The organism is Limnohabitans sp. TEGF005 (genome assembly GCF_055394835.1).
In genome coordinates this window covers 2,913,847-3,029,189 of sequence record NZ_AP029226.1, presented here as the reverse complement: position 1 = coordinate 3,029,189, position 115,343 = coordinate 2,913,847, and the positions used below count along the sequence as shown (strand labels likewise).

Genomic DNA, 115,343 nt, shown 5'->3' with positions numbered 1-115,343 from the left:
GGGCGCATTCACACCGGACGCAAAAAAGCGGCCAGATGCTCCAGCAGCACATTGACCCGGTGCGGGATGTAGCGGTTGCTGGGCAAGACCGCATAAATGCCCAAAGGCGGCGGGGCAAAGTCGTGCAACAGTTCAAGCACCTCGCCACGCGCCAAATACGGCTCGGCAATGAAGTCGGGCTGCAAGGTGATGCCCATGCCTTGGGCAGCGGCGCGGGTCAGGGCCAAACCATTGTTGGCCCGGATGCGCCCGCGCACCGGGAATTGCTGCAACTGGCCAGCCACCCGGTAAGGCCAGGTCGCCGAATTCATGGACATCGAATACACCAGACACTCGTGGTGCGCCAAGGCCTCGGGGTGGCTGGGCTCCCCGTGCTCCGACAGATAAGCGGGCGAAGCCAGCGTGAGCAAGCGCACCTGGCCCAACTGCCGCACGATGTCGCCGGGCTGCAAATCGGCGGTGATGCGGATCGACAGGTCAATGCCTTCTTCGATCAGGTTGGCGCGCTGGTCCGAAAAATCCATCATCAACTCGATGTGCGGCTGCGCCTTGGCAAAGGCCAGCAGCGCGGGCATGAGCCGCTCCAAACCAAAACTGATGGGCAAACCCAGCCGAATGCGGCCACGCGGCACGGCCTTTTCTTCGTCCAGGCTGGACTCGGCGGCATCGACCATGTTCAAAATGACCCGGCACTTTTCCAGATACGCCGAGCCCGCAGGCGTGAGCGTCAGGCTGCGGGTGCTGCGCGTGATGAGCTTGACGCGCAGGTGCTTTTCCAGCGCAGCAATCTGGCGCGTGATCGCCGAACGCGCCACCTGCAGTTGGTCGGCCACGGCGGTGAAGCTGCCCGCTTCGGCCACGCGCACAAAGATTTGCATTGCATCGAGTTTGTCCATTGTTGCTGATTCTGCAACAAATATTTGCCCATTGGCTACTTTTTCAATGCAGCCGAACCCCCTAAAGTCCACCCATCGACAACGTTCAACCCTGACCTTCAAGCCCCCAGCCATGACCGCCCGCCGCCCTGTTCTTTTTGTGCCTCACGGCTCGCCCATGTTTGCCCTGCACCCCGGTGCGGCAGGTGCGGCCATGAGCCAGCTGGCAACGCAACTGGGCACGCCCCGCGCCATCGTGGTGGTCAGCCCGCATTGGGAAACCACGGTGCCCACGGTGGGCTTTGCCACCCGGCCCAAAACCATCCACGACTTTGGCGGTTTTGACCCGCGCCTGTACCAGATGCAATACCCCGCCACCGGCTGCCCCGAAGTGGCTGCGCAAGTGGTCGCCGCTTTGCAAAACGCCGGCCTGCCCACGGCGCAAGACGCCCAGCGCGGCCTGGACCACGGCGCATGGATTCCACTGCGCCAGATGTTCCCCGATGCCGACATCCCGGTGGTGCCCCTGTCGGTGCAAAGCCACCTGGGGCCTGAACACGCTTACCGGGTCGGGCAAGCGCTGGCCTCGCTGGCCGTGCAAAACATCCTGGTCATTGCGTCGGGCAACATCACCCACAACCTGCGTGATTTCATGTTGGTCAGCATGCAAGGCGGGGCAACGCCCCCGTATGTGCAGGCCTTTGCCGACTGGATTCACACCCACATGACGCAGCACGACGTGCCCGGCCTGCTGGCGTATCGCCAACAAGCCGAAGGCCAGCGTGCCCACCCGACCGACGAACACCTTTTGCCCCTGTTCACCGCCTTGGGCGCTGCGGGCAATGGCGCACAGCCAGAGGCGTTTTTTCGCGGCATCAGCGACCATGTGATCGCCATGGATGGCTACGCCTTTCACTGATCGTTTTCAACAGATACACCATGAACACCCACTACACCCGCACCGCCAAAAGCCTGCATTGGCTGATGGCCCTGATGATCTTCGGCCTGTTGGCCCTGGGCTTTTACATGAGCGACCTGCCCTTGTCGCCCGACAAATTGCAGTACTACGCTTGGCACAAATGGGCGGGCGTCAGCGTGTTCGCCCTGGTCTGGCTGCGCTTGGCCTGGCGCATCACGCACCGCCCACCCGCGCTGCCAGCCAGCATGCCCGCCCACATGCAATGGGCGGCACATGCGGGTCACTTTGCGCTGTACGCCCTGATGATCGCCATCCCGCTGAGCGGCTGGCTCATGAGCTCGGCCAAGGGCGTGCAAACGGTCTGGTTCGGCGTGCTGCCCATCCTCGACCTGCTGAGCAAAGACAAAGAACTGGGCCACACCCTGGCCGAATTACACGAAGCCCTGAACATCGGCTTGCTGCTGCTGATCGCAGGCCACGCTGCTGCGGCCTTGTTTCACCACTTTTTTCACAAAGACGACACGCTGCACCGCATGCTGCCAAGCCGCTAGCGTCTTGCCCATTCGCGTCTTGCCCGACACTGAAACCCCGATCGTTGCCCTGCCATTTTGAGGAACACCATGAACACCGTTTTGAAAACCCTGCTGGCCCTGACCGCCACCGCACTCGGTTTGCAAGCCCAAGCCGCGCCTTACCAGTCCATCGTCCCCGCCAAGAGCAGCGTGACCTTCAGCTACAAGCAAATGGGCGTGGCCATGGATGGCCGCTTCAAAAAGTTTGCCGCCCAGGTGAACTTTGATCCAGCCAAAGCCGAACAGGCCAAAGCCAGCTTTGAAGTCGATCTGGCCAGCGTGGACGCAGGCTCCAGCGAAGCCGACCAAGAGGTGGTGACCAAGTCATGGTTCAACGCCGCGGCCTTCCCCAAGGCCAGCTTTGTCGCCAAACAAATCAAACAAACCGCACCCAACCAATACGAAGTGCAGGGCACGCTCAGCATCAAGGGCCTGAGCCGCGATGTGAAGTTCCCCATGAAACACACCGCCCAAGGCAAAGACGGCCTGCTGACCGGCAGCTTCACCCTCAAGCGTGCCGACTACACCATCGGCGAAGGCATGTGGGCCAAGTTCGATGTGGTGGCCAACGACATCCAGGTCAACTTCTCGCTTGCCACGGCGCTCAGCAAGTAAGCATCCCAAGACATGGACCCCTCTTTCAACCCCTCTCAACCTTTCTTCACCAACAGGAGCTTTCCCATGACATCTTTCAAAAAAATCGCAGCCGCTTTGGCCTTCGCATCGGTGGCCGCAGGCTCGGCCCTGGCCGCGCCCGTGACCTACAACGTCGACGGCTCGCACACCTTCCCGCGTTTCTCGTACTCGCACTTTGGCTACTCGACCCAGCTGAGCAGCTTCAGCAACACCACCGGTAAAGTCGTTTTAGATACCGAAGCCAAAACCGGCGCGGTGGACGTCGTGATCGACATGAAATCGGTCAACACCGGTTTTGCCGACTTCAATGGCCACATCCAAGGCGAAGACTTCCTCGACACCGCCAAGTTCCCCACCGCCACCTTCAAGTCCACCAAAGTGGTGTTTGAAGGCGACAAGCCCAAAGCCATCGAAGGCCAGCTGACCATCAAAGGCGTGACCAAGCCCGTGACCCTCACGGTCACCAGCTTCCAGGCCATGCCCCACCCCATGATGAAAAAGCCAGCGCTGGGCGCCAACGCCTTCACCACCATCAAGCGCACCGAGTTCAACGCCGGCAAATACGCGCCTTACGTGGGTGACGAAGTTCGCATCGACATCGCCATCGAAGCGGTTGCACAGTAAGCCATTGCCCCTGCGCTTTTGAAGCGCACATACAGCGCACATACAGCGCACTTGCAGCGCATTTCATCCAGGCCACGCCGGCTTACCGGCGTGGCTTTTTTGCGGGTCAGGCCGATGCCTACACAGTTCGGTATAGCCCATCTCGCTGCCTCAAATTGACCGGTCGATCACTGGCAGATCGACGGCTGCTTTTCTAACATGGGGGCTCTTTTCATTCAGAAGCCGATCAACCCCATGCGCCCGGAAACACGCCCCCTGATGGGACGGTGGTCGCATTCATTTGTGGAGACCACGATGTCTTTGTTCAAAAAAATTCTGGTGCCCATTGATGGCAGCAACACGTCCAACAAAGCGCTGGACTATGCCCTCAAGTTGGCACAGGCAGACCAAGCCGAAGTGCGCCTCATCTACTGCATTGACGAGTTGTCACTGCTCAGCAGCCACGCCTATTCAGGCGAGATGGTTCAACTGGCCCGCGAAAGCGGCCACACCATTTTGCAAAGCGGCATGGCGCTGGCCAGTGCAGCCAAGGTCAAAGCAGACACACGCTTGGTGGATCGGGTCGGCCAACGTTTGGGGGAATCGGTGGCCGATGAGGCGGGCAACTGGGGTGCCGACCTGATTGTGCTGGGCACGCACGGCCGACGCGGCATTGGCCGCGTCTTGCTGGGCAGCGGCGCAGAGCAGGTGATGCGCATGTCGCCCGTGCCTGTGCTGATGGTCCGGGGATTTGACTGAGCCACGCGACAAGCCAGCGCCTATGGCAGGCGCTGGCCCTGTGGGTGATGGGATGGCTGCGTCAGGCCCCGTGTTCTCCCTGATGTCAGGCTCTTTCAAAATTTGTATGATGACCTGATTAATCTGAATCAGGAGACACCTCATGCAACGCAGAAACTGGATTGCGGCAGCCGCCGCCTTGGTCGCGGTATCGCCTTTGCTGACCACATCCGCGTTGGCTCAGGCATGGCCTGCACGCCCCATCAAATTGGTAGTGCCTTTTCCACCGGGTGGTCTGATCGACAACATGGCCCGATTGGTGGCGCCCAAACTGGCACAAGAACTGGGCCAACCGATCGTCATCGACAACAAGCCCGGTGCCGGTGGCAACTTGGGCGCAGCCGAAGCGGCCCGCGCACAAGCCGATGGCTACACGCTCTTGATGGCGTCACCACCGCTCACCATAAGCCCGGCGCTCTACACCAAACTGCCTTACAAACCCGAGCAAATCGTGCCGGTCGGCCTGCTGGGCCGTGTGCCCAATGTGCTGGTGGTCAACCCGGCGTCGGGCATCCAGTCGGTGGCCGACCTGAGCAGCCGCATCCAAGCCAAGCCCGGCCAACTCAATTACGCGTCCAACGGACAAGGCACTTCTTTGCACCTGAGCGCCGAACTCTACAAAAGCCTGTCCGGTTTGTTCATCACGCACATCCCCTACCGGGGTGCAGCGGCAGGCCTGACGGCCGTCATGGCCGATGAAGTCAGCATGATGTTTGACAACCTGCCCTCGGCTTTGGGCCTGATCAACGGAGGCAAGCTCAAGGCCATTGCCGTGACTACGCCCCAGCGCAGCAGCGCGCTGCCCAACGTGCCCACCATGGAAGAGGCGGGCATCAAGGGCTATCAGGTTTTTGCATGGTTTGGCTTGGCCGCACCTGCAGGCTTGCCTGCCCCGGTGCAGCAAAAGCTGGAACAAGCGCTCGAGCGCGTGGCCAACCAAGCCGAAGTCAAAGCCGCAATCCAAAAAGCCGGGGCCGAGCCCACCTGGGTCAATGCGCAGGGCATGGCCAGCTTCATGCAAGCCGACATGGCGCAGTGGAAAAAGGTGGCCAGCTACGCCAAGATCAACCTGGACTGACTACCGCCTCTGGCATGCTCAATGGCCCGCGCTGGGTTTTTTGTTCCAGCCGCTGGGCCACGGCATAACCAGAAATGAACTCTGCGTTGATCATGCCCGGCACGAACAGCAGATCAGGGATGCGCAAGAAAGGGCTGCTTTCAGGCAACACCTGGCTGTTGTAGATGAAAAACTTGTACTTTCTTTGCAAGCCCTCGATCATTCTCTCGTGCATCGTTTGCTGCAAGACGTAACGCGCATCGATGAACAACACGCTGATGTGGGGCTCAATGCCCAGCAATTCCAGCGGATGCAACATCAATTGAATCGCATCAGGGTCCAGGCTTTGAACCAGCAAAGGGTCTAGGTCATCGCCTTGGTGCAAGATGCAAATCTTGCCGCTGTTGGGACGATCTCTGTAGTTGTGGGCTTTGCGGTACGCATCAATTGAATGGGTGTCAATCCGCCAGTGGCCACCCTGTGTTCGCATGGCTTTCAATTCACCACGCGTCACCATGTTTTGGATCGACCCAATCGACAAAGCCAAATCGGCAGCCGTCTTGGCTGCGCTCATGTATTTTGTGATGTCATTCAGCATGGTTTATCTGTCGCTGTTACGCGAACGTTGCTCAGTTATGTCATCTTTGCAAAAAAATGGCCCGTGCCCAAGGGGTGTCAGGTCTTGGGCCAGGTCGACCGTAAAAACGATCAGGGCGCTTGTAAAGCGCGGGTTGATCAACACCTGATGCTGCGCGTCGAAAAACACCCAAACTTCGGCCACAGGCCGAAGTTCAGATTCAAAGTTCACATCTCAAACTTCAAAAAATGCACTTTGTGCACAACAAGCATCACAACACCTGAAACGCCACATAGACGGGACTTTCATCAGCGGAGGCAAAGGTCTGATTGCCGTTAAGCAGAGATACAAAGCCGTGCTGGTTTAGAGACCAAAGCGTCGCAGACCAGTAGTTTGCGCTCATCCAGCCCGGTGGCGGATTCGACAACGGATCGTTGTACAACGCAAGCAACTCGGTCATGGTTGGCAACACCAAGGTGTACCCATTTACCAAAACGGTGCGGGCATCGTCAACACCCTTGACCGCGCCAGTGGTTTGCGTATTCACAGTATCAGGACCGCCATTGAGCAAGGTATCCAGCAGATTGTGGGTGATGCCATCCCCAGCTGCAGCAATGCCATCACCAGAATTGTCAAGGAAATAGTACACCTTGCCGTTGGCCGTAGTGACCTTGTTAATGAGGTTCAAGTTGACGCCGGACACTGTTCCTAAATCCAAAGTATTGGTTTCCACAGTGACACTGTAAGGCGTGCCTGCCGCAGTTTCGTTCATGACGCTGTCTGCCACGCGGGCGGTGTAGCTCACGGTCTGGGCATTGGCCAGTGTCCGGGTGTCGGTGTAGCTCCAGGTGCTCTGTCCACTGCCCACCACGCTCACGCTGGCATCGCCCAGATAAGTGGCACCGTCATAGATGCGCACGGTCTCGCCTGCGGCCAAACTGGCCCCAGCTGTCGCACCGCCAAATGTACCGCTCAAACTCAAGCTGCTGTCATCGGTCGTGCCACCCGAGGCCACATTGCCTGTGACAGCGCCTACGTTGTCAGCCACGCCTGTCACGGCTGCGCTGTTCAATGGCGGGGCAGTGTCCACCGTGATGCTGTAAGCCGTGCCTGCCACGGTTTGGTTCAAGGCGCTGTCTGCCACTTGGGATGTGTAGCTCACGGCCTGGTTGTTGGCCAGCGTGCGACTGTCGATGTAACTCCAGGTGCTTTGGCCACTGCCCACCACGCTAACTGTGGCGTTGCCCAGATAGGTGGCACCGTCGTAGATCCGCACAGTCTCGCCTGAGGCCAAGCTGGCCCCAGCTGTCGCGCCGCCAAATGTACCGCTCAAGCTCAAGCTGGTGTCATCGGTCCTGCCACCCGAGGCAACGTTGCCTGTGATGATGCCTACGTTGTCCGTCACGCCGGTCACAGCGGCGCTGCTCGCTGGCGCAGTAATGTCCACCGTGGCGGTGTAGGCCGTGCCTGCCGCGGTTTGGTTAAAGGCCGCATCGGCCACTTGGGCTGTGTAGCTCACGGTCTGGTTGTTGGCCAGTGTGCGGGTGTCGTTGAAGCTCCAGGTGCTCTGGCCACTGCCCACCACGCTCACCGTGGCGTTGCCCAGATAAGTGGCACCGTCGTAGATCCGCACGGTCTCGCCTGAGGCCAAGCTGGCCCCAGCCGTCGCGCCACCCAAGGTGCCGGTCACCGTCAGAGATTGGTCATCTGTCGTGCCGCCCGAGGCCACGTTGCCTTGATAGGCACCGATGTTGTCCACCAAGCCGGTCACAGCTGCGCTGTTCGCTGGCGGTGCGGTGTCCACCGTGACGCTGTAGGCCGTGCCTGCCGCAGTTTCGTTCATGACGCTGTCTGCCACGCGGGCGGTGTAGCTCACGACCTGGTTGTTGGCCAGTGTGCGGGTGTCGATGTAACTCCAGGTGCTTTGGCCACTGCCCACCACGCTCACCGTGGCGTTGCCCAGATAAGTGGCACCGTCATAGATGCGCACAGTCTCGCCTGCGGCCAAGCTGGCCCCAGCTGTGACGCTGCCAAATGTACCGCTCAAGCTCAAGCTGGTGTCATCGGTCCTGCCACCCGAGGCCACGTTACCTTGGTAGGCACCGATGCTGTCCTGCACGCCGGTCACGGCTGCGCTGTTCGCTGGCGGTGCGGTGTCCACCGTGATCGTGTAGGCCGTGCCTGGTGCGGTGTGGTTCAGTGCCACATCCACCGTTCGTGCCACATAGCTCAGGGTCTGGTTGTTGACCAGTGTGCGGGTGTCGATGAAGGTCCAAGTACTTTGGCCACCAGCCACCACAGTCACCGTGGCGTTGCCCACGAAATTGCCGTTGTCTTGAATGCGCAAAGCTTCGCCTGCGGCCAAGCTGGCCCCAGCTGTCGCGCCGCCAAATGTACCGCTCAAGCTCAAGCTGGTGTCATCGGTCCTGCCACCCGAGGCCACGTTACCTTGCAAGACACCATAGTTGTCCTGCACGGCGGTCACAGCTGCGCTGTTTGCTGGCGCCTGGGTGTCCACCGTGACGGTGTACGCCGCTCCTGCTGCAGTTTGGTTCAAGGCCGCATCGGCCACTTGGGCTGTGTAGTTCACGGTCTGGTTATTAGCCAGCGCGCGGGTCTCTGTGTAGCTCCAGGTGCTTTGGCCACTGCCCACCACGCTCACCGTGGCATTGCCCAGATAGGTGGCACCGTCGTAGATCCGCACGGTCTCGCCTGAGGCCAAGCTGGCACCGGCTGTCGCACCACCGAAGGTGCCGCTCACACTCAAACTGTTGTCATCGGTCACACTGCCCGAGGCCAAGTTGCCTTGGTAGGCACCCCAGTTGTCTTGCACGCCAGTCACAGCTGCGCTGTTCGCTGGCGCAGTAATGTCCACTGTGGCGGTGTAGGCCGTGCCTGCCGCGGTTTGGTTCAAAGCGCTGTCGGCCACTTGGGCTGTGTAGCTCACGGTCTGGTTATTGGCCAGTGTTCGGTTGTCAATGAAGCTCCAGGTGCTTTGGCCACTGCCCACCACGCTCACCGTGGCGTTGCCCAGATAAGTGGCACCGTCATAGATGCGCACAGTCTCGCCTGCGGCCAAGCTGGCCCCAGCTGTCGCGCCACCCAAGGTGCCGGTCACCGTCAGAGATTGGTCGTCTGTCGTGCCGCCCGAGGCCACGTTGCCTGTAACAGTGCCAACGTTGTCCACCAAGCCGGTCACAGCGGCGCTGTTCGCTGGCGCAGTAATGTCCACTGTGGCGGTGTAGGCCGTGCCTGCCGCGGTTTGGTTCAAAGCGCTGTCTGCCACTTGGGCTGTGTAGCTCACGGTCTGGTTATTGGCCAGCGTGCGAGTGTCGATGTAACTCCAGGTGCTCTGGCCACTGCCCACCACGCTCACCGTGGCGTTGCCCAGATAAGTGGCACCGTCATAGATGCGCACAGTCTCGCCTGCGGCCAAGCTGGCCCCAGCTGTCGCGCCACCCAAAGTGCCGGTCACCGTCAGAGATTGGTCGTCTGTCGTGCCGCCCGAGGCCACGTTGCCTGTAACAGTGCCAACGTTGTCCACCAAGCCGGTCACAGCGGCGCTGTTCGCTGGCGCAGTAATGTCCACTGTGGCGGTGTAGGCCGTGCCTGCCGCGGTTTGGTTCAAAGCGCTGTCTGCCACTTGGGCTGTGTAGCTCACGGTCTGGTTATTGGCCAGTGTTCGGTTGTCAATGAAGCTCCAGGTGCTTTGGCCACTGCCCACCACGCTCACCGTGGCGTTGCCCAGATAAGTGGCACCGTCATAGATGCGCACAGTCTCGCCTGCGGCCAAACTGGCCCCAGCTGTCGCGCCACCCAAAGTGCCGGTCACCGTCAGAGATTGGTCGTCTGTCGTGCCGCCCGAGGCCACGTTGCCTGTAACAGTGCCAACGTTGTCCACCAAGCCGGTCACAGCGGCGCTGTTCGCTGGCGGTGCAATGTCAATGTTGATGCTCAGGCCAGCGCTTTGCTGGCTCTCGTTTCCAGCTGCATCGCTCACGGTGTAGGTGAAGACGCGGTTGCCGCCCGGCGTGAGGGCCACATCCGGTGTGAGCGTACCCGTGGTCGCGTTGTAGGTGGCCGCCACTAAGACGCCGTCCACGTAAAGCTTGGGCGTAGTCAGGCCAGTGCCCACGACGATGCCAGGCGTAGTGTCGTCGCTGGTCAGCGCTGTGCTGTTGTCGTTGGTCAGGGGGCCAGCGTTGTCGGTGTAAGCCGTAGGCGCTGCCGGTTGTGCCGGCGCCATGATGTCCACCGTGGCGGTGTAGGCCGGTCCTGCCGCACTTTGGTTCAAAGCATTGTCTGCCACTTGGGCTGTGTAGCTCACGGTCTGGCTGTTGGCCAGTGTGCGGGTGTCAATGTAGCTCCAGGTGCTTTGGCCACTGCCCACCACGGTCACCGTGGCGTTGCCCAGATAGGTGGCACCATCGTAGATCCGCACGGTCTCGCCTGAGGCCAAGCTGGCCCCAGCTGTCGCGCCACCCAAAGTGCCGGTCACCGTCAGAGATTGGTCATCTGTCGTGCCGCCTGAGGCCACGTTGCCTTGTAAGGCACCGTAGTTGTCGGTCAGGCCAGTCACAGCCGCCAGGGTAGTCGGTACTGTGGTGTCCACCGTGACGGTATAGGCCGTGCCTGCAGCGGCTTGGTTCAGTGCCGCGTCGGTCACGCGAGCGGTATAGCTCACGGTCTGGTTATTGGCCAGTGTGCGGGTGTCGTCAAAACTCCAGATGCTTTGGCCACCGGCATTGACGGTGACCACAGCGTTGCCCAGATAAGTGCTGCCATCGAACACGCGCAGGCTTTCGCCAGAGACCAAAGCAGCCCCGGCATTCGCGCCGCCCAGAGTGCCGGTCACGGTCAAGCTGGTGTCGTTGGTCGTGCTGCCCGAAGCCACGTTACCTTGGTAAGTGCCTTCGTTGTCGGCCACACCAGTCGCCATGGCGGTGATGACGGGCGCGGTGGTGTCCACTCGGTAGTCCTGCGGGTTGGTGGCGCTAGAGCCTGCATGCGTCAGGATGGCCACGTTACCTGTGCTGTCCTTGATGCTGCCGCCGTTGAAGCCCAAGCTGTTGGCTTCGATGCTGACGCCATCCGAGTCGTTTTGAGTCGCTTGGATGGTGTAGTTGAAAGTCAAGGCCATGCCACCGGCGCCGCTCACATAAGAGGCTTGCACCAGTGTGCCGCCTACGTTGAGCTGCAACTGAGGTGTGCCCGTGACAAAAACGTTTTCATTGAAGTTAACGGTGAAGGTGACGGTGTCGCCCTCATTCAACCAGCCACCGTTTGCGCCGGTGGTGCCGTTAAAGGCCACAGAAACCACGGTTGGCCCAGCGGTGTCCACACTGTCGATGATGGCTTGCAGTTCAAGCAGGCTGTCGGTTTCGCCGCCGCCGTTGTCCTTGCCTGCAATGGCCGCCAGCACAGCAGTCAAGTTGGCCGGCGTCAGGCTGGTGGTGGACAACCCGATCTTGGTCAAGTCTTCTACGGTGAGCGCTGGGCTTGCTGTGCCGCCTGCGGCCACAGTTTGGATCGCGTTGGCAATCCGGGCCAACTCGTTGATCTCGGCGATCGTGTCCACGTCTGCAAACTGCTTGGCACCCACGATGTCGTTGAGCAAGGCCAGATTTTCTGCGTCTGTCGCCGCTGCACCAATGTCAGCACCGATGGCAGCGTATTGCGCAGGTGTCGGGTCAACGGTCGGGGTGGCATCTGTTGTGCCATCACCTGCTGTGTTGTCGGCGTCGTTGGCTTCGGCCAAGATCGCTTTGTACGCGTCCACAATCGCTTGCAGCTCTGCAGGGGTGTCCGCCTTGGCACCCGTCACTGCCGCGCTGGCCAGTGCGTCGTTGATCGCGCTGATGTTGCCGTTGGCACCATCGGTCACGCCCGTCACACCTGCGGCGGTGTAGTTGGCCAAGACAGGCACGGTGCCTGTCGGTGTAGCAAGGCCCTGGGTGTTGGCTTCGGCGAACACGCCCAGGTTGGCTGCAGCGGTGTTCAAACCATTCACCAGCGTTTGCAGTTCACCCAAGCTGTCGGTTTCGCCGCCGCCGTTGTCTTTGCCGGCAATGGCCGCCAGCACGGCGTCCAAGTTCTCGGGGGTCACGTTGGCCAGGCCAATCTTGCCCAAGTCTGCCGGGCTAAGCGCTGGGCTTGCTGTGCCGCCTGCGGCCACAGTTTGGATCGCGTTGGCAATCCGGGCCAACTCGTTGATCTCGGCGATCGTGTCCACGTCTGCAAACTGCTTGGCACCCACGATGTCGTTGAGCAAGGCCAGATTTTCTGCGTCTGTCGCCGCTGCACCAATGTCAGCACCGATGGCAGCGTATTGCGCAGGTGTCGGGTCAACGGTCGGGGTGGCATCTGTTGTGCCATCGCCTGCTGTGTTGGCGGCGTCGTTGGCTTCGGCCAAGATCGCTTTGTACGCGTCCACAATCGCTTGCAGCTCTGCAGGGGTGTCCGCCTTGGCACCCGTCACTGCCGCGCTGGCCAGTGCGTCGTTGATCGCGCTGATGTTGCCGTTGGCACCATCGGTCACGCCCGTCACGCCTGCGGCGGTGTAGTTGGCCAAGACAGGCACGGTGCCTGTCGGTGTGGCGATGCCCTGGGTGTTGGCTTCGGCGAACACGCCCAGGTTGGCTGCAGCGGTGTTCAAACCATTCACCAGCGTTTGCAATTCAAGCAGGCTGTCGGTTTCGCCGCCGCCGTTGTCTTTGCCGGCAATGGCCGCCAGCACGGCGTCCAAGTTCTCGGGGGTCACGTTGGCCAGGCCAATCTTGCCCAAGTCTGCCGGGCTAAGCGCTGGGCTTGCTGTGCCGCCTGCGGCCACAGTTTGGATCGCGTTGGCAATCCGGGCCAACTCGTTGATCTCTTCCACACGATCCACACCAGTGGTTTGCTGTCCGCCAATGATGTCGTTGAGCAAAGCCAGGTTGTCTGCGTCTGTCGCCGCTGCACCAATGTCAGCACCGATGGCAGCGTATTGCGCAGGTGTCGGGTCAACGGTCGGGGTGACATCTGTTGTGCCATCACCTGCTGTGTTGTCGGCGTCGTTGGCTTCGGCCAAGATCGCTTTGTACGCGTCCACGATGGTTTGCACTTTGGCTGGCGTATCGGCTTTGCTGCCGTCAATGCTGGTCGTGTTGAGTGCACTGTTGATGGCGGCCACGTTGTCCGCATTAACCCCTATCACGCCAACGAGGTCGTACAAAGTGACGCTGGGACTGTTGTCTGTGGCAGTGTTGTTTTGGGCAGCGTCACGGATGTCATTCATGGCGGTTTGCACCGTGGCCGTGACACTGTCCAAGATGCTTTGCAATTCGCCCAAGCTGTCGGTTTCGCCGCCACCGTTGTCTTTGCCGGCAATGGCCGCCAGCACAGCAGCCAGGTTATCAGTTGTCACCTTGCTGGTGTCGAGTCCGATCTTCGCCAAGTCTTCGACCGTAAGCGCTGGGCTTGCTGTGCCGCCTGCGGCCACAGTTTGGATCGCGTTGGCAATCCGGGCCAACTCGTTGATCTCGGCGATCGTGTCCACGTCTGCAAACTGCTTGGCACCCACGATGTCGTTGAGCAAGGCCAGGTTGTCTGCGTCTGTCGCCGCTACACCAATGTCAGCACCGATAGCCGCGTATTGCGCCGCTGTCGGGTCTACTGCCGGTGTGGCGTCTGCCACGGTATCGCCTGCTGTGTTGGCGGCGTCGTTGGCTTCGGCCAAGATCTCTTTGTACGCGTCCACAATCGCTTGCAGCTCTGCAGGGGTGTCCGCCTTGGCACCCGTCACTGCCGCGCTGGCCAGTGCGTCGTTGATCGCGCTGATGTTGCCGTTGGCACCATCGGTCACGCCCGTCACACCTGCGGCGGTGTAGTTGGCCAAGACAGGCACGGTGCCTGTCGGTGTAGCAAGGCCCTGGGTGTTGGCTTCGGCGAACACGCCCAGGTTGGCTGCAGCGGTGTTCAAACCATTCACCAGCGTTTGCAGTTCACCCAAGCTGTCGGTTTCGCCGCCGCCGTTGTCTTTGCCGGCAATGGCCGCCAGCACGGCGTCCAAGTTCTCGGGGGTCACGTTGGCCAGGCCAATCTTGCCCAAGTCTGCCGGGCTAAGCGCTGGGCTTGCTGTGCCGCCTGCGGCCACAGTTTGGATCGCGTTGGCAATCCGGGCCAACTCGTTGATCTCGGCGATCGTGTCCACGTCTGCAAACTGCTTGGCACCCACGATGTCGTTGAGCAAGGCCAGGTTGTCTGCGTCTGTCGCCGCTACACCAATGTCAGCACCGATGGCAGCGTATTGAGCTGGTGTCGGGTCAACGGTCGGGGTGGCATCTGTTGTGCCATCACCTGCTGTGTTGTCGGCGTCGTTGGCTTCGGCCAAGATCGCTTTGTACGCGTCCACAATCGCTTGCAGCTCTGCAGGGGTGTCCGCCTTGGCACCCGTCACTGCCGCGCTGGCCAGTGCGTCGTTGATCGCGCTGATGTTGCCGTTGGCACCATCGGTCACGCCCGTCACGCCTGCGGCGGTGTAGTTGGCCAAGACAGGCACGGTGCCTGTCGGTGTGGCGATGCCCTGGGTGTTGGCTTCGGCGAACACGCCCAGGTTGGCTGCAGCGGTGTTCAAACCATTCACCAGCGTTTGCAGTTCACCCAAGCTGTCGGTTTCGCCGCCGCCGTTGTCTTTGCCGGCAATGGCCGCCAGCACGGCGTCCAAGTTCTCGGGGGTCACGTTGGCCAGGCCAATCTTGCCCAAGTCTGCCGGGCTAAGCGCTGGGCTTGCTGTGCCGCCTGCGGCCACAGTTTGGATCGCGTTGGCAATCCGGGCCAACTCGTTGATCTCGGCGATCGTGTCCACGTCTGCAAACTGCTTGGCACCCACGATGTCGTTGAGCAAAGCCAGGTTGTCTGCGTCTGTCGCCGCTGCACCAATGTCAGCACCGATGGCAGCGTATTGCGCAGGTGTCGGGTCAACGGTCGGGGTGGCATCTGTTGTGCCATCACCTGCCGTGTTGTCGGCGTCGTTGGCTTCGGCCAAGATCGCTTTGTACGCGTCCACAATCGCTTGCAGCTCTGCAGGGGTGTCCGCCTTGGCACCCGTCACTGCCGCGCTGGCCAGTGCGTCGTTGATCGCGCTGATGTTGCCGTTGGCACCATCGGTCACGCCCGTCACACCTGCGGCGGTGTAGTTGGCCAAGACAGGCACGGTGCCTGTCGGTGTAGCAAGGCCCTGGGTGTTGGCTTCGGCGAACACGCCCAGGTTGGCTGCAGCGGTGTTCAAACCATTCACCAGCGTTTGCAATTCAAGCAGGCTGTCGGTTTCGCCGCCGCCGTTGTCTTTGCCGGCAATGGCCGCCAGCACGGCGTCCAAGTTCTCGGGGGTCACGTTGGCCAGGCCAATCTTGCCCAAGTCTGCCGGGCTAAGCGCTGGGCTTGCTGTGCCGCCTGCGGCCACGGTTTGGATCGCGTTGGCAATCCGGGCCAAGTTTTCAATCTCGACAATCGTGTCCACGTCAGCAAATTGCACACTGCCCACGATGTCGTTGAGCAAGGCCAAGTTGTCTGCGTCTGTCGCCGCTGCACCAATGTTGGCACCGATGGTGGCGTATTGTTCCTTTGTCGGGTCAATTGCCGGGGTGGCATCTGTTGTGCCATCACCTGCTGTGTTGTCGGCATCGTTGGCTTCGGCCAAGATGGCTTTGTACGCGTCCACGATCGCTTGCAGCTTTGCAGGGGTGTCCGCTTTGGCACCCGTCACTGCCGCGCTGGCCAGTGAGTCGTTGATCGCCTTGATGTTTCCGTAGGTCGCTTCGGTCGTATCTGCAGTATCAGCGACTACCGTGAGGCTGACCGCCATGAAGCCCACCTGATTGATAGTGGGACTGCCATCGGTCACGCCCGTCACGCCTGCAGCGGTGTAGTTGGCCAAGACAGGCACGGTGCCTGTCGGTGTGGCGATGCCCTGGGTGTTGGCTTCGGCGAACACGCCCAGGTTGGCTGCAGCGGTCTTCAAACCGTTCACCAGCGCTTGTACTTCGCCCACAGTGTTGGCTCCCCCCTCGATTTGCTTGAGCACCTGCGCGTTGACAACGGCGACGTTGTCGGGCGTAACCCCGGTGATACCAGCAGCTTCATAGTCGGCGGGCGTCAAAGCGGCTGGCGTGGTGCCATTGCCGTTGTTGTAGGCCTCAATCTTGGCCAGCGCCGCATTGGCGGCATCGACCAGCGCTTGCACCTCACCCACAGTGTTGGCTCCACCAACGACTTGCTTGAGCACTTGCGCGTTGACAGCCGCGACGTTGTCTTCCGTAACCCCGGTGATACCAGCAGCTTTATAGTCAGCGAGCGTCAAAGCGGCAGGAGTGATGCCGTTGCCGTTGTTGTAGGCCTCAATCTTGGCCAGCGCAGCATTGGCGGCCGTGACCAGCGCTTGCACTTCGGGCGTGGTGTCCGTTTCTGTCCAGTCTTTCGCCAACACTTGGGCATTCACAGCAGCCAAGTTATCGAGTGTGACCCCGGTCACGCCTGCGTTGACGTAATCGGTCACGGTGAGCGCTGGGGGCGTGATGCCATTGCCGTTGTTGTAGGCCTCAATCTTGGCCAGCGCCGCATTGGCCGCTGTGACCAGCAATTGCACCTCACCCACAGTGTTGGCTCCGCCCACGTCTTGCTTGAGCACTTGCGCGTTGACAGCCGCGACGTTGTCGGGCGTAACCCCGGTGATACCAGCAGCTTCATAGTCGGCGGGCGTCAAAGCGGCTGGCGTGGTGCCGTTGCCGTTGTTGTAGGCCTCGATCTTGTCGAATGGATTAGTCGTTGCGATAGGTGTTGTGTCGCCCCCGCCGCCTCCAGCAATCAGGCCAATGCCTGCTGCGGCCGCGCCCACACCTGCAGCACTGAAGCCACCTGCGGCAACCCCGACCATCGCGCTGCCCAAAGCCGGTGCCGCTGGCACTGCCAAAGCAACCACACCCTCATCAAGGGTCTGCAACAGACTTCCCTCGTCAAAGACCCACTCATTGCCGGTCAGGACAGTGTCTTTTTGTTCAAAAAAATCACTCAGCTCAACAATTTTCTCGGTGCCATCCTCGGTCTCAATAACTAAGTTTTTGTCAGACTTAACAAGTTTGAGTTTTTTGGAGCCAACGACCTGGCTGCCCTTCAAGGTCACACCATCCACAAGCAGGGTGATTTTTTGTCCGGGTTGAACAACATGCTTCACCGCTGCTTGCCCCGCCTTGTGTTCTGCCACAGCCAAACGGGTGACATTTTGAGAGTCTGCGGAAATGATTTGGATTTGCATGGCTTAGGAGGTGATTAAAATTTGTTCTATCAACTTTAGCTAATAAAAAGTAAACAAACTGTTAAGAATTGTTATTCGATCATTTTAGCACTGCGTATTGTTTAAGTTTTCAAATTCACAACAACTGTGGTCTCGCCTGGCTTGCTGACCACGGTCACAGTTCCGCCGTGTTTGTGAACTGTGGTCTGAACAAAATACAAACCCAAGCCAACGCCTGTCTGCAAGCTGGCGGGTCTGGGCTCCAAACGGCTGAAACGCTTGAACAGCCGTTCGATGTCTTGCGGGGCGATACCCGGGCCTTGGTCTGTGACGCGAATGTGGACCTGACCGCCGCCGAGCTTGGCGCTCAATCTGACCAGCCCTCCCGGTGGCGAGAACTTGAGGGCATTGCTCAGCAAATTGGCCATCGCACGGGACAAGGTGTCGAAGTTCCCTTGAATCCAAACCGGCTCATCGGGCAGGTCAAGCGTCAAAGTCAATGCACTGGCCATCGCCAAGGGGTAGATGTCATCGGCCACCTCGTGCAGCAGGGCCATCACATCCAGCTCGGAAAAGCTGTCGGGTCGCAACATTTGAGCGCGTGAGGTTTGCAAGAAGTCTTCCGTCCAGGCCAAGGCCCGCACCATTTGCTTGTGGGTGGGGTGGTGTTCACCCAGCTCACTTTTGATTTGGGCTGCAGCACTGGCCAGCGGCACACGGATGTCATGCGAGACAAAGGCCAAGGTTTCGCGTTGGGTTTGATCCAAATGCTGCAGCAGGGCCGTGGCCGCACGGACTTGGTCAATGCGGCGCTGAAATGGGTCTGCATCAGAATGCGGCGCTTGGGCATCTGTGCCGAGCGCGATTGGCCCGACGCTGCCCAACTCTTGTTGCAGGCGGCTCAATTCTGAGTCGAGAAACTGGCTGGCCGATTCAAGCTTGCGCCAGGACCAGATGGGATAAGCGCACAACAGCCCGAGCAATCCGGCAGACATGGGGACCCAAACACACCACCACACCGGCAAGGCCATGGCCGCAGCCAGCACCAGCACGGCAAAAGCAATGGTGGCCACCAGCCCAGTGCGGGTGCGGCTGTAGGGCAGCCACAGCATGGGCATCAAGGCCAAAGTGCAGGCCAGCAAAGTGCTGAGCCACAAAGGTGCGCGTGTGATCAGCGTTTGTGACCGAATGGAGACCATGGCGTTGGCCAAGAACTCCACGCCGGCCATGGGCTGCCTTAAACCAGAGACCGGCGTGGGCAGGCTGTCGGCCATGCCGGAAGCGGTGGAGCCCACCAGCACCAGCTTGCCCCGAAAAGTGTCGGGCCTGAACTCGCCGCGTAGCACTTGCAGATAGGACAAGCTGTGCAAGTGGCGCTGGGCGGTTGAGAAGTTGATGTACCGCTGATCGAGCTTGGTCAACATGGCCACTCCCTGGCCCTGGACTTGGGGTGCGTGGCGGGAAAACGGGACGGGCAGCTGCCCGGCCACGGTGAGCATGGCTTGCGCAAAATGCGGCCAGACCGGCTGGTCCAAGCCCTCCCACAGGGTGATGCTCCGGGCGATGGTGTCGGCATCCAGTTCGGCATGTACGCGGCCCAAAGCGGCGGCATGCCTTACCAGCGGGGACAAAGGCAATGTTTCGACCAATTGCCCATTGCTGCGGACTTTTTCGATGACCACGGGCAAAACCACATTGCCAGCCCGCGCCATGGCGTCGGCCAGCAAGCGGTCTGCCGCCAAGTCTTCTTTTTGGGGTTCACTGAACATCACGTCAAACCCGATGGCCTTGGCACCATCGGCATGCAAGCGATCGATCAACTGAGCGTGCATGCGCCTTGACCAAGGCCAGCGGCCCAAGCTGGACAGGCTTTGCTCGTCGATGGTGACCAACACCACATCGGTTGGAATGTCGCGATCGGTGTTTTGCTGCGCAGCGTCGTAAATGACATTGTCGATGCGCGATAAAGCGCCAGTGATGCACAGCACCAAAGTGATGCACACCAGCCATAAACCCGTGGAGGTGCGGTCAGTCAGCGGTGACCATTTCACATCAATAGATCCAGATCCACAGGTGATAAGGATGATCTTGTGCAGGCAGCTGGGGCAAAGACAGCACCACGCCGGCATTGGCTTGGTACCAAACCGGTTGGCGGCCTTCTGCATCCCGGGTGACTTGCACCAGATAGCGCTGCCCTGGGGGCAAAGGCACCAAATCGATCGTCATAGAACCCATGCTCACATAGTGAGGTGCCAGCTGAATGACAGCACCTTGCAGTTTGCGGGGAATGTCCACTTCGAAGGGGTGCAACACGGTCTTGCTCGGCATGCCCTTGTCGTCGAGCGTCCAGGCGCGCAAGTAATAGCGGCCATCGGCCAGGCCGCCAGCATCAAAAAAGGGGCTGTCGGCTTGGTGCGTCAAAACCAATTGGGCCATTTGCGGGTCGCGGCCCACTTGCACGACCCAGCCCTTGACTTCGGTTTGCGGCCCCCATTTGAACGCCATCGGGAAATCGACAAAGCGGGACGCGGGGCTTTGAAAGACGGGCGCAGGTTTGATGACTTCGGGGGCGATGGGTTTTTCTCCGAGCTTGACGGCACTGCCAAAACCTTCTTGCACCAAAACATGACCTTGGGTCGTTTGCAAGGCGACTTGCCCTTCAAGGGTTTGTTGCAGCGATCGCCCATTTTGGGCATCCACCACAAATTGGGTGCCCCGCACCGAGGCCACCGCAGCAGGGGTGATGATCTCGAATTTTTGGCCTTGTCGACCTTGCGGGTTGGCATGCACCTCGACACGGCCGCCTTGCAAACGCAATTGGGTGTCGGCCATATAGCCGCCAGCGTAAACACTGAGGGTGTCCATGAGCACAGACGATTGGGGTTGCATGACCAGTTCGGAGGCATCGGCAAATTGGACTCGGGCACTGCTGTTGATGCCCACCTTGATTTGTTGACCCGTTTGCACGGCCTCCCCCGCTTGGGCCTGCCGCCAAGCACCTTTGAGATCTTGGATCTGCACATCACCCGAAATGGCCGTCAATTTGGCCTGCGCCTGCTTGACTGCCAGCCAGCTCAAAGGCATGCGCAGCTGTGCGCCGACCTGGATAACGCCGTTATTGGGCAGGCGGTTGTATCGGGCCAACTCTTGCCATGTGAACGTGGGTTTGAGGTACTGAAGAGCCAAGTTGGACACCGTGTCTTGTGGCCTGACGGTGTAACGCCAATCGACGGTGGCGCTGGTCTGCGCAGACGCGCTCAAGGCAAACAAGCAGCCTGCCAAACCGAACCAAGCCAAGAACAGTCGACCCTGAAACAGGCGATGCGATGTCATTTTGATGTGCCCTCCAAAAACTCAAGCCGATAGCCGCGCTGGTAAATGGATGTGAGCTTCCAGCCGTTGGCGGCGTTCAAAGCCAATTTGCGGCGCAGATGGCTGATGTGCACATCCAGGCGGCGCGTATCGATGGCCACGTCTTCAATGCCCAGCAGCCCGTAAAGATGTTGCCGGGTCACAACGCGGCCACGCTGCATAAAAAGATCAAACGCAAGAATGGCTTCTGTTCCGGTCAAGGCCACAGGCGCACCGTTGAGCAAGATCACTTTGTTGCGGTAATCAATACCCAGACGCCCGATTTCCTCTGTTTGCACAGCGGGGTCTCGCGGCTTGATACGCCTCAGCAAGGCTTGAATGCGTGCATGCAAAACAGCAACCATCGGCGGCTTGATGATGTAGTCATCAGCCCCGGCCATGAGCACTTGCGTCACGTCGTCCTCGGCATCGTTGCCCGTCATGAAAATCACGGGTGGCATGCGGTTGATATTTTTCAAGCGCGCCATGACTTCGGTTCCCGCCATGTCCGGCAGATGCCAGTCAAACAAACACACATCATGGTCGTGATTCACCAGATGGCTGAGGCACGCTTGCCCGGTCGCAAAGTGCGTCACGGTGTAGTGCCGCGCTTCAAGCTCTCGGCAAATGTCGGCCGCAAAAACTGGATCGTCCTCCAAAAAGGCAATCTTGACCGCTGGATCGGGAGAAAACGTGTGGGAGGACATGGCCTTTATGAGTTTCAAGATCAGCGCCTGGGCACCGGTTGCAAAAGCAGATGCGCTGTTGTCGTGGTCAGGTCTGCGGGAACAATTTTTTATAAATCCATTCCGCGAATTATTTAATTTATCAATAAGTATAAATTAGCAATTAAATAATCATTATTCAAATTCAAGAATTCTTAAAAATTTTTGCCCGAGATGAAGCCTGCCAGACCGCATTGCGCCAAGGGCCACCACCCGGGTTAACACCCGGGTTAACACCCGCTACCTCCGGAAAGTAAAAATTTGTATGATGACCTGTTGAATTTACGGGTGAACAGACATGACAACAGTCGGATTGATCGGGTTAGGGGCGATGGGCTCGGGCATGGCGGCTTCGCTGCGCCGGGCTGGGCACAGCGTGCAGGTGTTTGATGTGCGGCGCGAGGTGGCTGAAGCCTTTACCCACGCCGGGGGCACGGCGCACGACACGCTGGCCTCGTTGGGCGCGGCGTGCGACGTGATCGTCTCGGTGGTGGTCAATGCGGCGCAAACCGAAAGCGTGCTGTTTGGCGACACCACAGGATCAACGCCCACGCCCGGGTGTGCCGCCAGCATGAAACCCGGCAGCGTGTTCGTGATGTGCTCCACCGTCGACCCCAACTGGTCGGTGGCGCTGGAGGCTCGACTGGAAGCCATGGGACTGCGCTATGTGGATGCCCCGATTTCGGGCGGCGCGGCCAAAGCCGCCAGCGGCCAGATGACCATGATGACGGCAGGCAAGCCCGAGGCCTATGCGCTGGCTGAACCGTTTTTGAACGCCATGGCCGCCAAGGTCTACAAGCTGGGCGACAGCGCGGGCGCGGGCAGCAAGGTCAAGATCATCAACCAGCTGCTGGCGGGCGTGCACATCGCTGCGGCCGCCGAAGCCATGGCCTTGGGCCTGCGCGAAGGGGTGGACGCGGCAGCGCTGTACGAAGTCATCACCAACAGCGCGGGCAACAGCTGGATGTTTGAAAACCGCATGGCCCATGTGCTGGCGGCCGACTACACACCGCTGTCGGCTGTAGACATTTTTGTGAAAGATCTGGGCATCGTGCTCGACATGGCACGGGCCAGCAAGTTCCCGCTGCCGCTGTCGAGCACCGCGCACCAAATGTTCATGCAAGCCAGCACAGCCGGCTTTGCCAAGGAAGACGACAGCGCTGTCATCAAAATATTCCCAGGCATCGAATTGCCCAAGGGGAAAGCATGAGCGCGTTGAAGCAGGGCCATCTACCGGACCTGAAACTCGGCTGCATTGCCGATGATTTCACCGGCGCGACCGATCTGGCCAACAACCTCGTGCGCTCGGGCATGCGGGTGGTGCAGACCATCGGCGTGCCCACGTCGCCACTGGCCGCTGGCGTGGACGCGGTGGTGGTGGCGCTCAAGTCGCGCACCCTGCCCGCAGCCGAGGCCATCGCACAATCGCTGCAAGCATTGCGGTGGCTGCAAGCGCAGGGTGCGCAGCAAATTTATTTCAAATACTGCTCGACCTTTGACAGCACGCCCGAGGGCAACATCGGCCCGGTGACCGAGGCACTGATGGACGCGCTGCAGACCGACTTCACCATCGCGACCCCGGCGTTTCCAGACAATGGCCGCACCGTGTTCAAAGGCTACCTGTTCGCGGGCAATGTCTTGCTCAACGAATCGGGCATGCAAAACCACCCACTCACCCCCATGACCGACCCCAATCTGGTACGCGTCATGCAAGCGCAAACCCGGCGCAAAGTGGGTTTGATCGATTACAAAACGGTGGCGCAGGGCGAAGCGGCCATCCACGAACGCATGGCCGCGCTGCGCGCTGAAGGTGTGGGCGTGGCGGTGGTGGACGCCACCAGCAACGACGACCTGCACCGCCTCGGGCCCGCATTGAAGGGCATGCCTTTGCTCACCGCAGGCTCGGGCGTGGCGATCGGTCTGCCCGCCAACTTTGGCCTACAGCCTTCGGCGCAAGCGAGCCAGTTGCCAGCGGCCAAGGGCTTGCAAGCGGTGGTCTCGGGCAGCTGCTCGGTGGCCACCAACGCACAGGTGGCGCACTTCAAAGCCAACGGTCGGCCCGCCATGGCGATTCACCCCGCCAGCCTCATGCACGGCCAAAACGATGCGGTGGTGCAACAGGTGCTGGCCTGGGCCGCGCCCTTGTTGAAGGATGGCCCGGTGCTGGTGTATTCGACCGCCGAGCCCGAAGCCGTCAAAGCCGTGCAGGCGCAGTTGGGCGTGGCCGAGGCGGGCGCTTTGGTGGAGCACGCGCTCGCCGCTGTGGCCCAAGGTCTGGTGCAGTTGGGCGTGCAACAACTGGTGGTGGCGGGCGGCGAAACCTCAGGCGCTTGTGTGCAGGCGCTGGGCATTGCACAGCTGCAAATCGGCCCGCAGATCGACCCGGGCGTGCCCTGGTGCCACGCGCCCACCCCAAACGGGGGCATGCACATCACCCTCAAGTCGGGCAACTTTGGCACCGAAGACTTCTTCACCAAAGCCTTTAAAGTGCTGGCATGAACTTCACCGAATCCCAAGCCCGCGAAGAAATCTGTCGCGTGGGTCGCAGCCTGTTTGAACGCGGCTATGTGCACGCCACGGCGGGCAACATCAGCGTGCGGCTGGATGACGGCTTTCTCATCACGCCCACCGACGCGTGTCTGGGTTTTCTGGACCCGGCCCGCCTGGCCAAACTCGACCTGCAAGGTCAACAAATCAGCGGCGACAAGGGCAGCAAAACCATCGCCTTGCACCGCCAGATTTACGCCGCCGCCTGCGAGCACGACACCCACACGCGCTGCGTGATCCACACCCACAGCACGCATTGCGTGGCACTGAGCCTGAACGCGCACGGCCCTGAGCTGCTGCCCGCCATCACACCCTACTTTGTGATGAAGGTCGGCCATGTGCCGCTGGTGCGCTACCACCGCCCCGGCAGCACGGACGCGGCGCAGGAAGTGGCCGCACTGATCCGCCAATATGCGGCTCGCGGCACGCCCATCCGCGCCGTGATGCTGCCGCGACTGGGACCCAATGTGTGGCACGACACGCCCGGCGCGGCCATGGCCACGCTCGAAGAGCTGGAAGAAACCGCCCGGCTCATGCAATTGCAAGCCAGCACGCCCCCCCTGCAAGCCAGCGATCTGGACGATCTGCGGCAAACATTTGGCGCACGCTGGTAACCCTGAAGGCGCGGCGCCCTCGCCACGATTCGCCTCTGTACACACCCCGAAAGAAACCCATGCCCCGCTTTGCCGCCAACCTGTCAATGATGTACCCCGATTTGCCGTTTTTGGACCGCTTTGAGGCTGCGGCCAAAGACGGCTTTAAGGCGGTGGAGTATTTGTTTCCCTATGCCTATTCTGCGCAAGAGCTGGCCGCCCGTTTGCAGGGCAACAGCTTGCAACAGGTGTTATTCAACACCCCGTCCGGCGGCACCGACAGCGCCAGTTTCACCCAAGCCTGGGAAACGGGCAGCCGGGGCACGGCCAGCGTGCCCGGTCGCGAAGGCGAATTTCGCACCGGTTTCGCGCAAGCCCTGATTTATGCCGAGGCGCTGAACTGCCCGCGCATCCATGCCATGGTGGGCCTGCGGGCCGAAAGTGCAGATGCCGAAACCGCAGACGCAACGCTGGTAGCCAACTTGCAATGGGCCGCAGCCGAAGCCGCCAAGATCGGGCGCGATGTACTGATCGAGCCCATCAACACGCGCAGCGTGCCGGGCTTTCACCTCAACCGGCAAGACCACGCACACCGCATTGTGCAAGCCGTGGGCGCGGCGAATGTGAAAGTGCAAATGGACCTGTTCCATTGCCAAATCGTGGAAGGCGATTTGAGTTCAAAAATAGCGCAGTACCTGCCCACGGGCCATGTGGGGCATTTTCAGATTGCTGAAGTTCCGCACCGCCACGAGCCGGGCACAGGCGAAGTGAACTGGCCGCACATCTTCCAGACCATCGACAAGGTGGCCGCTGAATGCGGCTGGGACGGCTGGATCGGTTGCGAATACAACCCGGCCGATACCAGCTCGGGCGGCACCTCGCGGGGCTTGGGCTGGGCACGGCCTTACCTGTAACCACCGCGCCGCTGCTTGGCAACGCGCACGGATGGCACCCCCCCGTTTCGGCCGCGGGCGCAAGCTGCAACAAGAACGAAGGGTTCGGCATGGTCTGCCGCAAAGGAGTCCCGCTGCAAGAATCAGTGCGCTCTCGTCTGCAGCGCACTGACCCCAGCAAGTCACACCATTGGCAAAGGCAAAGCGCGCAAACGCTTGCCGCTGAGTGACGCGATCGCGTTGGCAATGGCCGGTGCCAAAGGGGGCAGACCCACTTCGCCAATACCGCCGGGGTGGTTGTCGGTGGGCATCACCTTGACAAACACTTCGGGTGCTTCGTTGGCACGCAGCACCTGGTAGGCGTTCAAATTGGTTTGCTGGGGTTCACCGGCCCTGAAGTCCATGCGCTCGTGCAGTGCAGCCGACAAACCAAAGATCACCGAACCTTCGATTTGCGCCTGCACGTTTTGCGGCTGCAAAGCGTGGCCGCAGTCCACAGCGGCCCAGACTTTGTGCACCTTGGGGCGGCCTTTTTCGATGGATACCTGCACGACCATGCCGCAATAGGTGTTCCATGCATCGGAAAATGCCAATCCCAGTGCGTGTCCTTTGGGCAACTTGGCTTTGCCCCATTGCGCCATGTCGGCAACCGACTTGAGCACGGCCTGACCACGCGGATTCTTCTTGAGTAAGTCCATGCGGTAAGCCAGCGGATCTGCTTTCACGCCTCGCGCCACTTCGTCGATCAGGGTTTCGATGGCGAACTTGGTATAGCCCGGACCCACCGCACGCCAAAAGCCGGCGTGGATGCCACGGTCTTCGATCATGAATTGCACGCTGTGATCGGCAATGTCGTAAGTGATTTCGGTGCCCTCCATCACGGGCGCATCTTTGCCGCCCGAGGCTTTGAAAGCCGGTGGCACCACGCGGGCATACACGCCCTCGGACACCACGCGGTGCAACAAGCCGACGATCTTGCCCTGCGCGTCCACACCGGCCACCAAATGCTGCCCGGTCATAGGGCGGTACTTGTCATGCACCATGTCGTCTTCGCGGGTCCAAATGACCTGGATAGGGGTGCCCGGCATGGCCTTGGCCACCAAGGCCGCATCCGCCGAATAATCGGCCTCAACGCGACGTCCGAAACCACCGCCCATCAAGGTGATGTTGACGGTGATGTTTTCAGGCTTGAAGCCCGCAGCACCCGCCACCGTACCGGTGACAAACGAGGCCGATTGGGCCGGGGCCCAGACTTCGATCTTGTCGCCATCGACACGCGCGGTGCAGTTCATCGGCTCCAGGCAAATGTGACTGACCATCTCGCTGGTGTAGGTGGCGCTGAAGGTACGCGTGGCCCCAGCCAGCTGCTTGGCCGCATCACCGTGGGCAATGAAGGCCACGCCTTTGTCATACAAATCCTCAGCGCGCTTGGCGTACTCCACGCGCATTTGATCGGTGTATTGAACTCGGGCCTTGGATTTTTGGCTCCAGACAACCTTGAGTTTGTTGCGCGCCATTTTGGCGGTGTAAAACGAATCGGCGACCACGGCCACGCCATAAGGCAGGCGCACCACGTTCTTGACCCCCGCCACAGCACGGGCGGCGCTGTCGTCCACGCTCTCAGGCGTTTCGCCTTGCACCGGGGCACGCAGCACCGAGGCCCAGAGCATGCCAGGCAAACGCTGGTCAATGCCGTACAGCGCCTGACCGCTGGACTTGGCGGGCACGTCCACACGGGGGATGTCCTTGCCAATCAGGCGGAACTGCGCCATCGGCTTGAGCATGCTTTTGTCGACCTTGGGCAACTCGGCCGGGGCCACCGCCACTTTGGCGATCTCTGCATACGTCATGGCGCGGCCACCACTGTGAATCACGCGGCTGGCCTCGGTGCGCAGCTCGGCAGCGGGTACGCCCATGGCCTGAGCCGCAGCGTTCACCATCACCAAACGGGCTTGTGCACCCGCCAGACGCAGCGGCTCGTAATAGCCTTGCACCGTGCGCGATGCGCCCGTGGTCATGCCACCACCAAAGCGGGGGTTGCCAAAACGCTTGGGGTCACTGGGCGACTGCACCACGCGCACCTGGCTCCAGTCCAAGTCCATTTCTTCGGCCAGCAACAAGGGCATCGCGGTCATGGTGCCCTGGCCCATTTCTGCGCCGGGAGACATCAAGGTCACCACGCCATCCAGTCCAATGTTGATCCAGTTGTTGGGGCCAAAGCCGGTTGCACCCGGGGTTTGGGCCAACGCCAGTTCAGATTGCGTCAGGCCAAAAGACAGCCCCAAAGCCAGGCCGCCCGAGCCGAGCATGAAAGAGCGGCGCGAGACGCTGCCGTGCGTGGACATGGGTGTGGTGTTCAACGGGTTCATGCCTTGCCTCCTTTGAGGGTTTTTTGGGCGTGCGAGACGGCGGCGGCAATCTGGTTGTAAGTGCCACAGCGGCAAATGTTGCCGCTCATGGCTTCCAGGATTTCGGTGCGGCTCAGGTCTTTTTTGACCACGCTGATCACCTTGGCCGCCGTCATGAGCTGACCCGACTGGCAATACCCGCATTGAGGCGCTTGGGCCTTGACCCAAGCCGCTTGCAAAGCTTGACCGGTGGGCGTCTTCATCAGGCCCTCCACGGTGGTGATGTTTTTGCCGTCCACCGCCGACACGGGCAGTGAGCAAGAGCGCACCGGCTCACCATTCAAATGCACCGTACAGGCGCCGCACTGCGCAATGCCACAGCCAAACTTGGTGCCCGTGAGGTTGAGTTTTTCGCGGATGACCCACAGCAAAGGGGTCTCCGGTGTGGCATCGACCGACACGGCCTCGCCATTGACTTTGAATCGAACCATGTTTTCTCCTGTTGATCACCGAACTGCCAAGGGGCTGTGCCCCTCCCAAACTGCACACGGTGTGCATTCACAAACCGTGCTCGAAAATTCAAGGCCTGAACACAAAGTCCCAAGCCAGGCCCGCCTGTCACGCGGGGCTCAAAACTGGGCAAACCCATGAAGCATGTACCGTCAGCAGGTCAGCCTTTCGAAAGACTCACGCACTCAGCCCGCACACCGTCTTGGAGCCTTCCCAGCTGCTGAGCGCCTGGCTCAAATCCGTGCCTCGGCGCAAGGCCGTCATTTCGGCCACGATGCTCATGGCGATTTCGGGCGGGGTCAAGGCACCGAGGTTCAGGCCCACCGGGCCGTGCAGTTTCGCGGCTTCGGCTTCCGACACCTCAAAGTCGAGCAAGCGCTTGCGGCGCTGCGTATTGTTGTGCTTTGAGCCCAAAGCGCCCACGTAAAAAGCGGGTGTGCGCAGCGCTTCCATCAGTGCCAGATCGTCCAGTTTGGGGTCGTGCGTCACAGCCACCACGGCGCTGTTGTGGTCCAGGCGCATGGCCAGCACCAGGTCGTCGGGCATCTGGGTAGACAAGGTCACCCCGGCCATCGCGTCCCAGCCTTCGTGGTATTCCACGCGCGGCTCGCACACCGTGACCTGGTAGTCCAGCATGACGGCCATACTGGCCAGATAACGCGAAAGCTGCCCGCCGCCAATGACCAGCAAGCGCAAGCGCGGGCCGTGTACCGTGGTCAGGCTTTGACCGTCAAATTGCAACTTGTCGCCCTCGGTGGCTGCACCCATGCGGACCAGCCCAGTGGCCATGTCCAAACGCCGCTCGACCCGCTGGTGTTGCTCGATCAGCACCAGCAACTCACGCAGTTGTGACTGGGAAGACAACGGCTCGAGCACCACCTGCACCGAACCGCCACAGGGCAGGCCAAAGCGGCGAACTTCTTCGGCCGTCTGGCCGTAGGTCGTGATCTCAGGCATGCGCAGGGCCAACTCGCCTGCGGCCACGCGGCGAATCAGATCGTCTTCGATGCAGCCGCCCGAGACCGATCCGGCCACTTGCCCATCGCCCCGGATGATCATGAGCGAGCCCGGTGGACGCGGGGCCGAACCCCAGGTGCGCACCACTGTGCCCATGACCACACGGTGCCCCCGGCTTTGCCAATCCAAGGCGGTTCGGATCACGTCGATGTCAATGCTGTTCATGGTGTTTTGTCTCCGTCAGGGATATCAACTTAGAGGCCGTCCAAAAATCATCAAGGGGTGAACCAGGCCGGTTGCAGGGCCGGTCTGCGCCACCACAAAAACAAGGCTTGCAGCGCCGCCAATCCGCCCAGCAGCGCCATGGCCATTTGCATGGCCGCAGGGCCGTATGTCGGGCTGAGCCAACCCACCCACAGCAGCAAGCCCGGCCCTAACAACAAGGCCGTGGTGCGGGCCAACCAAGGCGGCAACTGACTCAAGGCACCCCTGCCGTCGCGGGGACGGACGCAGTGCACAGCCCAAGCCAGCGAGGGCAGCAGCATGGCCAACACGCCATGCACAGCACTTTGACCCCACAGCATCAGGGCCCCCAAGGCCAGCAAAACCAAGCTCACGCAAAACCCCAGATGGGCACGTTTTTCATGCCATGTCGGCGTCTGCTGGCCTGCTGGTGTCTTCCAGCGCCATGTCCAAGCGACCAGCGCGGGCGCACCCGCCATCAAGGCCAAGTGCCACACCACCATGGTCTCTGTGCGCCAACCCAGGCCCGCGCACCAGACATTGCCCAGCCACAAACTGCCCATCATCAAACCCATGGCCGAGGGCGTCAGCAAAACAGCCCAACCAACGCGTGGGCCCCAACATGCCGACATCGGCTGCACCGTGCAGCGGTCACGCGCATGCAACACCGCAGCACCAAGGGCCAACAAGAGGCTCACACCCCATGGCGTGTCAGACTCGCCACCCGACAGGTGCCAGGCCACCGCCACCAGGCAGCCTGCCAACACGGGATGCCAAGCCAACAGGCCCATCTGAAAAGTGCTGACACGGCTGCGCGTCTCCACCAAGCCGCTCCATGCGCCCCACAGCAACGCCACCAGCAACAAACCCCAATGGGCCATGTCCCAAGCAGCCAGCATGCTGGGCAGCCACACACCACAGGCCGTGAGCAGGCCGCAAACGCCCATGCGCCAAGCACCGGCTTGCAGCGCCCAAGCGCTGCCCCGACACATCAATCGGGCCGCCCACCACAGCACCACAGCCAGCACCCCACTGGCCACGGACCAGCCCAGCCGCATGCCTTGCTCGCCCAACCAGAGCCACCCCAACAGCATCACGGCCCATTGCGCGACCTCACCCGCATGGGCCAGCGCATCAGACTGGGTATATGAGGCGTTTGGCCGCTCAGACATGGGCATACCCATGCAATTGGTCCGAGCCACCGGCCGCGTGCACGCTGACGTTGAAGGACACGATCACCCGGTCGGCCGTGCCGTGGTAGGGCATGGCCTGGTGCGGCAACCAGGATGGAAACACCACCAACTGACCGGGCAGGGGTTCAATGTCGAGGTGGGCGTTTTGCAAATACGCGTTGCCAAAATCCATGGCTGCTCCACCCAAGCGGTTGAAGTGCGGACCATAAAAACGTGTCACGCCATTGGCCGCACCCAACACCGGGTGCATCCGGCGTTCCTGGGGTGAATCCACCTGCAGGCAATACACCCCCGACCACGAGCAGTTGCCGTGCGTGTGCACATCGTGGTGGCTGCCCTGACTGGAGATTTGAAACCAGATGCCCCGCACGGCGATCTGAAAGCCCGGCTTGGCTTCGGGCCACGCGCTTTGGTTGGCCAGCACCACGGTCTGGCGCACGCTGTCGACCATGAAGCGCACCAGCTGTTCCCACTCGGACAGACGAATGCGCTGCAGCAGATCATCGCGACTGGCATAAAAAGCCTTGGGTTCGCCCGCTGTGGACGCATCGGTGGCGCGCATGGTTTGGAACACGCGCACCAGCACCTCATTGACCGCATCGGCTTGTTCAAAACGGTGCACGCCCATCGGCGTGTGCCAGAACTGATGAAGGGGATCGGGCTGGATCATGGCCAACGCAAGTGCGACGATGAAGGCAAAACGCCTCAGGCCGTGACGGAAAAATCTGCCGGCCACTTGAGCCGGTGCCCGGTGCGCTCAGCCAGCGCCTCGATGTCTTCGAGTGTGTCCACATCGGTTCGGTAACGGCTGTTGGTGCTCACCCAAGCATGCACTTGCTCGGGGTTGGCCGACTGCCACTGGCGGCAACCGACATGGGCATCGCCCGCCAAAATTTGATCACGCACCTCGGTGCTGAACATGACCGGATTGCCCGGTAAACCGTCAACGGTGGGCTGCACCACCTGCGCACCCGCAGGGCGTTTTTTGTAGGCTCCGATCAGGTCATTGATGTCTTGTGAGTTGATCAGCGGCTGATCGGCCAGCGCCACCAACACCGCGTCGAGTTTGGGCGACAGTGCTTGCAAGCCCAATCGCAAAGACGAAATCTGGCCTGCATCTGGGTCCGGGTTGCGCACCAAGGTAACTGGGAACTCCTGGACAGCTTCTTCGATGCGATCCGCATAGTGGCCAAGCACCACCACCACTTCGTCAACACCGGCACCCGACAGCGCAATCAGCTGGCGACGGATCAGGGGCACGCCCCCCAGCTCCAGCAGGCTTTTGGGTCGGTGCCCCATGCGCGAGCCCGAACCTGCGGCCAACAGCACAGCCCCCACCGTCACACGGCTGTAAAGCCCGCCACCGCCTTTGAGAATACAACCCATGTCAGCCTCCGCAGCAAGATGATTTGGCAGATGCTGCCACAGCCGATGTGGCTTCCACCGCCACAGCTGTCAGGGCCGGGACTGTCGCAGCCTCCCGCTGGGTGGCCGATTTTTTGACGCCGCCGCAGCAACTGCCCGCTGCCACAGGGGCCACCAAGGGCGCATCGGCCATGGCCGGTGCAGATGCAGGTGCAGGTGCAAACACGGGCTCAGCAGACGCAAAGACCGCAGCAGGGGCAGAGATCACCGCTTTGGGCGCGTGCCCACGCCGGGCCGCGACCACCGAGGTCAGGACCGACAAAGCAATTTCTTCAGGGGTTTGTGCACCAATGAATTCGCCCGCAGGGGCCACGATGCGGGCCACAGCCGCCGGATCTTCGCCACTGGTGACCAAGGTGTCCAGCAGCACCCCCGCCTTGCGGGCGCTGGCCACAAACCACAAACCTTGGGGCTGCAAAGCCAATGCGGCTTTCAGGCCTTGCAGGTCGCGACGGCCTTGCGTGGCCACCACCACAAAGGGGGTGGAGGCCAGCTGCGCACCGACCGCTGGCACATCGTCCGTGCTCAACACCGTATCGGCATCGGGGTAATCAACGGCCTGCGCACCGTGCGCCACCACCGCCACGCGCAGGCCCACGCGAGGGGCCAGGCTCACCAGCGCGCGCGCCACCGGCGAATCCCCCACCACGGTCAACAAGGCCGAAGGCATGACCGGGTCGATGAACAACTCCAGCGTGCCGCCCGAGTGGCAGGCCATGCCGAATTCGAGCACGTCGCCCAGATCGCGTTCAGCGCTTTCGTCCGAGGGTGAAATGCGGATGGTGCGTGGCTGGCCGTCGAGCAACGCACGGCGCACGGTCTTGATGACCGCCGGTTGCGCGCAGCCGCCACCGATCCAGCCATGGATCTGGCCATCGGCCGTGACCACGGCCTTGTCGCCGGCTTTGCCAGAAGTGGGGGCTTGAGCACGCAGCACAGTGACCAAGGCAAATGGCTGCTCGGCTGCCTGCAGTCGGGCCGCTTGGATGATCCATTCGTTGCGGTTCATGGCGTTCTCCTTGGGGTCTATCTTGGGTTCAAAAATAGCTCAGTGCAACACTGGGCGGGCGGCGGCCAAATCAGCCAAGCTGGCCAACGGCACAAAGCGCTCAATGCTGCGGCGCGCGCGCTGCAAAGCGGTCGCGGCAGGCACCTGCCGCGTGGGGTGAAACCAGGTGATGCGGACACCCCGCGCGCGCACTTCTTGCAGCGCAGCAGCCAGCAGCTCAGGCTCATCGGTGTCAAAGCCATCCGAAAACACCCACACGCGCGAGCCCCGGTTGAGCTGCGCACGGGCATGGTGGCGGGCAAAGTCCTGCAAGCTGGCGGCAATGCGCGTACCGCCGCCAAAACCGGCGGTAACGGCGTTGACTTTTTCCTGAATCGCCGGGGTATCACGGTGCATATAGGGTGTGACTTCGGCCAACCGGGTGTGGAACACAAAGACCCGTGCGTCGGCCTCCAGCGCAAAAGCACGGGCCACACGCAAAAACAGCGCGGCGTGAGACTCCATGGAGCGGCTTACATCGGCCAAGATGAACAGGCGGGGTGGCTCTTGGCGTTTGACTTTCCAGGCTGGTTGCAACAGCTCACCACCCCAGCCCACACTGCGGCGCAAGGTCTGGCGCATGTCCAGTCGCTGGCCGCGTGGTGCCACGCGCCAACGGCGGGTGGCACGTGGCAACAATTTGGCGGTGATCTGGCGTGCGAGGCTCTGCAGCGCGCTGAGCTCTTGCGGCATCCACATCTGGCCATCGCGCTGGTGCAAGGCCTCGGTGCGGCTGGCACCCCCTTGGGCGCGGGGTGCACCTGCGTCGTGTTCGTCTTGCCCCACCGAGGGCATATCGCCTGCGGTCTGGGGTGCTGATTTTGGGCCGCCGGGTTGGCTCGCGGCATTCATTTGTTCGTGCATGGCCTGCACGCTTTGGCGCAGGTTGCGGCTGGGCCGCGTCTGGCCGCTGACTTTGACACCCCCGCGCAATTTTTCGGGGTGCCAAAAGCGCTCATAAACATCAGGCCACAGCTGCCATTCGCGGTGGCTGTGGCAGGCAATGGCTCGCCAGGCCGCTTGCAAGGGCCGCTCTTGCAAGGGGCCAAAGTGCAGGACCGCTTGCAGCATGGCTTGCTGTTCGGCCACCCCCACCGTCAGACCGTGTTCGCGCAGCAGCGCGGCGAAACCCGCCAAACGCTCGGAAGGCGTGCTGGCGGGTGCGGTGTTCATGAACTCACCGGATGAAGGCCGGGCGTTTTTTCGGCCACGCCCACAGAACGGCGGCCTTCAACCAGTTGGCGCAGGCGGTCAGACCCCATCACAAAGCGGTCTTCGCGGGTCTTGAGCAAGCAGCCCAAAGTGCCCAGCACCGCAGCCATGTCTTCGGGCAAGCTGTGGTGGCCCAACTTGAACAAGGCGCTGACCCAGTCCAGGGTTTCGGCGATGCCAGGAATCTTGGCCAGGTCTTCGCGGCGCAGGGCTTGCACAAACTGCACGGCGTCTTCGACCAGCCGGGTGTCCGCTTCAGGCAATGCGGTTTTGACGATGGCGATCTCGCGCGCCAGCGTTGGGTAATCGAGGTAGTGGTACAGGCAGCGGCGGCGCAGCGCATCAGACAACTCACGCGTGCCGTTGCTGGTCAAAATCACTTGCGGAATGTGCGTGGCGCGAATGGTGCCAATCTCCGGCACGGTGATCTGGTAATCGGCCAGCACTTCGAGCAAGAAGGCTTCAAAGGCTTCGTCGGCGCGGTCGATCTCGTCGATCAGCAGCACGCAGGGGCCGCTCTGACTGATGGCGCGCAGCAAGGGCCGTTCCAGCAAATAGTCACGGCTGAACACATCTGACTCACGCACCCGGCCCAAGCCCGCCTTGTCCGCTTCGTTGAGGCGGATCGCCATCAATTGGCGACCGTAATTCCACTCGTAAGCGGCTTGCGCCAAATCCAGGCCTTCAAAGCATTGCAGACGCACCAAGGTGGCGCCTTGCTCACTTTGGGATTGGGCGAGCGCCGTGGCCAAAGCGGTTTTGCCGACACCCGCGTCACCCTCGATCAACAAGGGACGCTGCAATGCCGACGCCAGCCACACGGTGGTGGCCAGGTCGGCATCGGCCAGATAACCCGCGCGCTGCAACCGCTCACGCAACAAGCGCTCTTCAGTGGCAGGGCGTCCGGCTTGGTCTGGCGTGGTCATGCTCAGGCTTTCTTGCCCAACAAGCCACCCAGCCAGCTCTTGAGCAAGGCCCAGAAGATGGCCAGGCCATTGATCTCGCGGGCCACCACAGGGGCGGCAGGTGCCGCCGCCGCAGTGGCACTGGCGCCAGCCGTGGCACCCGAAGCACCCGCCGCTGGCGAACCATCGGCCGCAGGCAGCGTCAGCGCAGTCTGGCGGAAGTTTTCAACAAACTGCGCCAGCAGCATGTCGGACACCTGCACCATCATGCGACCGCCGAATTGGGCGAACTTGCCGTTCACGATCACCGCCGCCTGCCCATTGAGCACGCAGTGCGCCGGGTTGGCAGGGTCGGGCGTGATGATGGCGGTCAGGTCCATCGAGGCGGACGAGCCGCCTTTGTCGGCACCTTTGCCACGCAAGACCATCTTGCGCTCGGCGGCCACCGCTTCGATCACGTCGACCGTGCCGCCGAACTGGGCCACTGCCGGGCCAACCTTGACCTTCACGCCGCCTTTGAACGACGTGTCAGACAGTTGCTCAGTGATTTCGGCACCGGGCATGCAATTGGCCGTGGCCTTGAGGTCGGTGAGCAAGGCCCACGCTCGTGCCGCGTCCACATCGAGTGGGTATTGTTTGTCGAGTTTGACTTCCATGGTGGTTCCTGATTACAAAGCCGCGCCGTGCTCGCGCAGCGCTTTCCAGGTGCGGAAAGCGTTGTGCGGCATGTCCAGGTGTGTGACACCCAGGTGAGAGAAGGCATCGACCACGGCCGAAGTGAAGGTCGGGATCGAGCCCACGTGCGGCGATTCGGCCACGCCCTTGGCACCCAGCGGGTGGTGCGGCGAAGGCGTCACGGTGTGGTCGGTTTCCCAGTGTGGGGTTTCCACAAAGGTGGGCAAGAAGTAATCCATCAGCGTGTTGCCCAGCAAGTTGCCCTGCGCATCGAAAGGCATTTGCTGGCCCATGGCCACGGCAAAGCCTTCGGTCAGACCGCCGTGAATCTGGCCATCGATGATCATCGGGTTGATGCGGGTGCCACAGTCGTCCAGCGCATAGAAGCGGCGGATCTTGGTCTCACCCGTGGCACGGTCGATGTCGACCACACACAAGTAGATGCCGAACGGGAATGTGAAGTTCGGTGGGTCGTAGTAATGCACGGCTTCCAGGCCTGGCTCCAAACCGTCTGGTGGCTGGTGGTAGGCCTGCCACGCCACATCGGCCATGGTCTTGAACTTGCTGTCGTCGCCCTTGACCTTGAAACGGTCGACTTCCCAGTCGAGATCGTTTTCGTTCACTTCGAGCATGTGTGCAGCGATCTTGCGGGCCTTTGCATGGATCTTGCGGGCGGCCAAAGCGATGGCGGCACCCGCCACCGGTGTGGAACGCGAACCGTAAGTGCCCAGGCCGTAGGGCGCGGTGCTGGTGTCGCCTTCTTCGACCTGAATCACTTCAGACGGAATACCCAACTCTGTGGCGATGATCTGCGCGTAGGTGGTTTGGTGGCCCTGGCCTTGCGTGATGGTGCCCATGCGGGCGATTGCGCTGCCGGTGGGGTGGATGCGGATTTCGCAAGAGTCGAACATGCCCACGCCCAAGATGTCGCACATCTTGGAGGGACCGGCACCCACCACTTCGGTGAAGGTGACCAAGCCAATCCCCATCAAGGTCGGGCTGTTGGGATCGGTGCGTTTGAGCGCTTGCTCGGCGCGCAGGCCTTTGTAATCCACCGCCTCCAACACCTTGTCGAGCGCGGTCTGGTAATCACCCGAGTCGTATTCAAAACCGAAGGCGCTGGTGTAGGGGAACTGCTCTTTCTTGACGAAGTTCTTGGCGCGGATTTCGGCCTTGTCCATGCCCAGTTTTTGCGCCAGCACGTCGACCATGCGCTCGATCAAATACACCGCTTCGGTGACACGGAAAGAGCAGCGGTAAGCCACGCCACCGGGGGCTTTGTTGGTGTAAACGCCTTTCACGCTGGCGTGTGCCGCAGGAATGTCGTAACTGCCCGAGACGATGTGGAACATGCCCGCAGGGAACTTGGTCGGGTCAGCGCAGGCGTCAAACGCGCCATGGTCGGCCACCACATTCACGCGCAGGCCGGTGATCTTGCCGTCGGCGGTGGCGGCCAGTTCGCCGTCCATGTGGTAGTCACGGGCAAAGGCGGTGGACGAGATGTTTTCGATGCGGTCTTCGACCCATTTGACGGGGCGGCCCAGCACGATAGAGGCCACGATGGCGCAGACATAGCCGGGGTAGATGCCAACCTTGTTGCCAAAGCCGCCACCGATGTCGGGGCTGACGATGCGCACTTTAGACTCGGGAATGCCCGAGAGCATGGACACCACGGTGCGCACCACATGGGGGGCTTGGCTGGTGATGAAGGTGGTCAGGTCGCCCTTGATCGGGTCGAACGAGGCCACGCAACCACAGGTCTCCAGCGGGCAAGGGTGCACGCGAGGGTAGTACATGTGCTGCGACACGGTCACTTCGGCTTTGTCAAAGGCCGCATCGGCGGCTGACTTGTCACCCGCATCCCACGTGAAGATGTGGTTGTGGTGCTCACGTTTGCCATGTGCACCTTCGGTCTTGCCAGCCAGGTCTTCACGAATCACCGGGGCATCGGGTTGCAGGGCGGCATAGGGATCGAGCACCACGGGCAACTCTTCGTATTCGATCTCAACCGCTTCGACCGCGTCAGCGGCGATGTAGCGGTCGTCGGCGATCACGATGGCCACTTCCTGCATCTGAAAGTGCACTTTGCCATCGGCCAGCACGGCAGCCACGTCACCGGCCAGGGTCGGCATCCAGTGCAGCTTGAGGGGTTTCAAGTCATCTGCTGTGAGCACGGCGTGCACGCCAGGGATGGCCAGTGCCGCCTCTTTGTTGATCTTGATGATGCGGCCGTGGGCAATCGGCGAGCGCACGATGTCCATGTGCAGCATGCCGGGCATCTTGATGTCATCGACGTAGTTGCCCTTGCCTTGGATGAAACGGGCGTCTTCTTTGCGCAGGCGCGAAGCGCCCATGCCAGCCAACGCGAGTTCGCGGGCTTCTGCGGTTTGTACCGGTGCGTTCATGTGTGTCTCCGATCAAATGGGTTTCGCATCAAGCCGCAACGGGCTCTTGCAGTTTTTTGGCGGCGTACTGGACGGCTTTGACGATGTTCTGGTAACCGGTGCAGCGGCACAGGTTGCCGGCCATGCCATGGCGAATTTCGTCTTCGCTCGGGTTGGGGTTCTCCTGCAAGAAACGGTAAGCGCGCATCAGCATGCCGGGCGTGCAAAAGCCGCATTGCAGGCCATGCTCTTTGTAAAAGCCTTCTTGCACAGCGTGCAGCACGCCCTTGTTGGCCAGGCCTTCAACGGTGAGCACTTCAGAGCCATCGCATTGCACAGCCAAATGCGTGCACGACTTGACCGAGCGGCCATCAATGTCCACGGTGCAAGCACCGCAGTGGCTGGTCTCACAACCGATGTGGGCACCGGTCAGGTTGAGTTCTTCGCGCAAAAAGTGGATCAGCAGGGTGCGCGGTTCAACGGCTTTTTCTTCTTTTTTGCCATTGACGGAAACGGTGACGAGTTTTTTGGACATGTTGTTCTCCTTCGTTTATGCGCAGCGCGACCAGGCTTTGTTCAAGGCGCGCTTGACCATTTCTCCGGCCATGGCGGTTTTGTATTCAATGTCGCCCCGCAGGTCTTCGGCCGGATCGCAAATCGCGATCGCAGCGTCCACGGCGGCTTGCACGTTGGCGGCGCTGAAGGGCTTGTTCAGCAAAGCGGCTTCGGCAGCCTCGGCACGCAAAGCCGTCGGGGCCACGTTGGTCAGTGCAATGCGCACATGGCTGACCTGGTCGCCGCTTTTGCGGATGACCACGGCACAACCGGCTGTGGCCCAGTCACCGGTCTTGCGCTTGAGTTTTTCGTAGGCCGAGCCGGTGCCGGGCGCGAAGGCGGGCACACGGATCTCGCACATGACTTCGTTTTCTTCGAGCAACGTCATGTAAGTGCCGAGGAAAAATCCGTCAGCGGCCACTGTTCGGCGTCCGTTCGGGCCTTCCAGCACAAATGAAGCATCGATCACGATGGACAAGGCAGGGTGATCGTTGCCGGGATCGCCGTGGGCGATGTCACCACCAATCGTGCCGCGATTGCGCACTTGGGGGTCAGCGATCAGCTTGGCTGCTTCGCACAGCAAGGGCACTTTGGCCTGCAGAATGGGCGAGGTGATCAGGTCGTTTTCCACGGTCATGGCCCCGATGACCACGGTGCCGCCTTCTTCACGGATGCCCTTGAGTTCAGGAATGCGGTTGATGTCGATCAGGTGCTCGGGCTGCGCAAATCGCAGTTTCATCATAGGCAGCAGGCTGTGGCCGCCCGCCAGCAGCTTGGCGTCTGAGCCCAATTGGCCAAGCAAGGCAACGGCCTCGCCGACGGTTTTGGGCGCGTGGTATTCAAAACGCGGTGGAATCATCAAGGTCTCCTGAGTTTTGTTGGAAAACAGCAGCTCAGTATTGGGGAGAGTCCTTTTCCGACTCAATAGTCAGGTTTTATTCAAATACGTCACTCTTTGGTCGATTTATTGCACGAAATGCACTTTATCGAGCACGAAACGCATTGATCAGACTTTTTGACTCTTGCAATCAGGGAATGTCCTAGGGACAAAAACGCATCGGGAATACCCTTAAAAACGGGCTCCAATTGGGGCTCAACAGGGGCTCAGAGAAAAGAAAGGCCCCCGCAGAGGGGTCAGCCCAAGCCCAGCGCCTCACGCAGGCGGGACACTTCGCCGCGCGACACCGGCACTTGCTGGGTGTTTTTGCCCTTCAGCACCACATGGGTTTTGCTGCCTTCACGGCCCAGCTCATGCACCGCCTGCAGATTGACGATAAAGCAGCGGTGCACGCGCATGAACTGTGCAGGGTCCAGCCTCAGCGCCAGATCACCGATGCTCAGGTTGCAAAAATGGTAGCCCTCCCGGGTGAGCACACGGGTGTAATGCGCCTGCGACTCCAGACTGAGCACGTCGCGGGTGTCCACAAAAGCCACCTTCTGGTTGGCCACCATCGGGATGCGCGACAAACGCATATTTCTTGCAGGCGGTTCGACGAGGGGCTGCTCTTGCCCAACCACTTGCGTGACGTCATAGAACACCAAGGCAAAGCCGGTGGTCTCTCCCTTGGCATTGCCCAGGCGGCTGACCTTGATGAGCAAGACCTGCTCGGGGATGTTGATGATCATGGTCATCGGCACCGCATTGGCCATAGGGCAGCCCGAAGCCTCGTCCAGCAGGAATTTGACTTTGGGTTTGGAGCGCTCGGGATGAAAAGACGTGACCAATTTGTCGAACGGCTGTTTCTCGTCCACCGGCAAAACGCGCCGCGCATAGTCGTTCATGGCCAGCACGTTGCGCTGGGCATCCAAATGGATCACCCCCGCCTCGAACTTTTCAAACAAGTACAGGCCCGGGTTGGGTGCGGTCTTGGAATCCGTCATTTTGTCTCCTGGGCACTGTGCCAAGTGGGCCCTGTTGTGCACCTCTTGGGATGCACTGATGTCTAGGGCGTCTCAAAAATGGTTTGGCAAGGCTGCGTCACAACAACCGAAAAAATTGCTAAAACCATTTTCAAAGCGGGCCCATTCTGCCACCGATACCGCACCTGCCGTGGTCAACCGTCCAGTACACCTGCGGTCTGTACGGCACCCACGCGCAGGCCAGCTGTCACACCCGGCACCCATCGCAAAACCGCTACAGTCATTGGTCTTGTTGTTGCCTTTTTCCGGAGTTTGCCCATGAACGCCCCCTTGCACCGCGAAATACCCGCTGACCTGCTCGACAGCGCCCGCGCCTTGAGTGAAGTCACCCAGACATGGGACAGCCGCATCCTGCCCGAGCTGAAAACATACATCGAGATCCCGGCAAAGTCACCGGCATTCGATGCCGACTGGGCCGCCAACGGCCACATCACCACCGTATTGCACCGGGCCGCGCAATGGGTCGAAGCGCAAAAAGTAGACGGCCTGACGCTCGAAATCATCCAGCTGCCGGGGCGCACACCGGTCATGTTTTTTGAGGTCGCCGCCACGCGTGCGGCCAGCGATGGTTCGGGCCAAACGGTGCTGATGTATGGCCACCTGGACAAGCAGCCCGAGTTCAACGGCTGGCGCAATGACCTTGGCCCTTGGACCCCGGTTTACGAAGACGGCAAGCTGTATGGGCGCGGCGGCGCCGATGATGGCTATGCGGTCTACGCCAGCATCGCAGCGGTGCAAGCGCTCAAGAGCCAAAAGACACCGCACCCGCGCATCGTGGGCCTGATCGAGACCTGCGAAGAATCAGGCTCTTACGACCTGCTGCCTTATGTGGACGCACTGCGCACCCGCTTGGGCGATGTGGGTCTGGTGATTTGCCTGGACAGCGGCGCTGGCAACTACGACCAGCTGTGGCTGACCACCAGCCTGCGCGGCATGGCCAGCGGCACGCTCAAGGTGCAGATCCTGACAGAGGGCATCCACTCGGGCGACGCCTCGGGCTTGGTGCCATCGAGCTTTCGCATCATGCGCCAAGTGCTCGACCGGCTGGAAGACAGCACCACCGGGCGGCTGTTGCCGGCCAGCTTCCATTGTGAAGTGCCCGCTGAGCGGCTGGCACAAGCCCAAGCCACCGCCGCCATTTTGGGTGACGAGGTGTACAAGCGCTTTCCCTGGGCGCACTACGATTGCGGCGGCTCCACCAGCTTTGCGCTGCCCACCACCACCGACCCGACACAGGCCTTGCTCAACCGCACCTGGACCCCGACCTTGAGCGTGACCGGTGCCGACGGCTTTCCGGCCCTCAAAGACGCGGGCAATGTGCTGCGGCCCTACACCGCCTTCAAGCTCAGCCTGCGCCTGCCTCCGCTGGTGGACGCAGCGCAGGCCGTGGCCGAAATGAAAGCCTTGCTCGAAGACAACGCCCCCTACCAAGCCAAGGTCACCTTTGAGGCGGGCGGCGGTGCCACCGGCTGGAACGCGCCCGACACCTTGCCGTGGTTCGAGCAAGCGCTCAACCGCTCAAGTCAGGCGCACTTTGGTGCCCCGGTGGGCTACATCGGCCAAGGCGGCACCATTCCGCTCATGAACATGCTGAGCGCCGGTTTCCCCAAGGCACAAATGATGGTTTGCGGCGTGCTCGGCCCCAAGAGCAACGCGCACGGACCGAACGAGTTTTTGCATGTGCCCTATGCCCAAAAACTCACGGCGGCGGTGGCCGAAGTGATGGCACGGATGCCTTGATGTTTTCGCAAAAACTTTCCATCTCACGCCCAGCCGTTTCAGCCCTGCAAGGCGAAGCGGGCCAGCTGGCGGTTTATGACTGGGATCTGCCTGCGGACAAGCCCCTGGGCACTGTACTTTTGGTGCATGGATTGGGCGAGCACGCCGGGCGCTATGGCGAAGTCGCGGCGAATTTGCACCAGTGGGGCTTTGCGGTGCGGGCTTACGACCAGCAAGGCCACGGCCGCTCAGATGGCGCTCGCGGCGACATGCTGCGCCCCGGCAGTTTGCAGGTCGACTTGTGCCGCGTGGTCGACGACACACGGCAGCACCCGGCTTTGGCCCATGCCCCGCTGATCTTGCTGGGCCACAGCATGGGCGGCTTGGTGGTGGCACGCACACTGGCGGAACAACTGTGCTCGGTGGATGCGGCGGTTTTGTCATCGCCAGCGCTGGGGGCGTTTCCGAATGTGTTCCAAAAAATGCTGCTGGCCACACTGCCCCGCGTGCTGCCGCACCTGCGGGTGGACAACGGCCTAAAAGCCGAGTTCGTGTCGCGAGACCCCGATGTGGTCAAAGCCTACTTGGCCGACCCGATGGTGCACCGCCGCATTTCCGCAGGACTGGCCGCCTGGATTTTGAACAACGGCGCCCAAACCCTGGCCGATGCGGCGCAGTGGTCCGTTCCCACTTTGTTGCTCTATGCGGGGCAAGACCATCTGGTCAACGCACACGCCAGCGCCGACTTCGCGCAGACTGCACCGCAGGCCGTGGTGCAGTCCCAGTGCTTTGAAGGCATGTACCACGAGATCTTCAACGACCTCTACCGCGCCCAGGTGTTCAACGCGCTCAAGCGCTGGTTGCTTGCACGCTTTTCTGCTTGAGCGCCATCCACACCAAGGCCACACCAGTCAGCGCCACGGGCAGCAATGAGCCGATGTTCAGCCAAGTCCAACCCTGCGTGGTGACCAAGGCCCCCGAGGCAAACGAGGTCACCGCCATGGTGGAGAACACCAAAAAGTTGATGGCCGCCTGACCCCGGTCTTTTTCGGCGGGTGTCCAGGCTTTCATGGCCAGTGTGGTGCTGCCGGTGAACAAAAAGTTCCAGCCCAAACCCAACAAGAACAGCGCGATCAAGAACTGGTGCAACTCGACCCCCGTCAGCGCGATGGCGATGCACGCCAAGTTGATCACCACGCCCACGCCCATGATCTGCAGCGTGCCAAATTTCTTGATCAAGTGGCCCGTGAAAAAGCCCGGCGCAAACATGCCGATCACATGCCACTCCAGCACCAGCGCCGCATCGTCAAAACTGAAGCCGCACACCTGCATAGCCAGCGGTGTGGCCGCCATGAGCAAGTTCATCACGCCATAGCTCAGGGCGGCGGCTGCGGCGGCCACGATGAACACCGGCTGGCGCATGATTTCAGACAAAGGCCGGCCCGCGCTGTCACCGGGTTTTTTGGCAGGCACCGCCGGAAAGCGGATGAAGGCCATGCAGACCATGGCCAAAACGGCCACGATGCCCAGCGCCATGTAAGCGCCCAAAAACGGGGTTTCGTACAAAGTGCGGGTGCGCGAGGCCAAGTTGGGGCCCACGATGGCCCCGATCAAACCACCGGCCAAGACCAAAGAGACCGCTTTTTCGCGAAAGCCGTCAGCGGCCAACTCAGCGGCGGCAAAACGGTACAGCTGGCCGTTGGCGCTGTAATAACCCGCGATCACCGTGGCGGCCACCAGCAACCAGAAGTTGTGGCTCCAGGCCGCATAGGCAGCGAGCAATGCCGAGAACAAAGCCACGCCCAAGCCCAGCTGGAACGACACTTTTCGACCCCAGCGCGACTGGCTTTTGGCCACCAAGCCGGTGGACAGCGCACCCCCCACCACATAGCCCATGACGGGCAAGGTCGCCATCCACCCCAGCGGGGCCATGGACAGGCCAACCAAGCCATTGATGGCAATAAAGGTGACGTTGTTGGTGAAAAACAGGCCCTGGCAGAGCGTAAGGAGGATCAGATTGGCATTCATACCGGGCAGTGTATCGCTTGCCGCTTATGAAACTGCGTCGCCTTGGCTTATCGGGTCCTGCGGGCCATTGCGGCCCCCGCACCGCAAAAGACGCCACACAAGGTGCGCTGAACGCGTCAGGCGCAAACCGCCAGCACGGCCAAAGGCGCGGTTTCGGCCCGCAACACACGCGGCCCCAGAGTCACCGGCGCAAAACCCGCCGACAGGGCTGCGGCCTCTTCGGAGGGGCTCAAGCCCCCTTCTGGGCCGCTGAGCACGGTCACAGCCGCGCTGCCCGTCATCTGCGCCAGCGGCTGTGTGCCTTGCGACAAAGACAACACCCAGCGCTCACCGGCCGGGGCTGTTTGGAGCCATTGCCCCAGCGTCACCGCCGCATGAACCACGGGCACCCGGTTGCGCCCGCATTGCTCGGCGGCGGCCACGGCCACGCCTTGCCAGTGCGCCAGCTTTTTCTCAGCGCGCTCGCCTTTGAGCTTGAGCACGCTGCGCTCGGCCACCAAGGGCGTGATGCTGGCCACGCCCAGCTCGGTGGCTTTTTCGACCAGCCAGTCCATGCGTTCGTTGGCGGTGATGCCCGCCAGCAAGTGCACAGCGCGGACGGCTTCACGCTCCACCGGGTGGTGTGTACCCACCTCGACCTCGACATCGCTGCGGCCCATGCGGGTCACGGTGGCGTCAAACTCGCCGCCTTCGCCATTGAACAAGGTGATCACATCGCCCGGCTGCATGCGCAGCACCTGCACATGGCGGGCAGCGCCAGCAGGCAGACTCAGGGCAAGGCCAGTGGCCAGAGGGGTGGGGCAATAAAAACGCGGCATGCTCACATGCGCCCGTAAGCAAAGCCCACTTGCGGCGTGGTGCCCTCGATCTCGTCGATCACTTTGAGCAAGGGGCCCAGTTCGCGGTAGCGGTCGCAGGTGGTGCGGATGTAGTGAATGAAGCGGGGCGCGTCGGCTAGGTATTTGGGCTTGCCATCGCGCAAGGTCAAGCGGGCAAAGATACCGGCGACTTTGAGGTGGCGCTGCAAGCCCATCCACTCGACGGCGCGGTAAAACGCGCCGAAGTCACTGTGCCAGTCTTCAAAGTCCATCAGGCCAGCTTTGCGGGCTTTTTCCCAATAGCGGATGGTGATGTCGAGCACGAAGTCTTCGTCCCAGCTCAAAAAGGCATCGCGCATCAGGCTGGCCACGTCGTAAGTGATGGGGCCGTAAACCGCGTCTTGAAAATCCAGCACACCCAGTTGTGCACCCAGCGGCCCAGCGCCGTGGGGCATCATCAGGTTGCGCGGCATGAAGTCGCGGTGCACATACACGCTGGGCGCGGCCAGGTTGCGTTGCACGATCAGGGCAAAGGCCTTGTCCAGCGTCTCTTTGTCTTGACCTGCCAGCTGCACTTTTTTGTGCTGGGCCAAGTACCAATCGGGGAACAGGCTCAGCTCGCGGTTGAGCAAGGCCTCGTCATAGGGCGGCAACACGCCGGGGCGCGAGGCCAGCTGCCACTGCACCAGCGCATCCACGGCCTGCATGTACAGGCCATGGTTGGCTTGGGGGCGCTCGGCGTCGATGGCCGACATCATGGTGGCATCACCCAAATCACTCAGCAACATGAAGCCATGGGCGGCGTGCCAGTTCAGCACTTCGGGCGCATGCAGGCCGGCGGTTTTCATCAAGGCGGCAATGCGGACAAAGGGTTCCGAGTTTTCTTTGTCGGGTGGCGCGTCCATGACGATGCGGCTGCCACCTTGCACGGTGTCCACCCGCAAATAGCGGCGAAAGCTGGCATCGGCTGATGCGATGCGCAAAGTTTCGGGCAAAAGCCCCTGCTCAGCAGCGATGCTCGCCATCCATTGATGGCATAGACCCTGGCGGGCAGGGTCTGCCCAGCTGACCTCAGAAACAAGCACAGGCGGGGAAATGGGGGATGAAGAGGGATGGCTCATGGATAATCGCATTCTACAAAGCCTGTTGCTGCCTTTGACTGGTCAGGGCAGGCTGATTCTTTTGCAACTTCCCCCATTTTGTGGCCTCATATTTCGCATTTTTCTGTTTGCCGATGAACCCAACGGCTGCCTTTGCCTGCCGCAACGGGGTTGCGGCACTGCTGTTGGCTTTGAGCGTCAGCGCGTCTTGGGGCCAGCCTGCCCATTTGTCCTTGCGCAGCAGCCCTTTGCTGGAGGAAACGGTTTCGGAACGTCAGCAATCTGAAGGGGCCGTATTTGTAAAAGGTGCACAAATCACCGCCCGCCCCGACATGGACTTGGTGGTTGAAGGTCAGGCCAGCATCCGACGGCCAGGGTTGGCGTTGAGAGCCGATCGGCTGGACTACGACCAGACGCAAGACGTGGTGGATGCCACAGGCCAAGTGCGTGTCAGCACGCCAACCAGTGTTTTCAGCGGCCCAAGACTGAAGCTCAAGGTCGACAGCTTTCAGGGCACCTTTGAAAAACCGGACTTCGAGTTGTACGGCAGTGGGGGTTACGGTCAAGCCGCCGAGGTCGAGTTTGTGGACAACAAACGCACCATCGTTCGCCAAGCCAACTACACCACATGTCGACGTACCCCGGGCCCCGAGTGGCTGCCCGAATGGCTCCTGAAAGCCACGCAACTGACCATTGACGAAGAAGAGTCGAGCATCGAGGCCAACGGCGTTCAGATGCGCTTTCAGGATGTGCCCATTTTTGCTGCGCCCTCCATCAGCCTGCCATTGACGAATGAACGCAAGTCCGGCCTGTTGCCGCCACTGTTCAGCATTGACACGGTCAACGGCGTTGAAGTGGCTCAACCGTATTACTTTGACATTGCACCCAACCGCGATGCCACCGTCACCACGCATGTGATGAGCCAGCGCGGAGTGGCGGCAGACACCGAATTTCGTTATCTGGAGAGAGACTACAGCGGCTTGCTGCGCTTGAACCTGATGCCCAGCGACAAACTGCGCTCACAAACCCGCTGGGGCTTGTCCAGCCAACACAACGGGGGCATTGACACGGGACTCGACAGCGTGGGCCGCATCAACCTGGGTTTGACCTTGAACCGGGTCAGCGACAACAACTATTGGCGCGATTTCCCACGCTCGGGCTTGGTGCTGACGCAACGCGCTTTGCCGTCTACCGGCGTCTTGTCCTGGGGCAGGGGTGACTTCAGCATGAGCGCCCAAGTGCAGCGATGGCAAAACCTGCAAGAAGCGGCCCCCCCTTACGACCGGGCGCCACAGATCACCATGCGTTACGGCCAATGGAACGCTGAAGGTCTGGATTGGTCTGTGGTGGGAGACACCACACGGTTTGAGGCCGACTATTCCCGCGTGGCCAGTCTCGCCAACACCACGCCACTCAATGGCGAGCGCAGTTTCGTGCACGCCCAGGTCAGTCGCCCCTGGATTCGCCCTTGGGGCTTTGTGACACCCAAGCTGCAATTGCACGCCACGCGCTACCAGATGGACAGGCCTTTGTCGAATGGCGAAAGTGCGGTCAACCGGGTCTTGCCCACCTTCAGTCTGGATTCCGGTCTGGTGTTTGAACGCGAGACCCGTTGGTTTGGACGCGATGTTTTGCAAACACTGGAGCCTCGTGCTTTTTACGCCCGCACGCCCTACAAAAACCAGGACATGTTGCCGCTCTATGACAGCGGTGCCACCGACTTCAACTTGTCCACCATTTACAGCGAAAACACCTATGTGGGTCAGGACCGACTGGTGGACAACGACGCCCTGACGCTGGGTGTGAACAGCCGCTTTTTTGACGCAGCCAACGGCGCTGAAATGCTTCGGGTGGGCGTGGCCCAACGCATCCGGTTTTCGGATCAGCAGGTTGTCTTACCCGGCCAAGTCGCCAGCTCGGCGGGCCTGAGCGACATTTTGTTTGGCGCAGGCATCCGGTGGGACGATCGCTGGTCATTCGACGCCACCATCCAGGCCAACAACCAGACGCACGACATCAGCCGAACCACCTTGCAGGGACGCTACAACCACAGCCCTTACCGGGTCATCAATGTGGCCTACCGCGCCAACAACCAAGTGACCCCAAACTCCGAGTTTGTGGATGTGGGCTGGCAATGGCCTTTGAGCGACCTGATCGGCCAAACCGACCGACAGGCCGAAACCGCCTGGTCGCGCACCCCTGGGCAAGGCCTCGGGCCCGACCGCTGGTACACGGTGGGCAGGCTCAATTACAGCCTGAAAGAGCGCAGCCTCGTGGACACTCTGGTGGGCCTGGAATACGATGCCGGCTGCTGGCTGGGCCGGGTTGCCTTTCAGCGCCTTCAAACCAACACCTCCAGTGTCAGCGCCACCAGCGCCACCAGCCGCATCCTTTTCCAACTTGAATTCATTGGCTTCGCACGCGTAGGCATCAGCCCCCTAAAGAGCCTCAGTGACAACATTCCCCGCTACCAATACCTGCGCGACAGCACGGTTCAACCCAGTCGGTTCCAGCACTATGAATAAACTGTTTTTTCCTACCAGTCCAGCTTGGCGGGTCGCCATCCTGGGTGCGATCAGCTTGATCTGCTCAGCCGGTTCTTGGGCTCAAACCCCCAATGCTTCCCCTGCAAAAGCCGCCACCGCCATCACTCGCCAGGCCGATTTCATCGTGGCGGTTGTCAATTCAGAGCCAATCACCAACCGCGATGTGCAAGTGCTGCGGCAGCGGCTGGCCAGCGAAGCGGCAGCTCGCGGCGGCGTACAACCCGACACCAACGAACTCAATCGCTTGGCCGTCGAGCAACTGATCAACGAAAAAGCCCAATTGCAGCAAGCGCGCGATGCGGGCATCAAAATTGAAGACGAGGCCATTGAGCAGGCCGAGCTGAATGTGGCGGCCAGCAACCAGTTGACGCGTGAGGAAATGCACAAGCGCTTGGCGCAAGAAGGCATCACCTTGAGCGCCTTTCGCACACAACTGCGCACCCAACTCACCCTAACCCGTTTGCGCGAACGCGAGGTTGAGGGCCGCATCCGCGTCAGCGACGTCGAAGTCGAGCAATTCCTGCGCGAACAGCTGAAAGCACAGGCTGGGCAAATGCCAGCCCAGTTGAATTTGGCCATGATCCTGATCTCGGTGCCTGAACAAAGCACCGCATCAGACGTTCAAGCTTTGGGCGAACGCGCGGCCGACATTGCTCGCCGTGCACGCGCTGGCGAAAACTTTGCCGAGCTGGCCAAGGCTTTTTCTCAAACCAGCGACAAAGGGGCCAATGGCGGCGACATGGGTCTGCGCCCTGCCGATCGCTACCCCGACTTGTTTCTGGACGCGACGCGCAACCTGAATGTGGGTGAAGTGGCTGCGCCTGTTCGGTCTGCTGCAGGCTTTCACATTCTCAAAGTGATTGAGCGCCGCCAAACCACCACACTGATGGTGACGCAAACGCGTGCCCGCCACATTTTGCTGCGGCCTTCCGCGCAAATGTCGCAAACCCAGGCCGTGGCCAAGCTCACCGAAGTGCGCAAAGCCGTGGTGTCCGGCAAAGCCGATTTCGCAGCACTGGCCCGCGAGATGTCACAAGACGGCAGCGCGCAACAAGGAGGGGACTTGGGCTGGGCCAACCCCGGCATGTTTGTGCCCGAGTTTGAACAAGCCATGAACCGCCTGCGCCCAGGCCAGGTGGCAGAACCGCTGGTGTCCCGCTTTGGCGTCCACTTGATCGAAGTCACCGACCGCCGCAACGCGCCCATGAGCGATCAGGAGCAACGCACCCTGGCGCGCAATGCCTTGCGCGAAAAGAAACTCGATGAGGCTTATGCCACCTGGGTCGAAGACATCCGTGGCCGGGCCTATGTCGAGATGCGAGAGCCACCCCAATGAAACACATCGCACGCAAACGGTTTGGTCAGCACTTTTTGACCGACGGCGGCATCATCGATGCCATCGTGGACGCGATCAACCCCGAGGCGGGCCAGCCCATGGTCGAAATTGGCCCTGGCCTGGCCGCCTTGACCCAGCCTTTGGTCGAGCGTTTGGGTCACCTGACTGTCATCGAGCTGGACCGCGACCTGGCGGTGCGCCTGCGCGAGCACCCGCACCTGTCGGTGGTCGAGTCAGACGTGCTCAAAGTCGACTTCAGGGCTCTGGCGACGCAGATGTTGGCCAAGACCTCGCCTGTGGCCACGGCCAAAATCCGGGTCGTGGGCAACCTGCCGTACAACATCTCCACGCCCATCCTGTTCCATTTGCTGGCGCAAGTGGACGTGATCGAGGACCAGCACTTCATGCTGCAAAAAGAAGTCATTGACCGCATGGTGGCCAAGCCCAGCACATCTGATTACAGCCGTCTGTCGGTCATGCTGCAATGGCGCTACGACATGGCCAACGTGCTGTTTGTGCCCCCTGAAAGCTTTGACCCACCCCCGCGCGTGGACAGCGCCGTGGTGCGCATGGTGCCCCTGGCCCAACCACCCGAGGTCAACGTCAAGACGCTGGAAACACTGGTGCAGGTCGCCTTCAGCCAGCGCCGCAAAATTTTGCGCAACACCTTGGGTAAATGGCTCGAAGAAAAAGGTTTCAGCGGCACCTTTGATTTGCAACGCCGGGCCGAAGAAGTGCCTGTGGCCGAATTTGTGGCTTTGGCGCAAGCAGTCTGAACGCGTCAACACACGTCAGCGCCCACAAAAAAGCCCGTCAGTGACGGGCTTTTTGCTTTGCCGCATACAGCAGCTCAACGCGGTATCAGGCGGCTGCGAGCCAATAACCTGCGTTGAATGGGCTGCTCATGCGCAGCGCCAAGGGCGACACGTCCACCAATTTGTCGGTGGGCATTTTTTCGCCTTCTTCGACCGATTCGGCCATCACGGCGTCCTCGGTTTGTGCCTCATTCGCCCGTCCTGCTTGGCTATTTTGCGCAGAACGGGCTACAGAAAAGAATAGAAGCATCGGAAGGGTATCTTCCTGTCTCCCCAGTAATCGGCCGTGTCACGGAAGATGTCCAGCAATTGCTCGCGGGCTTCCTTGTCAAATTTGACGTGCGCCGGAATTTGCTCCAGCACCACGATGAAGCCTGGCTGTGGGCCCGACTTGTGCAATGGGTCTGTCATGCAGTCGTACAAGGCATCAAAGTTCTTGCCAAAGTGCGAGGGCAGCGTGAATTGCGCACCAATGAGGTCCAGCACGTCTTGTTTGCTCTGGGCTTCGGCCAAGTTGGCATACAAAAAGTGGTGGCCCAGGCCTTGGGCGGCCTCTTGCAAGTCGCTCACGCGGTAAGCGCGAATCGACTGCACGATGTTAGACCGCACGCCCTTCAGGGGCGCCTCTTGGTCGTGACGAATCGGCGTGTCCATCTCCGTGGTCTTTCTCTAAAGTCTAAAAATCAAGGCTTGTCGACAATCATGCGAAAACTCGCGTAATGGTCCTGTGTGTAGTAACAGGTCTGTGGATTTCGGGGAACCTGGCCACCGCAAACGATGCGCCGTGCTCCGCGATGCTTCACTCCGGGTGTTCTGACGGTGTATTCACGGTAAAACCCCCGTATCTCGCGGGGCAGAAGTCGCTCTCGATTGCCAAAAACCGTGCCGTCCTTTTCATGAGGAAAAGGACCCCCCTTGCGGATGAGCTGGTACGTTTCTTGGCCTTCTCGCGGCAAATCTGTCACCGACAGCGTCGGTGAAGTTTGGGCAGGGGTGGCCGGACTGGCCTGCACCCATAGAGTGCAAATTGAGAGCACCAACCCCAAAAGCACCGGCATCCAGCGCTGCAGGGCGGCAATTTGTCGCGCCACCTTCATGAAAACACCTTTCAGAAGCCCCCGGGTAAACCCGAAAACTCGAAGGCGCTAGTGTGAGGCAAACGACATAAAAAAGCAAGCGAATGCCCAATAAACAGGCAAAGCCTGTCTGGGCATTCAAAGCTTAAGTTAGCGCTTGCTGTCGTTTTATGGCTTAACGCGCGGCGTTGGCATCGGCCACGGTGAGGGCAGTCATGTTCACAATCCGGCGCACGGTGGTGCTGGATGTCAGGATGTGAACCGGCTTGGCGGCCCCCAGCAAAACGGGGCCCACCGCGATGTTGCCGCCCGCAGCCGTCTTGAGCAAGTTGTAAGCAATATTGGCGGCATCAATGTTTGGCAAAACCAACAAATTCGCATCGCCAATGAGGCTGCTGTTTGGCATCACGGCATGGCGCGCTGCCGCATCCAGCGCCACGTCACCGTGCATTTCGCCGTCCACTTCAAGCCATGGCGCGTTTTTGCGCAGCAGCTCCAGCACGTCACGCATTTTGACGGCGCTGGGCTGGTTGGACGAGCCAAAGTTGGAATGCGACAGCAAAGCCGCCTTGGGCTTGATGCCGAAGCGGCGCATTTCTTCGGCCGCCATGATGGTGAATTCGGCCAACTGATCGGCCGTAGGGTCGTAGTTGACATGGGTGTCGACCATGAAGACCTGGCGGCCTGGCAACATCAAGCCGTTCATGCAGGCGTAAGTGTTGACGCCAGCACGCTTGCCGATGACCTGGTCGATGTAGTTCAGGTGCATGGGGTTGGTGCCCCAAGTGCCGCAAATCATGCCGTCCACGTCGCCTTTGTGCAGCAACATGGCGCCAATGAGCGACAAACGGCGGCGCATTTCGATCTTGGCGATTTGCTCGGTGATGCCCTTGCGCTCGGTCAGGCGGTGGTAGGTCTGCCAGAAATCGCGGTAACGGTGGTCCAGCTCGACGTTGACCACGTCATAGTCCAGCTCTTCTTTCAGGCGCAGACCGAACTTTTCGATGCGCTCGGCAATCACCGCCGGGCGGCCAATCAGGGTTGGGCGGGCAATGCCTTCGTCCACCACGATCTGGGACGCACGCAGCACGCGTTCTTCTTCGCCTTCGCTGTAGGCAATGCGCTTTTTCAAGGCGCGCTTGGCGGCCGTGAAAATCGGTTTCATCATCGTGCCCGAGGCATAAACAAAGCCTTGCAGCTTTTCGCGATAAGCGTCCAGGTCTTTGATGGGGCGCGAGGCCACGCCGCTGTCGGCTGCGGCTTGCGCCACGGCTGGCGCGATCTTCATCATCAAACGCGGATCAAACGGCTTGGGAATCAGGTACTCAGGACCAAAAACCAAAGGTTCGCCCACATAGGCGGCGGCCACGACTTCGCTTTGCTCGGCTTGCGCCAACTCGGAAATGGCGTGCACGGCCGCGATTTCCATCTCCAACGTGATGGTGGTTGCACCGCAATCCAAAGCGCCGCGGAAAATATAGGGGAAACACAGGACGTTGTTGACCTGGTTTGGGTAATCGGTGCGACCGGTGGCCATGATGGCGTCGTCGCGGACGGCCTTGACGTCTTCAGGGTCGATTTCGGGATTGGGGTTGGCCAAGGCAAAAATCAGCGGCTTGGCCGCCATGGACTTGACCATGTCTTGCTTGAGCACGCCACCGGCTGACAAACCCAGGAACACGTCGGCGCCATCGATGACCTGCGCCAGCGTGCGGTGCTCGGTTTTTTGCACAAACTGGATCTTGTCTTCGTCCATCAGCTCGGTGCGGCCTTCGTAGACCACACCCGCCAAGTCGGTGACCCAGATGTTTTCGCGAGGAATGCCCAGCTTGACCAACAAACCCAAGCAAGCCAAGGCGGCAGCGCCCGCACCCGAGGTGACCAGCTTGATCTTTTTGGGGTCTTTGCCCACGATTTTCAAGCCGTTCAAAATGGCTGCGCCCACCACGATGGCGGTGCCGTGCTGGTCGTCATGAAAGACCGGGATCTTCATGCGCTCACGCAACTTGCGCTCGACATAAAAGCAGTCCGGCGCTTTGATGTCTTCGAGGTTGATGCCGCCAAAGGTCGGCTCCAGCGAAGCGATGATCTCGACCAGCTTGTCCGGGTCTTTTTCGTTGATCTCGATGTCAAACACGTCGATGCCCGAGAACTTCTTGAACAAGACGCCCTTGCCTTCCATGACCGGCTTGCTGGCCAATGGGCCAATGTCGCCCAAACCCAGAACGGCGGTGCCGTTGGTCACCACGCCCACCAGATTGCCTCGGCTGGTGTATTTGAATGCATTGGCCGGGTCTTTGACAATTTCTTCGCAAGGTGCGGCCACGCCGGGCGAGTAAGCCAGCGCCAGATCGTGCTGGTTGACCAACTGCTTGGTGGCCGCAATGGCCACTTTGCCGGGAGTCGGGAACTCGTGGTATTCGAGTGCGGCTTTGCGCAATTGAGCGCGTTTTTCTTCGGCTTGAACCTTGTTGGTCATTGTTGTGCTCCGTTGTAGGAAAGTGCCGCGTGGCTGCTGGCGTTCAGCAGCCATTCTGAATAGGGTTGAATTTATCAAGTCGCTAGGCGACAGATCGGCGTAAGTTTCATTGTAGACCCCGGATTACCGAGTTTTGACCGCGTCAATCTGCGTAACAAGTGAGTTGGCTTTTGACTTTTGCGCACAAATGCCCGCCGCCTCAACGCAAATGCTTCCAGGCTTTGTGTTGCAGGGCATCGGCCACGCTGGTGGAACGAGGCCCCGGGATGACTTCAATAGAAGCACCCGCTTGCAAAATGCCCGGCTGGTCCACCGCCAGATAAAAGCCGCAGCGCCCGCTTTGCACCATGTCTTTGGCGGCCAGCGCGTAGCCCATCACCGCGTTGAACTTGCCGCAAGGCTCACGGGGTTGCGTCACGCGCAAAACCACATCGCCCAACTTCAAGCCATCGCCGATAAACACGTCTTGTTCGAACAGGCCTTGCAGGCTGAGGTTTTCGCCCAAATAACCAGGGTTTAGGATTTCATCGAACATCGTCACGCCCCGAGCCTGGCGCTGCGCTTGCCACCAAGGCAGGTGTTCTGACGGCAGGGCATAAACCGCTTTGCTCAGGCCACCGTGCACAGACAAATCGGCCTGCTCGTCACCCATCAAGCCCAAAGGGCCCAGCGCCACCGGGCCTGCTACAGCTGTTTTGCCGATGGCCGACACCAGCTTGCGCTGGCCCACCATCAAGGGGCGCACCCGCCCGGTCTGGATCGACAGCACACGGCCAAAATGCGCTGCCCGTGCAGGCGAATGGACGGCCTCAGACATGGCTCAACCCTTCATCAGGGCTTCAATCTCGTCGGCCTTGACCGGCACACCGCGCGTGATCAGCTCGCAACCGGTCTGGGTGACGATGGCGTCGTCTTCGATGCGGATACCGATGTTGTGGAACTTTTCAGGCACGCCCGGCGCGGGCCGCACATACAAGCCCGGCTCAATGGTCAGCACCATGCCAGGCTGCAGGATGCGGCTCGGGCGGTCCTTGATGGACTCGCCGCTGAGCGGGTCTTTGCGCTCGCTGATTTGGCCCACCTGCGAGGGCTCGACATAGCTGCCGCAATCGTGCACATCCATGCCCAGCCAGTGGCCGGTGCGGTGCATGTAAAACTGAAAGTAACTGCGGTTGGCGATCACGTCTTGCGCGAGGCCTACCTTGTTTTTGTCCAGCAAGCCCACATCGAGCAAGCCCTGCGCCAACACGGCCACCGTGGCCTCGTGCGGGTCCACAAAACGGGCACCGGCCTTGGTAGCCGCCACAGCAGCATCTTGCGAAGCCAGCACCAGATCGTACAAAGCGCGTTGCGGCCCGGTGAATGTGCCGTTGGCCGGGAAAGTGCGGGTGATGTCGCTGGCATACCCATCCAACTCGCAGCCCGCATCGATCAAGACCAAATCGCCGTCGCGGATCAAGGCCGTGTCGGCGCGGTAATGCAACACGCAGGCATTGGCCCCGCCCGCCACGATGGAGCCATACGCCGGGTACTGCGAACCGTGCTGACGGAACTCGTGCAACAACTCGGCGTCCAGGTGGTATTCACGCACCTCTTGCCCGGCGCGCAACATGGCGGCGCTGCGCTGCATGGCGCGGATGTGGGCACCAGCGCTGATGGCGCTGGCGCGGCGCATGATGGCCTGCTCGTGCGCGTCTTTGACCAAGCGCATCTCGTCAAGCAAGCTGCACAGATCGCGCTGCTGGTCGGGGCACAAAGCGCCATAGCGCACCCGCGCACGCACCGACTGCAGCCAGCCGTCGACACGGCCCTCCAACCCTGCATGGATGGCAAACGGGTACCAAACGGTGCTGCGGTTTTCCAGCAACTTGGGCATTTGCGCAGCCAGCTCGGCCGACGACAAGGCCCGGCTGAGCCCCAAGGCGGCGGGCGCGGCCTCTGGCCCTAAACGGATGCCGTCCCAGACTTCACGCTCCATGTCTTTGGGCTGGCAAAACAGCGTGGTTTCGCCGTCGGCCGTGATCACCAGCGTGGCGTGCGGCTCGGTGAAACCCGTCAGGTAATAAAAGTAGCTGTCGTGCCGGTACAAAAAGTCACTGTCACGGTTGCGCTGGCGCTCGGGTGCAGTGGGAATGATGGCGATGCCGCCAGTGCCCAATTGGGCAGCCAGGCGGGCGCGGCGGTCGGCGTAGAGGGTATGGGTATTCATTGGTGAATTCTAGAAAAAATGGGGTTTTCCTGCGCTTGCAGATTTGGCGCGCAACGCGCTGTGGTTCTGGCGATGTCAGTTTTGAGCCGCTTGGGCATGCAGCTTCAGGCCCAGTGCACCCATGACTTTCAAAATGGTGTCAAAGCCAGGTGCACGATCACCCGACAAAGCTTTGTACAGGCTTTCACGCGAGAGCCCAGCATCTCGCGCGACTTGTGTCATGCCCTTGGCGCGCGCAATGTCACCCAAAGCTTTGGCAATAAAAGCTGCATCGCCGTTCGCACCGTCCATGCAAGCCTCTAGGTAAGCTGCCATTTCTTCAGGAGTGCGCAGGTGCTCCGCAACGTCATAGCGTGTGGTGTTGGTTTGCATGTTTTTAAGCCTTCAGGTTTTTTGCCAATTTCAAAGCCGTTTTGATGTCGATGGCTTGACTGGATTTGTCACCACCCGCCAAGAGGATCACGATTTCCAGCCCTTGCTGAACGAAGTACACACGATATCCGGGGCCAAAATCAATGCGTAACTCCGACACCCCATCACCGACTGGTTTGACATCACCAGGATTGCCCATCGCCAAACTCGCCACCCTGACCAAAATACGGGCGCGTCCTTGGACATCGCGTAAACCATCTATCCAAGCGGCATAAACATCGGTTTTGCGCATTTGCAACATGAACAGAGTGTATCCCCATGGCTACTTCTGTCAATGACCGAATCAAACTTGTCTCCATTCATGGTGAGTGTCTTTTCGGTACCTCATTGATAAGACGGATTCGAGACAAATCGAAACGCCTTGTATCTGAAGCGGTGTGGTGGGAGCCGCTCAAACTCACGGATAAAGTCCGCCGTGCGGACGACTACGGGCAAAGGATCTGCCATGGTGCCAATCTCCCAGAAGAGGCTCATGGCAGGGCTTCCACCCGTGCCAATGTACGGGGTGAAAAATGCGCCGCTACTGCCAATCAGCGCGCAGGGGCTGGACAAGGGAAGCAGCCGTTGGATTTCCAATCCTTCACTCGCCATGACATGTCAGGTGATCTGTCATGCGTTCAACTGCGCCAGCCGCTCGGGTGTGCCCACATCGGTCCAGTCACCGGCATACACCTCGCCGGTCACTTGTCCCCGGTCCATTGCCGCCCGCAGCAAGGGGGCCAGTGCCAGCGCCACGCCTTGCGGGTTGCCGGCGGGCAGGCCGCAATCGGCAAAAAAGGCGCGTTTGTACAGTGCGATGGTGCTGAAGGTGTGGTCGCAGCCCGCCGCGCCTTTGGGCAGGTTGAGCACCTGGCCTGTTGCCGACAGGCCAAAGTCGCCGCCCTGGTTGTGCGTGGGGTTGGGCACCAGCCACAAATGGGCCAGCGCTGGGCTGGCGGCAAAGCGCTGCACAGCGGCTTGCGTGAAGACAAAGTCGGGCGCAAACACATCGCCCGCCACGACCCAAAACACCTCGGCCAACTGGGGCAGGGCACGCACAATGCCCCCGGCAGTTTCAAGCGCTTGGCCAAAGTCTTGGCCTTCGTTCGAATAGGCGAGGCTCACCTGCGGCAAACCGGGCCAGTCCACCTGGGCGCCAAACTGCGCACTGATTTTTTCACCCAGCCAAGCGGTGTTCACCAATTGGCGACTGAAGTCCCCACGGGCCAAGGCCTGCATCGGCCACTGCATCAGGGGCTGGCCGCGCACGGTCAGCAAGGGCTTGGGGGTGCTGTCGGTGAGCGGGCGCATGCGTTCGCCACGGCCAGCAGCCAAGACCATGGCCTGAGCTTGCAAGCGGGTTGTCGATTCAGCAGGTTCAGCGGTCGGGCCAACGTCAAGGCTGGCTGGGGGGATCGGATTCATGCACCGATGTTGCCATGTTCCGTACGCCTGTTGTTCCTGTTCAAGGCGCAAGAGGCGTGCTTGCGGCGGCTGGGGGGCGTGCTTAACCGCTAAAATCCCGGGTTTTCCCGAATTCATCACCGGAGTTGCCCACATGGCCAATCAACAACAAATGGCAAACGCCATCCGCGCCCTCGCAATGGACGCTGTTCAACAAGCCAACTCGGGTCACCCCGGTGCCCCCATGGGCATGGCCGACATGGCCGTGGCACTGTGGGGCGAGCACCTGCAACACAACCCCAAAAACCCGCACTGGGCCAACCGCGACCGCTTTGTGCTGTCCAACGGCCATGGCTCCATGCTCATTTATTCGGTGCTGCACCTGACGGGCTACAAGCTGTCGGTCGATGACCTGAAAAACTTCCGCACGCTGCACAGCAAAACCGCTGGCCACCCCGAAGTGGGCGTGACCCCTGGCGTTGAGACCACCACCGGCCCCTTGGGCCAAGGCATCACCAACGCCGTGGGCATGGCCTTGGCCGAAAAAATGCTGGCCGCCGAGTTCAACCAACCCGGCCACGCCATCGTCAACCACCACACTTATGTGTTCATGGGTGACGGCTGCCTGATGGAGGGCATCAGCCACGAAGCCGTGGCCCTGGCCGGTGCCTGGAAGCTCAACAAACTGATCGCCCTGTACGACGACAACGGCATCTCGATCGACGGCAAGGTCGCGCCTTGGTTCATCGACAACACGCCCCAGCGCTTTGCCGCCTGCGGCTGGAACGTGATCGACGCCGTAGACGGCCACGACGCTGCTGCCGTGTCGGCCGCAATTGCCACCGCCAAACACAGCGCTGACAAGCCCACCTTGATCGTCTGCAAGACCGCCATCGGCAAGGGCTCGCCCAACCGCGCAGGCACCTCCAAAGCCCACGGCGAGCCTTTGGGTGCCGAAGAAATCAAGTTGACCCGCGAAGCCCTGGGCTGGACGGCTGAACCCTTCAAGATCCCCAAAGAAGTCTATGCAGACTGGGATGCCAAGGCCGCAGGCGTGGCCCGCGAAGCCACCTGGAACACCACTTTTGCAGCGTACAAAGCCGCCTTCCCGGCACAAGCCAAAGAGTTCGTGCGCCGCATGAAGGGCGACTTGCCCAAAAACTTCAACCAAGTGGCATTTGACGCCGTGGTCGCCGCCCACACCAAGGGCGAGACCGTGGCCAGCCGCAAGGCCAGCCAACTGGCGCTGGAAGCCTTCACTGCCGCCCTGCCCGAAATGCTGGGTGGCTCGGCCGACCTGACCGGCTCTAACCTGACCAACACCAAGAGCACCCCCGCCTTCCGCGTGGACTTGGCCGGTGACGTGGTCAAGACCGAAGACGGTCACATTGGCCGCCACATCAACTACGGCGTGCGCGAATTCGGCATGGCCGCCATCATGAACGGCGTAGCCCTGCACGGCGGTTACATCCCTTACGGCGGCACTTTCCTGACCTTCTCTGACTATTCGCGCAACGCCATTCGCATGGCCGCGCTGATGAAGCAGCGCGTCATCCACGTCTTCACGCACGACTCGATTGGCCTGGGCGAAGACGGCCCGACCCACCAATCGATCGAGCACGCCGCCAGCCTGCGCCTGATCCCTGGCCTCGACGTGTGGCGTCCTGCCGACACCGCCGAGACCACCGTGGCCTGGGCCGTGGCCCTGCAAAACGCCAACCGCCCATCGGCCCTGTTGCTCAGCCGCCAAAACCTGGCCTATTCGCCCAAGAACGATCTGGGCGACATCAGCCGTGGCGCCTATGTGCTGTCTGAGCCTGAAAGCGTCGGCATCAAGAAAACCCACGGCGTCATCATCGCTACCGGCTCTGAAGTGCAACTGGCCATGGCCGCGCAAAAGCTGCTGGCCGAACGAAAGATCGGTGTGCGCGTGGTCTCGATGCCCAGCACCAATGTGTTTGACCGTCAGGACACTGAGTACAAGCAAAGCGTGCTGCCCGCAGGCATCCCCCGCGTGGCGGTCGAAATGGGCTCCACCGATGGTTGGTGGAAATACGGCTGCGCTGCCGTGGTCGGTATCGACAGCTACGGCGAGTCGGCACCTGCGCCTGTTTTGTTCAAACACTTCGGCTTCACTGCCGAAAACGTGGCCGATACCGTCCACGCTGCGCTGCTCAAGGCCTGACCTTAGCGCCGCCAGCAGCGCCCTTCGGGGCTCTGCGGGGCCTGTCTGCCATTGACCGGGGACATCTTCAACGCCCAAGAGCGTTGAAGCCTTGTCCGGGAATCAGGCCCATGCAAGGGTCTTGGTTTCAAATCCGGTTACGTAACTGTTTCGTAACTTTCTCCTGAGGCTCTCACCATGACCATCAAGTTGGGTATCAACGGATTCGGCCGCATCGGCCGTCTGGCTTTGCGCGCGGCCCTCAAGCACGGCTATGACGACATCCAGATCGTCGGCATCAACGACCCCAAGCCCGCCGACTACCTGGCCTACATGCTCAAGTACGACAGCGTGCACGGCCGCTTTGATGGCACGGTGGACTTCACCGAAGACACCCTGATCGTCAACGGCAAAAAAATCAAACTCTCGCACGAGCGCGATGCGCACAACCTGCGCTGGGGAGAGATGGGTGTGCACACCGTGCTCGAATGCACCGGCCACTACCTGACCGAGCCCACCAGCCAGATGCACATTGCAGCGGGTGCCAAAAAGGTTGTGATCTCGGCCCCGTCCAAGGACAGCATTCCCATGTTTGTCTATGGCGTGAACCACAAAAAATATGCAGGCGAGGCCATCGTGTCGAATGCGTCATGCACCACCAACTGCCTGGCCCCCGTGGTCAAGGTGCTGAATGACAAATGGGGCATCAAGCGCGGCCTGATGACCACCGTGCACGCCGCAACCGCCAGCCAGATGACGGTGGACGGGTCTTCGCGCAAAGACTGGCGCGGCGGTCGCGGCATTTTGGAAAACATCATCCCCAGCAGCACGGGCGCGGCCAAAGCCGTGGGCGTGGTGATTCCTGAGATCAAAGGCAAGATCACCGGCATGGCCTTCCGTGTGCCGACCTCTGACGTGTCGGTCATTGACCTGACCGTGGAACTGAGCAGCGATGCCAGCTACGCCGAAATCTGCGCTGAAATGAAAGCCCAAAGCGAAGGCGCACTCAAAGGCGTGCTGGGCTACACCGACGAGAAAGTGGTCTCTACCGACTTCCGTGGCGAGCCCTGCGCCAGCGTGTTCGATGCGACTGCAGGCATTGCGCTGGACAAGAGCTTCGTCAAGATCGTGGCTTGGTACGACAACGAATGGGGTTACGCCAAGCAGTGCCTGGAGATGGTGCGGGTGGTGGCTAAGAAGAAGTGAACTGAACGGGCAGGCAACGCCAAGGCTCCCCGCAGGGGCTCAGAGGCGCTTCGCTTTGCCACATCGCCCCCGCGGGGAGCCCTGACGCTGCCATGGGATCGCTCAAAGCGCCTTCGGGCGCTTTTTTCATGGCCGACGGGCGCGTATCCAATCCGCCGCCTTCTCCGCAATCATGATGGTTGGCGCATTGGTGTTGCCGCTCACGATGCGCGGCATGACCGAGGCATCGACCACGCGCAGCCCTGGCACGCCATGCACGCGCAGTTGCGCATCCACCACCGCCATCGCGTCTTGCCCCATGCGGCAAGTGCCCACCGGGTGGTACACCGTGTCGGCGTTTTTCCGAATCCAGTGTTCGAGTTGTTCATCGGTGCGTGCATTGGCTGAGGCTGCCCACTCGCGCCCATAAGCGGCCAGCGCGGGTTGGGCCAGGATGCGCTGGGCTTGGCGAATGCCATCACGCAAGCGCTGCACATCACGCGGTTCGCTCAAAAACTGAGGGTCGATCAGCGGTGCGCTATGGGGGTTGCGGTCAGTCAGTTGCACACGACCACGGCTGTCCGGTTGCAACAAACACACATGCAAAGAGTAGCCATGCCCCAACGTCAGCTGGCGGCCATGGTCCACCAGTTTGGCCACCACAAAGTGCAGCTGAATATCGGGGTGCGCCTCGTCGGGTCGGCTTTTGTAAAACGCACCACCCTCTGCAAAATTGGTGGTCAGCCCCCCAGTACGGTGCTGACGCCAAGCCCACAACGCTTGCAGGGTGCGCCAGGCGCCTCGGGGTGAAACACCAATCAAATCGGTTTGCCCCGGCGCGTCGGCCACCAACACCGCATCGGGGTGGTCGTGCAGGTTTTCACCCACGCCGGGCAAGTGATGCAACACCTCAATGCCCAGACTTTGCAAATGCGCGGCAGGCCCAATGCCCGAACGCATGAGGAGGGCGGGCGACTGGAAAGCGCCTGCACTCAAAATAATTTCGCGCCGCGCGGTCAAGGTCTGCGACTGGCCACCCTGCAAGGTGTGCACCTGCCGCGCCACGCCATCGACCAAGCCAATCCGGTCCACGGTCACGCCGGTCATGACGTGCAAATTGGCACGCGAGCGATTCGGTGTGAGGTAGGCCTTGGCTGCGCTGAAACGCTCGCCCGCGCGTTGGGTGACTTGGTACAGGCCCACACCTTCTTGTGTGGGGCCATTGAAGTCGGTGGTGTGCGCCAAGCCCGCTTGCACACCCGCCTCGACAAAGCGTTGGGCAAACGCATTGGGGCTTTGCAGATCGACCACATTCAAAGGGCCGTTCTGGCCATGCCATTCGTTGTGGATGCGTTCGTTGTGCTCGGCCTTGAGGAAATAGGGCAACACGTCGGCCCATGCCCAGCCAGAGCAACCCCTGTCCACCCACGTGTCGTAGTCGACCTGTTGACCCCGGATATAGGCCATTGCATTGGTTGAGCTGGACCCCCCCAAAGTTCGACCACGCGGCTGGTAGCCAGTGCGCCCCAACAAACCGGGCTGCGGCACCGTGTTGAAGCCTTGCGAGACGATTTCGGTGCGGGCCATGAGCGCAATGCCCGCTGGGCAATGGATCAAGGCGCTGGTGTCGGGCGGCCCGGCCTCGATCAAGGCCACCTGCACCGATGGGTCTTCGCTCAAACGGGCAGCCAGCACACAACCGGCCGAACCTGCACCCACCACGATGTAGTCAAAATTCAAAATGCTCATCTCTCCCTTTCGCTGACGCTGACGCCCTTGGGTCATCGCCGCAACGCAAATCAAAAAGGCTTTTTACCCGGTTTGCTGACTTTGACGTACCGGGTTTGCACGGGCATGGGCATCGGTCAAAGGCCCACATACACCGGCGCAAAGCCACCGCCGGGTGTTCTGAAGTTGGTGGTTTGACCTTGGTACAAACGCGCCGCCAGCGATTGCACCTGCCCGTTGTACGCGTAATTGCGCACATCGAACTTGAGCACTTGCGCCGATTCACCACCCGAGATGGTGCGCTCGCCCGGGGCCACCAAGGCTTGCGCGATGTAACCCCCAGCCAAGATCTCCGCCCAAACGCGGTGGGTTAATTTGTCGCCCCGGTACGCCGCCTTGCCGCCATAGCCCGCAAAGGGCTTGAAGAAATGGTGCTTGCGCTGCGCCCAAAGTTGCTCGACGTTGTCCGGGCTCACCACCACGGTCTGCGGAATGCCGTCCAGCAACACCGCTTGCGTGGCCGCGGGTACACCCATGGCCGTCAACGTCTCTGCCTTGCAGAACAAGGCCAGGTTGCGTTTGTCGGCCAGCAAAGCGTGGGCCTGCGGGTGGGGCGTCAACACCACGGCGTCCTGCAAATAGGCTTCGCGCAGATGGGCATGAGCAGGCTCGCTCAAGGCAAAGTCGGTCAAACGGTTGTAGACCAGATCGATCGCGGTGCCGTCAAAGCAAAGTCGCTTGTCGCGCCAAACCAGTTGCGATGGGTCGGCAATGAACGCCTGCACACCGTGGCGTTTGAACAAACTCTGGAACAGCAAAAACTCCGGGTACAGGTATTGCTGCTCGGGCAAGGCATCGACAATGGCCACCGTCTGCAAAGGGCGGTCAGGCTGAGCCAATCGCCACTCGTTTTGAAACATGGCCACGAAAGCAGACTCCAGCGCATCGACCTGCGCCGCCGTGGGCACCATGGCCTCGATCTCTGGACAGCAGGCACGCTGTGCCCGCGCCAGCAAGGCGTTGAGCAGCGCCCCGCCCGCATTGGTGTTCACCTCGATCAGGCCGAAGCCTTGACCATGTTCGTTGCCATGAACATGAAAGTCATAGCCCATAAACACGCTTTTGGCACGCGTCGGGTGGCGAGCAATCGGGTCCGAGCGGGACAACACTTCTTCGCGGTAAGCCGGCAAAGCGACCACCGACTCCAAAGCCGAAATCAGCCGGGCCATGCGCTGCACCTGAGCTTGGGAAAGCACCACGGGTCGTGCCGAAAAAAGCGAAGGCAAGCGGTCGCGTACCAAGTCAAACAAAGCCGGGTTGCCAATGTCTGCCGCCATGGTCTGCGCCAAGGCTTGGTCGTCCAGGCTGATGCAAAAACATTCGCTGTTGAAGTTGTCGGTGTTGATGTGTGCGGTGTTCACTGGGCAAATCATAGACACCCGGTCAAGCCGGGTGTGACAGAAGGGCCTCGTCATGCCCGACTTGATCGGGCATCCATCTTAAAAAATGAGTTACAAAACCAGAACAAACCGGCTCGCAAGTGAGGTTTTGTAATAAAGTTTCATGATTTCGCATAGGATGGTTACATGTCAGGCACACCCGTTGCGGGTGGGCTACAGCCTAAACCTCCAACGAAAGTGAGACAGACATGACCACCAAAATCGGCATCAACGGATTTGGCCGCATCGGCCGCATGGTGTTCCGCGCAGCGGTGCAAAACTTCAACGACATCGAGATCGTCGGCATCAACGACCTGCTCGAGCCCGATTACCTGGCCTACATGCTGCAGTACGACAGCGTGCATGGCCGCTTCAAGGGCACCGTGGCCGTCGAGGGCAACACCTTGGTCGTGAACGGCAAAAAAATCCGCCTCACGCAAGAGCGCGACCCGGCCAACCTGAAATGGAACGAGGTCGGCGCCGATGTGGTGATCGAATCTACGGGCTTGTTTTTGGACAAAGACAGCGCTGGCAAACACCTGGCCGCAGGCACCAAGAAGGTCGTGATGTCGGCCCCGTCCAAAGACGACACCCCGATGTTTGTGTACGGCGTCAACCACGGCGCGTATGCCGGACAAGCCATCATCAGCAACGCCAGCTGCACCACCAACTGCTTGGCCCCCATCACCAAGGTGCTGAACGACAAATGGGGCATCAAGCGGGGCCTGATGACCACGGTGCACGCGGCCACCGCCACGCAAAAAACCGTGGACAGCCCCAGCAACAAAGACTGGCGCGGCGGTCGCGGCATTTTGGAAAACATCATCCCCAGCAGCACGGGCGCGGCCAAGGCGGTGGGCGTGGTGATTCCTGAGATCAAGGGCAAGCTGACAGGCATGGCGTTTCGCGTGCCCACCTCGGACGTGTCGGTGGTGGACCTGACGGCCGAGCTGAATAGCCCGGCCACCTATGCCGAGATTTGCGCCGAGATGAAAGCCCAAAGCGAAGGTGCACTCAAGGGCGTGCTGGGCTACACCACCGACAAAGTGGTGTCGACCGATTTCCGTGGCGAGGTGTGCACCAGTGTGTTCGATGCCGATGCCGGCATTGCACTGGACAGCACCTTCATCAAGGTGGTGGCCTGGTACGACAACGAGTGGGGTTACTCGAACAAGTGCCTGGAGATGGCACGCGTGGTCGGACGCTGAACCGGCCTTCGCCGGCCATGCCGGTGACACCCCTAAAAAAGGACCGTTCTGTAGAGGAACGGTCCTTTTTTACAGGGCAACTACTGAAGCAGGTGGGCCTTGGCCGATGCTATGCTCAAGACCAGCACCAAAGTTCGCAAACGCAGTGCTTTTGAGCGAACGCTGGCAGCCGCCAGCACTCTGACACCAAACTCCAGGAGATCTTTCCATGTTCAAAAAATCATTGCTGTTGGGCTCCATCATCATGGCCGCCAGTTTGTCCGCATCGGCCAAGGACTGGAAAGAAATCCGCGTCGCCATTGACCCCACCTACAAGCCGTTCACTTACAAAACGGCCGACGGCAAACCCACCGGCTTCGATGTGAAGATCGCGCAAGCCCTGTGCGACAAAGTCAAGGCCAAGTGCGTGTTTGTAGAGCAGCAATGGGACGCGATGATTCCGGGCCTGTTGGCCAAAAAGTACGACACCATCATCTCGTCGATGTCGGTCACCGAAGAGCGCTTGCGCCAAGTGGCCTTCACGGGCAAGTACTACAACACCCCGTCCAAAGTGGTGGTGCGCAAAGACATCAAAACCGATGGCAGCCCCGCCAGCCTGACTGGTAAAAAGATCGGTGTTCTGAAAGGCTCCACCCAAGAAAAATACGCCAAGGGCGAATTGGCCAAAGCAGGCGTGAACGTGGTGGGCTATGACGCGCAAGACCAGGTTTATCTCGACATCAAGGCGGGCCGTTTGGACGGCACTGTGGCCGATGTGGTGGAAGTGCAAGGCGGCTTTTTGGACACCCCAGATGGCAAGAACTATGTCTATGTCGGCCAGCCTTTGCGCATCAAAAAATACTTTGGCGAAGGCGTGGGCGTGGCCATGCGCAAGGGTGACAAAGACCTGAAAGAAGCGCTGGACAAAGCCATCAAAGACATCCGTGCTGACGGCACTTGGAAAAAAATCGCCGACGAATTTGTCCCCGGTGTGGACATCTGGGGCGAGTGATCGCGCAGCGCAAGCGCCTGCATGACGCCTTACCTCCTCAGCATCCTTGAAGGTTCGCTGCTCGTCCTTCAGGTCGGGCTGGCGTCTTTGGTGGTGGCTGTTGTGTTGGGCATGGCCGGGGCTTTGGCCAAAACATCGGACCGCCCCATGGCCGTATGGGTGGCCGATGTTTACGCCACAGTGATCCGTGGCGTTCCCGATTTGGTGTTGATGCTGCTGCTGTTTTATGGCGGGCAAATGGGGCTCAATGCCCTGCTCGAAGCGCTGGGCGACTGGCCCGCCATCGAGATCGACCCTTTTGCTGCAGGCGTGCTGACCATCGGCTTCATTTATGGGGCTTACATGACCGAGACCTTTCGCGGGGCGATTTTGGCCATCCCCAAAGGTCAAATGGAAGCGGCCATGGCTTTTGGCATGCGGCCTTGGCAGGTTTTTTGGCGCATCACTTTGCCGCAAATGATCCGTCTGGCCTTGCCCGGTTTCACCAACAACTGGTTGGTGTTGATGAAGTCCACCGCCTTGGTGTCTTTGCTGGGTTTGCAAGACATGACTTATCTGGCCAAACAAGCCGGGGCTGCCGCCCGTGGCGAAATCACCAATGCGCCACTGCTGTTTCTGGCCTTTGCGGCTTTGCTGTATTTGGCCATGACCTCGGTGTCGATGTGGGTGCTCGGTTGGCTCGAAAAGAAATACAGCATGGGCGTTCGGCAGGAGCGCGGCTAGATGGAATTTGACGTCATCTTGCGCCCCGAAAATCTGCGCATGTACTGGGAAGGCTGCGTCAACTCACTGGCGCTGTTGCTGGTGTCCTTGTGCGCAGGCGGCTTGCTGTCTTTGCCCATGGCGCTGGCCCGCGTGTCTGCGCGGGCTTGGTTGCGCGGGCCTGTGTGGTTGTTCACTTATGTGCTGCGCGGCACGCCATTGCTGATTCAGGTCTACCTGATCTATTACGGCTTAGGCCAGATGGAATACATCCAAGCGCGGTGGGACGATTCTTGGCTTTGGCGTGGCTTCAAAGAGCCGTTTTTCTGTGCCGCACTGGCGTTTTCATTGAACACCTGCGCCTACACCACCGAACTGCTGGCCGGGGCCATCCGCCATGTGCCTGCAGGCGAGCTCGAAGCGGCCCGCGCCTGTGGCCTGAGCGAGTGGGCCTGCATCCGCCGCATCGTCTTGCCATCGGCCCTGCGCCGCAGCTTGCCGGGTTATTCCAACGAAGTGATCATGATGCTGCACAGCACCTCGCTGGCCAGCACGGTACCGGCCTTGCTCGACATCACGGGCGCAGCGCGTTCAATTTATGCCGACTTTTACCTGCCGTTTGAGGCCTTCATCAGCGCAGGCCTGATTTACCTGTCATTGACCTTGGTGTTGGTGCAGTTGTTTCGCCTGGCTGAACAACGCTGGTTCGCCCATCTGCGGCCACGCCAGAGCGTTTAAACGCCCCCTTTTTGAGCACCCCCTGTGGATACCCGCCAACACCACCTGATCTCGCCCGCTTGTGGCACTGCACGCAGCCTGCACAGCTGGCATTTTGGTGCGCCGGGCGCTGGCCCCAAGGTCTACATTCAGGCCAGCCTGCATGCCGACGAATTGCCGGGCATGCTGGTGATCCAGCACCTGCGCCAGCATTTGCAACAAGCCGAGGCCGCAGGCCAATTGCGCGGCCAAGTGGTGCTGGTGCCCATGGCCAACCCGATCGGGCTTGACCAGACTTGGCTGCAATTGCAAATGGGGCGCTTTGAGATGGCCAGTGGCCAAAACTTCAACCGCCATTACCCGGTGTGGGTCGATTGGCTGCGCGAAAACGGCCACGATGTGGCCACGCAGTTGGGGCCCGACGCGCAGGCCAATGTGCGCACCGTGCGCCAAGCCATGCACCAAGCCCTGCTGCGCCACCCGCCCACCACCGAGCTGGACAGCCTGCGCCACACGCTGATGGGCTTGGCGTGTGATGCCGATGTGGTGCTCGACCTGCATTGCGACTTTGAAGCCGTTGTGCACCTGTACATGGAGCCCGAATGCGAGCCAGGCCTCAGGTCCCTGGCCCCATGGTTGGGGGCGCAAGCGGTGCTGCTGGCGCGTGGCACAGGCGCGCACTGTTTTGATGAATCGCTCAGCGGTGTTTGGTGGCAATTGCGCGAATCGCTGCTGGCCAGCCATGGCAGCGAATTTGTGGCCACGCACCCGCTGCCGCAAGCGTGCTTGAGCACCACCGTGGAGTTGCGCGGCCAAGCCGATGTGAGCGACGCGCTGGCCTCGCGCGACAGCCAGGCCTTGCTGGCTTTTTTGACCGACATGCAAGTGCTTGAAGGGCCCGATCACGGCCCGGCGCCGCAGCCGCTGTGCCAGCCCACACCTTTGTCGGGCTCGCAATACCTACACGCCCCCTGCGCCGGGGTGGTGAGTTTTCAGCGCCAACCAGGCGACCGGGTGCAACCCGGCGACGTGATCGCTCGGGTGGTCAACCCGATCACCGCACAAAGCCAGCTGGTTTGCAGCGACACCGACGGCGTGCTCTACACCCGGCACAACTTACGTTGGGCCACCACGGGCATGGAACTGGCCAAAATTTCGGGCTCCACACCCAGGCGCACAGGGGCCTTGTTGGGCCCTTGAACCTCAACATGCCTTTCGCCCTTTTTTCGGAACACACCCCATGAGCATCAAGCTCCAAGTTCAAGACATCCACAAACGCTTTGGCACCCACGAGGTGCTCAAAGGGGTCTCGCTCACGGCCAAAGCGGGGGATGTCATCAGCATCATTGGCTCCAGCGGCTCGGGCAAAAGCACGTTTTTGCGCTGCATCAACCTGCTGGAGCGCCCCAACAGCGGCAGCATCAGCGTCGCAGGTGAAGCGCTGTCGCTCAGCCCAGGGACCGATGGCCTGCTGCACGCGACACATCCGCGCCAACTGGAGCGCTTGCGCACCCGCTTGGGCATGGTGTTTCAGCATTTCAATTTGTGGAGCCACATGACGGCGCTGGAAAACGTCATGGAGGCGCCCATGCAAGTGCTGGGCTTGAGCAAAGCCCAGGCCCGCGAGCGGGCCGAGGTCTACCTGGACAAAGTGGGCCTAAAGCACCAAGCCATGCAACACTACCCGGCCCACATTTCGGGCGGCATGCAGCAACGCGTGGCCATTGCACGCGCACTGGCCATGGAGCCCGAGGTGATGTTGTTTGACGAGCCCACCTCGGCCCTCGACCCTGAGCTGGTGGGCGAGGTGCTGCGCGTGATGCAAGCGCTGGCCCAAGAAGGCCGAACCATGGTGGTGGTGACGCACGAAATGGGCTTTGCCCGCGAGGTCTCCAGCGAGGTGATGTTTTTGCACCAAGGCCGGGTCGAAGAACAAGGCGCACCCCAAGACATCTTGCTGCAGCCGCGCAGCGAACGCCTGCAACAGTTTTTGTCTGGCCACCTGAAGTGAGCCGCCACACGCGCCGCGAAAACGCAGGCCCTTGACCATGCACACCTTGGAACAACTGCGCAGCGGCGCTTTGGCGGGCACGCGCCGCCTGGACTTGGCCTGTGACCTGACCGAGTTGCCCGACGACATTTGGGCGCTGGCCGACACGCTGGAGGTGCTCAACCTGAGCGGCAATCGGCTGCGCGATTTGCCGCACCAACTGCCACGCCTGCACAAATTGCAAGTGCTGTTTGCCTCCGACAATGACTTTGAGTTGCTGCCCGAAGTGCTGGGCGATTGCCCTCAGCTGCAAGTGGTCGGCTTCAAGGCCAACCGCATCGCTCAGTTGCCCCCCGCCGCACTGCCCCCCGCTTTGCGCTGGCTGATCCTGACCGACAACGCGCTGGGCCACTTGCCCACCGCACTGGGCGAGCGGCCCGCTTTGCAAAAGCTGATGCTGGCGGGCAACCGGCTCACGGCTTTACCCGAGAGCCTGCAAGCCGCCCAGCGCTTGGAGCTGCTGCGCATCTCGGCCAACCGCCTGAGCGCGGTGCCTGTCTGGTTGACCGAATGGCCACGCCTGTCTTGGCTGGCCTTGGCAGGCAACGCCATGGGCTGGGATTTGCCCAACGAAACAGCCTTGCCCGAAGTGCCGTGGGCTGCATTGCGCTTGGGTGCCTTGTTGGGCGAGGGCGCTTCGGGCCACATCCACCGCGTGCAGGCCTCGGGCTGGCCGCAGCCGCTGGCACTCAAGCTGTTCAAGGGCGAGGTGACCAGCGACGGATTGCCGCAAGACGAATTGGCCGCCTGCTTGGCAGCGGGCGAGCACCCGAGCCTGACCACCCCCGTGGCGCGGCTGACCGAGCACCCGGCGCAGGCCTCAGGCCTGTTGATGCCCTTGATCCCCGCCACCCATGTCAACCTGGCCGGGCCACCCAGTTTGCAAAGCTGCACACGCGACGTGTACCCCAGCGGCTTGCGCATGCCACACCGCCTGGCGCTGGGCATCGCACGCGATGTGGCCAATGCAGTGGCGCACTTGCACCGGCGTGGCGTGATGCATGGCGATTTGTATGCGCACAACATCTTGATCGACCCGGTACATGGCCACGCGCGGCTGGGCGACTTTGGCGCAGCCACGCGGCTGCCGATGGACCAGCCCGATCTGCGCCAGCGTTTGCAGGCCATCGAAGTGCGGGCCTTTGGCTGTTTGCTGCAAGAGCTGGCCGACCACACCACGGCAACAGTGCCTGTGGCCATGCCTGAGGCCACGTCTGAAGCCTTGCAAGCGCTGGCCCACGCTTGCCTGTCGCCTGTGCCCAGCGAACGGCCAGGTATGTCCGACGTGGCCGCGCAATGTGGGGCGCTGGCGAACGCACTGGCGGCCTGAGTCGCAGCGCTCAATCCAAAAATCGCGCCCGCAACTCGGGCGGCGGGACCATGCAATGTTCGGCCCGCCCGAACAGCCGATAACGGTTGCGGGCCAGCCAGCGGTAAAGCGCATCGCGCAGCGCCGCAGGCACCCACCGCGCCAAGCCCGCCACTCGCCAAGGCCAGCCCAGCAGGCGCAAGATGCGCAGCACCGCATCGGTGTTCTGCCAGTGCTCGCGGCCATCCACCAGCAGCAAGGTCTCCAAGCCCTCCAGCTGCAAGCCCGCTTGTTGCAGCAGCGCTTGACCCGTGCGGCCCTGGATCGCGGCGAAACAGAACACACCGCGCCGGTCGTGTCGCAGCAAAAATCGCACCCAAGCGTTGCAAAACAGGCATTGCCCGTCAAACACCACGATCAGCGGGCGAGATGTGTTGGGCATGCTCACAGCGCCAATGCCGTTGTGTTCTTGACTTCTTCCATGACCGCGTAGGTGCGCGTTTCGCGCACGCCGGGCAGCTGCCACAGCACCGTGCCCGCAAATTCGCGGTAGGCGTTCATGTCGGCGGCGCGGGTTTTAAGCAAATAGTCAAAGCCTCCGGCCACCATGTGGCACTCCAGGATCTCGGGCCTCACCTGCACCGCCGCCTTGAACTGCTCAAACACATTGGGGCTGGTGCGGTCGAGCAGGATTTCGACGAACACCATCATGCCCGCGCCCAATTTGAGCGGGTTCAAACGCGCTTCGTAGCCGAGGATGAAACCCTCGCGCGTGAGCCGCTGCACCCGCGCCAACACCGCTGTGGGCGACAAGGCCACGCCTTCGGCCAGTTTCAAGTTGCTGATGCGGCCATCGCGCTGCAACAAGTCAAGGATGCGGCGGTCGATGCGGTCGATGTCCGGGGTTTCGGTGCTCATGCTTCACATTATTCATTTAAATCAAATAATTTCAGTGAAATATTTGGTCTTTAATCCGGATGATGGCGATTCATGTCAGTCAAGGACGCCACATGAACACCGCCATCACCGCCCCCGCTTTGCCCACAGGCGCCCACTTCAGTGCCGGTGGCCCGCCGCTCGAGCGCAGCGCATTGCGCCAAGCCATTGCCCACGCCACGCGCCTGCCCGAAGCACAGGCCCTGGCCCCGCTGCTGGCAGCGGCCCGCATGCCCACAGCGCAAGTCCAACGCACCGACGCGCTGGCCCGTCAGCTGGTGCAGGGCCTGCGTGAAAGCCCGCAACTGGGTGGCCGTGCCGGCAATACATTGAGCGGCCGTGCCGGCCGCGTACAAAGCCTGATGCAGGAATACGCCCTGTCGTGTGAAGAAGGCGTGGCCCTGATGTGTCTGGCCGAAGCGCTGCTGCGCATCCCCGACGCGGCCACGCGCAACGCACTGATCCGCGACAAGATTGGCCGAGGCGACTGGCACCAGCATGTGGGCCGCAGCCCTTCGCTGTTTGTCAACGCCGCTTCGTGGGGCCTGCTGCTCACCGGCAAACTGGTGGCCACGCACAGCGAGGGGGCGATGCTGGCCTCGCTCACGCGGCTGGTGGGCAAAAGCGGCGAGCCGCTGATCCGCCAAGGCGTGCAGCTGGCCATGCAAATGCTGGGCGAGCAGTTTGTGACGGGCGAGACGATTGAGCAAGCCCTGCACCGTGCCCACGACATGCAAGCGCAAGGCTTTCGCTATTCGTACGACATGTTGGGCGAAGCCGCCCTGACCGAAGCAGACGCGCAGCGCTATTTGAGCGCGTATGAAAACGCCATCCACGCCATCGGCAAAGCAGCGAACGGGCAAGGCCTTGTGAACGGCCCTGGCATCTCGATCAAGCTGTCGGCCCTGCACCCACGCTACTGCCGCGCCCAGCACCAACGCGTGATGGATGAACTGCTGCCGCGTGTGCTGCAACTGACCAAACTGGCCCGTCACTACGACATCGGTTTGAACATTGATGCCGAAGAGGTGGACCGGCTCGACTTGTCGCTCGACCTGCTCGAAGCGCTGTGCCACGCGCCCAGCTTGCAGGGCTGGAACGGCATCGGCTTTGTGGTCCAGGCCTACCAAAAGCGTTGCCCCTATGTGATCGACTTTGTCATCGATCTGGCACGCCGCACAGGGCACCGTTTGATGGTGCGTTTGGTCAAGGGCGCTTATTGGGACAGCGAGATCAAACGCGCCCAGCTGGACGGCCAAAGCGACTACCCGGTCTACACGCGCAAACACCACACCGATGTGTCTTACCTGGCCTGCGCCCAAAAGCTGCTGGCCGCGCCCCATGCGGTGTACCCCCAATTTGCCACGCACAACGCACACACCGTGGCCGCCATCGTGCACATGGCGCAAGACATTGGCGGCGAATATGCGCCAGGTCAATACGAATTCCAGTGCCTGCACGGGATGGGTGAGCCGCTGTACCGACAGGTGGTGGGCCCTCTGCAACGGCCTTGCCGCATCTATGCCCCGGTGGGCAGCCATGAAACCTTGCTGGCTTATCTGGTGCGCCGCCTGCTCGAAAACGGGGCCAACAGCTCATTTGTCAACCGCATGGCCGACGCCAGTGTGACCATCGACGATTTGGTGCAAGACCCGGTGGCACGCGTTGACCAAGACGCCGCGCGTGAAGGCACCCGCCCCGGCCAGCCACACCTTCAAATCCCGCTGCCCGCGCGACTGTATGGCACAGACCGTCTCAACTCGAGCGGCCCCGATTTGGCCCACGAACCCACGCTGCGCCAACTGGCTTTGGACATGCAGGCCCACATGCTGGCCTTGGATGTGAAGCCCCTGACCGCACACGCATTGTTGGCCACGGGCACGGGCGAACAAACCCACACCCTGCGCAACCCCGCCGACCACAGCGACGTGCTGGGCACCGTGCAGTTCACCCACCCAGCCGATGCTGAAGCCGCGCTGCAATCGGCCTCACAGGCCGCAGCCGCATGGGCGGCCACGCCACCTGCACTGCGTGCCGCACTGCTTGAACGCACCGCCAACTTGCTGCAAGCCGACGCACCGCGCGTGATGGCGCTGCTGGTGCGCGAAGCAGGAAAAACCTGGGGCCACGCCGTGGCCGAGCTGCGCGAAACGGTGGACTTTTTGCGCTACTACGCCGCGCAAGTGCGCCGCGATTTTGACCCCCGCACCCACACGCCGCTGGGGCCAGTGGTGTGCATCAGCCCTTGGAACTTTCCGCTGGCGATTTTTGTGGGCCAGGTGGCTGCCGCGCTGGCCGCTGGCAATCCAGTCCTGGCCAAGCCCGCCGAATCCACGCCCGCCATTGCGGCCTTGGCGGTGCAAACCCTGTGGCAAGCAGGCGTGCCCCAAGCGGTTGTGCAATTGCTGCCAGGCCATGGCGCCGAGGTGGGCATGCAACTGGTGCGCGATGCCCGTGTGCAAGGCGTGATGTTCACCGGCTCCACCGAGACCGCGCGCGTGCTGCAAACCGCGCTGGCCGAACGCCTGAACGCACAAGGCCAACCCGTGCCCCTGATCGCCGAAACAGGTGGGCAAAACTGCATGGTGGTGGACTCGTCGGCCTTGCTGGAACAGGTCGTCACCGACGCCGTGGCCTCGGCTTTTGAGGCCGCTGGCCAGCGCTGCTCGGCCTTGCGCGTGCTGTGCGTGCAAGACGATGTGGCAGACCGCCTGATCGAGATGCTCCGAGGTGCGATGGGCCAGATCCAAATGGGTGCCCCCGCGCACCTGGCCGTGGACATGGGGCCGGTGATCGACGAACGGGCTCGTGCCCGCATCGAAGCGCATGTGAGCGCCATGCAGCAAGGCGGCCACACGGTGCACCGCATCAGCGCCAAAGCACGCATGTCCTTGCCCAAAGGCACCTATGTGCCCCCCACGCTGATCGAGATCGCGCACATTGGCAAACTGGAGCGCGAGGTGTTTGGCCCGGTGCTGCACATCGTGCGCTATGCCCGTAACCAGCTGCCCGAGTTGCTGCATGCCATCCACGACACCGGTTATGCGCTCACATTGGGCGTGCATTCGCGCATCGAAGAAACCATCACCCAAGTCATCGACCACAGCCACGCGGGCAATGTGTACGTGAACCGCAACATGGTCGGTGCAGTGGTGGGTGTGCAGCCCTTTGGCGGCGATGGCTTGTCGGGCACCGGCCCCAAAGCGGGTGGGCCACTGTATCTGTTGCGCCTGTTGGCACGTTGCCCGACTGACGCGGCATTGCGCAGCGTGCAAGCCAGTGGCGCAGCCGCATTGCCGCAGGCATCGCCTGCGCTGCAAGCCCTGCACGACTGGGCGGTGGCGCAACAGCGTTTGCCGCTGGCGCACGCGTGTGCACAGTTTGCCGCCGCCAACCCGGCGGGCCATGAAGCCGTCTTGCGCGGCCCCACCGGCGAGCGCAACGTCTACCGGGTACAAGCCCGTGCGCGGGTGCTGTGCCTGACGGGTGAGCACGCCCATGCCAATGCCGACCGCCTGACCCAGCTGGCCGCGGTGCTGGCAGTGGGCAGCCACGCCGTGTGGCCGCTGTCTGCGCAAACCTTGCACACGCAACTGCCCAAAGCGGTGCAAAGCCAGGTGACGCTGCACGACACGGCACACGCGTCGCCGGTGGATGCCGCCTTGCTGCACGCCGACGCAGCCACCACCTTGCAGTGGCAAGCGCAACTGGCACAACGCCCGGGCGCCATCGTCACGCTCACCGCCATGCACCCCGGCGATACCGCTGTGCCGCTGGCCCGCTTGGTCAGCGAGCGCAGCATCAGCACCAACACAGCCGCGGCAGGCGGCAACGCCAGCTTGATGACTTTGGCCGCTTGATGACCCGTGCTTTGCCACCTGCGTGACAAAGCACGGGCCAGGCTGTAGCTAACATCGCGCATGCACCTGACCGTCTCAACGCCCGTTCAATCCCTCGCCGACCTTCACCGCATCGAGGCCACGCCCTTGGCCCAAGCTGCGCCCTGGGCCAGCACTTATGCGCTGATTCGCGCCAGCTGCGAAGCCCACCCCGACCGGCCCGCACTCACCTTTTTGGCCACAGGCCAGCCCGGCGGCCCAGCCACCTGCTGGACATACCGCACCTTGCTGCAAGGCATTCACCAAACGGCCAATGCGCTGCACAGCCTGCACATCGGCCCTCAAGACGTGGTGGCCATCTTGCTGCCCGGTGGACTGGCCTACCACTTGGCCCTGTGGGGTGGCGAGGCGGCAGGCATTGTGCAACCGCTCAACCCCTTGTTGAGCGAAGAAAAACTGCTGTCCCTCTTGCAGGCCAGTCAGGCCAAAGTGCTGATCGCCCACGGCGTGGACGACGACAGCCAGATGCGCGACAAAGCACTGCGCCTGCAAGCCCAATTGCCCCAACTGCACACCGTGCTGTTCGTGCACCCCGATGGCCACGCTCTGGCGTCTGGCTTGCCGCCCGGCACACACGACTTTCATGCCCTGCGCCAGCAACAAGCCAGTGACGGCCTGCAAAGCGAACGCGTCATTCAGGCCAGCGACATCGCCGCTTACTTTCACACCGGGGGCACCACCGGCGCACCCAAACTGGCACGGCACAGCCATGGCGCACAGGTGTTCACCGCTTGGGCCAACGCCACGATGCAAGGCTTTCAAGCCAGCGATGTGACCATCAACGGCTACCCGCTGTTCCATGTGGCCGGTGTCTTGCCCGGCGCATTGTGTTCGCTGGCCGTGGGCATGCACATCGTCATTCCCACCGCCGCGCTGTTTCGCCACCGCGACGTGGTGCAAAACTATTGGCGCTTGGCCGAACACCACGGCTGCACCCTCATGTCGGGTGTGCCCACGGTGCTGGCGGCGCTGGCGGGCGTGCCGCTGAACGGGGCCAACATCTCACGCCTGCGTGCGGTGCGCACCGGCGCTGCACCACTGCCGCCCGAACTGGCGCAACGCTTTGCGCAAAGCTTCGGCTTGCAGATCAACGAAAGCCTGGGCATGACCGAAACCGCTGGCCTGAGCACCGTGGCCCCACCAGGCCTGAGCGCACCCGCAGGCTGCGTGGGCTGGCCGCTGCCGCACGCGCGGGTGCGTGTGGTGGCCTTGAACAGCGACGACCAAACCACCGGACAAGACCTGCCAGCGGGCGAAAAAGGCATGGTGCTCTACCAAGGACCCAACCTGTTTTCAGGCTACCTCGATGCCGCCGAAACCGCCCGCAGCATCACGCCCGAGGGCTGGCTCATCACGGGCGATGTGGGCTTCATCGACGAGCAAGGCCGACTGCACCTGTCGGGCCGGGCCAAAGACTTGATCATTCGAGGTGGCCACAACATCGACCCCAAAGTGATCGAAGACGCACTGGGCGCACACCCCGCCGTCGAACTGTGCGCCGCCGTGGGCGCACCCGACGCCTATGCAGGCGAATTGCCCGTGGCCTTTGTCACGCTCAAACCCGGCAGTGTGGTGAGCGAAGACGAACTGCTGGCCTTCACCGCCCAAGGCGTGGACGAAGCCCCAGCCCGACCCAAATCCATCACCGTGCTGCAACGCATGCCTGTCACCAACGTCGGCAAGATCTACAAACCCGAACTGCGCGCCTTGGCCACCGCTGCGGTGGTGCAAGGCCTGGTCGATCGGGTGCTGACACCCTTGCAAACGCCCGCCACGCAATGGCCCCAGGTCAAAGCCACGGGCGATGCCCCGGTAGAAGTCGACGCAAGAGCCACACCCGAAGCGGCTTGGGCGGCCTTGAAGCCGTTGCTGCTGGCCTTGCCCGTCAAGATCCGGTTTTGCGAGAAATAGTCACCTGTTTTTGAGTTGATCGCGCAATTGGGTTTGCTCCTGTTCTTCGGCTTTGAACTGGTCGCGCATCTGGACCAGGCTTTGCTCTTGGGTTTTCAATCGCGTCAACAGCCGCTCCTGGGTTTGCTCTTGCTTGCGCAAAAGGTCCAGCAGCTCGGGCTTGTCTTGCGCGTGGTCCTGAATCTGGCTGCGTGTGCGCGTCAGCAACTGGTCTTGTCGCTTGATTTGGTCACGCGTTTGCTTGAGCAAATTCTCCTGCGCCTTGATCTGGCCGCGTGTGTCCGACAGGTTTTTTTCTTGCGTCCGCATCTGCGTTTGATGGCGGATGGATTCTTTTTGCCGCTCCACAAACTGCTCCGTCTTGGCACCGAAACCGGCGGCGGGGCCTGTGCCCGGTCCAGGCCCTGCGCCGACGCCGGCACCTGGGCCAGCCCCCGAACCGGAACCTGTGCCTGTCCCTTGGGCAAAGGCGGCGAAACAGGAAGACGCCAGCACGATGGCGGCGGTCATTGAAGTGATTTTGACGAATCGTGGCGACATGAAAAGATCCTTGGTTATTGCAGTTGAAAGACAAGAACAGTCTGCAAAAACCGGGAGGAACCGTGAAGCCATCCAACGGTCAATTTTCATCTACCCAAAGGGCTATACCGCCATCAAAAATCAACTCAGGTGCTTGCCAATGATCCCGGCCAACTCAAACATGGTGGCCTGCTCTTTGCCAAACACGGCTTGCAGCTTGCCATCGGCGGTAATGGAGCGCTTGTCTGCCGGGTTTTGCAGATCTGTGAGCGTGGTGTCACCGCCCGACTCGATGTTCACCGAATTGCCCGCCACTTGCGTGTTCGCGAACGTGGTGCAGTTGCCCGCGCCTTGGCCTGTGGCTTTGCTGGCACTGGCCGTAAAACCCATACCGCCGCCATTGCCCAACTGCATGGCTATGCCCACGCTGCCGCTCTTGCTTTGGTTGGTGCTGCTCGAGCCCACGTTGATGCTGATGCCAATGCCTCCGGCTTTGTCTGCGGCGTTGCCTTGTGTGGTTTCAGGTGTGCCGTCTGCGTTGGTCTTGAGGCTGCCGTCTGGGTTCTGGGCACCCGTTCGCACCATGCCGCTGGCGTCGCCTTGGCCTGCCTTGAGCGCGTCTGCCCCTTGCTTGAGGTTGAATGCGGCGTTGGCCCCAGCAAGCAGCTGCATGCGGCCACTGCCGGTGTTGCCTGCGGCTTGCAGCTGGCTTCGCACGGTTTGGGGTTTCATGACAACAATGTCATCAACAATTTATGGAAGGCGGCAAGTAAAAACATCGCATGTCAGCTGCTCACTTGCCCTGTGGGTAGTTTTTGAGCCAATCGAACATGATCGATTGCGATTGAGGTTTCACGCTGCCGCTCACCGGCCCATTGGTTCCTGCGCCCACCATCACCGAGCCGCCCACGCTTTGGCTCTTTTCCTTGTATTGGTTTTGATCCTGCAGGCTTTGGATGGTGAGGTTGCCGCCCACTTGGGCTGTCACTTGGTCTGCTTTGACCAATGCGCCCTTGAGCGTGGTGTCACCGCCCGGCTCGATGTTCACCGTGTTGCCCGCCACTTGTGTGTTGGTGTAAGTCACGCCGTTGCCCGCGCCTTGGCCTGTGGCTTTGCTGGCACTGGCCGTAAAGCCCATACCGCCGCCGCCTGCCCCCAGTTGGATGGCTACGCCCACGCTGGCGCTCTTGCTTTGGTTGGTGCTGCTTTCGGTGCTGGTGTTTTGTGCGGCCAGCAAGTTCACTTGGTTGTCTGCTTTGAGGGTGGTGGTGCCTGCGGCTTGGACGCTGCTGCCTTGCAGCGTGAGGTTGCTATCTTTGCCTGCGCCTGTCGCTTGGATGGTGACGTTGCCGTCGTTCATTTCACCGTTCAATCCAAACATACCCCTTGGAATCCATACAAGTTCTAATTTTCGTCCGGTGTAGACGTAACCCATCAAAGAATTCGCTATTTGACTGCCCTGATTGTTTTTCATATCCATCACTCAGATTTTCGGCACCACCACAACGGGTCCAATCAGTAAGTCTTTGTTCATTTGTCATCCCTGCCTTAACCCAGTGTGCTCCGTAGGGCTTGATGCTTCGATCAATCGGACCAACACTTTCTAAAAGGCATCCTGAGACCAACAGCGGCAACAAAATGACAGCAAACTTTTTCATCGACCTGCTCCTAACAATATTCCTATGGCTTTCCAAATTTCAGGAGACATGCCTTCAGCTGCGGCAAAAGGCGCTGCCAACGGGATGGCACCAATCGTGATCCCTTTGTCGTATACCGCGCGCTCTGTGTCTGACATTCCCCTCTTGATGTTCCCCTGCGTGTCATACAAGCCACTGGCCTTACCGCCAATGTAGTCATGCGAACCGGCAAATGATTCGATGAGTTTGTCTTGCCAACTTCCCTTTGCATACGCGTATCCAAATAGCGTGCCTGCTACACCCTGAACACCGCCCGTGTCACCAGCCATTTTTTGACCTTCGGGGGTCGCTAAAAATTCAGCAATTGTTTGCTCTCCAAATGTTCCATCTGGTTTTTTAACCTCTGGGCCTTTAAATGTGACTGGCTTAGTTGTGTCAATCGACCCATCTGGAGTTTTGGCAAAAGTGCACCGTTCATTACTCGGCCCACACAACAAATCCAAGTCGACCCTCGTGCCTCCAACCTTCACCCCATCACCCCTGACACCCTCGCTTGGACCACTGACGTTGCTCAGCACTTTGCCCGTGCTGTCCACCACCCCGGCAAACTTCTTGGAGTCTTCGATCATCAAGTCCCGCATCTTCTCTGCTGCCGTTGACAGCGCTTCTTTGGTAATCACGCTGCCCACCATGCCCGTCAGCGCTCCAGTCAGGATGTTCAAGGCCCGCTCTTGCATGTTCACGTCTTTGATGGCTTGTTCTGCGTTGGCCCTGTCCTCCGCTGTGCTGGCGTTCTTGGCCTGCTCTTGCAAGGTCTTGCGCTGGCCGTTGGTGTATTCCGTGATGGCTTTGCCTGCTTGCTTGCCAAACTCTTGTGTGATGGTGACTTGCGCTTCTATCTCTTTTTTGACTTTGTCAGACCAACATTTCATGGATAGAGGCAGCGGGCGTCGCATTGTTCCAAGTAGATGTAGTCTTTCGCCCGCATGCATGCATGCACTTTAAGTGTGTGTTTATTCAAACCCTCGAAGTAATCAGCTGTTGTTTGATCACGCTGTTTTTCGTAGCCCGCTTTAAATGAAACTGAATCGCCCCCACATTCCTTAAAGTCATGCCTACGACTGTCCCTCGTCATCCCCTCTTTAATCCAGTGTGCTCCGTAGGGTTTTATGGAGTTTAGATATTCAGTTCTCTCCCTCCCACTGACTCCATTCATTTGGTGTGGACCAATTCCACAAGCAGTAAGACCCGTAGAAATCAATATCCAAACTGTCGCAAATGAGAGTTTCATTTTCCAGCTCCCAACAAGATACCGATCGCTTTCCAAACTTCAGGCGATAAACCCTCTGCAGCTGCAAATGGTGCAGCGGGCAGTATTGCAATTTCACTCCAACGGTTCTGCAATGTAGTCGTCAATTCAGAACGACCTCGTGCAGCGTTGCCCTGAGCGTCATATAAGCCACTGACCTTACCCCCAATGAAGTCGTGCGTGCCTGCAAACGACTCGATCAACTTGTCTTGCCAACTGCCTGCTGCATACGGAACTCCAAATAACGTTCCTACAGCGCCCTGTACGCCACCGGTGGCACCAGGCAATTTTTGACCTTCGGGGGTTTTAAGGAAATCATCTAAAGTTTCTCGTGTACCGTCCGGTTTGACTCTGCCATCGAATACCACAGGTTTACTGGCATCGATAGATCCGTCTGGATTCTTACTGAACGTGCAACGCGCATTGTCCGAACCACACAACAAATCCAAGTCGACCCTCGTGCCTCCAACCTTCACCCCATCACCCCTGACACCGTCACTAGGACCGCTGACGTTGCTCAGCACTTTGCCCGTGCTGTCCACCACCCCGGCAAACTTCTTGGAGTCTTCGATCATCAAGTCCCGCATCTTCTCTGCTGCCGTTGACAGCGCTTCTTTGGTAATCACGCTGCCCACCATGCCCGTCAGCGCTCCAGTCAGGATGTTCAAGGCCCGCTCTTGCATGTTCACGTCTTTGATGGCTTGTTCTGCGTTGGCCCTGTCCTCCGCTGTGCTGGCGTTCTTGGCCTGCTCTTGCAAGGTCTTGCGCTGGCCGTTGGTATATTCCGTGATGGCTTTACCAGCCTGCTTGCCAAACTCTTGCGTGATGGTGACTTGCGCTTCTATCTCTTTTTTGACTTTGTCTGCATCAAAGATGGTCTTTAGGCTGGTGCTCTTGTCTCCGGTTCTGGCCGCCGTGTTGCCCGCCACGCCGCTGATGCCTGCTGTGCTAGTGCTCGCAGCATTGCCGCTGTCGCTGCCAAAGCCGACTCCGCTCATGCCTGCGCTGGCGCTCTTGCCGGGAAGTGCCCCTGCCCCCAGACCGACACTCACGCTCTTGGCTTCATAGCTGGCACTGTTTTGCAGGTCGGTGGTGGTCAGCGTGCCGCCTGTGTTGAAGCTGTTCTTGTTGTCGTCAATCGCCGCTTGCGTGCTGGTGATCTGTGCGCCTGTCAGGGTGGTGTTGCCTTTGACTTCGACTTGGAAGCCGCCGTCTCCCGCCCTGATCGCGCTTTGCTCATTGACGCTGGTGTACGTGCTGTTGATGCTGCTCTTGGCCAGGTTCACGCTGCCGCTCACCGGCCCATTGGTTCCTGCGCCCACCATCACCGAGCCGCCCACGCTTTGGCTCTTTTCCTTGTATTGGTTTTGATCCTGCAGGCTTTGGATGGTGAGGTTGCCGCCCACTTGGGCTGTCACTTGGTCTGCTTTGACCACTGCGCCCTTGAGCGTGGTGTCACCGCCCGATTCGATGTTCACCGTGTTACCCGCCACTTGCGTGTTGGTATAAGTGACGCCGTTGCCCGCGCCCTGGCCTGTGGCTTTGCTTGCACTGGCCGTGAAGCCCATGCCGCCCCCGCCTGCCCCCAGTTGGATGGCTACCCCGACGCTGCCGCTCTTGCTTTGGTTGCTGCTGCTCTCGGTGGTGGTGTTTTGTGCGGCCAGCAAGTTCACTTGGTTGTCGGCTTTGAGTGAGGTTTTACCGCCTGCGGTGATGTCGCTGCCTTGCACCGTGAGGTTGCTGCCCTGTCCATCGCCTGTGGCTTGGATGGTGATGTTGCCGCCTGCGTTGATGCTGGAGCCCCGGGCGTTGTCTGCGCTGCTGCTTTGTTTAGATTGGTTGCTGCTGGAGCCCACGCTGATGCTGATGCCAATACCTCCAGCTTTGTCTGCTGCGTTGCCTTGTGCGGTTTCAGGTGTGCCGTCTGCGTTGGTCTTGAGGCTGCCGTCTGGGTTCTGGGCACCCGTTCGCACCATGCCGTTGGCGTCGCCTTGGCCTGCCTTGAGCGCGTCTGCCGCTTGTTTGAGGTTGAACGCTGCGTTGGCCCCGGCCAGGGCTTGCATGCGGCCACTGCTGGTGTTGCCTGCGGCTTGCAACTGGCTGCTGGCCGTTTGCAGTGCCGACAGCACAGGACTGGTGACCGCCACCGTCAAGCCGCTTTGCTTGAACTTTTGTTCGGTGCTTTGGCTGCCGGTCTCGCGGGCTTCGGTGATGTCCACCTTTTTGGCGGTGATGGTGATGTCGCCCGCTGGGGTCATCACGTCGCTGCCCGTCTGGGTGAAGGCCCCGCCTGCGTTGATGGTGACGTTGCCGTTGATCGCCCCGATGGTCGACTGCGCTGCGCTGGTGCTTTGGCCTTGCTGGTCCAGGCTTTGCTGTCGCTTGCCCACCGTGAAGCCAATGCCACCACCGCTCATGAGGCCGCTCTTGGTCTCTTGCCGGTAATCGGTTTGGCTTTGGGTGTTTTGTGCTGCTTCGATGTTCACGTTGCGCCCAGCGTTCAAGTTCACGCTCTGGTCGGCCAGCACGTTGGAGCCTTTGACTGTGAGGTCTTGGCCTGCGCTGATGCTCACGCTTTGGCCTTCAAGGCTGCTGCCCACCGCGGTGGTACTTTGGCTGCTGGTGCGGGTGGTGGTGGTGGTGCTCGACAACACGCCTTTGCTGGTGCTCTTGCGTGCTTCGTCAAAGGTTTCGCTGGTCTGCCCTTCGGTGATGAGGATGCTATTGCCTGCTGTGGCTTTGAGTTCTTGACCTGCGCTGACCTGCGCCGCTTTGGCCTTGAGGTCATTGCCCGCCGTCAGGCTCAAGTTGCCGCCCGCCTTGATCTGGCTGCCCACGTCTTGGCTGTTGGACTGGCGCAGGCGGTTGTTGGCATCCCAGTTGAGGCTTTGGCTGCTGCCGGTGGTGACGGTGTCCAGGTTCAGGTCATGGCCTGCGCTCAGGCTCGTTTGACCCGTGCCTTGGTTGCTCACAATGGCCCCCTTCACATTCAGGTCTCGCCCTGCGCTGGCCAGCAAGGCGCCCGATTGGCCTTTGACGTACAGCCCCGCCACGCGGTCCACCACGGTGTTGCTCAGGCTGTTGACGCCCGTTTGGGTCTTGGTGGTTTGGGTGGTGGTGCTCAAGTTCAGGTCTCGCCCTGCGCTGACCTCTAGCTTGCTTTGCGCCTCTATGCTGCCGCCCACGTTGGTGATGTCTTCGCTGGCCTTGGCGCTCAGGGTGTCTGCGCTCAGCCTTCCGCCCAGGTTGAGGATGTTCTTGGCGCCGATCTCCAGCACGTTGCGCCCAGCGATGGTGCCGCTGTTGGTCAAGTCGCCCGTGAGCTTGAGGCTGACGTCTTTGCCGCTCATCAGCGCCCCTGTGCCGTCCATGTCGCCTTCTTTGACGCGTGCGTAGACCTGGGGGGCCAGCACCTTTTGTGTGCTGCCGTCGGCCAGTGTGACGGTTTGCTCGACCATCCACACGATGTCACTGGTCAGCTGCGCCATTTGGCTTGCACTCAGGGCAATGCCAGGGCGCAGTTGCAGGGCTTTGGCGGTGGTCAGGCCGTTGGTCATGAGGGCCATGTATTGCGCTTCGTCGCTGGCGTAGTCGCCCAAAAAGCGGTTGCCGGTGAGGGCCAGCACTTGGTCGCGGATGAGCTTTTGTTCATAAAAGCCGTCGCCCAGGCGCTTTTGGGTGTCACCAGGGTTCAGGTGCAGGCTTTGTAGCATGTAGTCGCTGCCCAGCCAGGTTTTGTAGCCCGCGAATTGGGGGTCGGTCTCGACCAGGTATTGGCTGGTGCTTTGCGGCTGGGTTTTGTACAGGCTGCTGGTGGGCAGCTTGGTGCTGACCAATATGGCTTGCACGTTGATCGCGTTGCGGGTGTTGGCTTGCGCAGGGCCGCTGGTGCTGGCTTTGACGCTGACCACGCCTGCTGCGTTCACCTCAGTGCCGGTGCCGCTGAAGGTGGTGTTGCCCTCGGATTTGGCGACAGGCAATGAGATGGTTTGCGTTTGGGTGTCGTGGTAGGGCGTGAGCTCGCCCCATGCGTTTTTGGTGACGCGTCTCCAGCGATACCAGCCACGGCGGGTGCCGTGGTATTGGGCTGTGCCGTCTTCGTGGATCAGCAGTTGGCCTTCGCCTTCTTGATTGACGATGCTGCCAAGATCGCCGCTGAGTTTGCCTCCGGCCAGGATTTGGCTCTTGTCGTTGAGCAGGTTTTGGCCTATCAGGCTCATGGCACCGCCGGACAAGATCATGCTGGGATCGCTTTGGGTGATGACGGATTTTTCGAATGTGCGCACCAGCTGGTATTGCGTCCAGTTGGCAAAGGTGCCGCTTTGAAACCCTGCGTTGTATTGGGTGATGGCGTCGCCCAGAAGGTCGTAGGCCACGCTGATGTCGGCTTCCCACTGCGTGTGGTCGTTGTTGTATTTGGCCCAGGCGTCATCGTATTCGCCTTTGTCCTTGTTGTAGGAAGTCCAGGCTTTGTCGTATGCCGTTTTATCGGCTTGGTATTGCGTCTGAGCCAGGCTGCATGCCGAGGCGCTGTAGGTGGCAGAGCCTACTTTGCAAATGTCAGTGCTTGTAGGGTCTTGGGGCGCTTTCAGGGTGGGCACTGTCGGGTTAACCAAGCCCGGCTGCGCAGGCTCGAGCGCAGGTGCGGTGATTTTGAAGTAAGCCCAGGCCGGATGGGCGGGGGCGTATTCACTGCCACTGGCCACCTCGCAAACTTCTGCGTCCCCTTCGCCTGTGCATACGAGCTGGCCTGGCGTGGGCATGGGTGTTTTGCCAAGCTCAGGGCTGCCACCGGATGCCGCAGCCCAGGTGTATGTGATGAGCTGGCCGTTGTCGTTTTTATTGAAAGTGGTAGGCAGGTATTTTTGTGCATTGCCTTGGGGCTGGATGTAGAAGCGGTCTTCTGGTGAGCCGTAAGGACGCAGTGCGCTGGCAAAGTGTTCGTTGGTGTTGTTGAGCGTTGCGGTGTTCAGGCTCAGCTTGCCAAGTGCTTCGATGGTGGCGCTGTTGTTGTTGACGGTGTCGGCCTGCCCGGTGGCTTGGCGCTGGGCATTAAGCTGGCCTCCAATGTACATGTCGCCCGCGCTAAAGATCAATGCGCCTTCACGGTTGGTGATGGTCTTGGCACCGATATCCAGTCGCTCGCGTGCGGCAATCACCGCAGTGGCTTTGGTGCCATTGAGGGTTTCGCTGTCATTGAGCAAGGTGGTCGCGCCGATGCTCAGACGGTCGCCAAAGATGCGACCTGTGCCTATGTTGTTGAGGGTGGCGGCATCGATGAGGGTGTCTTGCCCATCAATGAGGCCGCGGTTGGTCAGCGTACCTGTGGCAGCCAGTTGCGTGGTTTTGCCTGTGATTTGCGCATTGGCGCTGTTGGTGATGTTGGCTGCACGACTTTGCAAGTTTTGACCAGCTTGCATGTTGCCACTGTTGTTGATGTTGGCCGCCACCACGATGGCGTCAGCATTGGCAATGACGTTGCCGCTGTTGTTGAAGTCGCTGGTGAGGTCGAGTTGAAGGCTGCCTTTGGAAAGGATTTGCCCATCACCGCCCAAGCTCTGGCTGTCGATGACGAGGGCACTGTCGGCAATGAGCACGCCATCTTTGTTGATGACGGTCAATGTGGGCGCTGCGCTGGTGGTCGGTGTGCCAGACGCTGGGCGAACAATGAGGTCTTGCAGGCTCAGGGTTTGGCCTGCACTGATGAGGCCCGCGTTGTTGTTGATTTGCCCCGCACTGAGCACAACCACGTTCTGAGCTGCGCGGATGGCACCTTTGTCGTTTTGCAGTTTGGCGGCAACGATGGTGATGGTCTGGCCTTCAATGCCGGTTTGTATGGAATTTTTGCTGGCGAGTGTGTCCTGGTTTTTGATCTCTTGGGCAGTGAGCTCGGTCTGGGTGGCGCTGCGGATAAGGCCTTGTGTGTTGTCCAGCGTTCCGGTCGCTTGTATGCGCAAATCGCTCAAGCTGAGGATTTGGCCTTGGTTGGTGTTGGCTGTGCCGGTGGTGGAGATGTTCAGTGCGCCTTTGCTGGCGATGTAACCTGCGTCGTTGTTCAGCTGTCCGGTGCTCACGCTAAGTTGGCCTTGTGCAAACAGTCCGCCTTGGCCTGCGCCTTCGCCTTTCGTACGGCCCGGGTATTGCACCGCCTGACTGTTGTTCAGGGCTTGGCCGTGAGTGTCTATGATCAGTTGTGTGCCGCTTTGGATGAGGCCGGCCTGGTTGTCCAGTGCGCCGGTTTGCAGCAACACTGCTTGGCTCGCCAGCAAGGTGCCGCTGGTGTTGGTCACTGTGCTTTGGTGGGTGTCGATGCTCAGATTTTGAGCCCCGATGTAGCCTTGGGTGTTGTTGAGTTGTCCGGTGCTTACATTGACTTGCGCGCCACTGATGTTGCCTTGGCTGTTGTTGATTTGGGCGGTGTCGGGGGTGGTTAGTTTGAGTTGACCGCTGGGGTTGACGGCAGTGATGGTGGCACCCAGGGTGTTGATGTTGCCCGACATGGCCCGGAAGTCGATTTGGCCCGCCGTGATTCGGGCTGTCGCCAAATCCATGCTGGATGCGCTGATTTTGAACTGCCCACCGGCCATGGCTTGGCCTTGCAGTTGCAGACCCACGCTGGTGTTGATAGAGAGGTCGCCGGTGTTGGCGAGCTGACCATTGGGCTGGATGCCAGCACCGATCGTGGTGTCGGTGGCTGTGCTGAGTGAGGCGGCAGTGAACGTGGCGTTGCCTTGCGCAGCCATGATGGCACCTGCGCCCGTTTGGACAATGGCCGCCAGTGTGCTGACACGAAGCTGGCCTGTGGCATAGATGCTGCCGCTGTTGTCAATGCGCCCTTGTGTGGCGACGCCCAGGTCTTGTGTGGTCTGAATGGTGCCGCTATTGGACAGCCAGCCTTCGTGGCTGAGCGTCAGGGGGCCGTTGGTGGCCTGGATTTGTCCGGCGTTGCGCACACCCAGGCCCGCTTCCGTGCCAATGAGGTGGATCTTGCCTGCATACATGCCGCCGAGTTGGGCAACGTCCAGTGCCACCGAGGGTGCGGGTGATGTCGCCTCTGCGGCGCTGGTTTGGGGCGTGCCGCCAGAGACCACGCTGCTGGCTTGGATGTTGTTGGCCCCGGTGACCACTTGCAGTTCATTGGCCCAGACGCCGGCATTGACTTGCAGGGCACGCGCGAGGATGGCGGTGAAGTCTGCACCCCGGGTGTCCAAGCCTTGCCCGTCAATGCGCACAGTGCCGCCTTGAACGCGGTAGCTATCTAGACTGCCTGATGCAAAGACTGGGGTGCCGGTGGTCAGTGTGATGCGACTGGCATTGATGAAACCTGCACCGTCAACAGAAATGCCCGCCGGGTTGGCGACGATGACTTCAGCGCGTTGGCCAGCCACTTCAAGGTAACCTTTGAGTTGACTGGGCTTACTGGAGTTAACTTCGTTGAGGATGACTTTGGCTGTGCCGGTGGCCAACCAAGGGTTGGCTTGTACCCAGCCGCCTTGTTGGGTTTGCACGTTGATGCGGCTGTTGTTGAGGATGGCACCGCCACCGGTGCCGTTGCCGACATCAAACTGGCTGTAGGTGTTGCGGCTGACACCTGCTGCGCTGGGTGTCTGGATGTTGGCCTGAATGACACCGTTGCCACTGCGCAAGATAGTGGCTTGCTGGGTTTTGGGGGCATTAGGATCTGCCACGATGCGGGTCGCCACGGTTTGCGCTTGTGCGGTGTGCATGAGCGGCAGGCTCCAGCCCCAAACGCCTGCAACCAGCCAGCAGGCCAACTGCATGGGCGAGGCGATGGTGCGGATGCAGCGGTGCTGTGTATGGCGTACGGTCTGGGTTTGTCCGCTGGCAGATTTGCCTTGGGCCTCAGCGGTTTCTGCCACGGCCATCATGCAGTCCCTCGCTGCGTTGAAGACGATGCGATATTGGGTTTTGTTCATGTCAATGTCTCAGGCGCTGCATCAAAAATTGGCGTTCAAGCTGAAGCCTGAGGTGGTTTTGGAGGTGTTGAACTGCTCGGGTTTGCGCAATGGCGCTCCCACGAAAACGTCGTACTGCCATGGGCCGAGTTGTCCACGTAAGCCAACAGCGGTAGCCGTCAACTTGTTGCCCACAAGCTGGTTTGCACTGGCGCTGTTCAGGTGGCCGTGGTCGAGCGCGGCATAAACCTTGTGGCCTGATGCCACTTCTGTGCTCCATTCGTTGCGCATCAGCCAGCCACGTTCTGCACTCAAGACGTTCAGGCCATCGAAGCCGCGCACTGTGAAGCGGCCACCAATGGCAAACCGGTCTTGTGGGGTCAAGGGTGTGCGGTTGTGTTGGCCACGGAACTGTCCGCTGTAAGTGACCGCTTGATTGGCCAGCTTGAAGGGCCACTGCACTGTGGCATCGGCCAGCACGATCTGCATGCGCGAAGTGCCTTCGCCAAATGACTCTTCGGGTGCGGGGATCGACCCAAATGCACCTGTGCCGCGCTTGTAGCTAAGGCTGACTTCGAGGGTCGCAGGGCCTATGGCCTGTTTTTGGGCCAGCTGGACTTCCCAGCCACTGACCGATCGGCGCTGGACTTCGACTTCGGTGTCGTCCACAAAGTTTTGGGATTTGCGTTGAAACCCTTTGAAACTGAGTGTGGTTTTACCTGCGGCATCACGCGCGATGATGCGGCTGAGTTTGACGTCGGTGGTTTCGCTGATCCCGGCGTACACATAGTCTTGGTTCACGCCCACCACGGTCTGGTGGTATCGGCTGCTGGTGGTGTTGAATGACAACAGGCTGTAGCCCCATGGCACCGAGTAGTGCAGCGTGTGACCTTTGTTGCCGCGAGCGCCAGAGTCTTTGCCGCCCAGTTCTTGGTTGAGGGTAATGTAAAACAGGTCGCTGAGTGTCCACCAGTTGTCATAGCTGAGGGTGCTGCTGCCTTGGTATTTGCCGGTGCTACGGGTGCCACTGTCATCGGCTGACAGGCTCAGGCGGTAAGGGAAGGGTTGGCTGTGCTGGATGCGCAAGTCGCTGTAACCGAGCTCGCTGGCGGGCACAATCTGGATATCGGCCTCGACGGTGGGGACACGTTTGTAGTTTTCGAGGGCTTGTTCGATGTCACGCAAATTGAGCACATCGCCTTGCCCCATGGGCAGTGTGTTCCATTCGCTGGCGCGATGCATCTGCCCCGGCGCGGGCGGGGCCCATTGCACGCGATTGATCTTGCCCAACAGCAAGTCCAAAGCGAGTGTGCCGTTTTGCAAATTCTGGGGTTTGGCCAGGATGCGGCTGGTGACGTAGCCTCTGGCGATCAGTTCGTTTTGAAGCCGATCGATCACGATTTGCACGCCTTTGGCACCGATGCATCGGCCCATGGGGCTGTCCGCAAGCCCTGTCGGGGTGTTGCCTATCGCATCCAGAAGGTCTTTGGGCTGCGGGTCCAGTCCTGCTTCGATGGAGATAATTTGGATTTTGAAACAAGGCGACTCGTCTGTCGGGAGTAACCCCACCGGAGCAGGGGCGGCCGAGGGCAATTTCACGTTGGCGCTGTTTTCTTGTTGCGCTCTTTGTTGCGCTGCACGCTCGGCATCACGGCGCTCTTGCTCAATAAATATATGGGCACTGGGTGTGTTGGGCGTGGCTTGTGCTTGCGCTGTCAACGGCATGACCCACAACAGTGCACCCACTCCCGTCCATGCTTTGACCCGAGCATGCCAAGCTGCGTGCGAACTATTTGAAGTGGCATCACCACGCGCCTGTTTGGCATTTTGCATCTGACCTTTCCCAGCGGCAGGCCAAATGGACGCCGACTCAAGCGGTCGAGTTTATAGTTTTAAAGTATTCAAAATTGATGTTTTAGTAATTCTCAAATCAATCTTAATGATTGACCGATGCTGAAACCAGGCAGGCAACAAAGCCCCGTTCTTAAGTTGGGCAGCTGCCATAAAAAAAGCGGGCAGCCCATTTGGGAGCTGCCCGCTTTGGGAAAGCTATCTCAACTCAGGTGCTTGCCAATGATCCCGGCCAACTCAAACATGGTGGCCTGCTCTTTGCCAAAAACGGCTTGCAGCTTGCCATCGGCGGTGATGGAGCGCTTGTCTGCCGGGTTTTGCAGGTTGTTGGCCTTGATGTAGTCCCAGATTTTTTTGACCACTTCGGTGCGGGCATAGGTGCCGTCACCGATCACGGCGGCCAAGGCAGCGCTGGGCTTCAAGGTGCCCACTGCGGCTTTGCGCGGGGCTTTGGGGGCGGCGGCCTTGGCCACTTTTTTGGCCGCCGGTGTTTTGGCTGCAGCCTTTTTGACGGCGGGCTTGCCGAATGGGGTCTTTTTGGCAGCGGTCTTGCGCGGGGGGTATTTCTTGCCACCTTCGCGTTGCTCGAACTCAAACGCGACTTTGCCCTCTTCGGGGTTCCAAGCCAGCATGGCCTTGAAGCTGCGGCGGGTGCGGTTGCTCACAAACTTGTCGAGCAAATCGGTTTTGCCGGTGCTCAAGAGCTTGACGACCTGTTCGCGCTCCACCGGCTGCTGCAAGATGATCTTGCCGGTCTTGAAGTCGCAGCTGGGCGTGGGCTGCTCGTGCGTGGGCACGGCTTTGCTGCACACGTAGTTGCTGCCGTGCTCGTGCACCGCGCTGCCGCATTTGGGGCAAACGCCCAGCGACTCATCGGTGAACTCGACGATCTCGCCACTGTCTTCGTTCTTCTTGTCGTCGCCAAAGTCGAATTCGAGCTTCCAGTTCTTTTCTTCTTCGTTGTACTTGAGCGCCATCTCGGCCACAAAGGGCCAACCGGCTTTGGAGCGGAAGCCGTCCAGTGGGCCGATTTTTTTGTCGCGCATGAATTGCTCGACCTCGGCGGGCTCAAAGGTGCGGCCTGCGGGCGATTTGCCAAACGAGAAGCCGCAGCCTTCAACGGCCCCTTGAGCGCCGGTGCAGGTGTACCTGCGGTAGTTTTCTTTGACCACGCCTCCACAGTTGGGGCAGGGCGTGGTGAGCGTGGCGTAGTCGCCGGGCACGGTGTCGCGGTCGTATTCTTTGGCTTTCTTGACGATGTGCTCGGTCATGGCCGCGATCTCGGCCATGAAGGTGGCGCGGCTCAATTTGCCTTGCTCCATCTGGGCCAGCTTGTATTCCCATTCGCCGGTCAGCTCGGGTTTGGAGAGTTCTTCCACCTGCAAACCGCGCAACAGCGTCATGAGCTGGAAGGCTTTGGCCGTGGGCAGCATTTCGCGGCCTTCGCGCAGCATGTATTTCTCGTTGATCAGGCCTTCGATGATGGCGGCGCGGGTGGCGGGTGTGCCCAGGCCTTTTTCCTGCATGGCTTCGCGCAGCTCGTCGTCGTCCACCATCTTGCCTGCGCCTTCCATGGCGCCCAGCAACGTGGCTTCTGAATAGCGGGCAGGCGGGCGGGTTTTGAGGTCCTTGGCCTCGACCGTCGCCACGCCCACTTGTTCACCGGGCTGCACGGGCACCAGGTTTTGGCCTTTGTCGCCGTCTTTGGCGTCTTCCACTTCGGCAGCGGCTTCTTTGCCGTAAATGGCGAGCCAGCCGGGTTTGACCAGCACCTTGCCCACGGTCTTGAAGCTGTGGCCTGCGGCAACACTGATGCGGGTGGTCACTTGGTATTCGGCGCTGGGGAAGAACACCGCCATGAAGCGGCGCACCACCAGGTCATACAGCTTTTGCTCGGCCTCAGACAATCCGCTGGGCGCTTGCAGCGTGGGGATGATGGCGAAGTGGTCCGACACTTTTTTGTTGTCGAACACGCGCGGGATTTTGCGCACGTAGTTGTTGTTGAGCGCCGTGAGGGCGTGTGGGGCCAAGTGGCGCATGCCGCTGTCGGCCAGCATCTCGAAGGTTTCTTTCGCCACGGGCACGTAGTCTTCGGGCAGGTGGCGCGAATCGGTACGGGGGTAGGTCAGGGCCTTGTGGCGTTCGTACAGGCTTTGCGCCAACGCCAGCGTGGTCTTGGCCGAAAAGCCAAACTTGCCGTTGGCTTCGCGCTGCAAGCTGGTCAGGTCAAACAGGCCGGGGCTCGCTTGCGTGGTGGGTGTGGCCTCTTCGGTCACGTTGGCGGTCTTGCCGCGCACGGCGTCCACAATGGCTTGCGCTTCTTGTGCAGTCCATTGGCGATCGGCTTTCTTTTCGGCGTCTTCTTCTTTTTTCCACTGAGGGTCAAACCACTTGCCGGCGTAGGTACCTGCGGCGGCGGCGAAATCGGCATGGATTTCCCAATAGTCGCGGCTGATGAATTTGCGGATTTGTTCTTCGCGCTCGACCACCACGGCCAGCGTGGGCGTTTGCACGCGGCCCACGGTGGTGAGGAAGAAGCCACCATCGCGCGAGTTGAACGCGGTCATGGCGCGGGTGCCGTTGATGCCCACCAGCCAATCGGCCTCAGAGCGGCTGCGGGCTGCGTCGGCCAAGCCTTGCATTTGGGTGTTGCTGCGCAGGTTGTCAAAGCCATCGCGAATGGCTTGCGGCGTCATGGACTGCAGCCACAGGCGCTGCACGGGTTTGTCGAGCGTCTTGGTGCCACCGGCATATTGCTCGATCAGGCGGAAGATCAACTCACCCTCGCGCCCCGCGTCACAGGCGTTGATGAGGGCGTTGACGTCTTTGCGCTTGGCTTGCCTGACCACGGCGGTCAGGCGGCTCTTGGTTTTGTCCACCGGCTTCAGGTCAAAGTGCGGCGGGATCACGGGCAGGTTGGCAAAGCTCCACTTGCCGCGCTTGACGTCGTACTGCTCAGGGGCCTGGATCTCCACCAAGTGGCCCACGGCGCTGGTCACGACGTATTTGTCGTTCTCAAAATGGTCGTCGTGTTTCTCGAACTTGCCGGAGGTCGGCGTCAAGGCTTTGACGATGTCTTGAGCCACCGAAGGCTTCTCTGCAATTACCAATGTCTTCATGTCATTACAATCCGTTGTCTCGCGTGTGCGCACGCGCCCGGGCACGCACTCGCGCACGCCCACATGAATTCACCATAACAAATTTTTAACGCCGTGGCCAAAACCCCAGTTTCATCCCCCAGCCGCTCATCCGCCAGCCGTTCGACTGCTGGCACTTCCGGCAAGCGCATTCAGGTGCGTCGCTCTGGCGTGCACGGCAAGGGCGTGTTTGCGCTGCAAGACCTTGCAGAGGGCGAGACACTGATCGAATACGTGGGCGAGATCATCAGCTGGGACGAGGCACAAGACCGTCACCCGCACGACCCCAATGACCCGAACCACACCTTCTATTTCCATGTGAACGAAGACCGGGTGATCGATGCGCTGCACGGCGGCAACTCTTCGCGCTGGATCAACCACAGCTGCGACGCCAACTGCGAAGCCGACGAAGACAACGAGCGCATTTTCATCAAGGCGATCCGCAACATCAAGGCCGGTGAAGAACTGAACTACGACTACGGTCTGATCATCGACGAGCCTTACACCAAGAAGCTCAAGGCCGAATACCCTTGCTGGTGCGGCAGCGCCAATTGCCGTGGCACCCTGTTGTCGCCCAAAGATCGCAAGGACACGCCCAAAACGCCAAGCCAGAAAAAGGCCAAGGCGAAATCCAAGGACAAACCGAAAGTCAAGTCTGAGACCCCGTTGAAAGACCAGACCAAGATCAAAACCCAGGCAAAAGCCAAGGGCAAAGCTCCTCAAGCGCCCAAAACGGCCAAGCCCGTGAAAACGGAAAAAGCCAAAAAGCCGACCAAGCCAAAGAAGGCCGTCGCCAAAAAACGCTGACCCATGCTGGTCTGCGGCGCTGACCCTGTGGATGGCGGGCACAAGACAAGCACCCACAACGAACGCCGCACCATGATCCCGCGCACCCCTTGGCCTGCTGAAGCAATTTGGGAGCAGATTTACCCGCTGCTGCCCGATTTCACGGTCGAAGTGCTGCCCGAAATCGATTCGAGCAACAGCGAGCTCATGCGACGTGCTCGCGCAGGTCAGCACGAAGCCACGCTGCTGGTGGCCGAGAGCCAGACCGCGGGCCGTGGTCGCATGGGCCGGGTCTGGCAAAGCCAGCCCGGCGACTCGCTCACTTTTTCACTCAGCTTGCCCTTGGCACCCCGCGATTGGTCTGGCTTGTCGCTGGCCGTTGGCCTGAGCCTGGCCGAAAGCCTGCACCCCGATGTGGGCCTGAAGTGGCCCAACGATTTGTGGTTTCAAGACCGCAAGCTCGGCGGCATCTTGGTCGAAGCGGCCAGCATGGGCGGGCGCAGCCAGGTGGTGGTGGGGGTCGGTCTGAACATCCGACCGCGCCCCGCAGAGGGTCTGAACACAGCACCTGCCGCACTGACCGAGTTATTGCCTGACATGACCGCGCCAGCCTGTCTGGCACGCTTGGGCGTGCCTTTGGTACAGGCCCTGTTGGCATTTGAGCGCGACGGCTTCGCCCCGCTGCAAAACCGCTTTGAATCGCGCGACGTGCTCAAGGGCAGGCGCGTGCACACCAGCGACGGCCAGATCGGCGCGGCAAGGGGCGTCAGCCCCGGCGGTGCCTTGCGGCTGCTAACCGACACAGGCCTGCAAGAAATTCACAGCGCCGAGGTCAGCGTGCGCCCCTTTCCTGTCGAGGACAAACTCCGATGATGCGTTGGTTAATGGCTCTTTTGTTGATCCTCAATGCGGCCACGCTGGCTTGGCAATGGGACGCTTTTGCCCATTGGGGCTGGGGGCCAAATACAGCACGCGAACCTGAACACATGGCGAATCAGATTCGCCCCGAAGCACTGCAAATTGAAACGCCTGCGCCCCTCAGCAGCACCCCTGCACCCGCCACAAATCCCTGACTTTTTTGGAGACCTGACCCATGAGCCTGAAACTTTACTTCGCCCCCGGTGCCTGTTCTTTTGTGCCCCATGTGCTGCTGGAAATGAGCGGTGCCGAGTTTGAACCCAGCATGGTCAAGCTGCACAAAGGCGAGCAAAACAGCGACGACTACAAAGCCATCAACCCGCGTGGCCAGGTGCCCGTGCTGGTGAACAACGGCCAAGCGGTCACGCAAATCGTGGCCATCGTGTTGCATCTGGACCAGCTGTTTCCTCAAGCGGGCTTCTTGCCCTCCGAGCCGCTGGCCCGTGCACAAGCCATCTCGACATTGGCCTGGATGAACAACACCGTGCACCCGACCTTCACGCACATCTTCATGCCACAAAAATTCTCGGATCTGCCCGAAGTGCAAGCGGCCCTCAAGCCTTACAACACGCAGTTGTTTCGCGGCATGCTGGGCGAACTGCAAGCGCTGGTGAAAGCCGCTGCAAGCAAAGGCCAAACCTGGCTGACGGGTGAACGTTTTGGCCCTCTGGATGCTTACAGCCTGACCCTCACGCGCTGGGGCACGATTGCCGGCATCACGCCCGAAGAACACCCCGAACTGTGGACCTTTGTGCAAAAAGTGGCCGCAGAGCCCGCCGTGGCCCGCGTGATCGAGCGTGAGCGCTTGCAGCTGAACATGGGCAAGCCCGCTTAAGGCGGCCCGCACCTGCTCTCAAGCGGGTGCGTTGAAGCGCAGCGTGAAACACGCCCCAGGTGGGGTGTGGCCGGGGTGGGTGGCGTCCACCATGACCGAAGCCCCGTGTTGCTGCGCGATTTCCTTGACGATGGGCAGGCCCAAACCCGAGCCGTCCACGTTGGTGCCCAAAGCCCGATAAAACGGTTGAAACACCAAATCACGCTCAGCCACCGGAATGCCCAGACCGTTGTCTTCAACCTGCATGACCAGTGCTTTGCTGTAGGGATCGACCAGAACACGCACCGTAACCACGCCCTGGCGTTCGGGCGTGCTCGGCGTGTAGTGAACCGCGTTTTCAACCAAGTTGCGCAGCATTTCTTTCAGCAGGGTCGGGTTGCCTTGCACCTGCACACCTGGCGTGCCAGCGTCCACGCCTTCGTAGCCCAGGTCCAGGCCTTTGTCCATGGCGCGGGGCAGACAGTCTTGCAGAACTTCGCTGGCCAGGCCCACCATATCGCAGCGCTGCTGGGGCACATGGGCGCCGCCACCTTCTGCGCGGGCCAGTGACAACAACTGGTTCACGGTGTGCGTTGCCTGCATGCTGGCCCGGCCAATTTGTTGGAGTGATTTTTTCAGATCTTCTTCGCTGGAGCCAGATCGCTGCGCCAGATCGGCCTGCATGCGCAAGCCCGCCAACGGTGTTTTGAGCTGGTGCGCCGCATCGGCCAAAAAACGCTTTTGCGTGACGATGGAGTCTTTCAAGCGCTCCAGCAAGTCGTTCACCGACACCACCAAGGGGGCCACTTCCATCGGCACCGCCTTGTCGTCGAGCGGACTCAAATCATCGGGTTTGCGTGCACGGATGCGCTCTTCCAGCTCAGACAAAGGCTTGATGCCACGCACCAGCGCCAGCCAAACCAAAAGCACGGCCAAAGGCAAAAGAGCGAACTGGGGGAGCATCACGCCCTTGATAATTTCTGCCGCCAGCACAGAGCGTTTTTCTCGCGTTTCGGCCACTTGCACTAAGGCCGGATTTTTGCCCTCGGCATCCAAGCGTATCCAGGTGTAGGCCACGCGCACCTCAAGGCCACGCATCTCGTCATCGCGAATGTGCACCTCGTAACTGCTGCCTTTGTCCTGATCGGTGGGCGGCATGGGCAAGTCACGCTCGCCACTCAGATGCTCTTGGTGTGCACCACGAACCTGGTAATAAACCAGATCGGTCTCGTCGGCACGCAGCAATTCGCTGGCAGGCTGCGGCAAGTTGAATTGCACACGTTTATCGGGCCCCAGCTTGACCTGCTGGGCGAACGCTTGCACGTTGTAGACCAAGGCACGGTCAAAGGGCTTGTTGGCCAGCCCTTGCGCCACCAGCCAGGTCAAGGCCAGGCTGATGGGCCACAGCAGCAGCAGCGGCGTGAGCATCCAGTCGAGGATTTCCCCGAACAAGGAACGTTGTTCGCGTTTGAAAAGACGTACGCTCCAGCCGCGGGATTTCATAGCGGCGTTGTCCTGAATCGGGTGGCGAAGGTCGTCAAATCACCAGGCGCTCAGCCCGGGATTTTTTCGAGGCAATAGCCCAGGCCACGCACCGTGGCGATGCGAATCGGACCTTTTTCGATCTTCTTGCGCAGGCGGTGGATGTACACCTCGATCGCGTTGTTGCTGACCTCTTCGCCCCATTCGCACAGGCGCTCGACCAGTTGGTCCTTGCTGACCAGACGGCCCGCACGCTGCAGCAGCACTTCCAGCAAACCCAGCTCGCGGGCCGACAACTCGACCATCTTGCCGTCGATGGTGGCCACGCGGCCAGACTGGTCATAGATCAGTGGGCCGTGCTTGATTTGCGAAGTGGCACCGCCCATGCCGCGGCGCGTGAGGGCCCGCACGCGGGCTTCAAGTTCTTGCAAGCTGAAGGGTTTGGCCATGTAATCGTCAGCGCCGTAATCCAGCCCTTTGACGCGCTCTTCCACACTGTCTGCCGCCGTGAGAATCAACACCGGCAAAGTAGAGCCCCTGGCACGCAAGCGTTTGAGCACTTCCAGACCGTGCATTTTGGGCAAGCCCAAATCCAAGATCAGCAAATCGAATTCGTTGTTGGTCATCAAGGCCGCATCGGCCTCGCTGCCACTGGCCACATGGTCCACCGCCGCACCGGCACTGCGCAAGGTGCGCAACAGGCCGTCGGCAAGCACCTGGTCATCTTCGGCTATCAGAATTCGCATGTCTGTCTCCTGTTATTGTGGGTGCAGCTCGGTCGGGCCTGTCTGTCGCGAGCTGCTGCAATTCTAGTGTCTGGCACGGGCGCTTCAGAGGTAGCCGCGCGATCTGTTTGAACAGCCATGACGGCTTTCTCGCGTTCTGTCAGTGCGCATAAGCCTCCAGACCCAAGGCGACCACGGTCGCCACATCCTTGCCCACCGCATCGCGGAACTCCGCCTCGGCTTGCGCGACCGCATCCTTGAATGCCTGCAACCAAGCCAAGCCCACAGGCGTGAACACCACGCGCCGCGCTCGGGCATCGGTCATATCCGGCTCTCGCTCCACCAGGCCCCAAGCGGCACACTGGTTCACCAGGTCGCCCATGGCCTGCTTGCTCATGCCAGCAGCTCGGGCCAGATCGGTCAGGCGCGAACCCTCCAGCGCCAAATGCCGTGTGATGTGAATGTGTGCAGCGCTGATTTGATCGCGTGACGCCAGATTGGCCAAGGCCAATGGCACGCCCTCGTTGCCGGCCATCAGGTACAAGACGCGTTCGTCAAAGCGGCGCATGGCATGCCCAAGCAAGCGACCCAAATGCGTTTCACGCCATCGGTCATCGGCCCAATCGGCTTGTTCGTGGGTGTGCGATGGGGGGGTGTTGGTCATGGTTTAAATGATAAGGCAAACTGACCAAAAATAGTGTTTACAGGTTTATACAGCTCGTTTACAGTACTGTTCACACATCCAGTAAACAGCGCATCCCCGCTGAACCAGGTGCCCCAAACCATTGATATTCAAGGAGATTTCCATGAGCGACGACAACAGCGAAAAGTCCAAAGCCCTGCAAGCCGCCCTGGCCCAGATTGAAAAACAATTCGGCAAAGGCACCATCATGCGTCTGGGCGAAGGCGAAGTCATCGCCGACATCCAAGTCGTCTCCACCGGCTCTTTGGGCCTGGACATCGCGCTGGGCGTGGGCGGTCTGCCCCGTGGCCGCGTGATCGAAATCTACGGCCCCGAGTCTTCGGGCAAAACCACCCTGACCCTGCAAGTGATCTCTGAAATGCAGCGCCTGGGCGGCACATGCGCCTTTGTGGACGCCGAACACGCCCTGGACGTGCAATACGCGCAAAACCTGGGCGTCAACTTGCAAGAGCTGCTGGTCAGCCAGCCCGACACCGGCGAACAAGCCCTGGAAATCGTGGACAGTCTGGTGCGCTCCGGCGCGGTGGACTTGGTCGTCATCGACTCGGTGGCCGCCCTGACCCCCAAGGCCGAAATTGAAGGCGATATGGGCGACAGCCTGCCCGGCCTGCAAGCCCGTCTGATGAGCCAGGCGCTGCGCAAACTGACTGCCACCATCAAAAAGACCAACTGCACGGTCATCTTCATCAACCAGATCCGCATGAAGATCGGCGTCATGTTCGGCAGCCCCGAGACCACCACAGGCGGCAACGCGCTCAAGTTCTACGCCTCGGTGCGTTTGGACATCCGCCGCACCGGCACCATCAAAAAGGGTGACGACGCGATCGGCAACGAAACCAAAGTCAAAGTGGTCAAAAACAAAGTCGCGCCGCCCTTCAAGACGGCCGAGTTCGACATCCTGTTTGGCGAAGGCATCAGCCGCGAAGGCGAGGTCATCGACATGGGCGTCACCGCCAAGATCGTCGACAAGTCGGGTGCCTGGTACGCCTACCAAGGCGAAAAAATCGGCCAAGGCCGCGACAACGCCCGCGAATTTTTGCGCGAAAACCCGGCTCTGGCCCGTGAGATCGAAAACAAGGTGCGCGAGTCACTGGGCATCCGCTTGCTGGAATCGGCCATCGCCACCGTCAAGGCCGACTGAGCACACACCCCAACAGCCTCGCATGAACAAGCCCGGCTTTCAACCCTCGCTCAAGGGGCGCGCATTGCGCCTTTTGAGCCAGCGCGAGCACTCCCGCGCCGAGCTGCAACGCAAACTGGCACCGCACGAAGAGGTGCCTGGCGAGCTGGCCAAAGCGCTTGATGAGCTGCAAGCGCGGGACTTCATCAACGAGGGCAGGGTGATTGAGTCGGTGGTGCACCGCCGCTCTGGCAAGCTGGGGGCCGCACGCGTCAAGCAAGAGCTGGCGGCCAAAGGTTTGTCAGGCGAGGCTGTGGCTGTCGCACTAGAAGGGCTCCGAGAAACCGAGTTCAGCCGCGCACAGGCCGTTTGGCGCAAAAAATTTGACCGCCCTGCAGCCGACCCGAACGAACGGGGCAAACAAATTCGCTTTTTGATGACCCGTGGTTTCAATGCCGAGGTGGTGCGCAAAATCGTGCAAGGCGCAGACGACGACTGAATCACACGCCTTGAAAATCGCCCGTCACAAGCCCAGCATCAACTGGATGTTTTGCACCGCAGCGCCGCTGGCGCCCTTGCCCAAGTTGTCCAAGCGGGCAATGACCACAGCCTGACGATGGGCCTCGTTCGCAAAAACACGGATTTCAAGTTGATTGGTGTCGTTCAGCGCCAAGGCATCCAGCTTCAGGTTGTCGGTCGCAGGCTCTACACGCACCCAGCCGCCCGCGGCCTGACTGGCCGCATAGTGCGCACCCAAGGCGGCTTGAAGATCGGCCCCGGTGGGCTTGCCGGGCAAGCTGTCCAGATGCAAGGGCAGTTGCACCAACATGCCCTGACGGAAGTTGCCCACTGACGGCACAAACAAAGGGCGGCAAGTCAGTCCCGAATACCGCATGATTTCTGGGATGTGTTTGTGCTGCAGGCCCAGGCCGTACAACTCAAACAAGGGGGCTTTGCCCGCTTCGTAATCTTCGATCATGCTGCGGCCACCGCCAGAATATCCGCTGACCGATGGCAGACAGACCGGAAAATCGACCGGCAACAAGCCGGCGTCGATCAAAGGCCGCAAGATGGCAATCGCGCCCGTGGCATAGCAACCGGGGTTGGCCACGCGCTCGGCCTGTCGCACGGCGGCCAACTGGTCAGCCGCCAGCTCCGGGAAGCCAAACACCCAATCGGGGTGGCAACGGTGCGCGGTCGAGGCATCCACAATGCGCGGCTTGCGTCCGGGCAGGCTGTCGATCATGGCCACCGATTCAATGGCCGCGTCGTCGTGCAGGCACAGCACCACCAAGTCGGCGGTGGCCATCAGCTCGCGCTTGGCTTCAGGGTCTTTGCGGCGAGCTGGGTCAATGCTCAGCACGTCGATCTGGGGCATCAGCGCCAGACGCTCGCGAATCTGCAAACCGGTCGTTCCCGCTTCGCCGTCGATGAATATTTTGGCCATGGCTCATACTTTCTCAAGAATTCCAGCTTCCAGCGTCATGTCAATGTAAGACGCAAGGCTCAGGATTGGTGCATTGCAGCATGATACAGTCGCACGCTGCAGTGTCCAGAGCCTGCTGGCGGGCCTAAATTGATTCAGGCACCCCGGCGGACCTGTCGAATTTCCACCCCTCTGAGAGAAGACCTCATGAAGATTCACGAGTACCAAGGCAAGGAAATCTTGCGTCAATTCGGTGTGCCAGTTCCACGTGGCATCCCGGCGTTCACCGTTCAAGAGGCGGTTGAAGCCGCTCAAAAACTCGGCGGCCCGGTTTGGGTGGTCAAAGCCCAGATCCACGCGGGTGGCCGTGGCAAAGGCGGCGGCGTCAAGGTTGCTAAAACCATCGAAGACGTCAAGCGCATTTCCGGCGAAATCCTGGGCATGCAGCTCAAGACCCACCAGACCGGCCCAGAAGGCCAAAAAGTCCGCCGCCTCTATATCGAAGACGGCGCTGACATCAACAAAGAATATTACGTGTCCGTGGTCACCGACCGTGCGACACAAAAGATCGCTTTCATCGCTTCCAGCGAAGGCGGCATGGACATCGAAGAAGTGGCGCACGCCACTCCCGAGAAGATCATCACCGAGTTCATCGATCCCTTGACCGGTCTGGGCGACGCACAAGCCAAGAAGATTGCAGACGCCATCGGCATGCCTGCTGACTCCACCGCCCAAGCTGTGGACATCTTCAAGAAGCTGTACCAGTGCTACATGGAAACCGACGCTTCGTTGGTCGAAATCAACCCACTGAACCGCGACAGCAAAGGCAACGTGATGGCTTTGGACGCGAAGTTCAACTTCGATGCCAACGCTTTGTTCCGTCACCCCGAAATCGTGGCTTACCGCGACTTGGACGAAGAAGATCCAGCTGAAGTGGAAGCTTCCAAGTTCGACCTGGCTTACATCAGCCTGGACGGCAACATCGGTTGCTTGGTCAACGGCGCTGGCTTGGCCATGGCCACCATGGACACCATCAAGTTGTTCGGCGGCGAGCCAGCCAACTTCTTGGACGTGGGCGGCGGCGCAACGGCCGAAAAAGTCACCGAAGCCTTCAAGATCATGCTGGCCAACAAGAATGTCAAAGGCATCTTGGTCAACATCTTTGGCGGCATCATGAAATGCGACACCATCGCCACTGGCGTGATCACCGCTTGCAAGGCCGTGAACCTGTCCGTGCCATTGGTCGTGCGCATGAAGGGCACCAACGACGAGCTGGGCAAGAAAATGCTGGCCGAATCCGGTCTGCCGATCATCTCTGCCGACACCATGGCCGAAGCCGCGACAGCCATCGTCGCAGCCGTTAAGTAATGACTTTGCTGGACGGTGCTGAACGCGCCGTCCGCAACTGATTAGGAACAAACATGTCCATTTACATCAACAAAGACACCAAAGTCATCACCCAGGGCATCACTGGCAAAACCGGTCAATTCCACACTGAAAAGTGCCAGGAATACGCGAACGGTAAAAACTGCTTCGTGGCTGGCGTGAACCCCAAGAAGGCTGGCGAGTCCATCTTCAACATCCCAATCTACGCATCGGTCAAAGAAGCCGCCACGCAAACTGGCGCGACCGTGTCCGTGATCTACGTGCCACCAGCCGGCGCAGCTGCAGCCATCTGGGAAGCTGTTGAAGCCGACCTGGATTTGGCGATCTGCATCACCGAAGGCATTCCAGTGCGTGACATGCTCGAAGTGCGCAACAAGATGAAGGCCAAGGAAGCCGCTGGCGGCAAGAAAACCTTGCTCCTGGGCCCCAACTGCCCCGGTCTCATCACCCCTGACGAAATCAAGATCGGCATCATGCCCGGTCACATCCACCGCAAAGGCCGCATTGGCGTGGTGTCCCGTTCGGGCACTTTGACCTATGAAGCCGTGGCGATGTTGACCGAAGTGGGCCTGGGCCAGTCCAGCGCCGTTGGTATCGGTGGCGACCCGATCAACGGCTTGAAGCACATCGACGTGATGCGCGCTTTCAACGACGATCCAGACACCGATGCCGTCATCATGATTGGTGAAATCGGCGGTCCAGACGAAGCCGAAGCCGCCATGTGGTGCAAAGCCAACATGAAGAAGCCAGTGGTTGGCTTCATCGCCGGTGTGACTGCCCCTCCCGGCAAGCGCATGGGCCATGCTGGTGCTTTGATCTCTGGCGGTGCCGACACGGCCGATGCCAAGCTGGCCATCATGGAAGAGTGCGGCTTCATCGTCACACGCAACCCCTCTGAACTGGGCAAATTGCTCAAAGCTCAGCTGAAGTAATGACTTTGGGGACAGATCTTCGGCTCTGCCCCCAACTGATCAAGACAAACCCCGGCAGGGCCTCTTGAGGTCTGGCCATAAGGGCAATTACGCACGCCGTTGCAGGATACCGCCCGTTAAACTCTGGCACCTGCATTTCAAAGCGCTGTCAACGCAGGTTGCCAGCGCTTTGGCTTTTTATATCGACGGAGAACAACAATGGAATTGCTGCAAAACCCCGAATTCTGGATCGGTTTAATCAAGATCATCTGGATCAACATCATCTTGTCAGGCGACAACGCGGTCGTGATCGCACTGGCTGCACGTTCGCTGCCTGCAGAACAACAGAAAAAGGCCATCATGTTTGGCTCAGGTGCCGCCGTGGTGCTGCGGATTGGCCTTACCGTAGTCGCGGCCAAACTGCTGGAACTGTCCTACCTGCAAATTGTGGGCGGCCTTTTGTTGCTCTGGGTTGGCACACAACTGCTGCACGGTGAAGACGAAGGCGACGAAGGCGACAGCGGAAAAGCCGGTTTGTGGGTCGCCATTCGCACCATCCTGATCGCCGACCTCGTGATGAGTCTGGACAATGTGATCGCGGTGGCAGCCGCCGCCAAGGGCAGCATGACCTTGTTGATTCTCGGCTTAGCCATCAGCATTCCTTTGGTCATTTTTGGCAGCCAACTCATGATCAAGTTGATGGACCGCTTCCCGATCATCATCTGGTTCGGCGCCGGCCTGATCGGTTGGGTTGGAGGAGAAACCATCGTCAGCGACGTCGCACTCAAATCCATCGTTGAAACCAATGGCTGGTTGCACTATGCAGCACCGGCACTGGGCGCTGCTTTGGTTCTGGGCATCGGCAAGATGGCCTCTGCCAAGAAACCTGAACCATCGGCTGAGTGATCTGTCTGGGCGCATCCATGGTGGAGTTTGTCTGGCGATTGAATTACCACCGAAGGCCATTCACCAGGGGGAAACCATGAAAAAAAACCAACACGGTTTGACATTGATCGAGCTGATGATCGTGATCGCGGTCATCGGCATTCTGGGTGCGTTGGCGCTGCCTGCTTACCAAGACTACGCCATAAGGGCCAAGGCCTCGGAGATGCTGCTGGCCACCAACAGTTGCAAGACTGCGGTCAGTGAGGCCGTCAGCTCATCCTCCGATGCCAACGTGTCTGCGGCTTTGCCCAAGGTTTGCGAAAGCCAAGACAGCAAATACGTGGCCAGCGTGACTGTGGATGGCAATGGCATCATCACCGTGGTGGGCAAGCACGAAGCCTTGCGCGGCAGCACCAGCGCATCGGCCAATGCCATCGCACTGACGCCTTTGCAAACTGGCGACACGCCCATCAACGGCAGCACCGATGGCGGCAAAACCATCTCGGGCTGGCGCTGCGGCCCTGCCAGCAGCAATGGCTTGCCGCTCAAGTACCTGCCCGCTTCATGCAAAGCGTCCTGAACGTTCACTGCACATTTCAACGCCCTGCTCATCCAGGGCGTTTTTCATGGTGATGACCGCATGTTGTTGAGCCAAACACACCAAAGCGCTTTCAAGGGAGCGTCTTCGCTTCCGGGTTGGCTCATGGGCGCATGGATGGTTCTGCCTTGGATAGCGCCATGGTCACCCTCGCCGCAAGCCAATACGGTGCCATTGCTGGTCAGCTGGGCCTGCATCGGCCTGCTGTTGGTGTGGGGCCAACGCATGCAGCCCCTGGACATCGCACGCGCATGGGTTGTCGCTGCATTGATCAGCAGCGTGATGGGCCTGATCCAGTACTTCGGCGCGGCGTCAGCCTTCAGCGCCTGGCTGCATGTGCCCGGCTTGGGCGAAGCCAATGCCAATTTGCGCCAACGCAACCAGCTCGCCACGCTGCTGGGCATCGGTGTGCTGGCGGTGCTGTGGTGGCAGGCCCTTGGGCTCAAAACCCGTCATGCACTGTGGATGCTGACCCTGCTGGCCGTTGGCAATGCCGCCACAACATCGCGTACGGGCTTGTTGCACATGCTGCTGGTCACCAGCTTGGCCGTTTTCTGGGCCTGGCGCAGCCGCTGGAACACCCCGCGCTTTTCGCCACGCCTGGCCTTTTGGGCCTTGGCGGTGTACCTGCTGGCCAACTGGGCATTGCCTTGGAGCTTGAGCATTCTGTCTGGTCAAGACGTCATCGACGCTTTGACGCGGATGGGCCACAACGAAGGTTGCGCCAGCCGACGGGTGCTGTGGGCCAATGTGCTGGAATTGATCAGCCAGCAACCCTGGACGGGTTGGGGCTGGGGCGAACTCAAATACGCCCACTACATCACGGCCTACGAAGGCGGCCCTGAGAAAAGGTTCTGTGCCATTTTGGGCAATGCCCACAACCTACCCTTGCACCTGGCGGTCACGCTGGGCTTCCCGATCACCGCCGCATTGGGCTTGGTTTTTCTGGCCACATGGGCTTGGGCACGCCCTTGGTTGAGCCGTTTGCCCGAACACCAATTGGCTTGGTCGGTGTTGGCCGTGATCGGTCTGCACAGCCTGCTGGAGTTTCCGCTTTGGTACGGCCCCTTCCAGATGGCGGTGTTGCTGTGCGGGGTGTTGTTGCTGGCCCCCGCATCGGGTTTCAAGGCGGCTCCATCGCGCGGCTTGCAACTGGCAGGTGGCGTGATTTTGGCGGTCGTCTGTCTGGTGGGCGCTGACTACGCCCGCGCCAGGCAGATTTACATGCCCGCCGCTCAGCGTTGGCCGGTGTGGCGTGACGACCCGCTGGGCGCAGCGCACAGCAGCTGGTTTTTCAAACGGTCCGCCGTTTTTGCCGAGCTGACCATGACCCGCATCACCCCCGAAAACGCGCCATGGGTGCTGGCCGCCAGCCAAGAGATGCTGCACTACTCACCAGAGCCCCAAGTGGTACGCCAACTGATTTTGAGTGCCCACAGGCTGGGCAGGCAGGATTTGGTGGACCTGCACTCGGCCCGGTGGCGTGCGGCGTTCCCGTCAGAGCCGCTGCCTGGGCATTGATAGACGTGGGGCCCAAGCCCATGTGGCGGTCACTGCCCCGCCACAAAACTCCCGCTTTTGCCCCCGTGCTTTTCCAGCAAGGTCACGCCGTTCATGGTCATGCCCCGGTCCACGGCCTTGCACATGTCGTAAATCGTCAGCAGGGCCACCTGCACGGCGGTCAGGGCTTCCATTTCCACGCCGGTTTGGCCGATGGTTTCGGCGGTGGCGGTGCAAACCACCGCGTTGTCTGCGCTCAGCACCTCAAACTCCACCGCCACACGGGTCAAGCCGATGGGGTGGCACAGGGGAATGAGGTCGCTGGTTTTTTTGGCGCCCTGGATGCCGGCGATGCGGGCGATGCCCAACACGTCACCTTTCTTGGCGGTGCCCGATTGGATCAGCGCCAGCGTGGCGGGCATCATGTCGATTCGGCCAGTGGCCACCGCGATGCGGCGCGTGCTGGATTTGCTGCCCACATCCACCATGTGGGCCTGGCCTTGGGCGTCGAAATGGGTCAAGACATCGGTAGAGTGGGTCATGGCTGTGATGGGTTAAAACCATTTACAAAAGGTTGACAAGAATGGCGCATCATACGGCCACCAACCGGTCAATCCACGGACGTCGATCACCTTGAAAAACACCTTCCGCCCTTCCAAACTGATGCTGGTCTTGCTGCTGGGGACCTTGGGCTTGCAACCTGGCTGGACCCAGACCAACGCTTTGCCGTCCTTGGGCAACAGCGAAGGCATTTCACTCAGCGCCGAGCGCAAATTGGGTGACCGCATCGCGCGCGAGCTGTACCGCGACCCGGATTATCTGGAAGACCCGGTTCTGGATGAGTACATTCAGCGGCTGTGGGCACCGTTGGTCAAAGCAGCAGCCGCCCGTGGCGAGCTGTCGCCCGATTTGCAAGCGCGTTTTGCCTGGCGCATTTTGCTGGGCCGTGATCGGTCGGTGAACGCGTTTGCTTTGCCCGGCGGCTATCTGGGTGTGCATTTGGGCTTGGTCGCGGTGGTCGGCTCCAACGACGAACTGGCCTCTGTGCTGGCGCACGAGTTGAGCCACGTCACGCAACGCCACATTGCACGGTCCATGGACGAGCAGTCCAAAATGACGCCGTGGGTGATTGGCTCGATGATTTTGGGGGCCATCGCGATCAGCAAAAATCCCCAAGCGGCGCAAGGCCTGATCGTGGGCGGACAGGCTGCCGCCATCCAGTCGCAGCTGAGCTATTCGCGCGACATGGAGCGCGAGGCCGATCGGGTGGGCTACGGCGTGCTGACCGATGCCGGTTATGACCCGCAGGGTTTTGTGGGCATGTTTGCCAAACTGCAACAGGCCGCAGGCGTGAACGACAGCGGCGCATATCCCTACCTGCGCAGCCACCCCTTGACCACCGAGCGCATCGCCGACATGCAGGCGCGTTTGCAGCTGAGCAATGCGCCTTCACGCACGCCCACCGACCTGACGCAGGCCATGCTGGCCGCTCGGGCCAAAGTGATGTCGCAAAACAGCGTAGAAGCGCTCAAGGCCTGGACACAGGACAGCAAGGCCACTTCAGCACAGGCCACACCCGCTCAAAAAGCCGGGGCGTTGTACGCCGCCACACTGGCGCACCTGCAGCTCAGAGACACGGCCGCCGCCGAACGTCAGTTGCAAGCCCTGTCCGCGTTGACAGCCAGCACACCTGAGGCCAAGCGTCTGGTGACGTTGCTTCAAGCCGAGGTGGCTGCCAAGCAAGAACGTTTTGGCCAGGCCTTGCAAGTGCTGGACACCTTGAACAACAACCAGCCGCTGCAACGCCCGGAATTGATGGCCACAGCCGAGGCTTTGCTGCGGCTGCCAACGCACCCGGCACGCAACAGCATCACGCAACAATTGCGCGAGCAAGTCACACAAGCGCCACACGATGCGCAAGCCTGGAACACCCTGAGCCGCATGTTGGCGCTGCAAGGCCAGACTCTGCCTGCGCTGCGCGCCGAGGGCGAAGCCCAAATGGCCCGCATGGATTGGGCCGGTGCTGTTGACCGTTTTAGGGCCGCACAAGACTGGGCCAAAAACAACCGCTTGCAAGCCGGTGACCACATCGAAGCCTCGATTGTGGACACCCGGCTGCGGCAGGTGCAAACGCTGGTGCGAGAGTCGCAGACCGAGCGCTGACCCGTCAAGCGTTGGTGGTCGCCTTTCGACTGGTCAACCAACCCGCACCCAAGACCGCCACAACAGCCACCACATAAGTGGCCCAGCGCCAAACGGCCTGCGAAGGTGCGTCAAAGAAGCTGTCGAGCAACGGCTCAGTCACCACCATCTTGGCAGCAGTGAAAGCCAGCACGGCGGCACCCAACTGAATGATGATCGGAAACCGCTCCACCAGCTTGAGCACCACAGAGCTGCCGAACACCACAATCGGCACGCTGATCAACAAGCCAATGATCACCAGGTCCCACGCACCGTGTGCGGCACCGGCCACGCCCAACACGTTGTCCACGCCCATCAGCGCATCGGCCACCACGATGGTTTTCATGGCACCCCAAAAGGTACTGACGACAGGGCCGTGGTCATCGTCCTGGCCCGTGTCGGCCAACAATTTATAGGCCACCCACAGCAAGCCCAAACCACCGGCCAGCATGAGGCCGGGAATTTGCAAGAGCCAGACCACGCCAATGGTCATCACGCCGCGCACGGCAATGGCCCCCACGGTGCCCCAAAAAATGGCTTTCTTTTGCAGGTCGGCAGGCAGGCTGCGAGCGGCCAAGGCAATGACGATGGCGTTGTCACCCGCCAATACCAAATCAATCAAAATAATAGCCAGCAATGCCGACCACCAAGGTGCCGATAAAAATTCCATGAAAGACTCCGGTTCAAATGTCATGAACCTGCTTGGGATAAGTCGGAAGTGTGCAGACAGCAGACGTGCCGTGCGCAGCAAGATCAACCCACCTTTGGCAGGCTTGGATCGAAGGTCTTGCTCAGCAGCAAGCGGGGCTTGTGCCTGATAAACCGGAAGCTTGCGCAACGTATTGACGGCTTATCAAAACCGGGTCCATTTGCAGACCTCGGCGACAGGGAGCTACTCCCCTTCAGGGGTAAATTAAACCTTGTTTTGGTTTCACCCTGAAAAGTCTGGGGGCATTGAATGTTCGGTTCAAGCCCATTTGGTGACAGTGAAGGCGCTATGATCGCCGTCCTGCTCAACACACACCATGGCCGGAATCCACATCACCGACATCGAAGCCGCCATCAACCACTGGCGCGTCAAGAACCCCTCACCCGATGGGGTCTCGCTGCCGCGCGAGCTGCGTGCCTTGGCCGAGGTGTACGCACTGATGGTCTATTACAAGCACGAGCTGGCTGATGAATTCACGCTGCCCTTGGCTGCAGCCGAAGCCTGGCAAGACTGGTACGTCACCACACCCGACACCCCTTGCATCGCCATTTGCTCAACCAGCCAGGGCGACGAAACCTGCAAAGGCTGTGGCCGCAGTTTTGAAGAAGTGCAGCTGTGGATTGAACTGACCCCCGGCGAGAAACGCGGCATCTGGCAGCGCATCACAGCCGATGGCACCTCGTGGCGCTTCAACAGATATGCCGAACGGGCCGCCGAAGAACGGCAATGGGCCAAGGCTGCCGCAGAAGCCCAAACCAAGCTGGATTTGTAGGTCGCAACCTCGGCTCCGACCTGCCAAGGCAGAGCACCCTAATGGACCGCGTGGCCAGCACGCGGCCGGTTTTACTTCCAGCGGATCAACTCAATGTGCACGCTGCCTTTGTCGCTGCTGAAGGTGACAGAACCTTCTTGCACCGTGGCTTGCAATTGCATGCTGCGCTCGGCCAGTTTGGCCAGCTCTTGTGAGCCCTCGGTCGGCACACGCCAAACCTGCAGCTTGTCCAGGCGGGTGAGCTTGGTCTCGATGCCCTTCCACCAAACTTCAGCCGCGTGGTTGAAGCAATACAACAGCACTTCATCGGCCTTTTGGCAGGCTTTCATGATGGGCTTATCTTCGGGCTGGCCGACTTCGATCCACACGCGCGTGCGTCCCGTGAAGTCGCGCAAGCTGCAATCTGGGTCATCCGGATCAGACAGGCCCGCGCCAAACGCCAGCTTGCCATCGCCCTTGCACACCGCCTGCAATTTGTAGGCGTTGATGGCCAGCGCCAGCAGGCGAATCATCATGCGCTCGTCGGTCTCGCTGGGGTGGCGGGCCAACGTGAGTTGATGGTCTTCGTAACAGCTGTGATCGATGTCAGCGATCGACAGGTTGGCTTTGTAGATGGTGGATTTGAGGGCCATAGGACGTCCAGAACACGGTGAGAACCTGTTGGATGTCATCCCTGCGAAAGCGGGGGTTCATCTTGGAAGCAGGCATGGACCCCCGTTTTCACGGGGGTGACAAAAACTTAAAACGACGACTTCAGACGCGGCGGGCCAGCTCAGCGGCCTTACCGATGTAGCTGCCCGGCGTCATGGCCAGCAGACGGTCCTTGTCGGCTTGCGGGATCTCCAGGCCCTGAATCAGCCCATGCAAATCGGCGGCGGTGACGGTCTTGCCTCGCGTGACTTCCTTGAGCTTTTCGTAAGCGCCTTGCACGCCATAGCGGCGCATCACGGTCTGGATCGGCTCGGCCAGCACTTCCCAGGCGGCGTCCAAGTCAGCGGCCAGCGCTTCTTCGTTCAACTCCAGCTTGTTCAGGCCGGTCATCAGCGAGGCATAGGCCAGCGCGGTATAGCCCAGGCCCACGCCCATGTTGCGCAGCACGGTCGAATCGGTCAGGTCACGCTGCCAGCGGCTGATGGGCAATTTTTCGCTCAGGTGTTTGAGCACGGCATTGGCCAGGCCCAGATTGCCTTCGGCGTTTTCAAAGTCGATCGGGTTGACTTTGTGCGGCATGGTGCTGGAGCCGATTTCACCGGCCTTCAAGCGCTGCTTGAAATAACCCAGGCTCACATAACCCCAGATGTCGCGCGACAAATCGATCAGGATGGTGTTGGTGCGTGCCACGGCATCGAACAGCTCGGCCATGTAATCGTGCGGCTCGATCTGGATGCTGTAGGGCTGAAAGGTCAGGCCCAAGCCCCATTGGCTGCTTTGGGTTTCGCTCAGCTCGGGGGTTTCGACCACTCGCTTTGCAAAAGCTTCCCAATCAAAGTCAGGCCAAGCCGACAGATGCGCGTTGTAGTTGCCCACAGCGCCATTCATCTTGCCCATGAGCTTGACGGCAGCGATCTTCTCGCGGCAACCGTTCAGACGCATCACCACGTTGGCCATTTCCTTGCCCACGGTGGTGGGGCTGGCGGTCTGGCCGTGGGTGCGGCTGAGCATGGGCACCTCGGCAAAGGTGTGCGCCATCTCGCGCAGCTTGGTGATCAAACCGTCCAGACCGGGCAAGATCACTTGAGCGCGGGCACCCTTGATTTGCAAAGCGTGGCTGGTGTTGTTGATGTCTTCGCTGGTACAGGCAAAGTGCACAAATTCACCGACATGCTCCAGCTCGGGGCGGTCTTTGAATTTGGACTTGATCCAGTACTCCACAGCCTTCACGTCGTGGTTGGTGACCTTTTCAAACTCTTTGATGGCCACAGCATCGGCCTCGGAGAAGTTCTTCACCAATGCCGTCAGGTAACTGCGCGCGCCTGGCGACAAGGGCTTGAACTCTGCAAACCCGGCATCGGACAAGGCGATGAACCAAGCGATCTCGACCTGCACGCGGCGGTGCATATAGCCTTGCTCGCTCATCAGAGGACGCAGGGCATTGAGTTTGCTGGCGTAACGGCCATCCAGCGGCGAGAGAGCGGAAATAGGTGAGAAATTCATCCTTTGATTGTAATTCCCAGCGCCACCATGCCAGGTCCACGGGTATCGGCGGGACTTGTCAGGGTGACCACAACTGAACCCTCTAGAATCGGCAGCCATTCTGTTCAGACTCCCTCCAACATGAAACTCATCGGCTCCGTCACCAGTCCCTATGTCCGCAAGGTGCGCATCGTCATGGCCGAGAAAAAACTCGATTACCAGTTTGTGACGGAAGACGTGTGGTCCAACACCACGCACATCCACGCGTCCAACCCGCTTGGCAAGGTGCCTTGTTTGGTCATGGAGGGGGGCGAGGCGGTTTTCGATTCGCGCGTCATCGTGGAGTATCTGGACACTTTGTCACCCGTGGGCAAGCTGATTCCCACCGGAGGCCGCGAACGCGCCGAGGTCAAAACCTGGGAAGCCTTGGCCGATGGCCTGCTGGATGCCGCTTTGCTGGCCCGCATGGAAGCCGTCTGGCCCGACCGCAAAGACAGCGAACGCAGCCAAGCCTGGATTGACCGCCAACTGGACAAAATCCAGCACGCCTTGCATGCCATGAGCCATGGCCTGGGCGAGAAAGCGTTTTGCTCGGGCATTCACCTGAGTCTTTCTGACATCGCCGTAGGCTGTGCTGTTGGTTATCTCGATTTCAGGTTCCCACAAATCGACTGGCGCACGCCTTACCCGAACCTGCACAAGCTGCACGACAAACTGTCGCAGCGGCAGAGCTTTGTGGACAGCTTGCCGGTCTGAACTACCCGCGCCGGGCCCATAGGCCCACAAGTACAAAGCTCGCACGGGCGCATGGCGGTCAGCTATTCGCCCGTTTTTTGAGCCAGCGCATCACACCGCCCAGTACCGGCAATTTTTCGTACAGCTCTTCCGCCGCGTCCCAATAATCGCGGTGCAAGGTCACCAGCCCTTGTTCGTTGAACACCACATGGCTTGCGCCGCG

Annotated in this window: 92 protein-coding genes (1 of these 92 running past the window's edge); 40 read left to right on the top strand and 52 right to left on the bottom strand. The window is 60.5% G+C overall.

The features are described from left to right. Positions 1 to 8 precede the first annotated feature (8 nt). Positions 9 to 896 carry a LysR family transcriptional regulator gene (locus ACZ5RG_RS14920; protein WP_019431051.1) on the bottom strand — a complete coding sequence of 296 codons (888 nt, stop codon included), beginning with the start codon at positions 894 to 896 and terminating at the stop codon, positions 9 to 11. A 112-nt stretch (positions 897 to 1,008) separates the two neighbouring features. Between ACZ5RG_RS14920 and ACZ5RG_RS14915 the strand changes: the two genes are divergently transcribed. The 6 genes from ACZ5RG_RS14915 (at position 1,009) to ACZ5RG_RS14890 (ending at position 5,481) form a co-directional block, all read left to right on the top strand. Beyond that, positions 1,009 to 1,794, top strand: a complete 786-nt coding sequence (locus ACZ5RG_RS14915) for a DODA-type extradiol aromatic ring-opening family dioxygenase (RefSeq protein ID WP_464447473.1) — start codon at positions 1,009 to 1,011, stop codon at positions 1,792 to 1,794. A 20-nt stretch (positions 1,795 to 1,814) separates the two neighbouring features. After that, complete coding sequence (locus tag ACZ5RG_RS14910; protein WP_464447472.1) at positions 1,815 to 2,345, top strand: cytochrome b; 531 nt, start codon at positions 1,815 to 1,817, stop codon at positions 2,343 to 2,345. 69 nt (positions 2,346 to 2,414) lie between these two features. Beyond that, positions 2,415 to 2,981 carry a YceI family protein gene (locus ACZ5RG_RS14905; protein ID WP_298601048.1) on the top strand — a complete coding sequence of 189 codons (567 nt, stop codon included), beginning with the start codon at positions 2,415 to 2,417 and terminating at the stop codon, positions 2,979 to 2,981. A gap of 66 nt (positions 2,982 to 3,047) precedes the next feature. After that, a complete protein-coding gene (locus tag ACZ5RG_RS14900; RefSeq protein ID WP_026036845.1) occupies positions 3,048 to 3,626 on the top strand; it encodes a YceI family protein in 579 nt (192 codons plus the stop codon). Between the two features lie 294 nt (positions 3,627 to 3,920). Continuing rightward, a complete protein-coding gene (locus ACZ5RG_RS14895; RefSeq protein WP_231733880.1) occupies positions 3,921 to 4,364 on the top strand; it encodes a universal stress protein in 444 nt (147 codons plus the stop codon). A gap of 142 nt (positions 4,365 to 4,506) precedes the next feature. Continuing rightward, positions 4,507 to 5,481, top strand: coding sequence for a Bug family tripartite tricarboxylate transporter substrate binding protein (locus tag ACZ5RG_RS14890; protein WP_019431045.1), 975 nt, complete (start codon positions 4,507 to 4,509; stop codon positions 5,479 to 5,481). On the opposite strand, the gene ACZ5RG_RS14885 is transcribed toward ACZ5RG_RS14890, so the two are convergent. From ACZ5RG_RS14885 to ACZ5RG_RS14865, 5 genes are all read right to left on the bottom strand, one after another. Then, positions 5,468 to 6,058: a helix-turn-helix domain-containing protein gene (locus ACZ5RG_RS14885; RefSeq protein ID WP_019431044.1), complete on the bottom strand. Its 591-nt coding sequence runs from the start codon at positions 6,056 to 6,058 to the stop codon at positions 5,468 to 5,470. The genes ACZ5RG_RS14890 and ACZ5RG_RS14885 overlap by 14 nt on opposite strands. Positions 6,059 to 6,308: 250 nt before the next feature. Beyond that, complete coding sequence (locus ACZ5RG_RS14880; RefSeq protein ID WP_464447471.1) at positions 6,309 to 17,324, bottom strand: beta strand repeat-containing protein; 11,016 nt, start codon at positions 17,322 to 17,324, stop codon at positions 6,309 to 6,311. 101 nt (positions 17,325 to 17,425) lie between these two features. After that, a complete protein-coding gene (locus tag ACZ5RG_RS14875) occupies positions 17,426 to 19,354 on the bottom strand; it encodes a CHASE2 domain-containing protein (protein WP_464447470.1) in 1,929 nt (642 codons plus the stop codon). Between the two features lies 1 nt (position 19,355). Next, positions 19,356 to 20,636, bottom strand: a complete 1,281-nt coding sequence (locus tag ACZ5RG_RS14870; RefSeq protein ID WP_464447469.1) for a FecR family protein — start codon at positions 20,634 to 20,636, stop codon at positions 19,356 to 19,358. Continuing rightward, positions 20,633 to 21,361: a response regulator transcription factor gene (locus ACZ5RG_RS14865; protein WP_312259798.1), complete on the bottom strand. Its 729-nt coding sequence runs from the start codon at positions 21,359 to 21,361 to the stop codon at positions 20,633 to 20,635. Before ACZ5RG_RS14865 ends, ACZ5RG_RS14870 begins: the two co-directional genes overlap by 4 nt. A gap of 316 nt (positions 21,362 to 21,677) precedes the next feature. Here ACZ5RG_RS14865 and ltnD point away from each other — a divergent pair, with 316 nt between their 5' ends. Genes ltnD through otnI form a run of 4 tightly spaced genes read left to right on the top strand, consistent with a single transcriptional unit; the run spans position 21,678 to position 25,433 of the window. Continuing rightward, entirely contained in the window at positions 21,678 to 22,589 is a 912-nt protein-coding gene (ltnD, locus tag ACZ5RG_RS14860; protein ID WP_298602635.1) for an L-threonate dehydrogenase, read from the top strand. Continuing rightward, the gene (otnK, locus tag ACZ5RG_RS14855) at positions 22,586 to 23,878 is read left to right on the top strand and encodes a 3-oxo-tetronate kinase (protein ID WP_464447468.1); all 1,293 of its coding nucleotides are present in this window, start codon (positions 22,586 to 22,588) and stop codon (positions 23,876 to 23,878) included. The genes ltnD and otnK overlap by 4 nt, the downstream gene beginning before the upstream one ends. Then, entirely contained in the window at positions 23,875 to 24,540 is a 666-nt protein-coding gene (locus ACZ5RG_RS14850) for a class II aldolase/adducin family protein (RefSeq protein WP_464447467.1), read from the top strand. The genes otnK and ACZ5RG_RS14850 overlap by 4 nt, the downstream gene beginning before the upstream one ends. A 59-nt stretch (positions 24,541 to 24,599) precedes the next feature. After that, positions 24,600 to 25,433: a 2-oxo-tetronate isomerase gene (gene otnI, locus ACZ5RG_RS14845; protein WP_464447466.1), complete on the top strand. Its 834-nt coding sequence runs from the start codon at positions 24,600 to 24,602 to the stop codon at positions 25,431 to 25,433. Positions 25,434 to 25,594: 161 nt separating this feature from the next. Here otnI and ACZ5RG_RS14840 read toward each other — a convergent pair whose 3' ends face one another. The 14 genes from ACZ5RG_RS14840 to ACZ5RG_RS14775 all read right to left on the bottom strand — a co-directional run bounded on the left by ACZ5RG_RS14840 (position 25,595) and on the right by ACZ5RG_RS14775 (position 40,748). Beyond that, positions 25,595 to 27,781, bottom strand: a complete 2,187-nt coding sequence (locus tag ACZ5RG_RS14840; protein WP_464447465.1) for a xanthine dehydrogenase family protein molybdopterin-binding subunit — start codon at positions 27,779 to 27,781, stop codon at positions 25,595 to 25,597. Next, positions 27,778 to 28,251, bottom strand: a complete 474-nt coding sequence (locus ACZ5RG_RS14835; RefSeq protein WP_019429886.1) for a (2Fe-2S)-binding protein — start codon at positions 28,249 to 28,251, stop codon at positions 27,778 to 27,780. The genes ACZ5RG_RS14840 and ACZ5RG_RS14835 overlap by 4 nt, the downstream gene beginning before the upstream one ends. 196 nt (positions 28,252 to 28,447) lie before the next feature. After that, positions 28,448 to 29,452, bottom strand: coding sequence for an XdhC family protein (locus ACZ5RG_RS14830; protein WP_464447464.1), 1,005 nt, complete (start codon positions 29,450 to 29,452; stop codon positions 28,448 to 28,450). A gap of 50 nt (positions 29,453 to 29,502) precedes the next feature. Beyond that, positions 29,503 to 30,642, bottom strand: coding sequence for a hypothetical protein (locus ACZ5RG_RS14825; RefSeq protein ID WP_464447463.1), 1,140 nt, complete (start codon positions 30,640 to 30,642; stop codon positions 29,503 to 29,505). Further along, positions 30,635 to 31,333 carry a TIGR02466 family protein gene (locus ACZ5RG_RS14820; protein ID WP_312259792.1) on the bottom strand — a complete coding sequence of 233 codons (699 nt, stop codon included), beginning with the start codon at positions 31,331 to 31,333 and terminating at the stop codon, positions 30,635 to 30,637. Before ACZ5RG_RS14820 ends, ACZ5RG_RS14825 begins: the two co-directional genes overlap by 8 nt. Before the next feature lie 35 nt (positions 31,334 to 31,368). Further along, positions 31,369 to 32,049 (bottom strand): nucleotidyltransferase family protein, encoded by a 681-nt coding sequence (locus ACZ5RG_RS14815; RefSeq protein WP_312259791.1) that lies wholly within the window; start codon positions 32,047 to 32,049, stop codon positions 31,369 to 31,371. A 1-nt stretch (position 32,050) separates the two neighbouring features. Then, a complete protein-coding gene (locus tag ACZ5RG_RS14810; RefSeq protein WP_464447462.1) occupies positions 32,051 to 33,097 on the bottom strand; it encodes an XdhC family protein in 1,047 nt (348 codons plus the stop codon). A gap of 39 nt (positions 33,098 to 33,136) precedes the next feature. Continuing rightward, entirely contained in the window at positions 33,137 to 34,309 is a 1,173-nt protein-coding gene (locus tag ACZ5RG_RS14805; RefSeq protein WP_464447461.1) for a vWA domain-containing protein, read from the bottom strand. After that, positions 34,306 to 35,274 (bottom strand): AAA family ATPase, encoded by a 969-nt coding sequence (locus ACZ5RG_RS14800; RefSeq protein ID WP_464447460.1) that lies wholly within the window; start codon positions 35,272 to 35,274, stop codon positions 34,306 to 34,308. The genes ACZ5RG_RS14805 and ACZ5RG_RS14800 overlap by 4 nt, the downstream gene beginning before the upstream one ends. Positions 35,275 to 35,276: 2 nt before the next feature. Continuing rightward, positions 35,277 to 35,909, bottom strand: a complete 633-nt coding sequence (locus ACZ5RG_RS14795; RefSeq protein WP_464447459.1) for a CoxG family protein — start codon at positions 35,907 to 35,909, stop codon at positions 35,277 to 35,279. A 12-nt stretch (positions 35,910 to 35,921) separates the two neighbouring features. After that, positions 35,922 to 38,333 (bottom strand): aerobic carbon-monoxide dehydrogenase large subunit, encoded by a 2,412-nt coding sequence (locus ACZ5RG_RS14790; RefSeq protein ID WP_464447458.1) that lies wholly within the window; start codon positions 38,331 to 38,333, stop codon positions 35,922 to 35,924. A 28-nt stretch (positions 38,334 to 38,361) separates the two neighbouring features. After that, the gene (locus tag ACZ5RG_RS14785) at positions 38,362 to 38,847 is read right to left on the bottom strand and encodes a (2Fe-2S)-binding protein (RefSeq protein ID WP_312259785.1); all 486 of its coding nucleotides are present in this window, start codon (positions 38,845 to 38,847) and stop codon (positions 38,362 to 38,364) included. 15 nt (positions 38,848 to 38,862) lie between these two features. Then, positions 38,863 to 39,726 carry an FAD binding domain-containing protein gene (locus ACZ5RG_RS14780; RefSeq protein WP_312259784.1) on the bottom strand — a complete coding sequence of 288 codons (864 nt, stop codon included), beginning with the start codon at positions 39,724 to 39,726 and terminating at the stop codon, positions 38,863 to 38,865. 275 nt (positions 39,727 to 40,001) lie between these two features. Continuing rightward, positions 40,002 to 40,748: a LytTR family transcriptional regulator gene (locus ACZ5RG_RS14775; protein WP_312259783.1), complete on the bottom strand. Its 747-nt coding sequence runs from the start codon at positions 40,746 to 40,748 to the stop codon at positions 40,002 to 40,004. A 297-nt stretch (positions 40,749 to 41,045) separates the two neighbouring features. Here ACZ5RG_RS14775 and ACZ5RG_RS14770 point away from each other — a divergent pair, with 297 nt between their 5' ends. Together ACZ5RG_RS14770 and ACZ5RG_RS14765 are read left to right on the top strand one after the other, a co-directional pair. After that, a complete protein-coding gene (locus ACZ5RG_RS14770; RefSeq protein ID WP_464447457.1) occupies positions 41,046 to 42,527 on the top strand; it encodes a M20 family metallopeptidase in 1,482 nt (493 codons plus the stop codon). Continuing rightward, positions 42,527 to 43,390 (top strand): alpha/beta hydrolase, encoded by an 864-nt coding sequence (locus ACZ5RG_RS14765; protein ID WP_464447456.1) that lies wholly within the window; start codon positions 42,527 to 42,529, stop codon positions 43,388 to 43,390. The genes ACZ5RG_RS14770 and ACZ5RG_RS14765 overlap by 1 nt, the downstream gene beginning before the upstream one ends. Here the strand turns inward: ACZ5RG_RS14765 and ACZ5RG_RS14760 are convergent. The 3 genes from ACZ5RG_RS14760 to ACZ5RG_RS14750 all read right to left on the bottom strand — a co-directional run bounded on the left by ACZ5RG_RS14760 (position 43,356) and on the right by ACZ5RG_RS14750 (position 46,473). Continuing rightward, positions 43,356 to 44,534, bottom strand: a complete 1,179-nt coding sequence (locus tag ACZ5RG_RS14760; RefSeq protein WP_298602653.1) for an MFS transporter — start codon at positions 44,532 to 44,534, stop codon at positions 43,356 to 43,358. The two genes, ACZ5RG_RS14765 and ACZ5RG_RS14760, sit on opposite strands and share 35 nt — an antisense overlap. A 116-nt stretch (positions 44,535 to 44,650) precedes the next feature. Further along, positions 44,651 to 45,352: a 16S rRNA (uracil(1498)-N(3))-methyltransferase gene (locus ACZ5RG_RS14755; protein ID WP_464447455.1), complete on the bottom strand. Its 702-nt coding sequence runs from the start codon at positions 45,350 to 45,352 to the stop codon at positions 44,651 to 44,653. Positions 45,353 to 45,354: 2 nt separating this feature from the next. Then, positions 45,355 to 46,473: an aminoglycoside phosphotransferase family protein gene (locus tag ACZ5RG_RS14750; protein ID WP_464447454.1), complete on the bottom strand. Its 1,119-nt coding sequence runs from the start codon at positions 46,471 to 46,473 to the stop codon at positions 45,355 to 45,357. A 113-nt stretch (positions 46,474 to 46,586) separates the two neighbouring features. Here ACZ5RG_RS14750 and ACZ5RG_RS14745 point away from each other — a divergent pair, with 113 nt between their 5' ends. The 3 genes from ACZ5RG_RS14745 to rsmA are packed head-to-tail and all read left to right on the top strand — an operon-like array spanning position 46,587 to position 51,110. Then, a complete protein-coding gene (locus tag ACZ5RG_RS14745; RefSeq protein WP_464447453.1) occupies positions 46,587 to 48,977 on the top strand; it encodes an LPS-assembly protein LptD in 2,391 nt (796 codons plus the stop codon). Then, positions 48,970 to 50,334 (top strand): peptidylprolyl isomerase, encoded by a 1,365-nt coding sequence (locus ACZ5RG_RS14740; RefSeq protein WP_464447452.1) that lies wholly within the window; start codon positions 48,970 to 48,972, stop codon positions 50,332 to 50,334. The genes ACZ5RG_RS14745 and ACZ5RG_RS14740 overlap by 8 nt, the downstream gene beginning before the upstream one ends. Next, positions 50,331 to 51,110, top strand: a complete 780-nt coding sequence (gene rsmA, locus ACZ5RG_RS14735; protein WP_298602664.1) for a 16S rRNA (adenine(1518)-N(6)/adenine(1519)-N(6))-dimethyltransferase RsmA — start codon at positions 50,331 to 50,333, stop codon at positions 51,108 to 51,110. Before ACZ5RG_RS14740 ends, rsmA begins: the two co-directional genes overlap by 4 nt. 267 nt (positions 51,111 to 51,377) lie before the next feature. Here the strand turns inward: rsmA and ACZ5RG_RS14730 are convergent, their stop codons facing one another. The 8 genes from ACZ5RG_RS14730 to ACZ5RG_RS14695 form a co-directional block, all read right to left on the bottom strand. Continuing rightward, positions 51,378 to 51,803, bottom strand: coding sequence for a barstar family protein (locus tag ACZ5RG_RS14730; RefSeq protein WP_019429907.1), 426 nt, complete (start codon positions 51,801 to 51,803; stop codon positions 51,378 to 51,380). Between the two features lie 29 nt (positions 51,804 to 51,832). Next, entirely contained in the window at positions 51,833 to 52,246 is a 414-nt protein-coding gene (locus tag ACZ5RG_RS14725; RefSeq protein ID WP_464447451.1) for a guanyl-specific ribonuclease, read from the bottom strand. 154 nt (positions 52,247 to 52,400) lie between these two features. After that, positions 52,401 to 54,704 carry an NADP-dependent malic enzyme gene (locus ACZ5RG_RS14720; protein WP_298602672.1) on the bottom strand — a complete coding sequence of 768 codons (2,304 nt, stop codon included), beginning with the start codon at positions 54,702 to 54,704 and terminating at the stop codon, positions 52,401 to 52,403. A gap of 199 nt (positions 54,705 to 54,903) precedes the next feature. Next, positions 54,904 to 55,521, bottom strand: a complete 618-nt coding sequence (locus ACZ5RG_RS14715) for an MOSC domain-containing protein (RefSeq protein WP_298602676.1) — start codon at positions 55,519 to 55,521, stop codon at positions 54,904 to 54,906. Between the two features lie 3 nt (positions 55,522 to 55,524). Next, complete coding sequence (locus ACZ5RG_RS14710) at positions 55,525 to 56,913, bottom strand: aminopeptidase P N-terminal domain-containing protein (protein WP_464447450.1); 1,389 nt, start codon at positions 56,911 to 56,913, stop codon at positions 55,525 to 55,527. A 75-nt stretch (positions 56,914 to 56,988) separates the two neighbouring features. Further along, a complete protein-coding gene (locus tag ACZ5RG_RS14705; protein WP_298602682.1) occupies positions 56,989 to 57,285 on the bottom strand; it encodes an addiction module antidote protein in 297 nt (98 codons plus the stop codon). A gap of 4 nt (positions 57,286 to 57,289) precedes the next feature. Further along, positions 57,290 to 57,586: a type II toxin-antitoxin system RelE/ParE family toxin gene (locus ACZ5RG_RS14700; protein ID WP_464447449.1), complete on the bottom strand. Its 297-nt coding sequence runs from the start codon at positions 57,584 to 57,586 to the stop codon at positions 57,290 to 57,292. A 368-nt stretch (positions 57,587 to 57,954) separates the two neighbouring features. Further along, positions 57,955 to 58,665 (bottom strand): nucleotidyltransferase family protein, encoded by a 711-nt coding sequence (locus ACZ5RG_RS14695; protein WP_464448220.1) that lies wholly within the window; start codon positions 58,663 to 58,665, stop codon positions 57,955 to 57,957. 217 nt (positions 58,666 to 58,882) lie between these two features. Here ACZ5RG_RS14695 and tkt point away from each other — a divergent pair, with 217 nt between their 5' ends. After that, complete coding sequence (gene tkt / locus ACZ5RG_RS14690) at positions 58,883 to 60,913, top strand: transketolase (protein ID WP_464447448.1); 2,031 nt, start codon at positions 58,883 to 58,885, stop codon at positions 60,911 to 60,913. Between the two features lie 177 nt (positions 60,914 to 61,090). Next, positions 61,091 to 62,098, top strand: a complete 1,008-nt coding sequence (gene gap / locus ACZ5RG_RS14685) for a type I glyceraldehyde-3-phosphate dehydrogenase (protein WP_019429914.1) — start codon at positions 61,091 to 61,093, stop codon at positions 62,096 to 62,098. A 126-nt stretch (positions 62,099 to 62,224) separates the two neighbouring features. Here the strand turns inward: gap (ACZ5RG_RS14685) and ACZ5RG_RS14680 are convergent, their stop codons facing one another. Continuing rightward, positions 62,225 to 63,826 (bottom strand): GMC family oxidoreductase, encoded by a 1,602-nt coding sequence (locus ACZ5RG_RS14680; RefSeq protein WP_464447447.1) that lies wholly within the window; start codon positions 63,824 to 63,826, stop codon positions 62,225 to 62,227. A gap of 116 nt (positions 63,827 to 63,942) precedes the next feature. Further along, on the bottom strand, positions 63,943 to 65,226 hold the full coding sequence (locus tag ACZ5RG_RS14675) for a hypothetical protein (protein ID WP_464447446.1): 1,284 nt from the start codon (positions 65,224 to 65,226) through the stop codon (positions 63,943 to 63,945). A 227-nt stretch (positions 65,227 to 65,453) separates the two neighbouring features. On the opposite strand from ACZ5RG_RS14675, the gene gap (ACZ5RG_RS14670) reads away from it, so the two are divergent. From gap (ACZ5RG_RS14670) to ACZ5RG_RS14640, 7 genes are all read left to right on the top strand, one after another. Next, complete coding sequence (gene gap, locus ACZ5RG_RS14670; RefSeq protein WP_464447445.1) at positions 65,454 to 66,452, top strand: type I glyceraldehyde-3-phosphate dehydrogenase; 999 nt, start codon at positions 65,454 to 65,456, stop codon at positions 66,450 to 66,452. 208 nt (positions 66,453 to 66,660) lie between these two features. After that, positions 66,661 to 67,443: a transporter substrate-binding domain-containing protein gene (locus ACZ5RG_RS14665; protein ID WP_464447444.1), complete on the top strand. Its 783-nt coding sequence runs from the start codon at positions 66,661 to 66,663 to the stop codon at positions 67,441 to 67,443. 21 nt (positions 67,444 to 67,464) lie between these two features. Beyond that, positions 67,465 to 68,166: an ABC transporter permease gene (locus ACZ5RG_RS14660; protein ID WP_312259768.1), complete on the top strand. Its 702-nt coding sequence runs from the start codon at positions 67,465 to 67,467 to the stop codon at positions 68,164 to 68,166. Further along, positions 68,167 to 68,883, top strand: a complete 717-nt coding sequence (locus tag ACZ5RG_RS14655) for an ABC transporter permease (RefSeq protein WP_464447443.1) — start codon at positions 68,167 to 68,169, stop codon at positions 68,881 to 68,883. Between the two features lie 24 nt (positions 68,884 to 68,907). Beyond that, complete coding sequence (locus ACZ5RG_RS14650) at positions 68,908 to 70,062, top strand: succinylglutamate desuccinylase/aspartoacylase family protein (protein WP_464447442.1); 1,155 nt, start codon at positions 68,908 to 68,910, stop codon at positions 70,060 to 70,062. Between the two features lie 40 nt (positions 70,063 to 70,102). After that, positions 70,103 to 70,873, top strand: coding sequence for an ABC transporter ATP-binding protein (locus tag ACZ5RG_RS14645; protein WP_298602714.1), 771 nt, complete (start codon positions 70,103 to 70,105; stop codon positions 70,871 to 70,873). A gap of 37 nt (positions 70,874 to 70,910) precedes the next feature. Further along, the gene (locus tag ACZ5RG_RS14640; protein ID WP_464447441.1) at positions 70,911 to 72,242 is read left to right on the top strand and encodes a leucine-rich repeat-containing protein kinase family protein; all 1,332 of its coding nucleotides are present in this window, start codon (positions 70,911 to 70,913) and stop codon (positions 72,240 to 72,242) included. A 10-nt stretch (positions 72,243 to 72,252) separates the two neighbouring features. On the opposite strand, the gene ACZ5RG_RS14635 is transcribed toward ACZ5RG_RS14640, so the two are convergent. Continuing rightward, a complete protein-coding gene (locus ACZ5RG_RS14635) occupies positions 72,253 to 72,642 on the bottom strand; it encodes a thiol-disulfide oxidoreductase DCC family protein (RefSeq protein WP_298602776.1) in 390 nt (129 codons plus the stop codon). A 23-nt stretch (positions 72,643 to 72,665) separates the two neighbouring features. Continuing rightward, the gene (locus ACZ5RG_RS14630) at positions 72,666 to 73,139 is read right to left on the bottom strand and encodes an Lrp/AsnC ligand binding domain-containing protein (RefSeq protein ID WP_312259765.1); all 474 of its coding nucleotides are present in this window, start codon (positions 73,137 to 73,139) and stop codon (positions 72,666 to 72,668) included. 92 nt (positions 73,140 to 73,231) lie between these two features. On the opposite strand from ACZ5RG_RS14630, the gene putA reads away from it, so the two are divergent. After that, positions 73,232 to 77,017, top strand: coding sequence for a trifunctional transcriptional regulator/proline dehydrogenase/L-glutamate gamma-semialdehyde dehydrogenase (gene putA / locus ACZ5RG_RS14625; protein WP_464447440.1), 3,786 nt, complete (start codon positions 73,232 to 73,234; stop codon positions 77,015 to 77,017). Positions 77,018 to 77,077: 60 nt separating this feature from the next. Then, positions 77,078 to 78,967, top strand: a complete 1,890-nt coding sequence (locus tag ACZ5RG_RS14620) for an acyl-CoA synthetase (protein ID WP_464447439.1) — start codon at positions 77,078 to 77,080, stop codon at positions 78,965 to 78,967. On the opposite strand, the gene ACZ5RG_RS14615 is transcribed toward ACZ5RG_RS14620, so the two are convergent. The 8 genes from ACZ5RG_RS14615 to ACZ5RG_RS14580 form a co-directional block, all read right to left on the bottom strand. Then, entirely contained in the window at positions 78,968 to 79,507 is a 540-nt protein-coding gene (locus tag ACZ5RG_RS14615; protein WP_312259762.1) for a hypothetical protein, read from the bottom strand. A gap of 120 nt (positions 79,508 to 79,627) precedes the next feature. Continuing rightward, positions 79,628 to 80,071, bottom strand: a complete 444-nt coding sequence (locus tag ACZ5RG_RS14610) for a hemagglutinin repeat-containing protein (RefSeq protein WP_464448219.1) — start codon at positions 80,069 to 80,071, stop codon at positions 79,628 to 79,630. Between the two features lie 208 nt (positions 80,072 to 80,279). Further along, positions 80,280 to 80,867, bottom strand: coding sequence for a hemagglutinin repeat-containing protein (locus ACZ5RG_RS14605; protein ID WP_464447438.1), 588 nt, complete (start codon positions 80,865 to 80,867; stop codon positions 80,280 to 80,282). After that, entirely contained in the window at positions 80,848 to 81,144 is a 297-nt protein-coding gene (locus ACZ5RG_RS14600) for a hypothetical protein (protein ID WP_464447437.1), read from the bottom strand. The genes ACZ5RG_RS14605 and ACZ5RG_RS14600 overlap by 20 nt, the downstream gene beginning before the upstream one ends. After that, positions 81,141 to 82,055, bottom strand: coding sequence for a hypothetical protein (locus ACZ5RG_RS14595; protein WP_464447436.1), 915 nt, complete (start codon positions 82,053 to 82,055; stop codon positions 81,141 to 81,143). The genes ACZ5RG_RS14600 and ACZ5RG_RS14595 overlap by 4 nt, the downstream gene beginning before the upstream one ends. A 355-nt stretch (positions 82,056 to 82,410) precedes the next feature. After that, entirely contained in the window at positions 82,411 to 90,369 is a 7,959-nt protein-coding gene (locus tag ACZ5RG_RS14590; RefSeq protein ID WP_464447435.1) for a hemagglutinin repeat-containing protein, read from the bottom strand. 21 nt (positions 90,370 to 90,390) lie between these two features. Then, a complete protein-coding gene (locus ACZ5RG_RS14585) occupies positions 90,391 to 92,181 on the bottom strand; it encodes a ShlB/FhaC/HecB family hemolysin secretion/activation protein (RefSeq protein WP_464447434.1) in 1,791 nt (596 codons plus the stop codon). Positions 92,182 to 92,402: 221 nt separating this feature from the next. Beyond that, positions 92,403 to 95,318 (bottom strand): DNA topoisomerase III, encoded by a 2,916-nt coding sequence (locus ACZ5RG_RS14580; RefSeq protein ID WP_464447433.1) that lies wholly within the window; start codon positions 95,316 to 95,318, stop codon positions 92,403 to 92,405. A gap of 93 nt (positions 95,319 to 95,411) precedes the next feature. Here ACZ5RG_RS14580 and ACZ5RG_RS14575 point away from each other — a divergent pair, with 93 nt between their 5' ends. The 4 genes from ACZ5RG_RS14575 (at position 95,412) to ACZ5RG_RS14560 (ending at position 97,875) form a co-directional block, all read left to right on the top strand. Continuing rightward, a complete protein-coding gene (locus ACZ5RG_RS14575; protein WP_298602729.1) occupies positions 95,412 to 96,143 on the top strand; it encodes an SET domain-containing protein in 732 nt (243 codons plus the stop codon). A 72-nt stretch (positions 96,144 to 96,215) separates the two neighbouring features. Continuing rightward, entirely contained in the window at positions 96,216 to 96,995 is a 780-nt protein-coding gene (locus tag ACZ5RG_RS14570; protein ID WP_464448218.1) for a biotin--[acetyl-CoA-carboxylase] ligase, read from the top strand. After that, positions 96,992 to 97,195, top strand: coding sequence for a hypothetical protein (locus ACZ5RG_RS14565; RefSeq protein WP_312259759.1), 204 nt, complete (start codon positions 96,992 to 96,994; stop codon positions 97,193 to 97,195). Before ACZ5RG_RS14570 ends, ACZ5RG_RS14565 begins: the two co-directional genes overlap by 4 nt. Positions 97,196 to 97,215: 20 nt before the next feature. Beyond that, complete coding sequence (locus ACZ5RG_RS14560; protein ID WP_464447432.1) at positions 97,216 to 97,875, top strand: glutathione S-transferase family protein; 660 nt, start codon at positions 97,216 to 97,218, stop codon at positions 97,873 to 97,875. Between the two features lie 18 nt (positions 97,876 to 97,893). Here the strand turns inward: ACZ5RG_RS14560 and ACZ5RG_RS14555 are convergent, their stop codons facing one another. From ACZ5RG_RS14555 to ACZ5RG_RS14545, 3 genes are all read right to left on the bottom strand, one after another. After that, on the bottom strand, positions 97,894 to 99,357 hold the full coding sequence (locus ACZ5RG_RS14555) for a sensor histidine kinase (protein WP_464447431.1): 1,464 nt from the start codon (positions 99,355 to 99,357) through the stop codon (positions 97,894 to 97,896). A gap of 50 nt (positions 99,358 to 99,407) precedes the next feature. Further along, positions 99,408 to 100,082 carry a response regulator gene (locus ACZ5RG_RS14550; RefSeq protein ID WP_108406347.1) on the bottom strand — a complete coding sequence of 225 codons (675 nt, stop codon included), beginning with the start codon at positions 100,080 to 100,082 and terminating at the stop codon, positions 99,408 to 99,410. A 139-nt stretch (positions 100,083 to 100,221) separates the two neighbouring features. Further along, a complete protein-coding gene (locus tag ACZ5RG_RS14545) occupies positions 100,222 to 100,725 on the bottom strand; it encodes a MarR family winged helix-turn-helix transcriptional regulator (RefSeq protein ID WP_464447430.1) in 504 nt (167 codons plus the stop codon). A gap of 142 nt (positions 100,726 to 100,867) precedes the next feature. Between ACZ5RG_RS14545 and recA the strand changes: the two genes are divergently transcribed. Further along, positions 100,868 to 101,905 carry a recombinase RecA gene (gene recA, locus ACZ5RG_RS14540; protein WP_019429937.1) on the top strand — a complete coding sequence of 346 codons (1,038 nt, stop codon included), beginning with the start codon at positions 100,868 to 100,870 and terminating at the stop codon, positions 101,903 to 101,905. A gap of 22 nt (positions 101,906 to 101,927) precedes the next feature. Beyond that, a complete protein-coding gene (gene recX / locus ACZ5RG_RS14535) occupies positions 101,928 to 102,383 on the top strand; it encodes a recombination regulator RecX (RefSeq protein WP_298602750.1) in 456 nt (151 codons plus the stop codon). Between the two features lie 24 nt (positions 102,384 to 102,407). On the opposite strand, the gene argC is transcribed toward recX, so the two are convergent. Then, complete coding sequence (argC, locus tag ACZ5RG_RS14530; RefSeq protein ID WP_298602753.1) at positions 102,408 to 103,331, bottom strand: N-acetyl-gamma-glutamyl-phosphate reductase; 924 nt, start codon at positions 103,329 to 103,331, stop codon at positions 102,408 to 102,410. A gap of 186 nt (positions 103,332 to 103,517) precedes the next feature. Here argC and sucC point away from each other — a divergent pair, with 186 nt between their 5' ends. From sucC to ACZ5RG_RS14505, 5 genes are all read left to right on the top strand, one after another. Then, positions 103,518 to 104,678: an ADP-forming succinate--CoA ligase subunit beta gene (sucC, locus tag ACZ5RG_RS14525; RefSeq protein WP_298602756.1), complete on the top strand. Its 1,161-nt coding sequence runs from the start codon at positions 103,518 to 103,520 to the stop codon at positions 104,676 to 104,678. Between the two features lie 53 nt (positions 104,679 to 104,731). Further along, the gene (sucD, locus tag ACZ5RG_RS14520; RefSeq protein ID WP_019429941.1) at positions 104,732 to 105,628 is read left to right on the top strand and encodes a succinate--CoA ligase subunit alpha; all 897 of its coding nucleotides are present in this window, start codon (positions 104,732 to 104,734) and stop codon (positions 105,626 to 105,628) included. Between the two features lie 198 nt (positions 105,629 to 105,826). After that, positions 105,827 to 106,513 carry a TerC family protein gene (locus ACZ5RG_RS14515; protein WP_464447429.1) on the top strand — a complete coding sequence of 229 codons (687 nt, stop codon included), beginning with the start codon at positions 105,827 to 105,829 and terminating at the stop codon, positions 106,511 to 106,513. A 76-nt stretch (positions 106,514 to 106,589) separates the two neighbouring features. After that, positions 106,590 to 107,072 (top strand): pilin, encoded by a 483-nt coding sequence (locus tag ACZ5RG_RS14510; protein WP_298602764.1) that lies wholly within the window; start codon positions 106,590 to 106,592, stop codon positions 107,070 to 107,072. Positions 107,073 to 107,132: 60 nt separating this feature from the next. Continuing rightward, a complete protein-coding gene (locus ACZ5RG_RS14505) occupies positions 107,133 to 108,611 on the top strand; it encodes a PglL family O-oligosaccharyltransferase (RefSeq protein WP_464447428.1) in 1,479 nt (492 codons plus the stop codon). 29 nt (positions 108,612 to 108,640) lie between these two features. Here the strand turns inward: ACZ5RG_RS14505 and moaC are convergent, their stop codons facing one another. Continuing rightward, entirely contained in the window at positions 108,641 to 109,132 is a 492-nt protein-coding gene (gene moaC, locus ACZ5RG_RS14500; RefSeq protein ID WP_312259756.1) for a cyclic pyranopterin monophosphate synthase MoaC, read from the bottom strand. A gap of 121 nt (positions 109,133 to 109,253) precedes the next feature. Between moaC and ACZ5RG_RS14495 the strand changes: the two genes are divergently transcribed. After that, the gene (locus ACZ5RG_RS14495) at positions 109,254 to 110,753 is read left to right on the top strand and encodes a M48 family metalloprotease (protein ID WP_464448217.1); all 1,500 of its coding nucleotides are present in this window, start codon (positions 109,254 to 109,256) and stop codon (positions 110,751 to 110,753) included. 4 nt (positions 110,754 to 110,757) lie between these two features. Here ACZ5RG_RS14495 and ACZ5RG_RS14490 read toward each other — a convergent pair whose 3' ends face one another. Further along, positions 110,758 to 111,441 (bottom strand): TerC family protein, encoded by a 684-nt coding sequence (locus ACZ5RG_RS14490; RefSeq protein WP_298596374.1) that lies wholly within the window; start codon positions 111,439 to 111,441, stop codon positions 110,758 to 110,760. 355 nt (positions 111,442 to 111,796) lie between these two features. Between ACZ5RG_RS14490 and ACZ5RG_RS14485 the strand changes: the two genes are divergently transcribed. After that, a complete protein-coding gene (locus ACZ5RG_RS14485; RefSeq protein WP_298596376.1) occupies positions 111,797 to 112,252 on the top strand; it encodes a DUF3717 domain-containing protein in 456 nt (151 codons plus the stop codon). 71 nt (positions 112,253 to 112,323) lie between these two features. Here the strand turns inward: ACZ5RG_RS14485 and ACZ5RG_RS14480 are convergent, their stop codons facing one another. Then, positions 112,324 to 112,884, bottom strand: coding sequence for a YaeQ family protein (locus ACZ5RG_RS14480; protein ID WP_019429952.1), 561 nt, complete (start codon positions 112,882 to 112,884; stop codon positions 112,324 to 112,326). A 121-nt stretch (positions 112,885 to 113,005) separates the two neighbouring features. Then, positions 113,006 to 114,406 carry an adenylosuccinate lyase gene (gene purB / locus ACZ5RG_RS14475; RefSeq protein ID WP_019429953.1) on the bottom strand — a complete coding sequence of 467 codons (1,401 nt, stop codon included), beginning with the start codon at positions 114,404 to 114,406 and terminating at the stop codon, positions 113,006 to 113,008. A gap of 120 nt (positions 114,407 to 114,526) precedes the next feature. On the opposite strand from purB, the gene ACZ5RG_RS14470 reads away from it, so the two are divergent. Beyond that, on the top strand, positions 114,527 to 115,141 hold the full coding sequence (locus ACZ5RG_RS14470; RefSeq protein ID WP_312259753.1) for a glutathione S-transferase N-terminal domain-containing protein: 615 nt from the start codon (positions 114,527 to 114,529) through the stop codon (positions 115,139 to 115,141). 58 nt (positions 115,142 to 115,199) lie between these two features. On the opposite strand, the gene ACZ5RG_RS14465 is transcribed toward ACZ5RG_RS14470, so the two are convergent. Further along, a protein-coding gene (locus tag ACZ5RG_RS14465; RefSeq protein WP_298599912.1) for a nuclear transport factor 2 family protein crosses the window boundary here: on the bottom strand, positions 115,200 to 115,343 show its 3' end. 291 nt of this gene lie beyond the right edge of the window; 144 of the gene's 435 nt are visible here — the last part of the coding sequence; its start codon lies beyond the right edge, outside the window; its stop codon occupies positions 115,200 to 115,202.

Coding starts and splice junctions, on each gene's coding strand:
- ACZ5RG_RS14920 (WP_019431051.1), bottom strand. CDS start 896: ATGGACAAACTCGATGCAATGCAAATCTTTGTGCGCGTGGCCGAAGCG.
- ACZ5RG_RS14915 (WP_464447473.1), top strand. CDS start 1,009: ATGACCGCCCGCCGCCCTGTTCTTTTTGTGCCTCACGGCTCGCCCATG.
- ACZ5RG_RS14910 (WP_464447472.1), top strand. CDS start 1,815: ATGAACACCCACTACACCCGCACCGCCAAAAGCCTGCATTGGCTGATG.
- ACZ5RG_RS14905 (WP_298601048.1), top strand. CDS start 2,415: ATGAACACCGTTTTGAAAACCCTGCTGGCCCTGACCGCCACCGCACTC.
- ACZ5RG_RS14900 (WP_026036845.1), top strand. CDS start 3,048: ATGACATCTTTCAAAAAAATCGCAGCCGCTTTGGCCTTCGCATCGGTG.
- ACZ5RG_RS14895 (WP_231733880.1), top strand. CDS start 3,921: ATGTCTTTGTTCAAAAAAATTCTGGTGCCCATTGATGGCAGCAACACG.
- ACZ5RG_RS14890 (WP_019431045.1), top strand. CDS start 4,507: ATGCAACGCAGAAACTGGATTGCGGCAGCCGCCGCCTTGGTCGCGGTA.
- ACZ5RG_RS14885 (WP_019431044.1), bottom strand. CDS start 6,058: ATGCTGAATGACATCACAAAATACATGAGCGCAGCCAAGACGGCTGCC.
- ACZ5RG_RS14880 (WP_464447471.1), bottom strand. CDS start 17,324: ATGCAAATCCAAATCATTTCCGCAGACTCTCAAAATGTCACCCGTTTG.
- ACZ5RG_RS14870 (WP_464447469.1), bottom strand. CDS start 20,636: ATGACATCGCATCGCCTGTTTCAGGGTCGACTGTTCTTGGCTTGGTTC.
- ACZ5RG_RS14865 (WP_312259798.1), bottom strand. CDS start 21,361: ATGTCCTCCCACACGTTTTCTCCCGATCCAGCGGTCAAGATTGCCTTT.
- ltnD (WP_298602635.1), top strand. CDS start 21,678: ATGACAACAGTCGGATTGATCGGGTTAGGGGCGATGGGCTCGGGCATG.
- otnK (WP_464447468.1), top strand. CDS start 22,586: ATGAGCGCGTTGAAGCAGGGCCATCTACCGGACCTGAAACTCGGCTGC.
- ACZ5RG_RS14850 (WP_464447467.1), top strand. CDS start 23,875: ATGAACTTCACCGAATCCCAAGCCCGCGAAGAAATCTGTCGCGTGGGT.
- otnI (WP_464447466.1), top strand. CDS start 24,600: ATGCCCCGCTTTGCCGCCAACCTGTCAATGATGTACCCCGATTTGCCG.
- ACZ5RG_RS14840 (WP_464447465.1), bottom strand. CDS start 27,781: ATGAACCCGTTGAACACCACACCCATGTCCACGCACGGCAGCGTCTCG.
- ACZ5RG_RS14835 (WP_019429886.1), bottom strand. CDS start 28,251: ATGGTTCGATTCAAAGTCAATGGCGAGGCCGTGTCGGTCGATGCCACA.
- ACZ5RG_RS14830 (WP_464447464.1), bottom strand. CDS start 29,452: ATGAACAGCATTGACATCGACGTGATCCGAACCGCCTTGGATTGGCAA.
- ACZ5RG_RS14825 (WP_464447463.1), bottom strand. CDS start 30,642: ATGTCTGAGCGGCCAAACGCCTCATATACCCAGTCTGATGCGCTGGCC.
- ACZ5RG_RS14820 (WP_312259792.1), bottom strand. CDS start 31,333: ATGATCCAGCCCGATCCCCTTCATCAGTTCTGGCACACGCCGATGGGC.
- ACZ5RG_RS14815 (WP_312259791.1), bottom strand. CDS start 32,049: ATGGGTTGTATTCTCAAAGGCGGTGGCGGGCTTTACAGCCGTGTGACG.
- ACZ5RG_RS14810 (WP_464447462.1), bottom strand. CDS start 33,097: ATGAACCGCAACGAATGGATCATCCAAGCGGCCCGACTGCAGGCAGCC.
- ACZ5RG_RS14805 (WP_464447461.1), bottom strand. CDS start 34,309: ATGAACACCGCACCCGCCAGCACGCCTTCCGAGCGTTTGGCGGGTTTC.
- ACZ5RG_RS14800 (WP_464447460.1), bottom strand. CDS start 35,274: ATGACCACGCCAGACCAAGCCGGACGCCCTGCCACTGAAGAGCGCTTG.
- ACZ5RG_RS14795 (WP_464447459.1), bottom strand. CDS start 35,909: ATGGAAGTCAAACTCGACAAACAATACCCACTCGATGTGGACGCGGCA.
- ACZ5RG_RS14790 (WP_464447458.1), bottom strand. CDS start 38,333: ATGAACGCACCGGTACAAACCGCAGAAGCCCGCGAACTCGCGTTGGCT.
- ACZ5RG_RS14785 (WP_312259785.1), bottom strand. CDS start 38,847: ATGTCCAAAAAACTCGTCACCGTTTCCGTCAATGGCAAAAAAGAAGAA.
- ACZ5RG_RS14780 (WP_312259784.1), bottom strand. CDS start 39,726: ATGATTCCACCGCGTTTTGAATACCACGCGCCCAAAACCGTCGGCGAG.
- ACZ5RG_RS14775 (WP_312259783.1), bottom strand. CDS start 40,748: ATGACGGATTCCAAGACCGCACCCAACCCGGGCCTGTACTTGTTTGAA.
- ACZ5RG_RS14770 (WP_464447457.1), top strand. CDS start 41,046: ATGAACGCCCCCTTGCACCGCGAAATACCCGCTGACCTGCTCGACAGC.
- ACZ5RG_RS14765 (WP_464447456.1), top strand. CDS start 42,527: ATGTTTTCGCAAAAACTTTCCATCTCACGCCCAGCCGTTTCAGCCCTG.
- ACZ5RG_RS14760 (WP_298602653.1), bottom strand. CDS start 44,534: ATGAATGCCAATCTGATCCTCCTTACGCTCTGCCAGGGCCTGTTTTTC.
- ACZ5RG_RS14755 (WP_464447455.1), bottom strand. CDS start 45,352: ATGCCGCGTTTTTATTGCCCCACCCCTCTGGCCACTGGCCTTGCCCTG.
- ACZ5RG_RS14750 (WP_464447454.1), bottom strand. CDS start 46,473: ATGAGCCATCCCTCTTCATCCCCCATTTCCCCGCCTGTGCTTGTTTCT.
- ACZ5RG_RS14745 (WP_464447453.1), top strand. CDS start 46,587: ATGAACCCAACGGCTGCCTTTGCCTGCCGCAACGGGGTTGCGGCACTG.
- ACZ5RG_RS14740 (WP_464447452.1), top strand. CDS start 48,970: ATGAATAAACTGTTTTTTCCTACCAGTCCAGCTTGGCGGGTCGCCATC.
- rsmA (WP_298602664.1), top strand. CDS start 50,331: ATGAAACACATCGCACGCAAACGGTTTGGTCAGCACTTTTTGACCGAC.
- ACZ5RG_RS14730 (WP_019429907.1), bottom strand. CDS start 51,803: ATGGACACGCCGATTCGTCACGACCAAGAGGCGCCCCTGAAGGGCGTG.
- ACZ5RG_RS14725 (WP_464447451.1), bottom strand. CDS start 52,246: ATGAAGGTGGCGCGACAAATTGCCGCCCTGCAGCGCTGGATGCCGGTG.
- ACZ5RG_RS14720 (WP_298602672.1), bottom strand. CDS start 54,704: ATGACCAACAAGGTTCAAGCCGAAGAAAAACGCGCTCAATTGCGCAAA.
- ACZ5RG_RS14715 (WP_298602676.1), bottom strand. CDS start 55,521: ATGTCTGAGGCCGTCCATTCGCCTGCACGGGCAGCGCATTTTGGCCGT.
- ACZ5RG_RS14710 (WP_464447450.1), bottom strand. CDS start 56,913: ATGAATACCCATACCCTCTACGCCGACCGCCGCGCCCGCCTGGCTGCC.
- ACZ5RG_RS14705 (WP_298602682.1), bottom strand. CDS start 57,285: ATGCAAACCAACACCACACGCTATGACGTTGCGGAGCACCTGCGCACT.
- ACZ5RG_RS14700 (WP_464447449.1), bottom strand. CDS start 57,586: ATGTTGCAAATGCGCAAAACCGATGTTTATGCCGCTTGGATAGATGGT.
- ACZ5RG_RS14695 (WP_464448220.1), bottom strand. CDS start 58,665: ATGGTCTTGGCTGCTGGCCGTGGCGAACGCATGCGCCCGCTCACCGAC.
- tkt (WP_464447448.1), top strand. CDS start 58,883: ATGGCCAATCAACAACAAATGGCAAACGCCATCCGCGCCCTCGCAATG.
- gap (WP_019429914.1), top strand. CDS start 61,091: ATGACCATCAAGTTGGGTATCAACGGATTCGGCCGCATCGGCCGTCTG.
- ACZ5RG_RS14680 (WP_464447447.1), bottom strand. CDS start 63,826: ATGAGCATTTTGAATTTTGACTACATCGTGGTGGGTGCAGGTTCGGCC.
- gap (WP_464447445.1), top strand. CDS start 65,454: ATGACCACCAAAATCGGCATCAACGGATTTGGCCGCATCGGCCGCATG.
- ACZ5RG_RS14665 (WP_464447444.1), top strand. CDS start 66,661: ATGTTCAAAAAATCATTGCTGTTGGGCTCCATCATCATGGCCGCCAGT.
- ACZ5RG_RS14660 (WP_312259768.1), top strand. CDS start 67,465: ATGACGCCTTACCTCCTCAGCATCCTTGAAGGTTCGCTGCTCGTCCTT.
- ACZ5RG_RS14655 (WP_464447443.1), top strand. CDS start 68,167: ATGGAATTTGACGTCATCTTGCGCCCCGAAAATCTGCGCATGTACTGG.
- ACZ5RG_RS14645 (WP_298602714.1), top strand. CDS start 70,103: ATGAGCATCAAGCTCCAAGTTCAAGACATCCACAAACGCTTTGGCACC.
- ACZ5RG_RS14640 (WP_464447441.1), top strand. CDS start 70,911: ATGCACACCTTGGAACAACTGCGCAGCGGCGCTTTGGCGGGCACGCGC.
- ACZ5RG_RS14630 (WP_312259765.1), bottom strand. CDS start 73,139: ATGAGCACCGAAACCCCGGACATCGACCGCATCGACCGCCGCATCCTT.
- putA (WP_464447440.1), top strand. CDS start 73,232: ATGAACACCGCCATCACCGCCCCCGCTTTGCCCACAGGCGCCCACTTC.
- ACZ5RG_RS14620 (WP_464447439.1), top strand. CDS start 77,078: ATGCACCTGACCGTCTCAACGCCCGTTCAATCCCTCGCCGACCTTCAC.
- ACZ5RG_RS14615 (WP_312259762.1), bottom strand. CDS start 79,507: ATGTCGCCACGATTCGTCAAAATCACTTCAATGACCGCCGCCATCGTG.
- ACZ5RG_RS14610 (WP_464448219.1), bottom strand. CDS start 80,071: ATGGTGCGAACGGGTGCCCAGAACCCAGACGGCAGCCTCAAGACCAAC.
- ACZ5RG_RS14605 (WP_464447438.1), bottom strand. CDS start 80,867: ATGTTTGGATTGAACGGTGAAATGAACGACGGCAACGTCACCATCCAA.
- ACZ5RG_RS14600 (WP_464447437.1), bottom strand. CDS start 81,144: ATGAAAAAGTTTGCTGTCATTTTGTTGCCGCTGTTGGTCTCAGGATGC.
- ACZ5RG_RS14595 (WP_464447436.1), bottom strand. CDS start 82,055: ATGAAATGTTGGTCTGACAAAGTCAAAAAAGAGATAGAAGCGCAAGTC.
- ACZ5RG_RS14590 (WP_464447435.1), bottom strand. CDS start 90,369: ATGAACAAAACCCAATATCGCATCGTCTTCAACGCAGCGAGGGACTGC.
- ACZ5RG_RS14585 (WP_464447434.1), bottom strand. CDS start 92,181: ATGCAAAATGCCAAACAGGCGCGTGGTGATGCCACTTCAAATAGTTCG.
- ACZ5RG_RS14580 (WP_464447433.1), bottom strand. CDS start 95,318: ATGAAGACATTGGTAATTGCAGAGAAGCCTTCGGTGGCTCAAGACATC.
- ACZ5RG_RS14570 (WP_464448218.1), top strand. CDS start 96,216: ATGATCCCGCGCACCCCTTGGCCTGCTGAAGCAATTTGGGAGCAGATT.
- ACZ5RG_RS14565 (WP_312259759.1), top strand. CDS start 96,992: ATGATGCGTTGGTTAATGGCTCTTTTGTTGATCCTCAATGCGGCCACG.
- ACZ5RG_RS14560 (WP_464447432.1), top strand. CDS start 97,216: ATGAGCCTGAAACTTTACTTCGCCCCCGGTGCCTGTTCTTTTGTGCCC.
- ACZ5RG_RS14555 (WP_464447431.1), bottom strand. CDS start 99,357: ATGAAATCCCGCGGCTGGAGCGTACGTCTTTTCAAACGCGAACAACGT.
- ACZ5RG_RS14550 (WP_108406347.1), bottom strand. CDS start 100,082: ATGCGAATTCTGATAGCCGAAGATGACCAGGTGCTTGCCGACGGCCTG.
- ACZ5RG_RS14545 (WP_464447430.1), bottom strand. CDS start 100,725: ATGACCAACACCCCCCCATCGCACACCCACGAACAAGCCGATTGGGCC.
- recA (WP_019429937.1), top strand. CDS start 100,868: ATGAGCGACGACAACAGCGAAAAGTCCAAAGCCCTGCAAGCCGCCCTG.
- recX (WP_298602750.1), top strand. CDS start 101,928: ATGAACAAGCCCGGCTTTCAACCCTCGCTCAAGGGGCGCGCATTGCGC.
- argC (WP_298602753.1), bottom strand. CDS start 103,331: ATGGCCAAAATATTCATCGACGGCGAAGCGGGAACGACCGGTTTGCAG.
- sucC (WP_298602756.1), top strand. CDS start 103,518: ATGAAGATTCACGAGTACCAAGGCAAGGAAATCTTGCGTCAATTCGGT.
- sucD (WP_019429941.1), top strand. CDS start 104,732: ATGTCCATTTACATCAACAAAGACACCAAAGTCATCACCCAGGGCATC.
- ACZ5RG_RS14515 (WP_464447429.1), top strand. CDS start 105,827: ATGGAATTGCTGCAAAACCCCGAATTCTGGATCGGTTTAATCAAGATC.
- ACZ5RG_RS14510 (WP_298602764.1), top strand. CDS start 106,590: ATGAAAAAAAACCAACACGGTTTGACATTGATCGAGCTGATGATCGTG.
- ACZ5RG_RS14505 (WP_464447428.1), top strand. CDS start 107,133: ATGTTGTTGAGCCAAACACACCAAAGCGCTTTCAAGGGAGCGTCTTCG.
- moaC (WP_312259756.1), bottom strand. CDS start 109,132: ATGACCCACTCTACCGATGTCTTGACCCATTTCGACGCCCAAGGCCAG.
- ACZ5RG_RS14495 (WP_464448217.1), top strand. CDS start 109,254: ATGCTGGTCTTGCTGCTGGGGACCTTGGGCTTGCAACCTGGCTGGACC.
- ACZ5RG_RS14490 (WP_298596374.1), bottom strand. CDS start 111,441: ATGGAATTTTTATCGGCACCTTGGTGGTCGGCATTGCTGGCTATTATT.
- ACZ5RG_RS14485 (WP_298596376.1), top strand. CDS start 111,797: ATGGCCGGAATCCACATCACCGACATCGAAGCCGCCATCAACCACTGG.
- ACZ5RG_RS14480 (WP_019429952.1), bottom strand. CDS start 112,884: ATGGCCCTCAAATCCACCATCTACAAAGCCAACCTGTCGATCGCTGAC.
- purB (WP_019429953.1), bottom strand. CDS start 114,406: ATGAATTTCTCACCTATTTCCGCTCTCTCGCCGCTGGATGGCCGTTAC.
- ACZ5RG_RS14470 (WP_312259753.1), top strand. CDS start 114,527: ATGAAACTCATCGGCTCCGTCACCAGTCCCTATGTCCGCAAGGTGCGC.